The organism is Thioalkalivibrio sp. ALJ15, from assembly GCF_000383695.1.
Classification (GTDB): domain Bacteria; phylum Pseudomonadota; class Gammaproteobacteria; order Ectothiorhodospirales; family Ectothiorhodospiraceae; genus Thioalkalivibrio.
Window position 1 is genome coordinate 133,686 of record NZ_KB912056.1, and the last position, 112,330, is coordinate 246,015.

The 112,330-nt window shown below is 66.0% G+C and carries 109 protein-coding genes, 1 tRNA gene and 1 pseudogene (2 of these 111 only partly in view); 53 read left to right on the top strand and 58 right to left on the bottom strand.

Annotated elements, in window-relative coordinates:
- From G015_RS0100660 to G015_RS0100675, 4 genes are all read right to left on the bottom strand, one after another.
- Positions 1–472: the 5' portion of an OmpA family protein gene (locus G015_RS0100660; RefSeq protein WP_038049998.1), read on the bottom strand. It extends 170 nt beyond the left edge of the window; only the first 472 of its 642 coding nucleotides appear in the window; its start codon is at positions 470–472; its stop codon lies off the left edge, out of view.
- 412 nt (positions 473–884) lie between these two features.
- The gene (gene groL / locus G015_RS0100665; RefSeq protein WP_018649196.1) at positions 885–2,543 is read right to left on the bottom strand and encodes a chaperonin GroEL; all 1,659 of its coding nucleotides are present in this window, start codon (positions 2,541–2,543) and stop codon (positions 885–887) included.
- Positions 2,544–2,593: 50 nt separating this feature from the next.
- Positions 2,594–2,884, bottom strand: coding sequence for a co-chaperone GroES (gene groES, locus G015_RS0100670; protein WP_018139058.1), 291 nt, complete (start codon positions 2,882–2,884; stop codon positions 2,594–2,596).
- 135 nt (positions 2,885–3,019) lie between these two features.
- A complete protein-coding gene (locus tag G015_RS0100675; protein ID WP_018139057.1) occupies positions 3,020–3,505 on the bottom strand; it encodes an FxsA family protein in 486 nt (161 codons plus the stop codon).
- A gap of 189 nt (positions 3,506–3,694) precedes the next feature.
- On the opposite strand from G015_RS0100675, the gene G015_RS0100680 reads away from it, so the two are divergent.
- The 6 genes from G015_RS0100680 to G015_RS0100705 all read left to right on the top strand — a co-directional run bounded on the left by G015_RS0100680 (position 3,695) and on the right by G015_RS0100705 (position 9,785).
- On the top strand, positions 3,695–4,249 hold the full coding sequence (locus G015_RS0100680; protein WP_018139056.1) for a thioredoxin family protein: 555 nt from the start codon (positions 3,695–3,697) through the stop codon (positions 4,247–4,249).
- Positions 4,250–4,389: 140 nt separating this feature from the next.
- On the top strand, positions 4,390–5,652 hold the full coding sequence (locus G015_RS0100685; protein ID WP_018175265.1) for a TolC family protein: 1,263 nt from the start codon (positions 4,390–4,392) through the stop codon (positions 5,650–5,652).
- A gap of 3 nt (positions 5,653–5,655) precedes the next feature.
- Positions 5,656–6,519 carry an efflux RND transporter periplasmic adaptor subunit gene (locus tag G015_RS0100690; RefSeq protein WP_020146006.1) on the top strand — a complete coding sequence of 288 codons (864 nt, stop codon included), beginning with the start codon at positions 5,656–5,658 and terminating at the stop codon, positions 6,517–6,519.
- A gap of 13 nt (positions 6,520–6,532) precedes the next feature.
- Positions 6,533–6,880, top strand: a complete 348-nt coding sequence (gene cutA / locus G015_RS0100695) for a divalent-cation tolerance protein CutA (protein WP_018139053.1) — start codon at positions 6,533–6,535, stop codon at positions 6,878–6,880.
- On the top strand, positions 6,868–9,222 hold the full coding sequence (gene dsbD / locus G015_RS0100700; RefSeq protein WP_020146007.1) for a protein-disulfide reductase DsbD: 2,355 nt from the start codon (positions 6,868–6,870) through the stop codon (positions 9,220–9,222). The genes cutA and dsbD overlap by 13 nt, the downstream gene beginning before the upstream one ends.
- Positions 9,219–9,785 (top strand): TlpA disulfide reductase family protein, encoded by a 567-nt coding sequence (locus G015_RS0100705; RefSeq protein ID WP_019592219.1) that lies wholly within the window; start codon positions 9,219–9,221, stop codon positions 9,783–9,785. Before dsbD ends, G015_RS0100705 begins: the two co-directional genes overlap by 4 nt.
- A 24-nt stretch (positions 9,786–9,809) precedes the next feature.
- On the opposite strand, the gene G015_RS0100710 is transcribed toward G015_RS0100705, so the two are convergent.
- Complete coding sequence (locus G015_RS0100710) at positions 9,810–10,673, bottom strand: PfkB family carbohydrate kinase (RefSeq protein ID WP_019592220.1); 864 nt, start codon at positions 10,671–10,673, stop codon at positions 9,810–9,812.
- 115 nt (positions 10,674–10,788) lie between these two features.
- Here G015_RS0100710 and G015_RS0100715 point away from each other — a divergent pair, with 115 nt between their 5' ends.
- Both G015_RS0100715 and G015_RS0100720 read left to right on the top strand, forming a co-directional pair.
- Positions 10,789–11,199: a nuclear transport factor 2 family protein gene (locus G015_RS0100715; RefSeq protein ID WP_018139049.1), complete on the top strand. Its 411-nt coding sequence runs from the start codon at positions 10,789–10,791 to the stop codon at positions 11,197–11,199.
- Complete coding sequence (locus G015_RS0100720) at positions 11,199–11,636, top strand: nuclear transport factor 2 family protein (protein ID WP_018139048.1); 438 nt, start codon at positions 11,199–11,201, stop codon at positions 11,634–11,636. The genes G015_RS0100715 and G015_RS0100720 overlap by 1 nt, the downstream gene beginning before the upstream one ends.
- 27 nt (positions 11,637–11,663) lie before the next feature.
- Here G015_RS0100720 and G015_RS0100725 read toward each other — a convergent pair whose 3' ends face one another.
- The 6 genes from G015_RS0100725 to G015_RS0100750 form a co-directional block, all read right to left on the bottom strand.
- Positions 11,664–12,206: a shikimate kinase gene (locus G015_RS0100725; protein ID WP_020146008.1), complete on the bottom strand. Its 543-nt coding sequence runs from the start codon at positions 12,204–12,206 to the stop codon at positions 11,664–11,666.
- Between the two features lie 82 nt (positions 12,207–12,288).
- A complete protein-coding gene (gene pilQ / locus G015_RS0100730; protein WP_198011979.1) occupies positions 12,289–14,463 on the bottom strand; it encodes a type IV pilus secretin PilQ in 2,175 nt (724 codons plus the stop codon).
- Between the two features lie 31 nt (positions 14,464–14,494).
- A complete protein-coding gene (locus G015_RS0100735) occupies positions 14,495–15,037 on the bottom strand; it encodes a pilus assembly protein PilP (RefSeq protein ID WP_020146010.1) in 543 nt (180 codons plus the stop codon).
- The gene (locus G015_RS0100740; protein ID WP_018139044.1) at positions 15,037–15,618 is read right to left on the bottom strand and encodes a type 4a pilus biogenesis protein PilO; all 582 of its coding nucleotides are present in this window, start codon (positions 15,616–15,618) and stop codon (positions 15,037–15,039) included. The genes G015_RS0100735 and G015_RS0100740 overlap by 1 nt, the downstream gene beginning before the upstream one ends.
- Positions 15,618–16,181: a PilN domain-containing protein gene (locus G015_RS0100745; RefSeq protein WP_018139043.1), complete on the bottom strand. Its 564-nt coding sequence runs from the start codon at positions 16,179–16,181 to the stop codon at positions 15,618–15,620. Before G015_RS0100745 ends, G015_RS0100740 begins: the two co-directional genes overlap by 1 nt.
- Entirely contained in the window at positions 16,178–17,245 is a 1,068-nt protein-coding gene (locus G015_RS0100750) for a pilus assembly protein PilM (RefSeq protein ID WP_018139042.1), read from the bottom strand. Before G015_RS0100750 ends, G015_RS0100745 begins: the two co-directional genes overlap by 4 nt.
- A gap of 143 nt (positions 17,246–17,388) precedes the next feature.
- Between G015_RS0100750 and G015_RS0100755 the strand changes: the two genes are divergently transcribed.
- Both G015_RS0100755 and G015_RS0100760 read left to right on the top strand, forming a co-directional pair.
- Positions 17,389–19,761: a penicillin-binding protein 1A gene (locus G015_RS0100755; RefSeq protein ID WP_018139041.1), complete on the top strand. Its 2,373-nt coding sequence runs from the start codon at positions 17,389–17,391 to the stop codon at positions 19,759–19,761.
- The gene (locus G015_RS0100760) at positions 19,761–20,390 is read left to right on the top strand and encodes a hypothetical protein (RefSeq protein ID WP_012981687.1); all 630 of its coding nucleotides are present in this window, start codon (positions 19,761–19,763) and stop codon (positions 20,388–20,390) included. Before G015_RS0100755 ends, G015_RS0100760 begins: the two co-directional genes overlap by 1 nt.
- Positions 20,391–20,411: 21 nt before the next feature.
- Here G015_RS0100760 and hemE read toward each other — a convergent pair whose 3' ends face one another.
- The 4 genes from hemE to rpsU form a co-directional block, all read right to left on the bottom strand.
- A complete protein-coding gene (gene hemE, locus G015_RS0100765) occupies positions 20,412–21,470 on the bottom strand; it encodes a uroporphyrinogen decarboxylase (RefSeq protein ID WP_012981686.1) in 1,059 nt (352 codons plus the stop codon).
- Positions 21,471–21,478: 8 nt separating this feature from the next.
- Positions 21,479–22,882, bottom strand: coding sequence for an FAD-dependent oxidoreductase (locus tag G015_RS0100770; protein WP_012981685.1), 1,404 nt, complete (start codon positions 22,880–22,882; stop codon positions 21,479–21,481).
- Positions 22,883–22,980: 98 nt separating this feature from the next.
- Complete coding sequence (locus G015_RS0100775) at positions 22,981–23,430, bottom strand: GatB/YqeY domain-containing protein (RefSeq protein WP_020146011.1); 450 nt, start codon at positions 23,428–23,430, stop codon at positions 22,981–22,983.
- A 42-nt stretch (positions 23,431–23,472) separates the two neighbouring features.
- Positions 23,473–23,688 carry a 30S ribosomal protein S21 gene (rpsU, locus tag G015_RS0100780; protein ID WP_012981683.1) on the bottom strand — a complete coding sequence of 72 codons (216 nt, stop codon included), beginning with the start codon at positions 23,686–23,688 and terminating at the stop codon, positions 23,473–23,475.
- Positions 23,689–23,864: 176 nt separating this feature from the next.
- Here rpsU and aroB point away from each other — a divergent pair, with 176 nt between their 5' ends.
- The 7 genes from aroB (at position 23,865) to G015_RS0100815 (ending at position 37,161) form a co-directional block, all read left to right on the top strand.
- Positions 23,865–24,989 (top strand): 3-dehydroquinate synthase, encoded by a 1,125-nt coding sequence (gene aroB / locus G015_RS0100785; RefSeq protein WP_020146012.1) that lies wholly within the window; start codon positions 23,865–23,867, stop codon positions 24,987–24,989.
- Positions 24,979–26,169, top strand: coding sequence for a deoxyguanosinetriphosphate triphosphohydrolase (locus G015_RS0100790; RefSeq protein ID WP_020146013.1), 1,191 nt, complete (start codon positions 24,979–24,981; stop codon positions 26,167–26,169). Before aroB ends, G015_RS0100790 begins: the two co-directional genes overlap by 11 nt.
- 11 nt (positions 26,170–26,180) lie before the next feature.
- On the top strand, positions 26,181–28,019 hold the full coding sequence (locus G015_RS0100795; RefSeq protein WP_028490864.1) for an SPOR domain-containing protein: 1,839 nt from the start codon (positions 26,181–26,183) through the stop codon (positions 28,017–28,019).
- A 161-nt stretch (positions 28,020–28,180) separates the two neighbouring features.
- Positions 28,181–32,644, top strand: coding sequence for a glutamate synthase large subunit (gltB, locus tag G015_RS0100800; protein ID WP_020146014.1), 4,464 nt, complete (start codon positions 28,181–28,183; stop codon positions 32,642–32,644).
- A gap of 434 nt (positions 32,645–33,078) precedes the next feature.
- A complete protein-coding gene (gene dnaG, locus G015_RS0100805; protein ID WP_020146015.1) occupies positions 33,079–34,863 on the top strand; it encodes a DNA primase in 1,785 nt (594 codons plus the stop codon).
- 215 nt (positions 34,864–35,078) lie between these two features.
- Complete coding sequence (gene rpoD / locus G015_RS0100810) at positions 35,079–36,989, top strand: RNA polymerase sigma factor RpoD (RefSeq protein WP_018139033.1); 1,911 nt, start codon at positions 35,079–35,081, stop codon at positions 36,987–36,989.
- Between the two features lie 95 nt (positions 36,990–37,084).
- A tRNA-Ile gene (locus G015_RS0100815) sits at positions 37,085–37,161 on the top strand.
- A gap of 304 nt (positions 37,162–37,465) precedes the next feature.
- On the opposite strand, the gene G015_RS0100820 is transcribed toward G015_RS0100815, so the two are convergent.
- On the bottom strand, positions 37,466–37,894 hold the full coding sequence (locus tag G015_RS0100820) for a hypothetical protein (protein WP_018175241.1): 429 nt from the start codon (positions 37,892–37,894) through the stop codon (positions 37,466–37,468).
- Between the two features lie 80 nt (positions 37,895–37,974).
- Here G015_RS0100820 and ddaH point away from each other — a divergent pair, with 80 nt between their 5' ends.
- The 5 genes from ddaH to lnt all read left to right on the top strand — a co-directional run bounded on the left by ddaH (position 37,975) and on the right by lnt (position 43,407).
- Complete coding sequence (gene ddaH, locus G015_RS0100825) at positions 37,975–38,958, top strand: dimethylargininase (RefSeq protein ID WP_369773928.1); 984 nt, start codon at positions 37,975–37,977, stop codon at positions 38,956–38,958.
- A 267-nt stretch (positions 38,959–39,225) separates the two neighbouring features.
- A complete protein-coding gene (locus tag G015_RS0100830) occupies positions 39,226–40,773 on the top strand; it encodes a TolC family protein (RefSeq protein ID WP_020146017.1) in 1,548 nt (515 codons plus the stop codon).
- Positions 40,774–40,925: 152 nt separating this feature from the next.
- A complete protein-coding gene (locus G015_RS0100835; RefSeq protein WP_020146018.1) occupies positions 40,926–41,333 on the top strand; it encodes a hypothetical protein in 408 nt (135 codons plus the stop codon).
- Positions 41,334–41,380: 47 nt separating this feature from the next.
- Positions 41,381–41,785, top strand: coding sequence for a hypothetical protein (locus G015_RS0100840; RefSeq protein ID WP_028490865.1), 405 nt, complete (start codon positions 41,381–41,383; stop codon positions 41,783–41,785).
- 86 nt (positions 41,786–41,871) lie between these two features.
- Positions 41,872–43,407 carry an apolipoprotein N-acyltransferase gene (lnt, locus tag G015_RS0100845; protein WP_020146020.1) on the top strand — a complete coding sequence of 512 codons (1,536 nt, stop codon included), beginning with the start codon at positions 41,872–41,874 and terminating at the stop codon, positions 43,405–43,407.
- On the opposite strand, the gene G015_RS0100850 is transcribed toward lnt, so the two are convergent.
- From G015_RS0100850 to G015_RS0100900, 11 genes are all read right to left on the bottom strand, one after another.
- Complete coding sequence (locus G015_RS0100850; RefSeq protein WP_020146021.1) at positions 43,385–44,566, bottom strand: ABC transporter permease; 1,182 nt, start codon at positions 44,564–44,566, stop codon at positions 43,385–43,387. The two genes, lnt and G015_RS0100850, sit on opposite strands and share 23 nt — an antisense overlap.
- Positions 44,567–44,574: 8 nt before the next feature.
- Positions 44,575–45,261 (bottom strand): ABC transporter ATP-binding protein, encoded by a 687-nt coding sequence (locus G015_RS0100855; protein WP_020146022.1) that lies wholly within the window; start codon positions 45,259–45,261, stop codon positions 44,575–44,577.
- Positions 45,258–47,033 carry an HlyD family efflux transporter periplasmic adaptor subunit gene (locus tag G015_RS0100860; protein WP_018994545.1) on the bottom strand — a complete coding sequence of 592 codons (1,776 nt, stop codon included), beginning with the start codon at positions 47,031–47,033 and terminating at the stop codon, positions 45,258–45,260. Before G015_RS0100860 ends, G015_RS0100855 begins: the two co-directional genes overlap by 4 nt.
- Entirely contained in the window at positions 47,030–48,547 is a 1,518-nt protein-coding gene (locus G015_RS0100865) for a TolC family protein (protein WP_018994544.1), read from the bottom strand. Before G015_RS0100865 ends, G015_RS0100860 begins: the two co-directional genes overlap by 4 nt.
- 206 nt (positions 48,548–48,753) lie before the next feature.
- Positions 48,754–49,146, bottom strand: a complete 393-nt coding sequence (locus G015_RS0100870; RefSeq protein WP_018175232.1) for a hypothetical protein — start codon at positions 49,144–49,146, stop codon at positions 48,754–48,756.
- Between the two features lie 229 nt (positions 49,147–49,375).
- Positions 49,376–50,068, bottom strand: a complete 693-nt coding sequence (locus tag G015_RS0100875; RefSeq protein WP_020146023.1) for a hypothetical protein — start codon at positions 50,066–50,068, stop codon at positions 49,376–49,378.
- Positions 50,069–50,087: 19 nt separating this feature from the next.
- Entirely contained in the window at positions 50,088–52,223 is a 2,136-nt protein-coding gene (locus tag G015_RS0100880; RefSeq protein ID WP_028490866.1) for an adenosylcobalamin-dependent ribonucleoside-diphosphate reductase, read from the bottom strand.
- A 108-nt stretch (positions 52,224–52,331) separates the two neighbouring features.
- Positions 52,332–53,051 (bottom strand): 2OG-Fe(II) oxygenase, encoded by a 720-nt coding sequence (locus G015_RS0100885; protein WP_026296487.1) that lies wholly within the window; start codon positions 53,049–53,051, stop codon positions 52,332–52,334.
- A gap of 118 nt (positions 53,052–53,169) precedes the next feature.
- Complete coding sequence (locus G015_RS0100890) at positions 53,170–53,949, bottom strand: molybdopterin-binding protein (RefSeq protein ID WP_020146025.1); 780 nt, start codon at positions 53,947–53,949, stop codon at positions 53,170–53,172.
- A 6-nt stretch (positions 53,950–53,955) separates the two neighbouring features.
- A complete protein-coding gene (hemH, locus tag G015_RS0100895) occupies positions 53,956–55,050 on the bottom strand; it encodes a ferrochelatase (protein WP_018994539.1) in 1,095 nt (364 codons plus the stop codon).
- Between the two features lie 109 nt (positions 55,051–55,159).
- A complete protein-coding gene (locus tag G015_RS0100900) occupies positions 55,160–55,741 on the bottom strand; it encodes an HNH endonuclease (protein ID WP_018139016.1) in 582 nt (193 codons plus the stop codon).
- A gap of 390 nt (positions 55,742–56,131) precedes the next feature.
- Between G015_RS0100900 and G015_RS0100905 the strand changes: the two genes are divergently transcribed.
- The 8 genes from G015_RS0100905 (at position 56,132) to G015_RS0100940 (ending at position 69,163) form a co-directional block, all read left to right on the top strand.
- Positions 56,132–57,265 carry an NAD(P) transhydrogenase subunit alpha gene (locus G015_RS0100905; RefSeq protein WP_018649190.1) on the top strand — a complete coding sequence of 378 codons (1,134 nt, stop codon included), beginning with the start codon at positions 56,132–56,134 and terminating at the stop codon, positions 57,263–57,265.
- Positions 57,262–57,573 (top strand): NAD(P) transhydrogenase subunit alpha, encoded by a 312-nt coding sequence (locus tag G015_RS0100910; RefSeq protein WP_012981664.1) that lies wholly within the window; start codon positions 57,262–57,264, stop codon positions 57,571–57,573. Before G015_RS0100905 ends, G015_RS0100910 begins: the two co-directional genes overlap by 4 nt.
- Positions 57,570–58,958, top strand: coding sequence for an NAD(P)(+) transhydrogenase (Re/Si-specific) subunit beta (locus G015_RS0100915; protein ID WP_018139014.1), 1,389 nt, complete (start codon positions 57,570–57,572; stop codon positions 58,956–58,958). Before G015_RS0100910 ends, G015_RS0100915 begins: the two co-directional genes overlap by 4 nt.
- A 377-nt stretch (positions 58,959–59,335) precedes the next feature.
- Complete coding sequence (locus tag G015_RS0100920) at positions 59,336–61,531, top strand: primosomal protein N' (RefSeq protein ID WP_020146026.1); 2,196 nt, start codon at positions 59,336–59,338, stop codon at positions 61,529–61,531.
- A 75-nt stretch (positions 61,532–61,606) separates the two neighbouring features.
- Positions 61,607–63,370, top strand: a complete 1,764-nt coding sequence (gene argS / locus G015_RS0100925) for an arginine--tRNA ligase (protein ID WP_020146027.1) — start codon at positions 61,607–61,609, stop codon at positions 63,368–63,370.
- A gap of 3 nt (positions 63,371–63,373) precedes the next feature.
- Positions 63,374–63,958 (top strand): SPOR domain-containing protein, encoded by a 585-nt coding sequence (locus G015_RS0100930; protein WP_018139011.1) that lies wholly within the window; start codon positions 63,374–63,376, stop codon positions 63,956–63,958.
- Positions 63,958–67,881 (top strand): ATP-dependent RNA helicase HrpA, encoded by a 3,924-nt coding sequence (gene hrpA, locus G015_RS0100935; RefSeq protein WP_020146028.1) that lies wholly within the window; start codon positions 63,958–63,960, stop codon positions 67,879–67,881. Before G015_RS0100930 ends, hrpA begins: the two co-directional genes overlap by 1 nt.
- A gap of 25 nt (positions 67,882–67,906) precedes the next feature.
- A complete protein-coding gene (locus G015_RS0100940; protein ID WP_020146029.1) occupies positions 67,907–69,163 on the top strand; it encodes an FAD-dependent oxidoreductase in 1,257 nt (418 codons plus the stop codon).
- Positions 69,164–69,280: 117 nt separating this feature from the next.
- Here G015_RS0100940 and G015_RS0100945 read toward each other — a convergent pair whose 3' ends face one another.
- The 3 genes from G015_RS0100945 to G015_RS0100955 are packed head-to-tail and all read right to left on the bottom strand — an operon-like array spanning position 69,281 to position 71,683.
- Positions 69,281–70,603 (bottom strand): HAMP domain-containing sensor histidine kinase, encoded by a 1,323-nt coding sequence (locus G015_RS0100945; RefSeq protein ID WP_018139008.1) that lies wholly within the window; start codon positions 70,601–70,603, stop codon positions 69,281–69,283.
- A 40-nt stretch (positions 70,604–70,643) separates the two neighbouring features.
- Positions 70,644–71,360 (bottom strand): response regulator transcription factor, encoded by a 717-nt coding sequence (locus G015_RS0100950; RefSeq protein ID WP_018139007.1) that lies wholly within the window; start codon positions 71,358–71,360, stop codon positions 70,644–70,646.
- Positions 71,357–71,683 (bottom strand): PepSY domain-containing protein, encoded by a 327-nt coding sequence (locus G015_RS0100955; protein ID WP_018139006.1) that lies wholly within the window; start codon positions 71,681–71,683, stop codon positions 71,357–71,359. The genes G015_RS0100950 and G015_RS0100955 overlap by 4 nt, the downstream gene beginning before the upstream one ends.
- 96 nt (positions 71,684–71,779) lie before the next feature.
- Between G015_RS0100955 and G015_RS0100960 the strand changes: the two genes are divergently transcribed.
- Together G015_RS0100960 and G015_RS0100965 are read left to right on the top strand one after the other, a co-directional pair.
- The gene (locus G015_RS0100960; RefSeq protein ID WP_018139005.1) at positions 71,780–72,094 is read left to right on the top strand and encodes a DUF2288 domain-containing protein; all 315 of its coding nucleotides are present in this window, start codon (positions 71,780–71,782) and stop codon (positions 72,092–72,094) included.
- Positions 72,095–72,101: 7 nt separating this feature from the next.
- Positions 72,102–72,497, top strand: coding sequence for a DUF3775 domain-containing protein (locus tag G015_RS0100965; RefSeq protein WP_018139004.1), 396 nt, complete (start codon positions 72,102–72,104; stop codon positions 72,495–72,497).
- Between the two features lie 29 nt (positions 72,498–72,526).
- Here the strand turns inward: G015_RS0100965 and G015_RS0100970 are convergent, their stop codons facing one another.
- Positions 72,527–72,838, bottom strand: a complete 312-nt coding sequence (locus G015_RS0100970) for a PilZ domain-containing protein (protein ID WP_018139003.1) — start codon at positions 72,836–72,838, stop codon at positions 72,527–72,529.
- A 228-nt stretch (positions 72,839–73,066) separates the two neighbouring features.
- Between G015_RS0100970 and G015_RS0100975 the strand changes: the two genes are divergently transcribed.
- The gene (locus G015_RS0100975) at positions 73,067–73,381 is read left to right on the top strand and encodes a c-type cytochrome (RefSeq protein ID WP_018139002.1); all 315 of its coding nucleotides are present in this window, start codon (positions 73,067–73,069) and stop codon (positions 73,379–73,381) included.
- An 18-nt stretch (positions 73,382–73,399) separates the two neighbouring features.
- Complete coding sequence (locus G015_RS0100980) at positions 73,400–74,695, top strand: NAD(P)/FAD-dependent oxidoreductase (protein ID WP_018139001.1); 1,296 nt, start codon at positions 73,400–73,402, stop codon at positions 74,693–74,695.
- 78 nt (positions 74,696–74,773) lie between these two features.
- Here G015_RS0100980 and G015_RS0100985 read toward each other — a convergent pair whose 3' ends face one another.
- Positions 74,774–74,974 (bottom strand): YdcH family protein, encoded by a 201-nt coding sequence (locus tag G015_RS0100985; protein ID WP_017926214.1) that lies wholly within the window; start codon positions 74,972–74,974, stop codon positions 74,774–74,776.
- An 89-nt stretch (positions 74,975–75,063) separates the two neighbouring features.
- Between G015_RS0100985 and G015_RS0100990 the strand changes: the two genes are divergently transcribed.
- Complete coding sequence (locus G015_RS0100990; protein WP_018139000.1) at positions 75,064–75,834, top strand: carboxylesterase; 771 nt, start codon at positions 75,064–75,066, stop codon at positions 75,832–75,834.
- Positions 75,835–75,938: 104 nt separating this feature from the next.
- Here G015_RS0100990 and G015_RS0100995 read toward each other — a convergent pair whose 3' ends face one another.
- Positions 75,939–76,679 (bottom strand): ferredoxin--NADP reductase, encoded by a 741-nt coding sequence (locus G015_RS0100995; protein ID WP_020146030.1) that lies wholly within the window; start codon positions 76,677–76,679, stop codon positions 75,939–75,941.
- A gap of 149 nt (positions 76,680–76,828) precedes the next feature.
- Here G015_RS0100995 and G015_RS0101000 point away from each other — a divergent pair, with 149 nt between their 5' ends.
- On the top strand, positions 76,829–77,410 hold the full coding sequence (locus tag G015_RS0101000) for a thioredoxin family protein (RefSeq protein ID WP_018138998.1): 582 nt from the start codon (positions 76,829–76,831) through the stop codon (positions 77,408–77,410).
- 81 nt (positions 77,411–77,491) lie between these two features.
- Positions 77,492–78,022 carry a hypothetical protein gene (locus G015_RS0101005; protein WP_018993438.1) on the top strand — a complete coding sequence of 177 codons (531 nt, stop codon included), beginning with the start codon at positions 77,492–77,494 and terminating at the stop codon, positions 78,020–78,022.
- A gap of 206 nt (positions 78,023–78,228) precedes the next feature.
- Here G015_RS0101005 and G015_RS0101010 read toward each other — a convergent pair whose 3' ends face one another.
- Positions 78,229–78,585: a hypothetical protein gene (locus G015_RS0101010; protein WP_020146031.1), complete on the bottom strand. Its 357-nt coding sequence runs from the start codon at positions 78,583–78,585 to the stop codon at positions 78,229–78,231.
- 86 nt (positions 78,586–78,671) lie between these two features.
- Here G015_RS0101010 and G015_RS0101015 point away from each other — a divergent pair, with 86 nt between their 5' ends.
- Positions 78,672–78,878, top strand: coding sequence for a hypothetical protein (locus G015_RS0101015; RefSeq protein ID WP_018649187.1), 207 nt, complete (start codon positions 78,672–78,674; stop codon positions 78,876–78,878).
- An 88-nt stretch (positions 78,879–78,966) separates the two neighbouring features.
- Here G015_RS0101015 and G015_RS13585 read toward each other — a convergent pair.
- The 3 genes and pseudogenes from G015_RS13585 to nadA form a co-directional block, all read right to left on the bottom strand.
- A pseudogene (locus tag G015_RS13585) lies at positions 78,967–79,308 on the bottom strand (DUF86 domain-containing protein).
- Positions 79,309–79,312: 4 nt separating this feature from the next.
- Entirely contained in the window at positions 79,313–79,624 is a 312-nt protein-coding gene (locus tag G015_RS0101025; RefSeq protein ID WP_026296405.1) for a nucleotidyltransferase family protein, read from the bottom strand.
- A gap of 44 nt (positions 79,625–79,668) precedes the next feature.
- A complete protein-coding gene (gene nadA / locus G015_RS0101030; protein ID WP_020146034.1) occupies positions 79,669–80,751 on the bottom strand; it encodes a quinolinate synthase NadA in 1,083 nt (360 codons plus the stop codon).
- A gap of 135 nt (positions 80,752–80,886) precedes the next feature.
- On the opposite strand from nadA, the gene G015_RS0101035 reads away from it, so the two are divergent.
- Both G015_RS0101035 and G015_RS0101040 read left to right on the top strand, forming a co-directional pair.
- Complete coding sequence (locus G015_RS0101035) at positions 80,887–81,318, top strand: hypothetical protein (RefSeq protein ID WP_018175180.1); 432 nt, start codon at positions 80,887–80,889, stop codon at positions 81,316–81,318.
- Positions 81,315–81,854 carry a protein disulfide oxidoreductase gene (locus G015_RS0101040; RefSeq protein WP_020146035.1) on the top strand — a complete coding sequence of 180 codons (540 nt, stop codon included), beginning with the start codon at positions 81,315–81,317 and terminating at the stop codon, positions 81,852–81,854. The genes G015_RS0101035 and G015_RS0101040 overlap by 4 nt, the downstream gene beginning before the upstream one ends.
- Positions 81,855–81,951: 97 nt before the next feature.
- On the opposite strand, the gene G015_RS0101045 is transcribed toward G015_RS0101040, so the two are convergent.
- The 3 genes from G015_RS0101045 to G015_RS0101055 all read right to left on the bottom strand — a co-directional run bounded on the left by G015_RS0101045 (position 81,952) and on the right by G015_RS0101055 (position 83,560).
- Positions 81,952–82,251, bottom strand: coding sequence for a HigA family addiction module antitoxin (locus G015_RS0101045; protein ID WP_019592239.1), 300 nt, complete (start codon positions 82,249–82,251; stop codon positions 81,952–81,954).
- 24 nt (positions 82,252–82,275) lie between these two features.
- Positions 82,276–82,554, bottom strand: coding sequence for a type II toxin-antitoxin system RelE/ParE family toxin (locus G015_RS0101050; protein ID WP_081622264.1), 279 nt, complete (start codon positions 82,552–82,554; stop codon positions 82,276–82,278).
- A 139-nt stretch (positions 82,555–82,693) separates the two neighbouring features.
- On the bottom strand, positions 82,694–83,560 hold the full coding sequence (locus G015_RS0101055; RefSeq protein WP_020146036.1) for an SUMF1/EgtB/PvdO family nonheme iron enzyme: 867 nt from the start codon (positions 83,558–83,560) through the stop codon (positions 82,694–82,696).
- Positions 83,561–83,723: 163 nt separating this feature from the next.
- Between G015_RS0101055 and G015_RS0101060 the strand changes: the two genes are divergently transcribed.
- On the top strand, positions 83,724–84,245 hold the full coding sequence (locus G015_RS0101060; RefSeq protein ID WP_020146037.1) for a Tfp pilus assembly protein FimT/FimU: 522 nt from the start codon (positions 83,724–83,726) through the stop codon (positions 84,243–84,245).
- A gap of 41 nt (positions 84,246–84,286) precedes the next feature.
- Here G015_RS0101060 and G015_RS0101065 read toward each other — a convergent pair whose 3' ends face one another.
- Positions 84,287–84,700, bottom strand: a complete 414-nt coding sequence (locus tag G015_RS0101065; RefSeq protein WP_020146038.1) for a type IV pilin protein — start codon at positions 84,698–84,700, stop codon at positions 84,287–84,289.
- A gap of 191 nt (positions 84,701–84,891) precedes the next feature.
- Here G015_RS0101065 and G015_RS0101070 point away from each other — a divergent pair, with 191 nt between their 5' ends.
- From G015_RS0101070 to G015_RS0101085, 4 genes are read left to right on the top strand one after another with little or no spacing between them, the layout of a single operon-like run.
- Positions 84,892–85,428, top strand: a complete 537-nt coding sequence (locus G015_RS0101070; protein ID WP_020146039.1) for a GspH/FimT family pseudopilin — start codon at positions 84,892–84,894, stop codon at positions 85,426–85,428.
- Complete coding sequence (locus G015_RS0101075; protein WP_083925112.1) at positions 85,422–86,261, top strand: prepilin-type N-terminal cleavage/methylation domain-containing protein; 840 nt, start codon at positions 85,422–85,424, stop codon at positions 86,259–86,261. Before G015_RS0101070 ends, G015_RS0101075 begins: the two co-directional genes overlap by 7 nt.
- A 25-nt stretch (positions 86,262–86,286) precedes the next feature.
- Complete coding sequence (locus G015_RS0101080; RefSeq protein WP_020146041.1) at positions 86,287–87,495, top strand: PilX N-terminal domain-containing pilus assembly protein; 1,209 nt, start codon at positions 86,287–86,289, stop codon at positions 87,493–87,495.
- Between the two features lie 52 nt (positions 87,496–87,547).
- A complete protein-coding gene (locus tag G015_RS0101085) occupies positions 87,548–88,876 on the top strand; it encodes a hypothetical protein (RefSeq protein ID WP_020146042.1) in 1,329 nt (442 codons plus the stop codon).
- Here the strand turns inward: G015_RS0101085 and G015_RS0101090 are convergent.
- On the bottom strand, positions 88,843–89,328 hold the full coding sequence (locus G015_RS0101090; RefSeq protein ID WP_020146043.1) for a tetratricopeptide repeat protein: 486 nt from the start codon (positions 89,326–89,328) through the stop codon (positions 88,843–88,845). The genes G015_RS0101085 and G015_RS0101090 overlap by 34 nt on opposite strands.
- 263 nt (positions 89,329–89,591) lie before the next feature.
- On the opposite strand from G015_RS0101090, the gene G015_RS0101095 reads away from it, so the two are divergent.
- On the top strand, positions 89,592–89,987 hold the full coding sequence (locus G015_RS0101095; RefSeq protein ID WP_020146044.1) for a prepilin-type N-terminal cleavage/methylation domain-containing protein: 396 nt from the start codon (positions 89,592–89,594) through the stop codon (positions 89,985–89,987).
- A 443-nt stretch (positions 89,988–90,430) separates the two neighbouring features.
- Here G015_RS0101095 and typA read toward each other — a convergent pair whose 3' ends face one another.
- From typA to speA, 3 genes are all read right to left on the bottom strand, one after another.
- Positions 90,431–92,251, bottom strand: coding sequence for a translational GTPase TypA (gene typA / locus G015_RS0101100; RefSeq protein WP_018175170.1), 1,821 nt, complete (start codon positions 92,249–92,251; stop codon positions 90,431–90,433).
- A 417-nt stretch (positions 92,252–92,668) separates the two neighbouring features.
- Positions 92,669–92,917, bottom strand: coding sequence for a YcgL domain-containing protein (locus tag G015_RS0101105; protein WP_012981618.1), 249 nt, complete (start codon positions 92,915–92,917; stop codon positions 92,669–92,671).
- Positions 92,918–92,921: 4 nt separating this feature from the next.
- Positions 92,922–94,826, bottom strand: a complete 1,905-nt coding sequence (gene speA / locus G015_RS0101110) for a biosynthetic arginine decarboxylase (protein WP_012981617.1) — start codon at positions 94,824–94,826, stop codon at positions 92,922–92,924.
- A gap of 315 nt (positions 94,827–95,141) precedes the next feature.
- Here speA and speE point away from each other — a divergent pair, with 315 nt between their 5' ends.
- From speE to G015_RS0101125, 3 genes are all read left to right on the top strand, one after another.
- On the top strand, positions 95,142–95,993 hold the full coding sequence (gene speE / locus G015_RS0101115; protein ID WP_012981616.1) for a polyamine aminopropyltransferase: 852 nt from the start codon (positions 95,142–95,144) through the stop codon (positions 95,991–95,993).
- Positions 95,994–96,310: 317 nt separating this feature from the next.
- Positions 96,311–96,538, top strand: coding sequence for a ParD-like family protein (locus G015_RS0101120; protein WP_012981615.1), 228 nt, complete (start codon positions 96,311–96,313; stop codon positions 96,536–96,538).
- A complete protein-coding gene (locus G015_RS0101125; RefSeq protein ID WP_012981614.1) occupies positions 96,538–96,822 on the top strand; it encodes a type II toxin-antitoxin system RelE/ParE family toxin in 285 nt (94 codons plus the stop codon). Before G015_RS0101120 ends, G015_RS0101125 begins: the two co-directional genes overlap by 1 nt.
- Positions 96,823–97,110: 288 nt before the next feature.
- Here the strand turns inward: G015_RS0101125 and fetB are convergent, their stop codons facing one another.
- The 6 genes from fetB to folB form a co-directional block, all read right to left on the bottom strand.
- Positions 97,111–97,917: an iron export ABC transporter permease subunit FetB gene (gene fetB, locus G015_RS0101130; RefSeq protein ID WP_012981613.1), complete on the bottom strand. Its 807-nt coding sequence runs from the start codon at positions 97,915–97,917 to the stop codon at positions 97,111–97,113.
- Positions 97,908–98,528, bottom strand: coding sequence for an ATP-binding cassette domain-containing protein (locus G015_RS0101135; RefSeq protein ID WP_012981612.1), 621 nt, complete (start codon positions 98,526–98,528; stop codon positions 97,908–97,910). Before G015_RS0101135 ends, fetB begins: the two co-directional genes overlap by 10 nt.
- Positions 98,529–98,730: 202 nt before the next feature.
- Positions 98,731–99,984 (bottom strand): ammonium transporter, encoded by a 1,254-nt coding sequence (locus tag G015_RS0101140; RefSeq protein ID WP_012981611.1) that lies wholly within the window; start codon positions 99,982–99,984, stop codon positions 98,731–98,733.
- 37 nt (positions 99,985–100,021) lie between these two features.
- Positions 100,022–100,360, bottom strand: coding sequence for a P-II family nitrogen regulator (locus tag G015_RS0101145; RefSeq protein WP_012981610.1), 339 nt, complete (start codon positions 100,358–100,360; stop codon positions 100,022–100,024).
- Between the two features lie 65 nt (positions 100,361–100,425).
- On the bottom strand, positions 100,426–101,163 hold the full coding sequence (locus G015_RS0101150) for a TorF family putative porin (protein WP_012981609.1): 738 nt from the start codon (positions 101,161–101,163) through the stop codon (positions 100,426–100,428).
- 254 nt (positions 101,164–101,417) lie between these two features.
- The gene (folB, locus tag G015_RS0101155; RefSeq protein WP_012981608.1) at positions 101,418–101,783 is read right to left on the bottom strand and encodes a dihydroneopterin aldolase; all 366 of its coding nucleotides are present in this window, start codon (positions 101,781–101,783) and stop codon (positions 101,418–101,420) included.
- Positions 101,784–101,894: 111 nt separating this feature from the next.
- Here folB and G015_RS0101160 point away from each other — a divergent pair, with 111 nt between their 5' ends.
- Positions 101,895–102,887: an amidoligase family protein gene (locus G015_RS0101160; RefSeq protein WP_012981607.1), complete on the top strand. Its 993-nt coding sequence runs from the start codon at positions 101,895–101,897 to the stop codon at positions 102,885–102,887.
- Positions 102,874–103,698, top strand: coding sequence for a gamma-glutamyl-gamma-aminobutyrate hydrolase family protein (locus G015_RS0101165; RefSeq protein ID WP_012981606.1), 825 nt, complete (start codon positions 102,874–102,876; stop codon positions 103,696–103,698). Before G015_RS0101160 ends, G015_RS0101165 begins: the two co-directional genes overlap by 14 nt.
- On the opposite strand, the gene hmpA is transcribed toward G015_RS0101165, so the two are convergent.
- From hmpA to G015_RS0101190, 5 genes are all read right to left on the bottom strand, one after another.
- A complete protein-coding gene (gene hmpA / locus G015_RS0101170) occupies positions 103,699–104,880 on the bottom strand; it encodes an NO-inducible flavohemoprotein (RefSeq protein WP_012981605.1) in 1,182 nt (393 codons plus the stop codon).
- Between the two features lie 228 nt (positions 104,881–105,108).
- On the bottom strand, positions 105,109–105,726 hold the full coding sequence (locus G015_RS0101175; protein ID WP_012981604.1) for a hypothetical protein: 618 nt from the start codon (positions 105,724–105,726) through the stop codon (positions 105,109–105,111).
- Positions 105,726–106,337 (bottom strand): SCO family protein, encoded by a 612-nt coding sequence (locus tag G015_RS0101180; RefSeq protein ID WP_012981603.1) that lies wholly within the window; start codon positions 106,335–106,337, stop codon positions 105,726–105,728. The genes G015_RS0101175 and G015_RS0101180 overlap by 1 nt, the downstream gene beginning before the upstream one ends.
- On the bottom strand, positions 106,327–107,778 hold the full coding sequence (locus tag G015_RS0101185; RefSeq protein WP_012981602.1) for a cbb3-type cytochrome c oxidase subunit I: 1,452 nt from the start codon (positions 107,776–107,778) through the stop codon (positions 106,327–106,329). The genes G015_RS0101180 and G015_RS0101185 overlap by 11 nt, the downstream gene beginning before the upstream one ends.
- 6 nt (positions 107,779–107,784) lie before the next feature.
- Positions 107,785–108,303 carry a cytochrome c oxidase subunit II gene (locus G015_RS0101190; RefSeq protein WP_012981601.1) on the bottom strand — a complete coding sequence of 173 codons (519 nt, stop codon included), beginning with the start codon at positions 108,301–108,303 and terminating at the stop codon, positions 107,785–107,787.
- A 157-nt stretch (positions 108,304–108,460) separates the two neighbouring features.
- Between G015_RS0101190 and argB the strand changes: the two genes are divergently transcribed.
- Entirely contained in the window at positions 108,461–109,339 is an 879-nt protein-coding gene (argB, locus tag G015_RS0101195; protein ID WP_012981600.1) for an acetylglutamate kinase, read from the top strand.
- A gap of 8 nt (positions 109,340–109,347) precedes the next feature.
- Here argB and G015_RS0101200 read toward each other — a convergent pair whose 3' ends face one another.
- The gene (locus G015_RS0101200; RefSeq protein ID WP_232196813.1) at positions 109,348–109,998 is read right to left on the bottom strand and encodes a DUF4124 domain-containing protein; all 651 of its coding nucleotides are present in this window, start codon (positions 109,996–109,998) and stop codon (positions 109,348–109,350) included.
- On the opposite strand from G015_RS0101200, the gene G015_RS0101205 reads away from it, so the two are divergent.
- Complete coding sequence (locus tag G015_RS0101205) at positions 109,997–110,758, top strand: sulfite exporter TauE/SafE family protein (protein ID WP_012981598.1); 762 nt, start codon at positions 109,997–109,999, stop codon at positions 110,756–110,758. The genes G015_RS0101200 and G015_RS0101205 overlap by 2 nt on opposite strands.
- A gap of 75 nt (positions 110,759–110,833) precedes the next feature.
- Here the strand turns inward: G015_RS0101205 and metH are convergent, their stop codons facing one another.
- On the bottom strand, positions 110,834–112,330 hold the 3' end of the coding sequence (gene metH / locus G015_RS0101210) for a methionine synthase (protein WP_012981597.1). 2,295 nt of this gene lie beyond the right edge of the window; only the last 1,497 of its 3,792 coding nucleotides appear in the window; the start codon falls outside the window, past its right edge; it ends in the stop codon at positions 110,834–110,836.

Here is a 112,330-nt window from a genome sequence, read left to right on the forward strand (position 1 = left end):
GACGCTCGGACAGGCCCTGGTTGTAGTCGGCCGGGCCGATGGTGCAGGTGTGACCTTCGACCAGCACCGAGCTGTACTCGGCGTCGTCGGCGGTCAGGCTGCGGGCCAGTTCACGCAGGGCATCGCGGCCTTCCGAACGCAGTTCGGCGCTGTCAAAATCGAACAGGGCCTGGGCGCTCAGCGTGGTGGTTTCAAACTCGGGCTCGGGCTCGGGCTCGGGCTCGGGGGCCGGATCCGGCTCGGGGGCCTCGGCGGTTTCTTCGATGTAACCGGCGCACTGCGAATGCTTCACGTTTTCCGGAGCCCAGGAACGGGTGCGCACGCACTCGCCGGAGCGATCCACCACGACATTGCCGCTACGGTCGGTGACATTGGCCGCCGGCGGTTCCTGAGCCACGGCCTGGCTCGCGGTACCGATCAGCAGCGTGGCCACAGACGCGGCCAGGATATTCTTAACCAGCTTGTGATTCATGTTCATAGCCTCCTTGTAAAAACAAACGACGACTGATCAGAGACAAGCGCGTTGCCGAACGGTTGACTCCCGACCGGAATCTGGAGCAGCGAGCGCCAAGCCCTCTACAGCAGCTTGATAGTGGCACATGCTTTCCGGTTTTGCACGCATTCGAGTCCAGAATTGTATCGGCATCACAACGTTGTCACATTAAGGAAACACCTGCCTGTGATCAGGCGACTCCCTTCTTCTGTCTGATCAGGGCAACTACCTGCCCATCAAAACGCCGACCTTACCTAGAACCTTGTTCCCTTAAGGACACACAGATTACTTGTGGGTTCCGATGTACAAGAACAGGGTGGCGCGATCCAGACAAAAAGACCCCGCCGCAGCGGGGTCTCCTGTTGCTTGGCGTCACAAAAGGCCGAGCGGCTTACATCATGCCGCCCATGCCTCCCATACCGCCCATACCACCCATGTCGTCCATGCCGCCACCGGCACCGCCGTCGTCCTTCTTCGGCAGCTCGGCCACCATGGCCTCGGTGGTGATCAGCAGGGCAGCCACGGACGCGGCGTTCTGCAGCGCCGAGCGGGTCACCTTGGTCGGATCCAGGATGCCCATATCGATCATGTCGCCGAACTCGCCGGACGCGGCGTTATAGCCGTAGTTACCCTTGCCTTCCAGGACCTTGTTCAGGATCACGGAGGGCTCTTCGCCGGTGTTGTAGACGATCTGGCGCAGCGGCTCTTCCATCGCGCGACGGGCGATGTTCACGCCGGCGGTCTGCTCGTCGTTGTCACCCTTGAGCTTGGCAATCGCCGCACAGGCACGCAGCAGGGCCACGCCACCGCCGGGGACCACGCCTTCTTCAACCGCCGCACGCGTGGCGTGCAGGGCGTCCTCGACGCGGGCCTTCTTCTCTTTCATCTCGACCTCGGTGGCAGCACCGACCTTGATCACCGCCACACCGCCGGCCAGCTTGGCGACGCGTTCCTGCAGCTTTTCCTTGTCGTAGTCGGAAGTCGCTTCCTCGATCTGGGCACGGATCTGGTCGACGCGGGCCTTGATGTCCTTGTTCTGACCCATGCCGTCGATGATCGTGGTGTTTTCCTTGGTCACCTGCACCTTCTTGGCACGACCCAGGTCTTCCACCGTGGTCTTCTCCAGCGACAGGCCGACCTCTTCGGAGATCACCTGGCCGCCGGTCAGCACGGCGATATCCTGCAGCATCGCCTTGCGGCGGTCGCCAAAGCCCGGGGCCTTCACGGCGGCAACCTTCACGATGCCGCGCATGGAGTTCACCACCAGCGTGGCCAGGGCCTCGCCCTCGATGTCCTCGGCGATGATCAGCAGCGGCTTGTTGGACTTGGCCACACCTTCCAGGATCGGCAGCAGATCACGGATGTTCGAGATCTTCTTGTCGAACAGGAGGATGTAGGCGTCGTCCAGCTCGGCGCTCATGTTCTGCTGGTTGTTGATGAAGTACGGCGACAGGTAGCCGCGGTCGAACTGCATACCTTCCACGACATCCAGCTCGTTCTCCAGCGAGGAGCCTTCCTCGACGGTGATCACGCCTTCTTTGCCGACCTTGTCCATCGCATCGGCGATGATCTCGCCAATCGCGGTGTCGGAGTTGGCGGAGATCGAGCCGACCTGAGCGATCGCCTTGTGCTCGGTGCACGGCTTGGACAGTTTCTTCAGTTCCTGGGTCGCGGACTTCACGGCCTTGTCGATGCCGCGCTTCAGGTCCATCGGGTTCATGCCAGCGGTGACCGCCTTCATGCCTTCACGGACGATGGACTGAGCCAGCACGGTCGCGGTGGTGGTGCCGTCACCGGCGGCGTCGGAGGTCTGCGAGGAGACTTCCTTGACCAGCTGGGCGCCCATGTTCTCGAACTTGTCATCCAGTTCGATTTCCTTGGCCACGGACACGCCGTCCTTGGTGACAGTCGGGGCGCCGAAGGCCTTGTCCAGGACCACGTTGCGGCCCTTGGGACCCAGGGTGACCTTCACGGCGTTGGCCAGGGTGTTCACGCCCTTGGCCATGCGGGTGCGGGCGTCGTTACCAAAACGGACTTCTTTAGCACTCATGTCTCGTTCTACTCCTGCAAAAAATGGGGATAGGGGCGGATCCGCGGGGCTTAGCCCTCGATCACGGCCATGATGTCGTCTTCGCGCATCACCAGGACGTCTTCGCCTTCGACCTTGACCTCGGTGCCGGAGTACTTGCCGAACAGCACCTTGTCGCCAGCCTTCACGTCCAGGGCGCGGACTTCGCCGCTTTCCAGGATCTTGCCGTTACCGACCGCAACCACTTCGCCGCGAATCGGCTTTTCGGCCGCCGAGTCCGGGATCACGATGCCGCCGGGGCTGGTGCGTTCTTCTTCCATACGCTTCACGATGACGCGATCGTGCAAAGGCCGCAGGTTCATGGTGCGAACTCCTTATATCGATGTTCTTAACAGGTTGGAGGATGTCGGGTAGGCGCCCTGTTAGCACCCACCCCGAACGAGTGCTAATAATAGGGGCACACCAAGCCGAGTCAAGGGCGCGGGGAAGGAGAATTCTCAGCGGCGGTCGTCGTGGTCCAGGCGATCATCGGGCGCGGACTCGTCGCCGGCGTCGTGGCGACGGAACTCCCCCTCGATCGGGCCGCCCGGCCCGGCCGGACCCGAGCCACTCGTGCGTGCCCGGATCATGCCCCGACGCAGGATGCCCTCGGCCGCCCAGCGCCGCAGCGGCGGCACCAGCAGCACAAAGCCCGCCGCGTCGGTGAAAAACCCGGGCAACAGCAGCAGGACCGCCGCCGACATCAGCAGCCAGCCCTCGACCAGCCCGCGCGCAGGCATCTCGCCGCGGGCCAGGCTCTGCTGCAAGCGGCGCCAGTGGTAGAAGCCCTGCAGGCGAAACAGCAGCAGACCCGCCGCGGCCGTCGCGATCACCAGCGCCACCGTGGCGAGCGCCCCGACAGCGTCGCCCACCCAGGCAAAGCCGAAGATCTCGAGCAATACCAACCCGAGAAAAACAAACAACGGGAGGAAGGGGCTGCGCATGAATAACGGGTTCCATACAAGAAGAGCAGAACATTGGAACACGCCCCCAAACCGCTGTCGAACAGCCCTCTCAGGGGGCATGCCACCAACGCTCGCTTCGCTCTCTTTTCCTTGCAACCGAGAGGGAATTGAGGGACGCTCTGGCCCGTCTTAACTGTGAACGTCTTCAGAAATCCGGAGCCCAGCCGCATGAGACCGCGCCGCATCATTTCCCTGCTCCCCGCCCTGCTGGCGGCCCTGCTCCTGCTGCTCCCGGGATTGGGCAGCGCTGGCGTGGAAGACCCGCGCGATCCGAACCACCACTTCTTCGACCCGACCTTCGGCGACTTCCAGGAAGAACTGGAAGAGGCCCGCGAGGCCGGCAAGAAAGGCATCCTGCTGTTCTTCGAGATGGATGACTGCCCGTTCTGCCACCGCATGAAGAATCAGGTCCTGAATCAGCCGGAAGTGCAGGAGTTTTACAAGGACCGCTTCCGCATCTTCGCGGTGGATGTCGAAGGCTCGATTGAGGTCGTCACCTTCGAGGGCGATACCAAGACGATGATGGACTTCGCCACCCGCGATTTTCGGGTGCGTGCAACGCCGGTATTCCAGTTCTTCAACCTGGAAGGCGAACCCATTGCTCGCTTCACCGGGGCTACCCGGGATGTCGACGAATTCCTGCTGCTGGGCGAATTCGTCGCCGAAGGGCATTACGAAGACGGGAATTTCACCCGCTTCCGTCGCGAACGCGCTGGACGATAGGTACTCCAATGCATCCAGCACATGCGGCGCGCCGGCAAGCGCGGCGTCGAATCGTAACGCCCCTTCTGGCCAGCCTCGTCGCACTCGGCGTTGCGCTTTTGCCTGCCACCGGTGGCGCACTGGACACTCCGGCAGATGGCGTGATCGATCCCGAACCACTGCCCGAGCCGTTGCGGCTGCAAAGCGCGCTGACCGCGGTCGACGCCCTCCACCCACAGGTCCGACGGGCGCGGGCGGAACGCGAGATCGCCGAACAGGAACTGGCCGGCACCCAGGCCGGGCGCGACGTCACGGTGAATGCGCGGCTGGAGGCTCGCTGGATCGAGCCCAATGACCTCGCCCCGGATCAGAGCCGCAACGACTCGCGGGCCACCATCGTCGCCCGCAAGCTGCTGAGCGACTTCGGCCAGTCGAACGCGCGCGAGGCCGCCAGCACCCAGCGCCTCGAGGCCGCCCGCGAGATGGAGGTTCTGGCGCACGCCCGGCACTCGCTGCATGTCATGGAGCGGTACTTCAACGTCCTGCTCGCCGATCTCGGTTTTGCCCGCGACACCGAGGCCATGGCAGCCGCATTCGTCAGCAAGGAGCGTGCGGAAGAACGCGCCGAGCGTGGACAGGTCTCGGATATCGAGGTCTTTCGCCTGGAGTCGGAGTACCAGACCCTGCGCGTGCAGCGCCAGCGCGCGCTGCAGAATCAGCGCCGAGCCCGCGACGAGCTGGCCGAGGCCCTGAACCGACCCGGCGAGCGCATCCGCACCGTCCTGGCGCCCGCCCTGCCGCTGGATCTCCCGGACCTCCCGGGCCTGGACGACCTGATGGCCGAACTCGACAGCGCCAATCCAACCCTTGCCGCCGAGCGCCTGCAAGTAGAGGCCGCCGCACGCGGCGTGGATGCGGCCCGCGCCCAGCGCCGCCCACGCCTGTATGCGGAGGCCGAGACGGGCTACTGGAACCGCGAGTTTGGCGGCGATCGCAACCCCTTTGCCGCCGGGCTCGTGCTGGAAGTGCCGTTGTACGAGGGGCGCCGCCAGGACAGCCGGGTCGGGCATGCGGTCGCGGCCCGGCAGCGCGCGGAGGCGGACCTGGGGCAGGCACGGATCGAGGCCCGCAACCGCCTGCGCGAGCTCTATCACGAGGCCCAGGCCCTGCGGATGCAGCGTGACGAGGCCGAATGGCGCATGGATTATCGCCAGCTGTATATCGACCGCGCCCGCTACCTGTACGACATCGAGGACCAGGCCGATCTCGGCGACTCGATGGTCCAGCAAAGTGCGGCGGCTTATTTCAATGCCCAGACCGAGTTCGAACTGGCCATGGTCTACGAGCGCCTCGCGCTGCTGACCGGCCGTAGCGACCTGAGCCCCTTTCGCCTGGCCGGCACGGCCATGGCAGAACGGGAATAACGAATGCGCGCCCGCGGGCGCCCCGAGGGAGAACACCCGATGTCCATCGATCGCCTGATCCCGGGCAACCCAGGCCGACGACTGCTGCTCTCGGCGCTCGCTTGTTGCGCCCTGCTGGTACTGCCCTCCACGGGGTTGGCGACCGACGACAGCGACGCACTTGAGGGTCAGCTCGACTGGGGCCAGACCTACCGCATCACAGCACCGGTGGCCGGCAAGATCGAGACGATCGAGGTCCGCCCGGGCGAGCATGTCGACCAGGACGCCGCCCTGTTCCGCCTGGATACGCGGAGGGTCGAGGCGGACCTGCGTGCCGCGCAGGCCGCCATCGAGCGCCTGCAACTGGAACTGGACGAGGCCAATCGGGAGGTCGAAAAGGCGGAGGACCTGTACGACCAGACCCTGATCGCCTTGCGCGAGGTGGAACTGGCACGCATCCAGCAGGCCACCGTCGCCGCGCGCCTGGCCGAGGCCCGCGCCCAGCGCGACCGGGCGCGCGCCGATCGCGACGACGCCACAGTCCGCGCGCCAGCCAGCGGCCGCGTCACGCGTATTGATGTCTCCCCCGGCCAGTTCGTGAATCCCGCCCTGGCGCCGGCCGTGCTGGCGGTACTGGGGGCCGGGGACACCATGCGGGTCCGCGCCCTGGTGGCACCGGAGCGCATTCAGTCGCTCAGCGAGGGGCAAGAGGTCACGATTACGGTTGGCGAGCACGAGTTTTCGGGCACGATCGACCGGATCGGCTGGGAACTTGTAGGCAAAGACGAGGATCAGGGATACCGGATCGAGGCCGAATTCTCGCCGAGCGACGATGCCGTGCTGCGCCCCGGCCAGCCGGCCCGGATCGAACTTCGCACAAACTCCTGATGCCCAAGAGTCGATGATGCCGGACAAGGAACCCGACAACTCGAACGTGCGCGCCTGGCTGGTACTCACCACACTGGACGACCCCACCGAGGCCGAGACCCTGGCGGGTGAACTGGTCCAGCGCGGCCTGGCGGCCTGCGTGCACATCCTCCCGGCCGGACGCTCAATTTACGTGTGGAAAGGGAATATCGAGACCGATTCCGAAGTCACACTGCTGATCAAAACCTCCGTCGATGCCCGCGATGAGTTGCAGGCCCACCTGACGGAACATCACCCGTATGAGACCCCGGAGATTATCGCCGTGCCGATCACGCACGGGTCCCCGGATTACCTGAACTGGATAACGCAATGCACCTCCTGAATCTGCGCAACTGGCTGGCGACCTTCCTGGTCGCGTTCCTGCTGACCCCGGCCCTGGCGAACGCCATCTTCGATGACGATCTGCTGGACCCGGATGATGCGTTCAGCCTGAGCGCGGAGGCCATTGACGCCGACACGATCCGCCTGACCTGGGAGATCGCGGACGGCTACTACATGTACCGCGAGCAGTTCGAGTTCGAACCCGAGAGCGAAGGGTTGGAGCTCGGCGAACCGAACATCCCCGACGGCGAGAAGAAGACCGACGAGTTCTTCGGCGAGGTCGAGACCTATCGCGACGAGATCAGCATCGAGCTTCCGATCCTCGCGGCCGAAAGCACCGAGATCGAACTGACCGCGCGCTCGCAGGGTTGCGCCGACCTCGGCGTGTGCTATCCGCCCCACTTCCAGACCGTATCGCTGGAGCTCCCGGGCCTGCCGGGCGAGAACGGTGAAGAGGCGACCGAAGACGAAGCCGTCGATGAGGAGCGCAGCGCCCTGGACGAGATGGGCGACCTCTCCGGCGACCTGGGTGCCGCCGACGACCTGCTCGAGCCGGAAGAGGCCTTCGCCGCCTCGCTCGAGGCCATCAGCCAGAATGCGGTCATCCTGCGTTTCGAAATCGCCGAGGACTACTACCTCTACCGCGACCAGCTCGACGTGCGCATCGCCGAGGGCGACGGGATCGAGCTGGGACCGGTCAACCCGCCCGAGGGCGAACGTCACGAGGACGAGTTCTTCGGCGAGACCGAGATCTATCGCGACCAGGTCGAGATCCTGGTCCCGATACTGCGCGACGCGGACGACGTCTCCGAGATCACTCTGGCGATTGACTACCAGGGCTGCTGGGACGGGGGCGTGTGCTACCCGCCGCTGACCCAGGAGGTCTCGGTCAGCTTCGACTCCGACCTGGCCGCAGAGGCCGACGAAGACGCCCTGCCGGAGACCGGCGACGAAGCCCTGGACGAGATCGAGACCACCGATGCCGTCCCGGAAGAGGACGACAAGGCGGCCGCCCCCGTCACCCAGCAGGACCGCATCGCGGCCCAGCTGGCCGATGGTCAGATCTGGCTGGTGGCCCTGGCCTTCTTCGGCTTCGGGCTGCTGCTGACGTTCACCCCCTGCGTGTTCCCGATGATCCCGATCCTGTCGAATATCATCATCGGGCAGAAGAACCTGACCACCCGCAAGGCATTCCTGATCTCGCTGGTGTTCGTGCTGGCGATGGCACTGACCTACACCATCGCCGGGGTATTCGCGGGGCTGGCCGGGGCCAACCTGCAGGCGGCCTTCCAGAACCCCTGGATCATCGGCACGTTCGTGGCGATCTTCATTGCACTGGCGATGTCGATGTTCGGCTTCTACGAACTACAGATGCCGGCCAGCGTGCAAAGCAAGCTGTCGCAGATCAGCAACCGCCAGGAAGGCGGCACCTACATGGGCGCCGGGATCATGGGCTTCCTGTCGGCCCTGATCGTCGGCCCGTGCGTGACCGCGCCGTTGATTGGCGCCCTGCTCTACATCAGCCATACCGGTGACGCCGTCCTGGGCGGCATCGCCCTGTTCTCCCTGAGTATGGGCATGGGTGCCCCGCTGCTGGTGATCGGCACCTCGGCCGGCCGCCTGCTGCCGAAGGCCGGCCCGTGGATGGACACCATCAAGGCGGTATTCGGTGTGGGTCTGCTGGCGATCGGGATCTGGCTGCTCGAACGGGTGATCCCGGGCGAGCTGGCGATGTTCCTGTGGGCCATCCTGCTGATCGTGACGGCGGTGTACATGGGCGCGCTGCGCACCCTGCCGGAGGGAAGTTCGGGCTGGTACACGCTGTGGAAGGGCCTGGGTGTAGTCCTTCTGATCTACGGCATCCTGCTGATGCTGGGCGCGGCCACCGGCGGCAAGGACGTCTTCCGCCCGCTGGCCACACTCAACCAGCCGACGATGACGGCCAGTGGCGAACGCTCCGGCCCCACGGAGATGGAGTTCACCTACATCGACAGCCTCGATGACCTGGAACGCGAGCTGGAACAGGCCCAGAACAACAACCAGCCGGTGTTCCTGGACTTCTATGCCGACTGGTGCGTGGACTGTGTGCGCCTGGAAAGAACGACCTTCCAGGACCAGCGCGTGATCAGTGCGATGGCGGACGTGCACCTGCTCAAGGTGGATGTGACCGACAACACCTCCGAGCACCGGAGCCTGATGCGCGAGTTCAACCTGTTCGGGCCGCCCGCGATGATCTTCTGGGATTCCGACGGTAACGAATTGCGCAACTACCGCAACGTGGGTTACCTGAACGCCGACCGCTTCCTGGCCCATGTAGAAAATGCGCTCGGGGTGACGCCATGAAGCATCGCTCGCACACATTTGGCTGGATCGCCCTTGCCGCCGCCAGCGCCTTCTTGCTGGCCGGTTGCGAGGACCCCACGCCGGAAATGGATACCGCCGAGGCGAATGGGGGTGAAGCCGCGGAGGCCGCCGCCGAAGAGGCCCAGGGCGACCGCCGCATCGACTTTACCCTTCCGGATCTGGACGGTAACGACCGCCAGTTGAGCGAATGGGATGGCGACCTGATCGTGCTGAACTTCTGGGCCACGTGGTGCCCGCCGTGCAAGAAAGAGATGCCGCTGTTCCAGGAGATCTGGGAAGAACATCGCGATGATGGCTTCACCATCGTCGCGGTCGCCGTGGATGAACTCAGCGCGACCCAGCACTTCGTCGATGACTTCGGGATCGAATTCCCGATCCTGATCGGCCAGGACGAGGCCGTGGAAGTCGGTCGCAAGTACGGAAATCGGATCGGCGCACTGCCCTACACGGTGCTGATTGACCGTGACGGCATCATCCGTGATACCCATCGCGGCGAAGTCGAGGAAGAAGATCTGCAGGCCTGGCTGGACGACTACCTCTAAGGAATCAGTGTTTCCCTATCGGCGTCAGCCGCTGCCGAGGGCATCGAATCCCGTTTGCTGGAGCTTGCGTTCTGCCAGGCGCACGCCCGCCACGAGCGCCTGCTCGGGGGGCTCGCCCGAGACCAGTGCATCAACCAGGCCGGCATTGAACGTATCGCCGGCCCCCACGCTGTCGACGACACGCAGACCCGGTGTCGGCGCGCAGTACACATGCAGGTCATCCTGTGCGAGCCAGGCACCCTCGGCCCCGGCCGTGACGGTCACGATGCGCCCGGGGTAACGGCGGGCCAGTTCGGCCGCGGCCTCTTCTGGGCGTGCGGCAATCCCCTGCGCCCAATCGCGCGACAGCATCAGGACATCGGCCCACTCCAGACACGCCTCCAGCCCTGGGCGACGCTTTTCCAGCTCCAGGGAGATCGGCTGATCCGTTACGGCTTCGCGGACCCGGGGCAGAATCTCGCGCAAGGTCTCCGGCTGGCGCCCCTCGAAATGCAGCCAGTCGTACTCCTCCCACGCGATCCGCCGCAGATCGGCTGCACTCAGCTCGGGCAGGTCGCGGTGGTGCACGATGGTACGGCTACCCGAGTCGCGCGAACGCAGGATATGCGAGGTCGGGGTCGCGCCCGGGTGCCGCACACACGCGCCGGTATCGACGCCGCTCGCCTCAAGGCGTTCCCGCAGCCAGTTACCCGACCCATCCTCCGCGAACACGGCGGCCAGGGCCGCACGATGACCGAACTGCGCAAGGATGCGGGCAGTGTTGGTCGCGTTGCCCCCTGGCTGAGAGGAGCTGGCCAGGGCGCGAATTTCGTCGTCCTCGCGCGGATAGCGCTCGACGTCCAGAGTGTGATCCAGGGTTGCAATGCCCGTTGTCAGGATACGCGCCATGCTGCTCTCGTCATTCGACCGGGCTGTATTGTGCGGGCCGCGAAGCCCGGCGTCATCCGCGACATCCCGACGACAGCCTGCGACAATGTGGCCTCACCCGATCACGACGAGCGGCATGGCAACCTTCCCCTCCCCGGAAACCGCCGAGGCGGCGTTCTACGAGGCCTTTCAAGCAGGCGACTCCGACGCCATGCGCACGATCTGGCTGGACAGTCCCGAATGCGTCTGTATTCACCCCGGGGGCGAGCGCCTGCTCGGGACCGACGTCATCCTCGAGAGCTGGGACGACATCCTGCCGAACATGCGAGGCGTCGTGATCCACCGCACCGAGCTGAACATCATCCCGGGGCAGGACCTGGTGATCCACACCCTGCGCGAAAACCTCTACGTCAGCGGCGAACGCCGCGGCGTGATGCTGGCCACGAATGGTTACCGCCTCGAGGGCGAGAGCTGGCGGATGTTCCTGCATCATGCCAGCCCCGATCCCGACCCGCCGCCGGCCTGGGATACAGGACGGGTGCACTGATGGGCGGGGCGAGCGACGAACGCCTGGCGGCCTACTACGAGGCCTTTCGTGCCGCGGACATTGAGCGGATGATGCGGTTATGGGCAGAACGCCCGGATATCGTCTGCGTGCACCCGGGCAGCCCACGCGCGCATCGCGGGGTTTCCGAGGTGATGGAGAGCTGGCTGCTGGTATTCGCACGCGAGCTGAATATCGGGATCGAGCCGCGCATCGTCGGGCGCCAGGAAACGACCGAAAGCCTGAGTCTCGTGATCGAGGAGGCAATTACCCGCCCCGGCGATGTCGCGGCCACCGGGACCATCCTGATCAGCCAGACCTGGCGCCGCAGCGGCGATAGCTGGCGACTCCAGTTTCACCATGCCTCGCACGGACGCCGCGCACCGCCCTCGCAGCAGGGGATGTTCGTGCCGGATGGGGGCGGCTCCACCCGGCACTGACGTGCAAGCGGTTCTGGCGCGAAAGGCTCAGCCCTCTGAACGGGGCTGGCACAGATCCGGACGCTGGACCTTGAGGGCATCACAGACCCCGCGAACGGCATCGCGCACGCGTCGTCCCCGTCCCTCCAGTGTCATGCTCGCAATCTCCCGATAAAGCGGATCACGGCGCTCGAACAGTTCCTGCAGCTTGGCCCGTGGGTCTGCCACCTCGTTCAGCAGGGGGCGTTTGCGATTGCGGCGCGTGCGCCGGAACTGCTCGTCCACCGGGACGCGCAGGTAGATCACGAAGTGCTCGCGCAGGAGGTCAAGGTTCTCCGGGCGCTCGACGATTCCGCCGCCTGTGGCGATTACCGCTCCATCGCGTTCCAGTAGCGATTGCAGCATCGCCGACTCGCGCTTGCGAAAACCCGCCTCGCCCTCGAACTCGAAGATCGTGGGTATATCCACGCCGGTACGCCGCTGGATCTCCTGATCGGTGTCGAAGAACGGGCGCCGCAGCAGCCCCGCCAGCCCGCGCCCGATTGTGCTCTTGCCGGCCCCCATGGGCCCTACCAGGACAATGTTCTGCATGGCGGCAAGGCTACTGGCCTCGCTGGCCAAAGAAAAGCCGGGGACAGGCCCCGGCTTCTTCATTTCATCACTCGGCTTTGATTCACTCGATGATACGTGGCGTTACAAAGACCAAGAGCTCTGCCTTCCGGTTCTCGTTCTGTCGATTTCGGAAGAAGTTACCGAGGAACGGGATGTCGCCAAAGAAAGGCACTTTCTCCAGCACATCCGAGCTTTCAATCTCATAGACACCACCCAAGACAACAGTCTCTCCGTTTCCAACGAAAACCTGCGTCTCAACCTCCCGTTTGGAGATGCCCGGTACACCTTGTACGGGCGGTTCGTTACTGCGGTTATTCCGCGTAACTAGGATATCCATGATGATGTTCCCGTTCGGCGTAATCTGAGGAGTCACCTCAGTCTTCAAAAGCGCCTCAATGAACTGTGTAGAAGTAGCCCCTGATGCGGTCGCCTCCTGATAAGGAATATCTTCACCTTGCTCAATCCGGGCCGTCTGACCGTTGGCAGTTACAACGCGAGGGCTCGATATTACCTCGCCACGGCCTTCTACCTGGAGAGCCGAGAGCTCAAGGTCGAGGAGTACTCCACTTCGAAGGATGCTGAATCCCACCCCTGCCGCACGGGTAGGTTCGGCCGGAAGGGAACTGCTGAGTCGATTCCCCATCCCAAACTCATTGCCGTAGTTATATTCTTGATACCCATCTGCGGCTAGACGACGACCCAGTGCGGCAGTCCCTCCATCTCGAGCTACGTCCGCTGCAGCCAAGGAACCTCCCACTCCGGCCTGAGTGCGCCGGCCTTGACCTCTAGTTCCACTGATCCCAAATCGGGCGCCCAAATCGCGCTGAAAATTATCCTCAGCAATCACGATTCGTGTCTCGATCAGCACCTGCTGCACCGGGACGTCTAGGGTTTGCACCAAGCGGCGCACATCCTCAATCCGACTGTGCGTATCCTGCACCAGCAGGGTATTGGTGCGGCTGTCGATGGTGATGCTACCGCGATCGGACAGGAACTGGCCGGTCTCGTCGCCGCGGATCAGCGAGGCGATCTGCTGGGCCTGGGCGAAGTTGATCTGCACGAACTCGGTGCGCAGCGGCTCCAGCTCCTGGCGGTCGCGTTGTGCCTCAAGCTCCAGGCGCTCGCGCGCCGCGATCTCTTCGCTCGGGGCCACATAGAGCACGTTGCCGTCCATGCGCTTGTCGAGCCCGCGGGAGCGCAGGATGATATCCAGTGCCTGATCCCAAGGCACGTTGTTCAGGCGCAGGGTGATATTGCCACCCACGGTATCGCTGACCACGATGTTGAGATCGGTAAAGTCGGCCAGCAGCTGCAGGACCGAGCGCACCTCGATATCCTGGAAATTCAGCGACAGGCGCTCGCCCTCGAATTGCTCTTCCTCGCGGCGCCGCGCCTCGCGCTCCGCCTCGGTGATCGGCGCAACCTCCAGCACAAAGCGGCGATCGCTCTGGTAGGAGAGGACTTCGTATTCGCCATGCGCGCCCACTTCCATGCGCACACGCTCGCGCTCGGCCACGGTGTCGATGGTGCGAACCGGTGTGGCGAAATCGAGCACGTCCAATCGGCGCTCCAGGGATTCGTCCACACGAGCGCGCGGGAACGTCAGTTCAACCTTACCCGCCTGCTCGCGCACATTAACCTCGGCCCCCGAGCGCGACAGGTCGATCTCGACTCGGCCTTCGCCCTCGGAACCGCGACGAAAATCGATGCCGGTAATCTCGACCGGGCGCGCACTGCGCGTCGCCCGTTCGGAGGGCTCGCCGGCACGATCGACCACCTGCTGGACATCGCTGTCGGCCTCGGAAACCCCGCGGCCCAGCGTCAGGATTAGGTTGTTGCCCTCGACCCGGGTCTGGTACTCGGAGGGCTGGGTCAGGTTCAGCACCACGCGCGTGCGATCACCGGATTCGACCGCCGTGGCGGTCAGCAGCGGGCCCACATTGAGGTCCGTCTCGCGGCTGCGCAGCGCATTGCCAGCGTCCGGCAGGTCCAGTGCGATCCGCGGCGGGGAGTCGATGGCAAAGGCCCGCACGTCTTCGGGCGGAGTCCCGGAAAAGCGCAGATTCACCTGCACCCGGTCACCGCTAATGCTGGCCGCCCGAATCTCTTCCAGTTCGGTCGCCGCCACCCCCTGCGAAACCATGAACAGCAAAGCCGCCATCACGGTGCCCGCCAGCGCGCGCATGGAAGAACCCATGTGTAATCCCCTGTAGTTGTTGCCGGTCTTGCGGCCCATTCGGTTCATCATTGTTCTGCTCCCCCAACCGCTAGTCGGCCAGCGCCACGGAGTTTTCGCGTTCCACGTGCCCGCCGAAGGCGTCCGGGACCACCTCGACCAGCTTCACCCGGGTGGCTGTGATCTCGACGATACGGCCGTGGTTTTCACCCATGTAATTGCCAACTGTCACGCGCTGAATACCCCGATCGGGGGTACGGACCAGGGCATAACGCACCTCGTCCTGCTCCAGCGACCCCACCATGCGCAAGGAATCCAGCGGGAAGCTCTCGAGGAATTCGCGGGGGCGATCCGGGTCGACCTCGGCGTCGCCGGGCTCGCCCTGGGCTGCCGCCAGCTCGGGCTGCGCAATTACGGAGGAATCGAACGGGGAGCGGGTGTGCCCCGGATACAAGTAGGGCTCGTGCGGCTCCAGTGTCGGGATCGGGTCGATACCGCTGCCCGGACGCTCATTGATCTCCGCAATGTAGCGCTGCAGGTCGCTCTTGTCGGGGGCGCAACCCGACAACCCGAATGTGGCCACCAGGCCCAGCGCAAGGGCCGCCCCCAGGGATCGCTGTGCAGGGTTCCGCATCAGTGGTCCTCCAGGTAGCGGTAGGTGCGCGCAGTGGCGTCCATCAGCAGATCGTTATCGGAATTGCCCCGACGAATGTGCATGTCGTGCATGGTGACGACGCGCGGGAGCGCCGAGGTCCCGCTGACGAATTCGGCCAGATCCTCGTAGTCACCGCGCACCCGCAGCCGAATCGGCACCTCGGCATAGAAATCCCGTCGGTTTTCGCCGCGCGGCTCGAACAGCTCGATCTCGAGCCCGGCCTGCAAGCCGGTCTGCGAGATATCCACCAGCAGGCTGGGGATCTCGGCGCTGCTCGGCAAGAGCTCCAGCAACGAGGCAAACATCCGCTCCATCTCTTCGAGCTGTTCCTCGTAGGCCCCGAGATTCGCGGCCCGCTGCTGCTTGTCCTCGAATTCGGCGCGCAGTTGCTCCTCGCGATTCTCGGCGCGTTCCAGATCGGTGCGCTGATCACCGATGAAGAAGTAATAGGACAGCCCCAGGATGGCCAGAACGATGACGATCAGGATCAGCGCCTTTACCGCCCAGGACGCCTCACCAATGTTGTTGAAGTCGATCTCGTTGAGTTCCTTGATATTCATCAGGAATCCTCCTCAACATCCGAAGGCCGCGCCTGATTGGCGTCGAGGCGGAAGTCACGTACCTGCAGGCTGCCGTCTTCACGTGTCTCGATGATCTGCAGGTTGGAATCGGCCAGCCAGGGCGAGGCGTCGATGCGGCGCATCAGCGTCGAGATCCGGGTGTTGGATTCGGCCCGCCCCGTCAGACGAATGCGTTCGCCCTCCTGGCGCACCTCGTTGAGATAGGTGCCGTCCGGCAACGTCTCCACCAGCTGATCGAACAGATGTACGGCCTCTGGGCGGCGCGCCTGCAAGGTCTGAATCACTTCCATGCGCGCGATCAAGGCCTGGCGCTGCTCGTCCAGATCGCGGATGCGAGCAATCTTTCGATCCAGCTCGCGGATCTCGCTCTCCAGCATCTGGTTACGCGACTGCTGGTGGTCGATCAGCGCACTCATAAAGGTGTGCGCGCCGAACGCCAGCAACACGCCGACCACGAGCGCGCCGCCCACGGCACCGAAGAATTGCTTGCGCCGCTGCTCGCGGGCCTTCTCGCGCCAGGGGAGGAGATTGATGTAGATCATCCGGCGTACCCCCTGATGGCCAGGCCACAGGCCGTAAGCAGCGCGGGGGCATCATTGGCGAAGCGCTGCTGATTCACACGACGGGAAAGCGCCATGCCACGGAACGGGTTGGCGACGGATACCGGGGTCCCGGAACTTTCCTCGAGCATCTCGTCGACACCCGCGATCGCGGCACAGCCGCCACCCAGCAGGATGTGGTCGATCGAGTCCTGCGGGCGGGTCACGTAGAAGTACTGCAGCAGACGCTGGATCTGATCCATCATCGTCTGCTTGAACGGCTCGAGGATATTGCTGACGTAGTCGGCCGGAAGGTCACCGCTCATCTTGGCGGAGCCGGCCTCCTGATAGTTCATGCTGTAGCGGCGCATGATCTCCTCGGTCAGCATGCGGCCGCCGAAATTCTGCTCGCGGGTATAGATCACGCCCTCGGTCTGGCTGACGACATACACCGCCGTCACCGATGAGCCGACGTCGACAATCGCGACGATGGGCTTGTTCTCGCGATCGGGGATCTGCTCGACCAGTCGTTCAGAGGCGTGCTCGATGGCGTAGGCCTCGACATCCACCAGCTCGGGGGTGAGCTTGGCGGATTCGGCGATCGCCACACGCGATTCGACGTTCTCGCGCCGCGAGGCGACGACCAGGACGTCGACCAGCTGGGGGTTCTTTTCGTTCTTGCCGAGGACCTGGAAGTCGAGATTGACCTCTTCCAGGGTGTAGGGGATGTACTGATCGGCCTCGACGAACACCTGGCCCTCGAGCTCAGTGTCGCTGAGCGTGGCCGACATCTGGATGGTCTTGGTGATGACCGCCGAGGACGGCACAGCCATGGCGCAGTGCTTGAGCTTTGTGCCGGAGCGCTTCACCGCGCGGGCGAGTGCGTTCCCCACCGCCTCGGTGTCCTGGCAGACCTTGTCCACCATCACACCATCCGGCAGCGGCTCCACCGCAAAGGCCTCGACACGGTAGCCCTTACCTTGCCGGGCCAGCTCCAGCACCTTCACGGCGGCGGAGCTGACATCCACGCCCAGCAGTCCCTGCTTGCTCTTTCCGAGACTCAGCACACATCCCCCTGTATACCCCAATGAAAGTAACTGGTAGCGTTACAATCAAGTATGCTAGCTCGTTCACAATATACACTCCAAAATCCGGGTTGCAAGTTGCTTTGAAAGCTGATTCTTAACTTGGCCCCACTTTTTCTACAGTCATGAAGCCGATTCTCAAGATTTTTGCGGCGTTGCTGGCCCTGATCCTTGCGGCCGGAATCGGCGTATCCGCAGCCATTGCGGCCCTGTACGTGCACTACGCCCCGACCCTCCCCGAAGCGGAGGCGGTGCGCGACGTGCGCCTGCAAACCCCATTGCAAGTCCGCACCGCGGACGGCCTGCTGATGGGCGAATTCGCGGAAGAACGCCGCATTCCCCTGCCCATCGAGGACATCCCCGAGCGCGTCCGCCAGGCGTTCATCGCGGCCGAGGACGAGCGCTTCTACGACCACCCCGGGGTCGACATCGTTGGCCTGGCACGAGCGGCGATCAACGAGATCTCCACTCGCGGCGAACGCAGCCAGGGGGGCTCCACCATTACCATGCAGCTGGCGCGCAATGTCTTTCTGACCCGCGACCGCACCTACGAGCGCAAGCTGCGGGAGATCTTCCTGGCCATTCGCATGGAACAGGAGATGAGCAAGGACGAGATCCTTGAGCTGTACCTGAACAAGATCTACCTGGGCCAGCGCGCCTACGGGATCGAGGCAGCCGCTCGGGTCTACTACGGCCGCTCGATCGATGAGCTGGAGCTGGACGAGATCGCGGTACTGGCGGCCCTTCCGAAGGCGCCGTCCACAACCAACCCCGTTGCCAGTGCCCAGCGCGCGGAGATCCGCCGCAATTACGTGCTGCGGCGCATGCTGGATACCGGCGCGATCAGCGAATCGGAATACGAGGAGGCGGTGGCCCGCCCGGTATCGTCCGAGCGGCACGTGGCCGCGACCGAGGTCGATGCCCACTGGGTGGCGGAGGCGGCCCGCCAGATCGTCTTTAACCTCTGGGGCGAGGACGCCTACCGGCGCGGCCTGCAGGTCCATACATCGATTGACTCCCGTTACCAGGAAGCCGCCAACCAGGCCCTGCGCGAGGGCCTGCTGGAATACGACGAACGCCACGGTTATCGCGGGCCCGAAGATCAGCTGAGCGACGAGACCATGGCCGACGCCGAGGCACGCCAGCGCGCCCTCAAGACACAGGGCGTACACGGGCGCCTGCTGTTTCCCGTGGTCGTCGTGGAACGCGACGGAGACGGCACGCTGCACGTCGACGGCGGCCAGATCGGCGAACTCACCATCGAACCCCGCGATCAGGAATGGGCACGCAACCCCGAGTTCGAGCCGGGCGACGTGATCCGCGTCAGGCCCCACACCGACGGACGCTGGCGCCTGGCACAGAAGCCCGAAGTCACTGGTGCGGTAATCGCCCAGTCCCCGGCCGACGGGGCCATCGTTGCGCTCGCGGGAGGCTTCGATTTCTTCGAGAATCGCTACGATCGCAGCACCCAGGCGCAACGACAGCCCGGCTCTGCGTTCAAGCCGCTGGTGTACGCGCTGGCGCTGCAGGATGGCTACCGCCCGGACGGCATGCTGGTCGACGCCCCGATGGTCTTTGACGACCCCGCGCTGGGTGCGGAGTGGCGCCCGCAGAACTACTCGCGGCAGTTTCAGGGCGAGATGAGCATGCGCGACGCCCTGGCTCAGTCGCGCAATCTGGCGTCGATCCGCCTGCTCAACAGCCTGGGTCCGCAACGCGTGCACGAACAGCTGCCGCGGTTCGGTCTGGATCCGGACAAGCACCCGAGCAACCTGTCGATGGTGCTCGGCACTGGCGGGGTCACGCCCTTGCAGCTGAACAATGCCTACAGCGTTTTTGCCTCCGGCGGGAAACTGTACAGCCCGTGGATCATCACGCGCATCGAGACGGACGACGGCGAGGTCCTCTACACAGCCCCGACCGAACGCGCCTGCCCCGAACCCTGCGAGAACCCGGCCGGCCAGGACCTGTACCTGAACGCCAGCGGGGGTCCGCTGCAGTATACCGACCCGGCACAGGTGCTGGACCCGGGTGCCGCCTGGCAGATGAGCAACATGCTGGGGCACGTAATCACCGCAGGAACCGGGCGTCAGGCGCAGCAGCTGGGACGCTCGGATCTCGCCGGCAAGACCGGCACGACCAACAGCTATCGCGATGCCTGGTTCTCGGGGTTCAACGCCGACATCGTCGCGACCGCCTGGGTCGGGTTCGACGACAACCGCGAACTGGGCCGGCGCGAGAGTGGTGGGCGCACGGCGCTCCCGCTCTGGATTCGATTCATGGACTCAGTGCTGACCGACACACCGGAGCGCCCCGTGGAACGTCCCGATGACCTGCAGCGCGTGGCAATCCTGCCAGACGGCCGCCGCGCACCAAGCGAGGAGACCCCGGGGGCGAATATCCAGTGGCTGATCCCGCAGCAGGTACCGGAACGCGGCCAGGCCCCGGCGGGCCCCCGCGGGGAGAATGGTCAGGGCCCGGCCGAGTCGGTGTTCTGATGAGCCCCTCGCGTATTCGCCAGGAACTGGCACAGGAGGCCGCGCGGATCCTGCTCGACGATGGCATCCGCGACTTCGCGCTGGCCAAGCGCAAGGCTGCCGAGCATCTGGGTGTCGAACCGCGCCACGAGATGCCGCGCAATATCGAGATTCAGGAGGCTGCGATCGAACGCAGCCGCCTGTTCGCAACGGACGACAGCCGCCAGGCCTACCGCGAACGCCTCGAGGCCGCCCGGATCGTCATGGAGCGGCTTTCGGCACTGGAACCCCGCCTGGTCGGCCCGCTGCTGGACGGCATCGTCGAACGCCAGCCGCTGGTCAATCTGCATGCATTTGCCGAGACGGTGGAGGAGGTCATCCTCGACCTGGGCGAGCGCGGAATCCGCTGCCAGACGGGCGAACGCCGCTATCGCAGCCGGCAGGGGCGTGAGCAGCGGGTACCGTTTCTGAGTTTTCGCGGGCCGAATGACACGGACATTGAACTGACCGTATTCCCGCTGGATGGGCTGCGCCAGGCGCCGCCGTCGCCGGTAGACGGCAAGCCCATGGCCCGCGCAGGGCGCGCGGACGTGGACAGGCTGCTGGCCGCCGCGAACGCCGACGCACCAGCGGCGGCCGACGCGTCCTGACGCCAGGAAGGCGCCGCTGCCTTAGTCGCGGCGGTAGGAGGTGACGGTCTCAACCAGGGTTGCCACCCGTTCCGGGTCGATCCCCGGATGAATCCCGTGCCCCAGGTTGAAGACATGACCGGTGTCCCGGTCGAAGCCGTCCAGCACCCGCAGGGCCTCCTCGCGCACCACCGCATCCGGCGCGTACAGCACCGACGGATCGAGGTTGCCCTGCAGCGCCACGCGATCGCCCACACGACGGCTGGCCTCGGCAATCTCGATCGTCCAGTCCAGCCCCAGCGCATCGGCACCGGTCTCGGCCTGCGCCTCGAGCCAGGCATCGCCACCCTTGGTGAACAGGGTAACCGGCACGCGGCGGCCGTCGTGGTCCCGAATCAGGCCATCCACGATGCGCTGCATGTAGGCCAGCGAGAATTCGCGATAGCCGCGCGGCGTAAGCGAACCGCCCCAGGTGTCGAAGACCATCACGGCCTGCGCACCGGCGCGAATCTGCGCGTTCAGGTATTCGGTAACCGCGGTGGCGACCTTCTGCAGCAAGGCGTGCATCGCCTGCGGTTCGCCGTACATCAGCCGCTTGGTCTCGGCGAAGTCGCGCGAGCCCTGACCCTCGACCATATAGGTGGCCAGCGTCCACGGGCTGCCGGCAAAGCCGATCAGCGGCACTTCGCCATTCAGTTCACGGCGGATGAGGCGCACTGCATCCATCACATAGCGCAGCTCCTGCTCGGGATCCGGCACCGGCAGGTTCTCGATCGCCTCGAGCGAACGGATCGGGTCGCGGAAACGAGGGCCCTCGCCGGTCTCGAAATAGAGTCCCAGGCCCATCGCATCCGGGATAGTCAGGATGTCCGAGAACAGGATCGCCGCGTCCAGCGGGAACCGGCGCAGCGGCTGCATGGTGACTTCGCAGGCCAGCTCCGGGTTCTGACACAGATTCATGAAGCTGCCGGCCTGGGCGCGGGTCTCGCGGTACTCCGGCAGGTAGCGCCCGGCCTGGCGCATGATCCAGATCGGCGGGCGATCCACGGGCTCGCGCAGCAACGCACGCAGCAGACGGTCATTCTTCAGGGTCTGGGACATCGAAAAACTCAAACGCCGAGGTATTCAAGGATGCCTTCGGCGGCCTCGCGGCCCTCGAAGACGGCGGTCACAACCAGGTCCGAGCCACGCACCATGTCGCCGCCAGCAAAAACCTTCGGGTTGCCGGTCTGGAAGGCGTGCTCACCGACGGCCTGTACACGCCCGCCCTCGTCCACGCCGATCTTGTATTCGGCGAACCAGTCCGCCGGGGACGGACGGAAACCAAAGGCGATCAGCACGCGGTCGGCCGGGATCACATGCTCGGAGCCCGGCACCGGCTCCGGACGGCGGCGGCCGCGCTCGTCCGGCGCACCCATCTGGGTGCGCACCACCTTCACGCCCTCGACCTTGCCGTCGCCGACGATCTCGACCGGCTGCACGTTGAACTCGAACTGCACGCCCTCTTCGCGGGCATGCACCACTTCCTTGCGCGAGCCGGGCATGTTCTCTTCGTCGCGGCGATAGGCGCAGGTCACCGAGGCCGCGCCCTGGCGGATCGAGGTGCGGTTGCAGTCCATCGCGGTGTCGCCACCGCCAAGGACCACCACACGCTGGCCGGCCACGTCGATGAAGCCGTCTTCATCGTGCTCCCAGCCCATCACCTGGCGGATATTGGAGATCAGGAACGGCAGCGCCGGGTACACCCCCGGCATGTCCTCGCCGGGGAAGCCACCCTGCATCGCGGTGTACGTGCCCATGCCGAGGAACACGGCGTCGTATTCCTCCAGCAGGGTGTCCATCTGGATGTCGCGGCCGATCTCGGTATTCAGGCGGAACTCCACGCCCATGCCCTCGAGGATCTCGCGGCGGGTGCGGATCACCTGCTTTTCGAGCTTGAACGGCGGGATACCGAAGGTCAGCAGGCCACCGATCTCCGGGTAGCGGTCATAGACCACTGCCTGCACGCCGTTGCGCGCCAGGATATCGGCGCAGCCAAGGCCGGCCGGCCCGGCGCCAATCACGGCCACGCGCTTGTCGGTCGGGGTGACATCGGACAGGTCCGGGCGCCAGCCGGCCTTCAGGGCCTCGTCGGTGATGTACTTCTCCACCGAGCCGATGGTGACCGCGCCAAAACCGTCGTTCAGCGTGCAGGCGCCCTCGCACAGGCGGTCCTGCGGGCAGACGCGGCCGCAGACCTCGGGCAGGGAATTAGTCTTGTGCGAGAGCTCGGCGGCGGCGAACAGGTTGCCCTCTTCCACCAGCTTCAGCCAATTCGGGATGAAGTTGTGAACCGGGCACTTCCATTCGCAATACGGATTGCCACAGGCCAGGCAGCGGCCCGCCTGCTGCCCCGCGGTCGCCGGGTCGAACTGACCAATGATCTCGCCGAACTCGTGGATACGAATCTCGGCAGGGGTCTTCTGAGGGTCCTGGCGCGGCAGGTCCAGGAACTGCATCGGATTGGAAGCCATGGATCACTCGCTCCGACGGGAACCGGCGGCATGACGCCACGGGGTTCAACCGTTCATGCGTTCAGGAAAGGAACGTTTCGCTCAACCGAGCGTAACGGTCAAGAAATCCCCAGCGCGGTACGGACCTTCTGACTGACGACGCCCATGTCCGCGCGGCCGAAGACCCGGGGCTTGAGCACGCCCATCACCTTGCCCATATCGCTGGGGCCGGCCGCGCCGGTCTCGGCAATCGCCTCGCCGATCATCTGCTCCAGCTCGGCGTCGCCCAATTGCTCGGGCATGTAGGCCTCGATCACCGTGATCTCGGCGGCCTCGCGCTCGGCCAGGTCCTCGCGACCGCCCTTGCGGTACTGGTCGATGGAGTCGCGGCGCTGCTTGAGCATCCGGTTCAGGATGGCCAGCACCGCGTCGTCGTCGGCCTCGCGCCGCTCGTCGACCTCGAACTGCGAGACCTCGGCCTGGATCAGGCGCAACGCCCCAAGGCGCTCCTTCTCCCGGGCCCGCATGGCCTGCTTGACGTCATCCTGCAACCGGGCCTTGAGCGACATTGAAGGGTCCTCGATCCGGGCCTGAGGCCCGAGAGACGATTCTTAGTACAGACGCACCCGACGGGTCATATCGCGGGAATTCTTCTTCAGCTGGCGTTTCACCGCTGCGGCGGCCTTGCGCTTGCGCTCGGTGGTCGGCTTTTCGTAGTACTCGCGGCGGCGGACTTCCGCGACCACGCCGGCCTTCTCACAGGTGCGCTTGAAACGGCGCAGGGCAACCTCGAAGGGCTCATTCTCGCGAACTCGTACGTGCGGCATACAATCTCCGGATGCGAATGCTGATTCGTCTACCAAAACAAAAACGCCACCCGAAACACTCCGGGCAGCCATGCAGAACTCCCTATGGTAATCCAACCGGCGCCATTTGCAAAAGTCCGTGAAGCGATGCCCATCCTGACCGCGCACACGCTTACGCCCAAAGCGGCACGCACGCTATGATGCCCCTGATGAACGCACCCGGCACACAGAACCTGAACGTCGAGCTGGGCGAGCGCAGCTACCCCATCCGGATCGGACCGGGCCAGCTCGCCGCCGCCGACACCCTGCGCCCGGCGCTCGAGGGCCGCCGCGTGGCGGTGGTGACCAACACCACCGTGGGCCCGTTGTACGGCGAGGCTCTGCGCGAAACGCTCGGCCAGTGCGAGATCGCCGGCGAGATCCTCTGGATCGAACTGCCCGATGGCGAGGCCCACAAGACCCTGGCCACAGTGGAATCGATCATCACCCGCCTGCTGGAGGCCCGGCTTGACCGAGGCAGCCGCATCGTCGCGCTGGGCGGGGGCGTGGTGGGCGATATCGCCGGCTTCGCCGCTGCGATCTACCAGCGCGGGATCGACTTCGTGCAGGTGCCGACCACCCTGCTGGCCCAGGTCGACTCCTCGGTGGGCGGCAAGACCGGGGTCAACCACCCGCTGGGCAAGAACATGATCGGCGCCTTCCACCAACCGCGCGCGGTGCTGATCGACACCGACACCCTGAAGACACTGCCCGAGCGCGAGCTGCAGGCCGGGCTCGCCGAGGTCATCAAGTACGGGCTGATCCGCGACGCCGAGTTCTTCGCCTGGCTGGAAGCGCATATCGACGAGCTGCGTGCCCTGGAACCCGAGGCGCTGGCCCGGGCCATTCACCGCTCCTGCGCCTGCAAGGCCGAGATCGTCGCCGCCGACGAACGCGAAGGCGGCATCCGCGCCCTGCTGAACCTGGGCCACACCTTCGGCCACGCAATCGAGGCCGGCATGGGCTACGGCGAATGGCTGCATGGCGAGGCCGTGGGTACGGGCATGGCGATGGCCGCGCGCATGTCGGAACGCATGGGCTGGATGAGCACGGCCGAGCGCGAACGCGCCGAGGCCCTGATCCAGCGCGCCGGCCTGGCCCTGGATCCACCGGACAGCATGAGCGCCGAGCGCTTCCGCGAGCTGATGGCGATCGACAAGAAGGTCGCCAGCGGCCGTCTGCGCCTGGTGCTGCTGCGGGGGATCGGCCAGGCCGAACTCACCGACCAGTTCGACGTGTCGGCGCTGGACGCGACGCTGCACGAGGGCGCCCGTGTCGCCTGAGGCCCTGGCCACCACACCCCGGGTCGACCGGGCCTCCGGGCTCGCGTCGTACGCCGCCGACCCCGCGGCCTCGCGCGGGCGCGCCCACCCGGAAGCGGCGCCACGCCACCGCAGCGATTTCCAGCGCGACCGCGATCGCATCGTGCACTCCAGCGCGTTTCGCCGCCTGGAATACAAGACCCAGGTCTTCATCAGCCACGAGGGCGACCTGTTCCGCAACCGTCTGACCCACTCGCTGGAGGTCGCGCAGATCGGGCGCTCGATCGCGCGTGCCCTGCGCCTGAACGAGGACCTGGTCGAGGCCATCGCCCTGGCGCACGACCTCGGCCACACCCCGTTCGGCCATGCCGGCCAGCATGCCCTGAACGACTGTATGAAGGCGTACGGTGGCTTCGAGCACAACCTGCAGTCGCTACGCATCGTCGACCTGCTGGAGCGCCACTATGCGGAATTCGACGGCCTCAACCTGACCTTCGAGGCACGCGAGGGCATCCTCAAGCACTGCTCGCCACAGCGCGCTCGAGAACTGGGCGCGATCGGGGTGCGATTTCTCGAGAAGCAGCAGCCCTCGCTGGAGGCGCAGCTGGCCAACGTGGCCGACGAGATCGCCTACAACAACCACGATGTCGACGACGGCCTGCGTTCCGGGCTGCTCGACATGGACCAGTTGACCGAGGTCCGCCTGTTCCGCGAGTGCCTGGAGGCGGTTCGCGCACGTTACCCGGACTTGGAGCCACGACGGATTCAGCACGAGACCGTCCGCCGCATGATCGACGCCCTGGTCTCCGACCTGATCGAGAGCAGCCAGGCCGCGATCGATCTCCAGCAGCCCGACACCCCGGACGACGTCCGCCAGGCCGGCCAGCCGCTGATCCGCTTCAGCCCGGAGATGGCCGAACAAGCGCGCGAGCTGAAGGCGTTCCTGCGCGAGAACCTGTACCACCACCATCAGGTCCACGCAGTGATGCACAAGGCCCGCCAGCTGATTCAGGAGCTGTTCGCCGCGTTCGACTCCGAGCCGCGGCTGATGCCCGAGCACTTCCAGCGGCATGCCGAGCAGATCGCCGAGGCCGATCCGCATGCGCCGCAGCGCGCGATTGCCGACTACATCGCGGGCATGACCGACCGCCACGCCATCCGTGAACACCACCGCCTGTTTGATCTGGGCACGCTGACCTGAGACTGAGACCCATGGCGCTCTCCGACCAATGCCTGAAACAGCTCGGCCTGCACACGGCGCCGTTCGACGAGACCCCGGATGAACACTTCATCTACAGCGACCCGTTGCTGGACGGGCTGCTGGAGTCGGCGCGCGCCGCCCTCGATGCCCCGGGCGCCATCGTGATCATGACCGGCGAGAACGGCTCCGGGCGCAGCCTGCAGTTGATGCGCCTGCTGGCCATGCTGCCCGAGCCCTTCGAGCTGATCGCCTTTCGCGCCCGCATCAACACCCAGTTCGAATCGGTGGACAACACCATTCGCAACTACCTGCGCTCGCACAACGCCGATGACCCCGACCGCCCGCTGACCGAGCTACTGGCCGAGCGCGTAGCCGTCGGACGCGACCCGGTGATCGCGATGGACGATGCCCACCTCGTCGGCACCGACATCGTGAACAACCTGATGCGCATGCGCAGCGAGGTGCTCGAGTCCCAGGGCCGCGCCCCGCGCATCGTGCTGGTGGGCTCCGGCGGCCTGCTCCGCCGCCGCCTGTACCTCCCGGACCCCTCCGACGAGGACCAGGTCACGCGCGTCAACCTGCGCGCCTTCAACCTCGAGCAAACGGCCGCCTATCTGCGCCACCGACTGCAAGCGGCGGGCCTCGACGACCCGGAACGCCTGCTCGACCAGGACACGATCCATCATCTGCAGACCACCAGCCAGGGCCTGCCGGGCAACCTGAACCGCGAGGCCAACCAGGTCCTGGAGCGCCACTGCCGCAGCGAACGCCATGCCGCCAGCGCGACCGGCACCACAGCGCCCGGCATCGCGCTGGGTGACGAGGCCGAGCGCGAAGAGGAGCCGTCACCCACGACACCCGAGGCCGCCGGCGTCACCATCGACTCCGACGCCGGCCTCGACCGCGAAACCGACGCCGAGCCCGTGCTTCGTGCCCAGCGCGAAGAGGACGAATTCACTCCGGCCGCCGAGGCCCTCGCGCACTCGGATGCCGATGACGAACCGGACTGGCCGCCGGAGCCCGACCACGAACTCGACGAACCCCCGGAGGAAAAGCGCACCGCGCCCTTCTGGAATCAGCGCTGGTTCGTGCCAGCGGTTGCCGCCACGGTCGCGATCGGTATCGCCGCACCCGTCGCTCTGCAGTTGATGGACGGTGGCGAAACCGAGGCGGAACAGGAGGTCGTCGAACTCCCGCTGCCCGAAACCCGCCCCCCGGCATCCCCCGAGCAGGACGACCTGGTCGCGCCCGACCCGCTGGAGCATGCGGACGACACGCTGACCAGCCCGGGAATCGAACCCCTGCCCGGCCAGGAACGCCCGAGCGGCGATCCGATTGCCGGCATCGAGGCCGAACCCGCCGCTGAACCTGAGCCACAGCCCGAGCCAGAACCCGCTCCGGAGCCCGAACCTGAGCCACAGCCCGAGCCAGAACCCGCTCCGGAGCCCGAACCGGAACCCGAACCAGCACCAGAGCCGGACCCGGAACCGGAACCGGAACCGGAACCGGAGACGACGACCGAGGCCCTGGCCGACGAGGATGGTGACAGCGAGCGCCTGCGCGGCGATCTGGAGTGGCTCGGCAACCAGTCCTCCGATGCGTTCACCATCCAGTTGATTGCGGCTCCGGACATGTCCACTGCCCGTGGCTATGCCGATCGCCACAACCTTGGCGGCATCCGCTACATCCCCACGCGAGTGAACAATCGCGACTTTGTGGTCGTGCTGGCTGGATCGTTTACCAGTCGCGAGGCCGCCGAAGGCGCGGCGTCCGACCTGCCCGAGGCGGTACGCAACGAAGGCCCCTGGATCCGCTCCATCGGCTCCGTACAAGGCGTGGCACGCGAGTAGACTCGCCGCCTCGGCACCCGCCAACCCGCACCTCCCCGTGCCTACTTGACCGGCCCCGGTTTGCCGGGAGAATGACGGTTCGGCTATATTCCTGCGCCTTTTTTCGTGTTCTTTTCCAGCCCGACGGCCCGCCTTTCGCGCGCCGTGACCGGAGTTCACCGATGCGACAGAACCAACTGAACGGCACCCTCTACCGCCCCGAATTCGAGCGCGACAACTGCGGCTTCGGCCTGATTGCGCACATGGACGGCGTAGCCAGCCACTGGGTGGTGGACACCGCGATCAAGGCCCTGGAACGGATGACCCACCGCGGCGCGATCGCCGCGGACGGCAAGACCGGCGACGGTTGCGGGCTGCTGATGAAGACCCCCGAAGCCTTCCTGCGCACCCTGGCCTCGGAGTCGAACATCGAACTGGCCGAGCGCTTCGCCGCCGGTATTGTGTTCATCAACCCGGACAAGATCGCCGAGACACGCGCCGCCGTGGAGGGTGCGATCGAGCACGGCCCGCTGAAGCTTGCCGGCTGGCGCGAGGTCCCGATCAACCCGGAAGACGCCTGTGGCGCCGAGGCCCTGAAGAGCCAGCCGCACATCCTGCAGGTGTTCATCAACGCCCCGGCCGACATGGACGGCGACGCCTTCGAGCGCGCGCTGTTCGTAGTGCGCCGCCGCGCCGAGATCGCAATGGGCGACGACCCGGTGTTCTACGTGCCGAGCCTGTCCGCGCGCGTGGTCTCCTACAAGGGTCTGGTGATGCCGGAGAACCTGCCGGTGTTCTACCGCGACCTGCAGCGCCCGGAGCTGGAGACCGCGATCTGCGTGTTCCACCAGCGCTTCTCCACCAACACCTTCCCGCAGTGGGGCCTGGCGCAGCCGTTCCGCTTCCTCGCCCACAACGGCGAGATCAACACCGTGCAGGGCAACCGCAACTGGGCGGTTGCGCGCCAGCACAAGTTCGCCACCGAGAACCTGCCGGAACTGGCCGAGCTGGAGCCGCTGGTCAACCTGGAAGGCTCCGACTCGCAGAGCCTGGACAACATGCTCGAGGTCCTGCTGGCAGGCGGTATGGATCTGTTCCGCGCGATGCGCCTGCTAGTGCCGCCGGCGTGGCAGAACGTCGCGCACATGGACTCCGACCTGCGCGCCTTTTACGAATACAACTCCATGCACATGGAGCCCTGGGACGGCCCGGCCGGGATCGTGCTGACCGACGGCCGCTACGCCGCCTGCACCCTGGACCGCAACGGCCTGCGCCCGGCGCGCTACGTGATCACGAAGGACCGCCACATCACCCTGGCCTCCGAGATCGGCGTGTACGACTACGCCCCGGAGGACGTGGTCGCCAAGGGCCGCCTGAAGCCCGGGCAGATGCTGGCCGTGGATACCGAGTCCGGCGAGCTGCTGCAGCCCGAGGACGTCGACCGCATCAACCGCACGCGCCAGCCCTACCGCCAGTGGCTGCGCGCCCACGTGAAGCACCTGAAGAGCCAGCTGGACGACAACCAGCTGTTCTCCGGCGAGCCGATGCCGGCCGAGCGCCTGGAGACCTACGAGAAGCTGTTCGACGTGACGTTCGAGGAGCGCGACCAGATCCTGCGCGTGCTGGCCGAGGCCGGCCAGGAGGCCGTGGGTTCGATGGGTGACGACACCCCGTTCGCCGTGCTCTCCAGCCACACCCGCTCGCTGTTCGACTACTTCCGCCAGCAGTTCGCCCAGGTCACCAACCCGGCGATCGACCCGCTGCGCGAGAGCATCGTGATGTCGCTGGAGACCTGCTTCGGCCGCGAGCAGAACCTGTTCGAGGAGACCCCGGACCACGCCCACCGCCTGGTATCCGACTCCCCGGTGCTGTCCGAGGCCAAGTTCCGCGAACTGTGCAACCAGACCGAAGACGCCTTCCGCGTCGAGCGCATGGACCTGAACTACGACGTCCATGCCGGCTCCCTGGAAGACGCCGTGAAGGCCCTGACCGACAACGCGGTGGAGGCCGTGCGCGGCGGTGCCGTGGTGCTGGTGCTATCGGACCGCGGCATCGACCCGGAACGCCGCCCGATCCCGGCCTCGCTGGCCGTGGGCGCGGTGCATCACGCCCTGATCCGCGCCAAGCTGCGCACCGACGCCAACATCGTCGCCGAGACCGCCACCGTGCGCGACCCGCACCACTTCGCGGTCCTGCTGGGCTATGGCGCCACCGCGATCTACCCCTACCTGGCCTACTCCGCGCTGCACGGCATGTGCGAGTCCGGCGAGATCCCGAACGCGGACCCGCTGACCCTGGCGCAGAACTACCGCCGTGGCATCAACAAGGGCCTGTTCAAGATCCTGTCGAAGATGGGCATCTCCACCATCGCCAGTTACCGCGGCGCGCAGCTGTTCGAGATCGTCGGCCTGGCCGACGAGGTCGTGGACACCTGCTTCACCGGCACCACCAGTCGCATCAAGGGCACCCGCTTCGCCGACATCGAGGCGGACCTGGAGACGCTGTCCAAGCGCGCCTGGAACCCGCGCAAGAGCGCCGGCCAGGGCGGCCTGCTGAAGTACGTCCACGGTGGTGAGTACCACGCCTACAACCCGGACGTGATCCAGACCCTGCACCGCGCCGTGCAGTCCGGCGACTACGGCGTATACAAGGAATATGCGGACCTGGTGAATGAACGCCCGGTGACCGTGCTGCGCGACCTGCTCAAGGTCCGCGACGACATCGAGCCGATCGCGCTGGACGAGGTCGAGTCCGAGGCCGAGATCCTGCCGCGCTTCGACTCCGCCGGCATGAGCCTGGGCGCGCTGTCGCCGGAGGCCCACGAGGCCCTGGCCACCGCAATGAACCGCCTGGGCGGGCGCTCCAACTCCGGCGAAGGCGGCGAGGCCGTTTCCCGCTACGGCACCGAGCGCATGTCCAAGATCAAGCAGGTGGCCTCCGGCCGCTTCGGCGTGACCCCGCACTACCTGGTCAACGCCGAGGTGCTGCAGATCAAGGTCGCCCAGGGCGCGAAGCCCGGCGAAGGCGGCCAGCTGCCGGGCCACAAGGTCAACAAGATGATCGCGGAACTGCGCTACTCGAATCCGGGCGTGGCCCTGATCTCACCGCCGCCGCACCACGACATCTACTCCATCGAGGACCTGGCGCAGCTGATCTTCGACCTCAAGCAGGTCAACCCGGATGCGCTGGTCTCGGTGAAGCTGGTCTCCGAGGCCGGTGTCGGCACCATCGCGGCCGGCGTGGCCAAGGCCTACGCCGACCTGATCACCATCTCCGGTTACGACGGCGGCACCGGCGCCAGCCCGCTGACCTCGGTGAAGTACGCCGGCACCCCGTGGGAGCTGGGCCTGACCGAGACCCACGCGACCCTGCGTGGCAACGACCTGCGCGACAAGGTGCGCCTGCAGACCGACGGCGGCCTGAAGACCGGCCTCGACGTGATCAAGGCGGCGATCCTGGGCGCCGAGAGCTTCGGCTTCGGCACTGGCCCCATGGTCGCGCTGGGCTGCAAGTACCTGCGGATCTGCCACCTGAACAACTGCGCAACGGGTGTCGCCACGCAGGACAAGGTGCTGCGCATGAACCACTTCATCGGCCTGCCCGAGATGGTCATGCACTACTTCCAGTTCGTCGCCCGCGAGACCCGCGAGTGGATGGCGAAGCTGGGCGTGCGCAGCCTGACGGATCTGATCGGCCGTACCGATCTGCTGGAGATCCTGCCGGGCGAGACGCCGAAGCAGCAGCACCTGGACCTGAACGGCCTGCTGGCCAGCGGCGACCTCGACGACAAGCCGCGCTTCTGCAAGGAGCCGAAGAACGAGCCGTTCGACAAGGGCGAGCTGGCCGAGAAGATGGTCGCCGAGATGCTCGAGGCCATCGAGAACAAGGCCGGTGGCGAATACCGCTTCGACGTTGCCAACACCGACCGCTCGATCGGCGCGCGCCTGTCCGGCGAGATCGCCAAGCGCCACGGCAACCAGGGCATGTCCGATGCCCCGATCACCGTGCGCATGAAGGGCACGGCCGGGCAGAGCTTCGGCGTCTGGAACGCCGGCGGCCTGCACCTGTACCTGGAAGGCGATGCCAACGACTACGTCGGCAAGGGCATGACCGGCGGCAAGCTGGTGATCCGTCCGCCGGAAGGCTCGGGCTTCGCCAGCCAGGACACCACCATCATGGGCAACACCTGCCTGTATGGCGCAACCGGCGGCAAGCTGTTCGCGGCCGGCCAGTGCGGCGAACGCTTCGGCGTGCGCAACTCCGGCGCGATCGCCGTGGTGGAAGGCATCGGCGACCACGGCTGCGAGTACATGACCGGCGGCGTGATGGTGGTGCTGGGCAACACCGGCATCAACTTCGGCGCGGGCATGACCGGCGGCTTCGCGTTCGTGCTGGACCGGGAGAACGACTTCCCGGACCGCATCAACAACGAGCTGATCGACCTGCACCGCCTCGACACCGAGGACATGGAGGCCCACCGCAACTACCTGGAGGAGCTCATCACGGAATTCGTGCACGAGACCGACAGCGCCTGGGGCCGCGAAATCCTCGAGCAGTTCGACCACTACCAGGGCTCGTTCTGGCTGGTGAAGCCCAAGGCCTCCGAACTCCGGGGCCTGCTGGCCAACCTGCGCCAGGCCGCCTGACCCGCCACCCGGCGGAACGTTCAAACGGGCCCCTCACGGGGCCCGTTTTGTTTGCAGCACCCCAAAACCCGTCATTGCGAGCGCAGCGAAGCAATCGCTTGATGCTGTGTTCTGGTGGCAGTTCCTGGAGATTGCTTCGCTGCGCTCGCAATGACCTGGCAGCACCCGGACACCATCCCGCGACCGGAGGCTGACGGATAGCGATTGCTTCGCCGCCCCCGGCTCCTCGCAATGACGCCGAGGTAAAAAGTAGCGTCATCGCGAGGAGCGAAGCGACGTGGCGATCTCCACGGGCAACCCCGGCGTCCGCCCCGGAGACCACCGGGGCTCGCCGCATCCGCTGCGGCGTCCCGCAATGACGTGTTGCGCCCCGACCCTGGGCTATCATGCGAACCTGACGACGAGCACACCCCCGAGGAATAGCCGGCGACACCATGGCAGGTCTCATCCCACAGGCATTCATCGACGAGCTGCTCGAACGTAGCGATATCGTCGAGGTGATCCAGCGCCGCGTGAGCCTGAAGAAGGCCGGGCGCGAGTTCGCCGCCTGCTGCCCGTTCCACGGCGAGAAGACGCCGTCGTTCTATGTCTCCCCGCAAAAGCAGTTCTACCACTGCTTCGGCTGCGGGGCGCACGGCACGGCCATCAGCTTCCTGATGGAGTACGAGAACCTGAGCTTCCCCGAGGCGGTGGAGCAGCTGGCCGAGCAGGCCGGACTGGAGGTCCCTCGCGAGGCCGGAGCGGACGACAAGCGCGAGGCCCACGCGCCGCTGTATGAGGCCCTGAACGCGGCCGCCGACTACTACGTGCAGCAGCTGCGCCAGACGCCGAAGGCAGTCGAATACCTGAAAAACCGCGGCATCGACGGCACCACCGCCCGCGACTACCAGATCGGCTGGGCCCCGCCCTCGGGCCTGATCGAGGCACTCAAGCCACGCTTCACCCCGCAACAGCTGGTGGAAGCCGGCCTGGCCGCGCGGCGCGACGACGGCGGCATCCGCGAGCGCTTCCGCGCGCGCATCATGTTTCCGATCCGCGACCGGCGCGGGCGCATCACCGGCTTCGGCGGGCGCCTGATCGAGGACGGCGAGCCGAAGTACCTGAACAGCCCGGAGAGCGAGGTCTTCCACAAGGGACAGACCATCTACGGCCTGTTCGAGGCGCGCAAGGCTGGCACCCGGCTGGATGACATCGTGGTGGTCGAGGGCTACATGGACGTGGTCGGGCTGGCGCGCGCCGGCTTTCGCCGCGCGGTGGCCTGCATGGGCACCGCCCTGACCCGCGCCCACCTGGACAGCCTGTTCCGCCAGGTCTCGCGCATCACCCTGTGCTTCGACGGCGACGCCGCCGGGCGCCGCGCGGCCTGGCGCTCGCTGGCCGAGGCCCTGCCCGCGATCCAGGGCCTGCGCGAGGTGCGCGTGCTGTTCCTGCCCGAGGGCGACGACCCCGACAGCCTGGTGCTGCGCGACGGCCTCGCCGGCTGGGAGGAACGCCTCACCGGCGCCCTGCCCCTGTCCGAGACGCTTGTGCGGCTGTTGCGCGAGGAACACCCGACCGAAACCGCCGAGGGCCGCACCCGCTTCGCGCATGCCGCGATGAAACTGGTCTCCACCACCCGTGACCCGCTGTTCCGCGACCAGCTGGTCGAGCGTGTCGCCCAGGAGACCCACCTGAGCCCGGAGCGGCTGGGCGAGCAACTGCGCGAGGCCGAAGACGGGAACGCCCGCGCGACGGGCCCCGTCTCCGCGCCGGCGGACATCCCCGATGCCCCACCCGCCGAGCCGGCGGGCGCGGCGCAGGAGACACCCTCCGCCCTTTGGGGGGCGCTGCTTGCGCGCATCCTGCAGCACCCCGAGCTCGAGTGGTCCCAGTCCGAACTGGCCGACCTCACGGCCTTCCCCGGCACCGCCGCGCAAACGCTAGGCAAGCTGCTGGGAGCCCTGCAAGAGCGTCCCGGCTGTAGCAGCGCCCATCTGCTGGAAAGATTCCGCGACGATCGCCACTTCAACCGCCTGCAGGCCCTGGCCGCCCGGGAACTTGGCGATGGCGACCCGAAGGTGACCCAACAGGTGGCCATGGACTGTGCCCGCCAGCTCCTGCTCCAGCAGGCACGCACGCGGATTCGTGAACTCACTCGCGCAGACGGCGGGCTCACTACGGAACAACGCGAGGAGCTCGCGCGTCTTAGTGCACTACTGCAGAAGAGAAACCCCGGTTAGATTCCCCCGTAGCACGCGGCCCAGAGGCCGTAAGCGATTGAAATTGAAAACTCCGCCCCCAGAGTACTTACCGGGATTTCCGCGACCCGGCAGAGGGTTTGGCGGGAGAATCCCGGCAATATAAGAATCTTCTGCTACAATGTAGGATTGATTTTTCTGCGACCCGGAATGATCCGACCCATTCAGCGACCCAGGCACCTCGGAGTACGACCGTAATGAATCGTGAAGAGCAACAATCCCAGCTCAAGGAACTGATTGCCAAGGGCAAGGAGCAGGGATACCTCACGTATACCGAGGTCAACGACCACCTGCCCGACTCGATCATCGACTCCGACCAGGTCGAAGACATCATTGCGATGATCAACGACATGGGCATCGCGGTGCACGAGCAGGCCCCGGACGCCGACAGCCTGCTGCTGTCCGATGGCTCCGTCTCTGCCGACGAAGACGCCGAGGACGCCGTGGCCGCGCTCGCCTCGGCCGATTCCGATTTCGGTCGCACCACCGACCCTGTGCGCATGTACATGCGCGAGATGGGCACGGTCGAGCTGCTGACCCGAGAAGGCGAGATCCGCATCGCCAAGCGCATCGAAGAGGGCCTGATGCAGGTCCTGTTCGCGCTCGCCCATCACCCGGGCGCGATCGAGCGGCTGATCCACGAGTACGATCAGATTGTCGCGAACAACGGCCGCCTGACCGATCTGGTGGTCTCCTTCATCGACCCGAACGACCACGCCAACGGCGAGGCCGTGGCCCGTGGCCTGGTGACGCCGGAACAGTCGCAGAAGGCCCAGGACGAGCAGAAGGCGGCGGCCGCGGCCGCCGCCGAACAACAGGCCAGCGCCGAGCTGGACGCCATCGTCGACGAGGTGGAGGACGCCGAGGAAGACGACGAGGCCGCCGAACCGGTCGACACCGGCCCCGACCCGGAAGAAGCCCGCGAACGCTTCGAGAAGCTGCGCAAGCTGCACGCCAAGGCCCACAAGGCCTTCGAGAAGGGCAACCGCGAGGCCTACGCCGTCGCGCGCGAGGCCACTGCCAAGTACTTCATGGAGTTCAAGCTGGTCCCGCGCATGGTCGACCAGCTGACCAGCCAGCTGCATGGCAGCATCGACCAGATCCGCCGCCATGAACGCCGCATCATGGAACTGGCCGTAAACCAGGCGCAGATGCCGCGCAAGGCGTTCATCGACAGCTTCCCGAAGAACGAGACCAACCTCGGCTGGATCAAGGAGGCCTGCAAGGCCAAGGGCAAGTACACCACCGCCCTCGCCGAGCACGAGGAAGAGATCGTGCGCCTGCAGAAAAAGCTCGCCGAGACCGAACACGAGGCCAGCCTGAACATCTCCGAGATCAAGGAGATCAATCGCCGCATGTCCATCGGCGAGGCCAAAGCTCGCCGCGCGAAGAAGGAGATGGTCGAGGCCAACCTGCGCCTGGTGATCTCCATCGCCAAAAAGTACACCAATCGCGGCCTTCAGTTCCTCGACCTGATCCAGGAAGGCAACATCGGCCTGATGAAGGCGGTGGACAAGTTCGAATACCGTCGCGGCTACAAGTTCTCGACCTACGCCACCTGGTGGATCCGACAGGCCATCACCCGCTCCATCGCGGACCAGGCCCGGACCATCCGCATCCCGGTGCACATGATCGAGACCATCAACAAGCTCAACCGCGTCTCCCGCCAGATGCTGCAGGAGATGGGCCGCGAGGCCACGCCGGAAGAGCTGGCCGAGCGCATGGAGATGCCCGAGGACAAAATCCGCAAGGTGCTCAAGATCTCCAAGGAACCGATCTCCATGGAGACCCCGATCGGCGACGACGAAGACTCCCACCTGGGCGACTTCATCGAAGACGAGAAGGTCGCCTCGCCGTCGGACTCCGCCGCGCGCGAGAGCCTGTCCGAGGCCACCCGCGAGATCCTGTCCACGCTGACCCCGCGCGAGGCCAAGGTCCTGCGCATGCGCTTCGGCATCGACATGAACACCGACCACACCCTCGAGGAAGTCGGCAAGCAGTTCGACGTCACCCGCGAGCGCATCCGCCAGATCGAGGCCAAGGCCCTGCGCAAGCTGCGCCACCCGACCCGCGCCGAACTGCTGCGCACCTACACCGACGCCGAGTAACACCCGGCCGGCTCCCCGCCGGCCACCCTCTGCGGCGCCATCTCTCCCTTTCCGGGTAGAATGGCGCCGCAGTCGTTTGTACCCTCCCCGATTACGGGCCTGTAGCTCAGTTGGTTAGAGCAGGGGACTCATAATCCCTTGGTCGTCGGTTCGAGTCCGACCGGGCCCACCACTCGCTTGCGCTCCTGTTGGGCGGGTCGGACTATTCCAGTCGCGCGCCTGCCGGCGCACGCCGTTCCGGCCTCGCGAAGACAGGCTTCGCGCCGCTGCGCGGCCGGCCTCCACCCAACCGGGCCCACCACTCGCTTGCGCTCCTGCTGGGCAGGTCGGACTATTCCAGTCGCGCGCCTGCCGGCGCACGCCGTTCCGGCCTCGCGAGGACAGGCTTCGCGCCGCTACGCGGCCGGCTTCTACCCAACCGGGACCGCCACTCGAACCCTTGCTTGCAGCACGGGGGCATTCCGGGGCCGTTGCGCTCAGGCCGCCTCTGCGGTGACGAGGCCGCGCTGCAGGTCAACGGTGATCCGTTGGCCCTCGATGACCGTGGCGCAGGCCAGCAGGAAGATCTCCACGAACTCGTTGCGCTCTTCCTCCGGCATCTCCGAGGAGGTGTTGGAGGCATTGAAGGTGCCGAACATGGTGTCGTGGGCGCCGGCCGAGTACAGGATCAGGCGCTGCATGGCGGCCTGGTCGTCCGGCGATGGGGCCGCGGTATCCAGGACCGGCTCGCCGAGCTTCTGCTTGATGGTGGAATAGAGATGAAACAGGTATTCCGCCGCGCTCTCTCGGCCCCGCCGATCCTGCAGGGTGAAGTTAGCCGAAACCGCCTCGCCACTGCGAGCACGCAGGAGGATGTGCTTCGGCTCGGGCTGATCGTCGGCGTACGGGTTCAGGATGTTGACCACGATGTCTCCAGCGGGGTTAGGCAGATGGCGGGCCAGAGTACGAGACCGCCTGCGAGATTTCCATGACGCCCCCGCCAGCTATGCAGCTATCCACTGTGGGGGATGCGCAGCCATGCTGGGCCGGCCTCTACCCAACCCTGCGCGCCCGCTCACGCACCTCGACGAAGGGACTTGAAGGGACGCACCCTTGCTGGCACGTTTCAAGTCAAAAGCGTGTTCGTACCGATCCCGGTCACCAGTGGAGCACCACGATGGCGAAATCCGTTTTGATGTGCCGACCGGAACACTTCGCCATCCACTATGAGATCAACCCCTGGATGGACCTTGAGTGCCCCGTGTGCCCGGACGCAGCGGCCCGGCAGTGGGAGGCGCTTTATCAGCTCTATACGCAGACCCTTGGCTGGGAGGTCCATCTGATTCCGCCCGTCGAGGGGTTTCCGGATATGGTCTTCACGGCTAACGGCGCGCTTGTCGTGGGTGACAAGGTGGCGCTGCCAACATTTAGGCATCCAGAGCGCCAGGGCGAGACCTGGTGGTTCGAAAGCTGGCTGCGCGAGCAGGGGTTCACGGTGCTCTACCAGCCCCGCCACGATTTCGAGGGCGAAGGCGACGCGCTGATCTGGAACGACACGCTCTTTGCCGGCTATCCCTGGCGCAGCGACCAGGCGGCGCATGCCGAGCTCGCGTCATTTCTGGATCTGGAAGTGGTCAGCCTCCAGCTAACCGATGCCCGCTTCTACCACCTCGACACGGCTTTCACGGTGGTCGATCACCAAACCGTTGCGCTCTATCCGCCCGCCTTTACCCACGAGAGCCTGGAGGCGGTACGGCATCGGGTGCCCAATGTGATCGAGGCGAACGAGGCCGATGCGCTGGCCTACGGCCTCAATGCGGTCAGCGATGGCGAGCGAATCGTCCTCAGCGACCGGGCCACGGGACTCGCCGAACGCTACCGGCAGCACGGCATGGAGGTGCACCTGGTGGCGATCGACGAATTTCAGAAATCCGGTGGCGGCATGAAGTGCCTGACGCTGGACCTGAAAGGAAGGCTGCAAGGCCGATAATCAAGACTCTCGCCCCTTGCCCTGGCTGTTCGAGCAGACACCGTCGCGACAGGCGGGCGACTGTCGATGGCGCCGAAGTGGCCGACCCGCGCCGATTCGGACGGTTTGCGGCGGCTTTCCCTTGGATACCCATCATGGCGCAACCTGCCCTGCCTTTACGGGGTTGCGGCAAGGTTGGGATACTGCCGGTATGTGATGGCGCGCACGGTTTGCGGGCGGTCGCCGGAAACTCACCTGCCGACCGAGAGAGCGACCTCCGCCGCCTCCATGCGCCTGCTCAAGCACCCTGTATTCTTCGGCTGCCTGCTTTTCCTGGCTACGGCCGCCGGGGCGAGCAGCCTGCCTGCGGAATCCGGCAACGGCGTCGCGGGGCCCGCCCCCATAGTCGGCTCCGGCGATCAGTCGGCGGACGGGCCACTGAGGCTCACGCTGCGCGATGCACTGCAACTGGCCATCGCTCGCAATGCGTCGCTGCGCAGCGCGTATCTAGGCCGCGTGCTCGATCGGGCCAACCTGGATCTGGCCGAACGCACGTTCCAGCCCCGCAGCTCGGTATCGCTCGAGGCGCGGGAAGACCGCTCGGCCGGCTTGAACGGCACACGCACGCGGACCGCCAGCGTGGCTCCGGGAGCCAGCATGGCGCTCCCAACAGGTGCACAGGCCAGCCTGAACTGGCGCGTGGAGCGAGTGCTGCAATCCAGCGCGCCCGATGGGACGGAGGACAGCACGTCCGAGGTCACGCTGGACATCAGGCAACCGCTACTGCGCGGCGGCGGGCTGGAGATTGGGCGGGCCCCCGTCGAGCGGGCACACCTGAATGAAGAACGGAACGTGCTGGTCCTGGAGTCGCAGGTCACCAGCACCCTCGCCCAGGTGATCCAGTCCTATCGCACGCTGATTCTGGAGAACCAGCGAGTGGAGCTAGCCGAACTGGCCCTGGAGCGCAGTCGCCAGAACCTCGAAACCCGCAGCGAACTGGTGGACCGCGGTCGGCTTTCCGCGGCCGACCTGGCGCCCGCGCGCGAGAGCCTGGCGCGCCAGGAACTGCAACGCGAGCAGACCCTTGAGCGCCGAGACCAGGCCGAGCTGGAACTGGTACGCCTGATCGGACTGGAACCGGGGACGACGGTCGAGCCGGAAGACACCATCGACATCCGCTCCGTACAGGCGCTCCATTCTGACGCACCCAGCCTGGACCAGGCGCTGGATATAGCCATGGAGCAGCGCCCGGAGCTGCGCCAGTCGCTGGTCACCCAGCAACTGGCCGCGCTCGATCGAACGCTGGCCGAGGATGCCAACCGCTGGCAACTGGACCTGTCCGCCTCGGTCGAGGTCAGGGGCGATGCCCCTTCCACCACGCGCGCGATCGAGCAGGGCTTCGAGGAATCGCCCGGCCATACGGTAGGCCTGCAACTCAGCATCCCCTGGGGCGACCGCCCCGCTCGCCAGCAGCGCCTGGGTACGGCGCGTGTAGAGCAGCGCCAGGCGCGCCTGAGCACTGAAGAGCTGCGAACCTCCATCCGCATCGAGGTGCAGCGCAACCTGAACGCCCTCGAGAGTCGCTGGGATCAGTTGCGCCTGGCGGAGCAATCGCTGGAGCTTGCGCGCCAGTCCGTGGCCGTCGAACAGGAAAAACTCGGCGTGGGGCGATCCTCGGGATTCGAGGTGGAAAGCGTAGAGCGCGATCTTCGCGAAGCGGAACAATCCCTGCTGGATGCCGCCATCAACTACCAGAATGCCCGAACCGATCTCGATCGCGTCATGGGTGTCGTGCTCGAGCGCTGGGAACTGGCGATCCCTCAGCCGACGAGCTGACTCGGTCTCCCACATCTCCCCCGAACACCCCGTGTACAGCAATCCCCGGGGCGCTCCACCTCACGCCGAACTAACCATTCCCGCGGGGATTACAACCTTGCTGTGCTAGGTTGAGCCACTCCAATCGACAGTCCGCACGGAGGCCACCCCGCATGATTGATCAGCCGCTTCGACGCGCCGCGCTAATGGCAGGCGTTGTAACCGCCCTCACGGGCATCTCGGGCTCGGCCATGGCCTCAGGCGTATCCAGTGCGAGCGTGGGCGACACGCTCCGCGCCGGGGACTCTGTAAGGGTCGAGGCCGCGATCGGCTCCACGGGTTGCATGGGCCTGCGCGGGCTGTCCGACAGCGAGGTCCAGGGATACCAGTTGGTCGTCTCCTACAGGGGAGGGGACCCGATCACCAAGCAACGGGGACGCGAGAGCTGGAGGGAAGGAGAAACCAAGCGCTTCGACTTTCGCACCTCCGAGATCCGTGTGCTGTCCGGCGCCGTAGAGATCACCGAGATCAGTAATACCGGTGGCGGCTGCCCCGACCGGCTTGGACTGCGCGTCAGCTGACCGCGGCCGCGCAAAACAAAACCGAACCCACCGAAACAGGATCCGGAATGCCAAAGATCACCCAAGCTCTTGTCGCCATGGCCCTGCTCTCGATCGCCGCTACCTCGCCCGCAGCCGCCTCGGGGGGCGGAAGCTCGGCCAACGAAGGCGATGTCCTGCGCAGCGGCGATCGCGTGCAACTGGCTACGCAAAGCTTCGCGACCGGGTGCATCGGCTTTCGCGGGCTCGAGTCCAGCGAGCTGCAGGGATACGCATCCGTAATGGACGATGACTACCCCCACCGGGAACGGATGACGCTGGAGGCCCGTGACCGGGAAAGCTGGCGTTCCGGCGAGACCAAGCGGCTCGACTTTTCCCACCGTTCGGAGGTTCACGTGGTCTCCGGAGAGGTCGAGATCACCGAAATTCGCTATAGCGGTGGCGGCTGCCCGAACCGCCTCGGCATACGCTGACCCGCTCGACCTCCCCGACCGGGGAAGCCGCCCGCGCGGCGGCCCTATCCCCGCCGACTGCCCTGTTTGCGCTCGCCCGCGGTGCGTTGCTGGCGGGCTCCGCGATCCTCTTTCACCTGAGTTTTGCCGAAGGGCCGCTCCCCGGGGTCTTCACTCTGTTCTCCATAAGCCTGCTGGGGCTCGCGCTGCAGGGGCTTAGGCCGGGGGCGGCCGCCGCGGCCGGGCTGCTCGCCGGCCTGGGCTACTGGTTGCCATCGGTGGGATGGGTGGTACCGGGCATGGAGGCATGGCTGGACCTTCCGTGGGCAGTGGGCGGTCTGACCGTGCTCGGGATTGCGCTGTTCCAGGCGCTCCCGTATGCCGCGTTCGCCGCGACGGCCTCGCTCCTGGCGCTGCGCCTGGAGCGACCCGCGCAGGCCCTGCTTGCGGCGGGTCTGCTGACCGTCATCCTGTCGTTTTCGCCGCAGATCCTTCCCGGTCATTTCGGCTATGCCCTGCTCGCCCATCCACGCCTCGCTCAAGTGGTCGATGTCGGCGGCATCCCGCTCCTGCTGTTTTTTGCGGCTGCGCTCGGCTTTCTCGCCGCCGGCATCCTGACCGGGCTGCACCGTCGTACGCTCGCGCCGGCTGCACCGCTGCTGCTGGTACTACTGCTCGCCGCCCTGCTCGCATACGGAAGCTTTCGCCTGGACGCGCTGGACCAGGCCGCGCCGGAGCACAGCTCGCGCCTGGGACTGGTGCAGCCCAATATCCCGGTCCATGCGCGTCGCGACGACATGCCAGCGGCCGACCGCGACAACGACATCGAGACCGCGATCGAGATGACTCGACGGCTGCATGCGTCCGACCCCGACCTGGATCTGGTGATCTGGCCCGAGGCCGCGATCACGATGCAGGCGGCGCCGGAATCCTGGGGTCATCGCGCGCTCGCCGATCTCGCCGACGAGATCGGGGTGCCCATACTGGTCAACGGGACCGAGCAGCGCCGCGACGGGGATCATGTCGTCCACAATGTCGCCCTGCTGTTCGAGCCCGACTCTGGCCTGTCCGGGACCTACCGCAAGCGCAAGCTTGTGCCATTCGGGGAATACCTGCCTTTTGAAAAGCAGCTCCCCTGGCTGCGCACGCAGCTCCCGCAGGCCTCGCGCTTCAGCCCGGGATCGATGGCGGCGCCGCTGACTGGCCCCGATGGCATACCCCTCGCTCCGGCGATCTGTTTCGAGAGCCTGTTCGCTGACTTGGTGCGGGAAAATCTGGCCGGGCAGGCCGGCCTGATCGTGAACATCAGCAATCACGCCTGGTTCGGCTCCCCACGGACAGCCGATGCCCACCGGGCCATCGCCCGTGCACGCAGCCTGGAAAACCGCAGCCCGTTGATCATGCTGCACAACACCGGGGGTGGTGCCGCGTTCGATGCCGCCGGCCGGGTCGTACCCGGAAGCGAGACCCCGCATTGGGAAAGCACGACCCGAAGCATCGATGTACACACCGTAGCGGACCGGCCGTTCTATCAGCGCCATGGCGATCGTGTCCTGCAGGGCCTGGCCGTGCTGGTGATGCTGGCCGGGCTCTACCGGGGATGGCGGCGGTTTGCGCGGCCTACTCGCTGCGCAACGCGATGATCGGATCCAGCCGCGAGGCCTGCAACGCGGGGTAGTAGCCGAAGGCCACCCCGGTCAGGGTCGACACGGAGACGCCCAGCGCGACCGCCACGGGTGCCGCCACAAAGGCATTGCCGGTGAAGTGTGCGAAGCCGTATGCCACGCCGGTGCCCAGCACGGCGCCGAGCAAGCCGCCCAGCAGGCACAGCAGCACGGCCTCGACCAGAAACTGCCGTCGGATGTCGGCATTGCGTGCCCCGATGGCCAGACGGATTCCGATCTCGCGACGGCGCTCGGTCACCGATACCAGCATGATGTTCATGATGCCCACCCCTCCGACGATCAGGGCGATGCTGCCGATCGCACCGAGCATGACGGTAAACATGCGGCTTTGCGCCTCCATGTTCTCCAGCAGTTGCTCGGCGCTGTTGACCTCGACCCGCAAGCCCGGGACACGATCGGAAAACCAGTCGATGATCTGCTGCCCCAGGGCGCTGTGATCGACCTCGTTGTGCACCCGTGCAAGGATGCCGTCCAGGTCCCCGTCCGGCTCGAATCGCTGCAGGGCCTCCAGCGGCAGAAACACCGTGCTGTTCGGTGACACGGGGCTGACACCCCCGCCCCGCGGGTAGGGTTCGAGGATCCCCGCGACGGTCACATAGTACGCCCCGATACGGACCCGCTCGCCCACCTCCAGCGGACTCCCGGCCTCGCGCGCATAGCGCTGCGCCACCTCGGCGCCGAACACCCCCTGCAGGCTGACGCCATCGATATCCGAGATCCAGCGCCCCTGGGCGAGGCGCACCCGCAGCAGGTCGCGCAGCGATTCGGTCGCGCCCGTCAGGCGCAGGTTGTGATTGCCCGCGCCCATTTGCAGCTGGGCGCTACCGGTACTGAACGGCGCCACGCGCTGCAGGCCATCGGTCTCGCGCCCCAGATCAAACGCCAGCTCCGGAGTCAGCGATACCGCTTGGCCATCCTCTTCGCGCTGAAAGCGCTCGCGGATATTGACCACATTCGTGCCCATGGCACGAAACTGCTCCAGCATCGCGTTCTGCATGATCGTGCCGACATTCAGCATCGCGATCACCGAGGCCGTGCCGATCACGATCCCCAGCAGGGCCAGCAGCGATCGCTGCTTGGTCGCGGCGATGTTGCGCAGGGCCTCGCCCAGCAGCACACGGGGCCTCATGCGCCATCCTCGTCGACCACCCCGTCGCGGATGACCAACTGACGCCGGCACTGCCGCGCGACATCAGTATCGTGAGTGATGATGATCAGCGTGACACCCTCGGAATTCAGCTCGAGGAACAGATCCATGATCTCCTGCCCCACGCGGGAATCCAGCGCCCCGGTCGGTTCGTCGGCCAGCACCACCGAGGGGCTGCCCACCAGGGCGCGTGCAATCGCCACGCGTTGACGCTGACCGCCGGAGAGCTCGTTCGGCCGGTGATCGCCGCGATCCCCCATGCCGACCCGCTCGAGAATGGCGCGAGCACGACGCCGCATCTCGCGCTTGCCGACATCCTGATACATCAGCGGCAGGCCGACGTTGTCGACCGCAGTCAGGCGTGGCAACAGGTGAAAGGTCTGGAACACGAAGCCGATCTGGTGATTGCGATAGCGGGCGAGGTCGTCGGCGCTCATCCGGGAGACATCGTGGCCGTCGAATTGGTAGTCACCAGCCGACGGGCGCTCCAGCAGCCCGGCAATGTGCATCAACGTGGACTTGCCGGAACCGGACCCGCCCATCAGCGACACCAACTCGCCACGCTGGATGTCCAGATCGACCCCGCGCAGGACGTGAACGTCGGATGGCCCGACGCGGTAGCGACGGTGTACATCCCGCATCTGCACCAGGGGCTGAGCGCTCACGACCCACCACCGGGCGGCGCGATCAACCGATCCCCGGCCTCCAGCCCTGCACTGACCTGTACGCCGTCAAACCGCGAATTTCCCAGCTCGACCGCGATCCGTTCCGGCTCGCCATCGTCGCGCTGGCGCCATACCCAGTACTCGTCGCCGTCGCGCTCGACAAAGGCGTGCGGGATGACAACCGCATCGGGTTCCTCCTGGGTGACCACATCCACCGAGGCCGACATCCCGACGCGAATCCGCTCCAGCGCCTCGGCGTCCAGATCGTCGATGCGGGTGATCAGGCGAAACACCGGCAAGCCACGCCCGCTCGACTCCTGTGCCTGCGAGGAGACATACGACACTCGGGCCGGAAACTCCTCGCCGCCCCCGCGTGCAATCCGCACACGAGCGGACTGACCAACGCGCACGTCGTGGATATCCAGCTCGTCCACACTGCCCTCGATCTCCATCGACGACAGGTCGCCCACCGCCAGCAGGGCCTCGCCGCTGTTCACCCGCGACCCGGACTCGACCCGACGATCGCCGTCCTGTTCGTCGTCGATCGGGGCCAGCACGATACCGTCCACCGGCGCGATGACCCGCTTGCCCTCCATCTGAGCACGCACCTGCTCGTATTCAGCACGCGCGTTCTCGGCCTCGGCGCGCGCGCGCTCGAGCTGACGCGTACCGCCGCGGCGCTGGGTCTCGGCCATGTCCTCGCGCGCCGCTTCGACGCGCACTTCGGCTTCCTGCACTCGGTCCTCGGCCGCGCGCAGCTCGCGCTCCGGCACGATGCCACGCTCGAACAGATGCTCGACGTCATCCAGCTCGCGGCGGTCATTGTTGAGCGAGCGCTCCGCCTGGCGCAGGCTGCGCCGGGCCGAAGCCATGTCCCGGCTCTGCTCCCAGTCTTCCAGCGATTCCACCTCGGCCTCGGCATCCGCCAGATCGCTGCGAGCGCGGCGGTAACGAATGCGGACCTCGGTGGGGTCCAGCTCCAGCAGTACGTCGCCTTCGGATACGCGTTCGCCATACTCGACGTGGCGCGACAGCACGGTGGATTCGAACGGGGCGACCAAGGTAATCACATCGCCCGGCCGGAAGCGCCCCGAAAAGCCCGTCGTCGATTCAAGCGAACGCGCCTGCACCTCGAACACACCCGGATCCACAACATCCGGCGCAGCGCGCGAAGCCGTGGTCTCGCCAAAGTCCGGTAGTGAGAGGCTGGGCATGGCCCAGTACGCGGCCAGGGCAAACACGCCGATCACGGCGACGGTGGCGGCCAAACGCAGACGGTGAGTGCGTCGAAAGACATGCTGCAGGGCTTCGTTGCTGGACTCGACCTGCACATAGGCATCCTGCAACTCCCGGTGCTTGCCGCGCAGCTCCTCGGCCAGTGCGTGCTCGCTGCGCCGGGCGGCCTCGAGATCGGTGACATCCGTGAACACGGCCAGGACCGCCCGCTCCCCGCCGGCCGCCCCCTCGTCGAGGTAGGACGTGGTCAGCTTGAGGGAACGGGTCTCGCCGCCCAGTTCAACCGCCACCACACGATCGGGCACCATCTCGCCGGAGTAGATGGCCTCCAGCAATACATCGACGAACTCGCCATAGCCGGATTCGCCAAGGAAGACCTCGGCCAGACTGCGCCCCAGGGTGGACTCCGGCGACAACGAGAGGATGCGGGCCGCAGCCGGATTGAGCGTTCGAATCATCCCGGCGGCGTCCACGACCAGGACGCCATCGGCCATCGCATCGAGGATGTGCTGACTGACCGGTTCCTGTTGACTCATGGCATGACTCCGGCTTCGGGGAGTGCCAGGCCCCAGGTGTCCAGCGTGGTGCCCAGCACACGATCCAGCACACTCTGGGCATTCAAATACGCCACAACCGCATTGAGCAACGACTGCTCCGCCTCCCGCAGGCTGCGTTCGGTGGCATTGACCTGAAACGAGGTGCTGCGCCCCACCGACAGCTTTTCGCGCTCGATCTCGAGGCTCTCGCGGGCCAGCTCCAGCGATTGCCGGGCAAAGCCGATCTGGCGCCAGCGGCTATCAAGGTCGTTGAGCGCGCGCTCAACCTCCAGACGCAGTTCGGTCTCGCGTTCGGCAAACTGGATATGCGCCTGCTGCAGGCGGATCTCCGATTCCAGCAAGCGCACCGGCCGCTCCGGATCGAACAGCGGGACCTCCATCTGCAGCCCGGCGCTGTAGCCGGGACGCTCGTCCAAGGTGGCCTCAAGAGCGCTGCGCGCGGAATCCCCCTCGCCACCGGCACCAAGACTGGCGACCAGGTCCAGCCGCCAGAGATGATTGTTCTGCGCCAGCATGCGGTTGACGTCCTCGATGGCGCGCCCGAGGCGCAGGCGCAGGTAGTCAGGGCGATTCTGCAGTGCGATATCCAGCGCTTCATCGACCGCCGGGGCGTCCACGCGCAGGGTATCCAGCTCATCGAGGTCGATGGTGTCCAGGAGCCGCAGCCGCGTGTCGCGCCCGAGGTTCAGCAGACGCAGCAGCTCCAGCTCGGCCTGTTCCAGAGTCTCCTCGGACTGGCTCACATTGAAACGCTGATTGGCCAGACTGGCCTCGGTCTGTACCAGTTCATTGCGCGCCATGCGCCCGCGCTCCACCATCGCCCGATTGCGTTCCAGCTGATCCTCGGTGCGCTCCAGTGACAAACGGGCGATCTCCAGGCGCCGCTGCTCCTGCAGCAGCGAACGGTACGCGTTGATCACGCTCTCGATCACCGTGACAACCTGTTCTTCAAGGCTCAACGCACTGATCGCTTCCTGGATACGCGCAATCTCGAGTGGCGCACGCCCAACCGCCAGCCCGCCTCCGCGCAGCAGCGGCTGCGAGAGATCCAGCGACAGGTTGGAGACTCGCGAGCTGGCTGCGGCCAGCCCGGTCTCGCCATGCGACTGGGCCAGGTTCCAGCTAAAGCCGATCCGGCCGCCGGTCGGCAGTTCCGCCTCCAGGGTGGGTGACAGGGTCGAGCTTCGCTGCGTCTCGGCATCGTCGCCGGGCGATCGGCTCTGCTGCGCCGACAGGTCAATCGTGCCCTGCGGCCGGAACTGCGCCTCCGCCACGGCCAGGTTGAGCTGATCCACGACCCGGTCGAGATAGGCGCTTTGCAGCTGCGTATTCCGGCGCAGAGACAACGCCACGGCCTCCGCAAGCCCAAGCTCGATGGTGCTGCCCGCGAGCGGGGCCGGGGCATATTCCATCGCCTGTTGTTCGAAGGCATCGGTGCCCGCTACGGCCTCGACAGCCGGGCCCAACAACAGCAAAGGGCTGAGCAGGAACAAGCCCCGCACAGCCCACCGAACGACCCATTCGATCCCTGTCCCGTTTTCAGTCACTCAAAAGATCATGGCGCTAATAGAGGCATTGATTGACGCGCTTCCCGACGGCCGGTGGCCACAAACACCGGCCCTGGCCTGCCGGCAAACGCCACGCAGCTGAATCGGACAGGAGGGCGCCGGCGCGCCACAGATGGAGAGATCGATGCGGATCAGGGCCAGTAGCAGGGCTCGCCGCACTCGATCTCGTGTTCCACCCCGTCGTCACCGTCGAAATAGGTGATCGTGATGTCGTTCGACAGGTAATCGCGGTTGGGAAAACGGGACTGAAAGCGCACCACATTGGGTGACTCGCCATCCAGGTTGTACACGTATTCGTGATACCAGCCGTCCCATTTCAGATCCGTTCGCGCCCCCGGGGCGAGATTAAAGGAACGCTCGGTGTAGCTGGAGAGTTCCAGCACCGAGCCCTGGATCGACTCGCTGGAGCGATTGTCGACCTCAACCACCGAGGAATCGGCCGCGGCGATCGCGCCGACGCCCAACATCGCCGCACCCACGGCAACCGCCGCACCCCACTTCGCCTTCCGCCCCACATTATTCATGCGCTGTCCTCGTTGCCTGAAATGTGCCCCCACGAACCGAGACTGGGCGACCAGGACCGTTGCACCCCTGCCGCCGCGTCTGCACCCGAATCGGGGATCCCGGACCCTGTGTATCACCCGGCCGTGGGTGGGCGCAAAACGCGGCATCACGACGGGCTAACGTCCGCCGTAGGCGGCCGCCCCTCAACGACCGATAACGCGCCGGGTAATCCTTACCCAGGAACCATGCTCAGCACTTCGAGTAGCCGCAGTCGCGACAGGTGGGACAGCCGTCGATGATCTCGAGATGGCCATCGCACTGCGGGCAAGGGGTGACAGTGGCCACCAGGTACGGGGCTTCCAGGATGCCGGAGGCTTTCGGGGTCCGGTCGCGGTAGTTGGCGACCAGTTCGCGTAGCGGGCGGGGGTGGCCGTCGGGATCCAGGAAGCCGCGGCGCTGGAGGATGCGCTGCAGGGCGTGGGCGATCGCGGCGACCTCGGAGGGGTGGTACAGCGGTTTGCCGTATTCGTTCTCGCCGCAGCGAACCGGGCCGCGGTCCCAGGTGACCTTGCGCAGGTCGCGCAGGGCGCGGGCGGCGTAGCCGCCACGGGCCGCCAGCGACAGGCTGCGCATGGTCGCGGAGATCCACTGGTAGGACTCGGAGTGCTGCCCGGTGGGCAGGAAGAATTCGATCGGGCGCTCGATGGTCACGCGCTCGCCGCTGACCGTGCCGGAGACGGCGACGAAGCTGACCACCAGATAGACCGTCTGCGGCCCGTCCTGGGTCCAGTAGCGCACCTTCTCGGTGACCGACTCGAGTTCGCCCTCGGGGCGCGACGGGATGCGCTTGCCCAGCGGGTGGTCGTCACCGCTAGACGCGCCCTCGCCCTGCGGGGTGTCCGAGCGGCGAAAGGCGATGATGGGCTGGTCGATCCGGTGCATCGTGTCCTCCCCGGCGGCGTCAGACGTCGTCGTAGTAGCCCTCGTCCAGCGCGGCGAAGAGATTGGCGGCGGTGTGGATCTGGCCTTCGTACTCGACCTCTTCGTCACCGCGCAGGGTCAGCTCCCGGCCATCCGCCAGGGCGAAGGTATACCAGGTGCTACGCAGGCGTTCGGGGTCCACCAGCACGCCCATCTGCGCCTGCGGGTTGGGCCGGTAGGTGGTGCAGCCCTTGAGCCCGGCGCGCCAGGCCTGCAGGTAGACCTGCTGGAAGTCCTCGAACGGGATATCGCTCGGGACGTTGAGCGTCTTGGAGATAGCCGAGTCCACCCACGGTTGCGCGGCGGCCTGCATGCGGATGTGGGCGTCCACACTGACCTGGTCCGCAGTGATCGCGTGGGCGGGCAGATCCCACGGTCCCGCCTCGGCATCGACCCAGGCGCGGTAGGCCAGCAGCTCAAACGAGTAGCAGTCCACGGCCTCGCGGGTGCGCCGCCCGGGGCGGCGGATGTTGCGCGTGGTGTGATGGAGAAAGGTCGGTTCGATGCCGTTGCTCGCGTTGTTGGCGACCGAGAAGCTGATGGTCCCGGTGGGCGCGATGGAGGTGGCGTGGGTAAAGCGCGCGCCCTCCTCGGCCAGCGCCGCAACCAGCGCCGGGTCCTCCTCGGCGATGCGCTGCATGTAGGGGCTGAAGCGGGCATGCAGCTCCCGACCCTTCAGCACGTCGCCCACCTGATAGCCGGCCTCGTCCAGCGCCGGCTGACGCCGGAGCATGTCCGCGGTCAGCGTGAAGTCCTCGTCCATGATCGGGGCCGGACCCTTCTCGCGTGCCAGATCCAGCCCGGCCCGCCAGCTCTCCAGCGCCAGGCGGCGACAGACCTCTGCGGTGAAGTCGGCGGCCGACTCCGAGCCATAGGTCTCCCCCAGCATCGCCAGAGCCGACCCGAGCCCGAGGATGCCCATGCCGTGGCGGCGCTTGCGCAGCATCTCGGCGCGCTGTTCCGGCAGCGGCAGCCCGGAGATGTCCGCGACGTTGTCCAGCATGCGCGTGAACACGCGCACCACCCGCTCGAAGCGCGTCCAGTCGAAGGTGGCGTCTGCGGTGAACGGCGCGGACACGAACCGGGTCAGGTTCACCGACCCCAGCAGACAGGCCCCGTCCGGCGGCAGCGGTTGCTCGCCGCAAGGATTGGTCGCCCGGATCACCTCGTCGAACCAGGCGTTGTTCTGGCGGTTCACCTGATCGACCAGGATGACGCCGGGTTCGCCGACGTCATAGGTGCTGCGCATCAGGGTGTCCCACAGCTCGCGGGCGCGCACGCGGCGGTAGATACGGCAGGCGACCCGGCCCTGGTCGTCGACGCGGTAGCCGTCCTCGACCACCGGCCAGTCGCGATAGACGAGATCGGAGGCGGCCACCGCGTCCTGTTCCAGAGGCAGCAGCGGGAAGGCCAGCGCCCATTCGTCGTCGCGCTCGACCGCCTCCAGAAAGGCATCGCGCACCAGCACGGACAGGTTGAACTGGGTCAGCCGCCCCTTGCGGCGCTTGGCGAGGATGAAACGCTCGATATCCGGATGACCGATGTCCAGCGTTGCCATCTGTGCCCCGCGGCGACCTCCGGCCGCGCCGATGGTGCGGCAGGTCTGGTCGAAGATCTGCATGAACGCGACCGGACCGTTGGTCGGCGCGCCCGCACCCGCGACCAGCGCACCCTTCGGGCGCAGGGTGCTGAAGTCATAGCCGATGCCGGCCCCGGCCTTGAGCGTCAGCCCGGCAGCCGTATTGGCATCGAGGATGGCCTGCAGCGAATCCCGGATCGTGCGCGAGACGGTGCAGTTGATCAGTGTGGTCTGCGGCTTGTACGCCTCGGCCCCGGCATTGGCCAGTATCCGCCCGGCCGGGATGGCGCCGTTGTCCAGCGCCCAGCGGAACTCGCGCTCGATCGACGCGCGCTTGTCCGGCGCCTCGACCGCGGCGAGGGCCCCGGCGACACGGTCGAACATCGCCCCGACCGAGGCATCCACCGGCTCGCCCCGGGCGTCACGCAGCTGATAGCGCTCGGCCCAGATCGAAGCCGACGAGGGCTGCAGGGGCACGTCGGGCGACGTGTCTCGTGAGGTGCGATCGTTGTCCTGCCATTGCCGGATCTTGCCCATATTGGCCCGCCGCATTGCGCTCGACCGAAGGGCGCGGAGCGCCCTTCCCCGATCATGGGCGCCGTCGCCGCAGGCTGCAAGAACGCGCCGCGGCCGGTGTCAGAAGCGTCAGAAGCGGTCGAGCCCGGCGAGCGGGTTGGCAAGCTCGCGCACACGCATCCAGGAGGCGATGCTGGCGCGCCAGCGGCGGGTGGGCAGCACTGCGTGCGGCACGGTCTGGCTGAGGAACATCACCAGGGTACCGGCCGTCGGCTGAATGCGCTGGCATTCGCGGTCCGCATCGTCGTAGATCGCGAGCTGGCCGCCGTCCTGCTCGCGCCAGTCGCGGTTCAGATAGAACACCAGCGACAGCCGGCGGCAATTGCCAGCCTGGAAGGCATCTACATGGCGCTCGTAGTGGGTCCCGGGCGGGTACAGGGCAAAGTGCGATTCGGTCTCGAACAGCCCCGGGATCAACGACCGGCTCACCTGCAGACGGATCTCATCCAGGCGTGCCATGAACGCCTGCTGCGCCGGGCTGGCGCCATCCAGCCAGTGGATCCAGTCGCCGCGGGTGGATCGGTCGCGATGGCGCTCGCCACCCCGACCGATCCGCGCCTGCGCCAGCTGCGCGGCATCACGCAGGGCATAGACCTCGTCGTGCAGCGCATCGACCGTCTCCGCAGGCAGGAAGTCAGGCCAGACGCACCGCTGATCGTGCACCAGCGCATCCAGCCAGCCCTCCGGCTCGCAGGCTTCGGGCACTCGGGATTCGATTACACCCGGCGCACGCGCCGGAAGCGTCTCGACAGGGTCCGACCACATGGGGTCAGGAACAGGCAGGTTCACGGGCGGGGTCTTCCATTCGGGCCGCGAACGCGGCACGCAGGCAAGTGCCTGCCCAATGCAATATACCGGGAAAGCAGGGGCGCGCAAGCCCCCCACTGGACCGCGCGACACTACCCTGTCAGTGGCTCAGAAAGCCCCCGGAAATTAGCTGCTGGCGCAGCGCGGCCAGCCCCTCGGTGACGCGGGCGCGGGGGCCGCGCAGACCCAGCTCGACCTGCGGGGCCTGGCGGTCCATCCGTGGCAGACAGGAGATGCGCAAATCGGGGAATGCCGCCTCCATGGCCTCGAGCACCGGGACCAGGCGGCTCTCGGTCACGTTCTCGAGCACCAGCACCTCCTCGACCGAGCCGGCGGCGGCATCGCGCCCGGGGAAACGCTGGTCCAGCACCCAGCGCACCATCGGTTCGGCCATGACCGGGAATCCCGGCACGCAGTGATGCCGCTGGCAGCTGAGCCCCGGGATGCCGTTGACCGGATTCGGGATCAGGCTGGCCCCTTCCGGCAATTCGGCCATGCGCACGCGATGCGGCCAGGCCTCTGCGCCAAAGCGTTCCTCGAGGATAGTCATGAAATCCGGGTGCGGCCGCAGGGGAAGCCCAAGCGCCTCGGCGAGGCAGGCGCGGGTGCGATCATCCGGCGTGGCCCCGATCCCGCCAAAGCTGAAGACCTCCGCCCCGGTTGCCAGCGTCTCGCGAAAGGTCTGCGTCAGGCGGCCGGCGTGGTCCCCGACAATACGGATCCAGGCCAGCTCTAGCCCCTTCTCCGCCAGGGCCGCGGTGAGGTGTTCCTGGTGCCGGTCACGGCGCTTCCCGCTGAGCAGCTCGTCGCCGATGATCACGGCGCCGATCTCGGTCTCGCCGGGTTCGCCGACTCGCCCGGGCGCGGTGGTCTCGTCCATCGCGGCCTACTGCTGCGCGCCCAGGGCCAGCGCCCGTTCGCGGGCGGCGGCGCGTGCCTCGGGGGCATTGTCCGGATCGTCCAGCCACGGGGCGATGTGCTGGCGGGCCAGTCCGGCCAGGAAGTCGAGGTGGTCGGACCGGTCGTTCAGCGCCGGGATGTAGTGGAAGCGTTCGCCACCGGCCTTGAGGAAGATCTCGCGGTTCTCGTCGCCGATCTCCTCGATGGTTTCCAGGCAGTCGGCCGAGAAACCGGGGCAGATCACGTCCACCGTGCGCACGCCCTCCCTGGGCAGCGCCTTCATCGTCTTGTCGGTATAGGGCTTCAGCCACTCCTCGCGGCCGAAACGCGACTGGAAGGTCACCTGCCACTGGTCGTCGTTCAGACCCAGCCTTGCAGCCAGTTTCTGGCCGGTGGCATGGCACAGGCAGTGGTACGGGTCACCCTTGAGCAGATAGCGCTTCGGGATGCCGTGGAACGACATCACCAGGCGGTCCGCCCGGCCGTGCGCATTCCAGTGCTCGCGCACGCTGCTGGCCAGTGCTTCGATATAGCCGGGCTCGGCGTCGTAGGCGGCGACGAACTGAAGATCCGGGACCCAGCGCCAGCCCTTCAGTACGTCGGCCACCGCGTCGAAGGTGGAGCCGGTGGTGCTCCCGGAATATTGCGGGTACAGGGGCAACACGATCACGCGGCGAACGCCCTGGCGGCGCAGCTCGTCCAGGCCCGCCTCGATGGAGGGGTTGCCGTAGCGCATCCCCAGCGCGACCGGTACCTCCTCGCCGACCTGTTCGGCCAGACGCTTGCGCACGCCCTCGGCCTGGCGCCGCGAGATGGCCAGCAGCGGTGAGCCGTCGTCGGTCCAGACGGTGGCGTACTTGGCGGCCGAACGCTTCGGGCGGATATTGAGGATGATGCCGTTGAGAATGAGCCACCACAGCGGGCGCGGGAACTCGACCACGCGCGGGTCCCAGAGGAATTCCTTCAGATAGCGCTTGAGCGCCGGGGCGGTGGGCTCGTCCGGCGTACCGAGGTTGGTCAGCAGTACGCCCGCTTTGCGCGGCTGGCCGTGGCGGTAATCCGCTTCTCCGAAGTACTTCATGGTGCTCCCTGCGGCAATAGAGGGTGGATGACTCCTGTCGGAGTCACGCCAGTTGCGTTGGTTCCCTGCCAAGGATAGCGCGAGCCGCGCACGAGGCGCGCGGGTGCGATCAGCCGAGGCGGCCGCGCAGGGGGCTGGTCCGGGGGAAATGCGCCAGCAGGAACTCCATCTGGTCGGCCAGCACCCGCTTGCCTTTCAGATAGATGTACTCCGCGTGGGTGGGCGTGAATGGAATCGCCAGCAGCTGCATGTCGGCCTGCTCGGGGGTGCGCCCGGCCTTGTGGTTGTTGCAGCGTTTGCAGGCGGTGACCACGTTGTTCCAGGTATCCGCCCCGTTCTGGCTGATCGGGGTGACGTGGTCGCGCGAGAGATCACGCTCACAGAAGTGCTGGCCGCAGTACAGGCACAGATGTGCGTCGCGGCGAAACAGAGTGGTGTTGTTGAGCGGCGGGATGTAGTGATTGAAGCGGGACTGGCGGGTGCCGAAGGTGGCGATGATCGAGTTGACCTCGACCCGGGACTGCAGCCCGGTACGGGCGTTGATGCCGCCGCGCACGCGATACAGCAGACTCCCGCAGGCGTAGGCGACCTGCTCGGTGTAATAGAGGCGCACGGCCTGTTCCAGGCCGATCCATTCCAGTGGCATGCCCGCAGCGTCCGTACGCAGGACCTGATGCTCGGTCGGCAACATGACCTCGTCCCGTCTCCAAGGAAACACGGATTTGCTCACGCGGAATTTGAGCAGGCCCGACGCCCCGGGCGTGAGCAAATCCATGTCCCCTTCGCCGAGTCGACCGCTGGCGCGGCGCGGGATCGCACGAAACTTGCTTGACAATAAACAGGCCGGGCGTTCAACGCAATTACAAGGGCATAAATACCGGTTTGAGCCGCCGGCGGTGGCCCGGAATTCGCGACAAATGGGTGGGCTGTTTAAGCGCGAAGGCGATTCCGCTACACTTGCTGGCCGTTTTTTCCGCCGAATGGGCCACAAAAGCCTTATTCGGCGTCCTTATTACCACCCGCGAGCGCGGCCGAACGTCCCGGAGGGATTGCGGGAACGCTTGGCCCGGGGAGAGAGCGCATGGCAATCAAATTATCCGTTCCCAAGGAGAGTGCCAGCGGCGAGCGCCGCGTGGCCCTGGATCCGACGGTGGCGGCCAAGTTCGCCCAGTTGGGCGTCACCGTGCAACTGGAGAAAGGGGCTGGCACCAACGCCCATTTCCCGGATGACTCTTACGAGTCGGCTACCGTAGTCGACACCGAAGCGGCCTACGGCCAGTCGGACCTGATGGTCCGCGTGGCGCCGCCGACGGTGGAAGAGGTCAATCAACTGCCGGAGGGCTCGACCGTCGTCAGCCTGTTCCACGCCCACCGCAACCCGGACGTGGTCAAGGCGATGCAGGAACGCAAGATCCTGAGCTTCGCGATGGAACTGATCCCGCGCATCTCGCGCGCGCAGAGCATGGACGTGCTGTCCTCGCAGGCGGCCGTGGTCGGCTACAAAGGCGCGATCATGGGCTCGGATCTGTCCTGCCGCTTCTTCCCGATGCTGACCACCGCGGCCGGCACCATCCGCCCGGCCAAGGTTATCGTGATCGGCGCCGGCGTGGCCGGGCTGCAGGCGATCGCCACGGCCAAACGCCTGGGCGCGATGGTCGAGGCCTACGACGTGCGCTCCGCGACCAAGGAGCAGGTCGAATCGCTGGGCGCGAAGTTCCTGGATCTGGGCGTCTCCGCCGAGGGCGAAGGCGGCTATGCCCGCGAACTGACCGCGGAAGAGAAGAAGCAGCAGCAGGACGCCCTGGGCGAATACATCGCCAAGGCGGACGTGCTGATCACCACCGCCGCGATCCCGGGCCGCGAGTCCCCGAAGCTGATCCCGAAGGACATGGTCGAGGGCATGAAGCCAGGCGCGGTGATCGTGGATCTCGCAGCCGAGGGCGGCGGCAACTGCGAGCTGTCCAAGCCGGGCAAGACCAGCAAGCACAAGGGCGTGGTCATTCACGCGCCGCTGAACGTGCCTTCGCAGGTCCCGCTGCACGCCTCCGAGATGTATGCCAAGAACCTGCTCAATTTCCTCACGCCGATGATCGCCGAGGGCGGCGAATTCAAGCCGGACTGGGAAGACGAGGTCATCGCCAAGAGCGTGCTGACCCGCGACGGCGAAATCGTGCACGAGGCCACCCGTGAGGCCCTGAAGGGAGCGCAATCATGATCATCGAAGGCTTTATCGCGCTGTACATCTTCATGCTCGCGGCCTTCACCGGCTACGAGATCATCTCCAAGGTGCCAGTCATCCTGCACACCCCGCTGATGTCCGGTTCCAACTTTGTCCACGGCATCGTGCTGGTCGGGACCATGGTCGCGCTGGGCCATGCCCAGACGCCGCTGGAACAGGCCATCGGCTTTGTCGCCGTAATCCTGGCCGCGGGCAACGCCGTGGGTGGCTATGTCGTCACCGAACGCATGCTGGAGATGTTCACGACCAGCAAAAAGGACGACAAGAAGGGAGATAAGGCATGAGTCTGATCATCAACCTCGCCTACTTCGCGGCGGCGGTGCTGTTCATCGTCGGCCTCAAGCAGATGTCCTCCCCGACCACCGCGCGTCCGGGGATCATCTGGGCCGGCGTGGGCATGGTGATCGCCACGCTCGTGACCTTCGTGCATCCGGAGATCTCCGGCGGCGTGAACTACACCCTGATCATCCTGGGTATCGCCATTGGTGGTGCGCTGGCCTGGTGGAGCGGCAAGAAGGTCGCGATGACCGACATGCCGCAGATGATCGCGCTGTACAACGGCATGGGCGGCGGCGCCGCGGCCGGTATCGGCGCGATCTACCTGCTGCAGGCCACCCCGGAAACCGTCACCAACACCGGTCTGGCGATCGCCGTGACCGGCTCGCTGATCGGCTCGGTGGCCTTCTCCGGCTCGCTGGTGGCCTACGCCAAGCTTGAAGGCCTGATGAAGAAGACCTTCACCTTCGGCGGCCAGCAGGTCGTGAACATCGCGATCTTCGCGATCACCGTGCTGCTGGGCTTCATGATGGCCACCAGTGGCGGCGAGATCGGCTCGTTCACTCTGCTGCTGTTCTTCGTGCTGTCGCTGGCCTTCGGCATACTGATGACCCTCCCGATCGGCGGCGCCGACATGCCGGTGGTCATCTCGCTGTACAACGCGCTGACCGGCCTCGCGGTCGGCCTTAAGGGGATCGTCCTCGACAACCCGGCCCTGATGATCGCCGGTATCGTGGTCGGTGCGGCCGGTACGCTGCTCACGCAGCTGATGGCCAAGGCGATGAACCGTCCGATCAAGAACATCCTGTTCAGCCAGTTCGGCGGCTCCTCCGGGGGTGCCGAGGAAGAGATCGAAGGCACGATGAAGGAGATCCAGGCCAACGATGCCGGGATCATGATGGCCTACGCCGAGAAGGTCATTATCGTGCCGGGCTACGGCATGGCCGTCGCGCAGGCGCAGCACAAGATCTGGGAGTTCACCCAGCTGCTGCAGAAGCGTGGTGTGGACGTGAAGTTCGCGATCCACCCGGTCGCGGGCCGCATGCCCGGGCACATGAACGTGTTGCTGGCCGAGGCCGGCGTGCCCTACGACATCATCTTCGATCTTGACGAGATCAACGAGGAGTTCAAGACCGCGGATGTCGCAATGGTGATCGGCGCGAACGACGTCGTGAACCCGGTGGCTCGGACCAATCCGGAGTCGCCGATCTACGGCATGCCGATCCTGAACGCCGACCAGGCCCAGAACGTCATCTGCGTGAAGCGCGGCAAGGGCGCGGGGTTCTCGGGCATCGAGAACCACCTGTTCTATGCCGACAACAACCAGATGCTGTACGGCGACGGCCAGAAGGTGGCCGCCGAACTGGTGGCCTCGGTCAAGGCCCTCGGCTAGGCCCGGACCGGGCCTGGCGCCCGGTCCTCGCTTGCGAGCCCGGCCCCCGTTTTCGGCGGCCGGGCTTTTTTGTGCGCAGCCCTCCGGCAGATCAATACCGGACCAACACCTGTACACGACCTGTACAGGATACCCACAGGCGGATACAAACGATGGCAGTTAGGTGACACAACAGCCAACCGATATCACCAATACCTCACAAGCTGTTGATCTAAATACACAAAAACACTTTGGTCGCTTTTTGGCCATTCTGATACGAACCAAGCAGCAACAGGCGTTTAGCGCGTTTCACCCCATTTCCTCCACAGAGTTATCCACAGGTTTTGTGGATAACGGTCACACTCTTGCGCCCCTGCGGACTGGCGTAGACTAGTCGCATGCCCGAGAACGGAATTGCCCAGGTCGTACTCGACCGACCGCTGGACCGCCTGTTCGACTACCGGATCCCCGACGACACCGATCTGAGGCCCGGGCAACGGGTCCGTGTACCCTTCGGGCGTGGCGAGGCGATCGGCATCGTCGTCGCACTCGCGAACCAAAGCGACGTGCCCGAGAACAAGCTGCGCGAGGCACTGCCCTCCCCCGATCCGGGGCCGATCCTAACGCCGACGGTTCTGGAACTCCTGCGCTTTGGTGCCCGCTACTATCACCACCCGCTGGGCGAGGCCCTCCTCGGCGCGCTGCCACCCGGCCTGCGGCGGGGCCACCTTGTACCCACCCTGACCCCTGAACCCCTCTGGCGGCTCACCCCGGCTGGCCACACAGCGCTGGCGGAAGGGCAGGTACGGGGCCGCCGCCAGCTCGCCATCCTTCGTGCCCTGCCCGCGCTCGGGGCCGCGCTGGACCGGACGACGCTGTCCACCACGGCCGCCCTGCAGATCACCGCCAAGGACCTGCGACAGCTGGAGGCACGCGGCTGGCTGGAACAGACGCGCGCCGATCCGCGCGCACCAGCGCCCCCCACCAGTATCGACTACACCCTGACCCCCGAGCAGGAGGCGGCCATCGCGGCGGTGTCGCCGGACGATCCCCGCCCGATGCTGCTGGAGGGCGTCACCGGCAGCGGCAAGACCGAGGTCTATCTGCGCATGGCCGCCGATGCGGTAGCGCGTGGCCGTCAGGTCCTGTTCCTGATCCCGGAAATCGCGCTGACGCCGCAACTTGCAGGGCGCATCCAGCAGCGCTTTCCGGGACAGGTCGCACTGCTGCACTCCGGCCTGGCCGAGGGCGAGCGCCTGCGCGCCTGGGAGGCCGCCCGCCAGGGCGAGCGCCGCATCGTCGTCGGGACCCGTTCGGCCCTGTTCGTCCCGCTACCCGAGCCGGGCCTGATCATCGTCGACGAGGAACACGACAGCGCGTTCAAGCAGCAGGACGGCTTTCGCTACAGCGCGCGGGATCTGGCGGTCAAGCGTGGCCAGTTGGAACAGGTCCCGGTCGTGCTGGGCTCGGCGACGCCCACCCTGGAGACCCTGCACGCCGCGCGCCAGGGCCGCTACACCCATGTACATCTGCGCACCCGCCCAGATGGCACGCAGCCACCTGGCGTGGAGACGATCGACACCCGCGTGCACAGCCCGGACGAGGGCCTGACCGCTCCACTGCTGGATGCGATGCAGCAGACCCTGGCCGAGGGCCAGCAGTGCTTTGTCCTGCTCAACCGGCGCGGCTTTGCCCGGGTGCTGACCTGCGAGGGTTGCGGCTGGGTCGCCGACTGCCCGGACTGCGATGCCCACCTGACCGTGCATGCCCATGATCGCCGCGCGATCTGCCACCTGTGCGGGCACCAGGAGCCCCGCGCCGAACACTGCCCGGAATGCGGCGAGACCCTGGCCCACCGCGGGCTGGGTACCCAGCGCTTGGAACAGGCGCTGGCTCGGCACTTCCCGCAGACACCAATCATCCGTCTCGACCGCGACAGCGTGCGTCACAAGGGGGCCCTGGAGGCCGCACTGGATCGCATCCGGCATCTGGATGCCGCAATCGTCGTCGGCACCCAGATGCTGGCCAAGGGGCACGATTTCCCGCGCGTCGGACTGGTCGGCGTGGTCGACGTCGATCAGGGGCTGTTCAGCGTGGACCTGCGTGCCACCGAGCACACCCTGCAACTGATCGTGCAAGCCGCCGGGCGCGCGGGCCGGGGCGACGGGGGCGGGCGGGTACTGCTGCAGACCGGCCACCCCGATCACCCCCTGATGCGGGGGCTGGATGCCGGTAACTACCCGGCGATGCTGGAGCCGCTGCTGGCCGAACGCGAGGCGGCCGGGCTGCCGCCGTACGGGCACCTGGCCCTGGTCCGCGTCGAGGCCGCCGAGGCCGCGGCGGCGCATCGCCACGCGGAGACCATCGCGGGACACCTGCTCGCGACGCGGCACGGGGACCTGCGCGTGCTGGGTCCGGCGCCCGCCCCGCGCCACCGCGTGAACCGGCGTTTCCGCGAGCAGATCCTGCTGCGCGCGGCCGAGCGCCAGGCCCTGCACCGGACGCTCGCGCAGGCGCGGCATTCCTGGCAGACCGAGGATCTGCCGCGCGGGGTTCGCATCGCGATCGACGTGGACCCGGTCTCGCTCGCCTGAAACCCGCACAGAACAGGCATCGGGCCGGCATTCTGGTTAGAATGCCGGGCTTTTGAGACGACGGACTCGGTTCCCTTGAAAGACGCCCTTACCCAGGCCCTCGCGGCCGCCCTGGAGACCCTGGTGGCCGATGGCCGCATACCCGCCGATCACGGTGTCGAGGTGCAGGTGACGCGTGCCCGCGACCGCGAACACGGCGACTTTGCCAGCAACCTGGCGATGCAGCTCGCGCGCCCGGCGAAGACCAAGCCCCGTGACCTGGCCGAGGCCCTGTGCACCGCGATGCCCGAGGTGCACGGCCTGGCCGGTACCGAGATCGCCGGCCCCGGCTTCATCAACTTCCGCCTGGCCGCGGATGCCCGCACCCAGGTGCTGGGCCGCATTGCCACCCAGGCTGCCGACTTTGGCCGCTCGAGCGTAGGCAACGGCCGCCCGGTGCAGGTGGAGTTCGTCTCCGCCAACCCCACCGGCCCGCTGCATGTCGGCCACGGGCGCGGCGCGGCCTTCGGCGCCACCGTCGCCGACCTGCTGGACTTCTGCGGCTTCGACGTCACCCGCGAGTACTACGTGAACGACGCCGGGCGGCAGATGAACATCCTCGCCGCCAGCGTCTGGCTGCGCTACCTGGAACAGCACGGCGTACAGGTCCCGTTCCCGGCCAACGGCTACCAGGGCGACTACATCTATCCGGTCGCCAAGGCCCTGACCGCACAGATCGGCGACCAGGCCGTGCACCCGACCGAGTCCGTGACCCGCGACCTGCCGCCGGACGAGCCGGCCGGTGGCGACAAGGAGGTCTATATCGACGCGGTGATCGCCCGCGCCCGCGAACTGCTGGGCGTGGCGCTGTACCGCACGGTGTTCGACTGCGGCCTGAACGCGATCCTTGAAGACATCCGCGACGACCTGCGCGAGTTCGGGGTCGAATACCAGTGCTGGTTCTCCGAACGCAGCCTGGCCGACTCCGGTGCAATCGATGCCGCGGTGCAGGACCTCGAGGCGCATGGCGCGCTCTATGAAAAGGACGGGGCCCTGTGGTTCCGCTCCTCCGACTACGGCGACGACAAGGACCGCGTGGTGCGCCGCGAGAACGGCGACTACACCTACTTCGCCTCCGACATCGCCTACCACCGCGAGAAGTTCCAGCGCGGCTTCGAGCGCGTGATCAACATCTGGGGCGCCGACCACCATGGCTACGTCCCGCGCGTGCGTGCCGCCCTGCAGGCCCTGGGCCTGGAGGCCGATCGCCTGGACGTGCTGCTGGTACAGTTCGCGATCCTCTACCGCGGGGGCGAACGCCTGCCGATGTCCACCCGCGCCGGGCAGTTCGTCACCCTGCGCGAGCTGCGCGACGAGGTCGGGTCGGATGCCGCGCGCTTCTTCTATGTGCAGCGGCGCTGCGACCAGCACCTGGACTTCGACCTGGACCTGGCCAAGTCGCAGTCCAACGACAACCCGATGTATTACATCCAGTACGCCCACGCGCGCATCGCCAGCGTGCTGCGTACCGCCGCCGAGCGCGGCCATACCGCCAGCGCGCTGGACGACGCCGGGCTGTCCGCACGCCTGACCGAGCCGCAGGAAGACGACCTGCTGGATCGGCTCGACCGCTTCCCCGAGGTGATCGCTGCGGCCGCCGAGACCTGCGAGCCGCACCAGATCGCCCAGTACCTGCGCGAGCTGGCCGCCGGCTTCCACACCTACTACAACGCCGTGCCGTTCCTGAATGCAGAGGACGCCAACGTCATCGGCGCGCGCCTGGCGCTGCTGACCGGCATCAAGCAGGTGCTGCACAATGGGCTGCGCCTGCTCGGCGTCACCGCCCCCGAACGGATGTAGCCCATGGCCCAGGCCCGCCGCAAGCGCCGCAAGACGACCCCCGCCCGCGCCTCGCGACCGATCCCGGGCTGGGTCTGGATGTTCGCCGGCCTGCTGATCGGGCTCGGGATCGCCGCCGTGCTCTATCTCCAGGGGGCCGATCGTTCACCCGACATCGGTGCCCTGTTCGGCGAACCGGAGCCCCCGGCCGAGCGCGCACCGGCAGCGGAGCCGGAGCGCCTGCCCACCGATGACGAGCCGCGGTTTCGCTACTACGAGCTGCTGCCCGAAGACGAGGTTCGCGTCCCCCGGGGCGAACGCGAAGTCCCGCAGGATCAGGTGGTCCCGCCCCCGGCCTCCCCGGCCGAGGGCGATCCTGTGATCCTGCAGATCGGCTCGTTCCGGCGGTTCGAACAGGCCGACGAGATGAAGGCCCGCATCTCTCTGCTGGGCCTGAGCCCGCAGGTGCACGAGGTCGAGATCGAGGGCGACACCTGGCACCGCGTCTTTGTCGGCCCCTTCACCCAGGAGGACGACGTCAACCGCGCCCTGGACCGCCTGCGCTCGGAGAACATCGAGGCCCTGCGCCTGCGTCATCGGGACGGTTGATGGCCGCGGCCGGCCCGGACCTGGACGCGCTGGCGAGGACCGTAGAGGCCCTGCCGCAGGGCAGCGAACGCCGCGAACTGGGCGAACTGCTGCGCCGGGCCCGCCAGCGGCACAAGCGCGGCCAGCCCTGCGACCGGCTCGTCTCCACCCTGACCGAACGCCTTGCACACGCCGAACAGGGCGCCGCCGAACGCGAACGCCTGCGCCCGCAGCCCGTCTATGCCGGCGACCTGCCGATCCATGCCGAGCGCGAACGGATTATCGCCGCGATCCGCGAACACCCGGTGCTGGTGCTATGCGGCGAGACCGGCTCCGGCAAGACCACCCAGCTACCAAAACTGTGCATCGAGGCCGGACGCGGCGAGGCCGGGCTGATCGGCCACACCCAGCCGCGCCGTATCGCGGCCCGCTCGGTCGCCAGCCGCATCGCCGAGGAGCTGGGCACCACGCTCGGGGGCGACAAGACTTCCACCGTCGGCTTCAAGGTCCGCTTCTCCGACCAGACCGGGCCGAACAACTGGGTCAAGCTGATGACCGACGGCATGCTGCTGGCGGAGCTGGCGCATGACCCGGAACTGCGCGCCTACGACACCCTGATCGTCGACGAGGCGCACGAACGCAGCCTGAACATCGATTTCCTGATGGGCGTGCTCAAGCGCCTGTCGAAGAAGCGCCCGGAGCTGCGCATCATCATCACCTCCGCCACGCTGGACCCGGAGCGGCTGTCGGCGTTCTTCGACGACGCCCCGATCCTGACCGTGGCGGGACGCACCTACCCGGTGGAGCTGCGCTACCGCCCGATCGAGCCGGAAGAGACTGGCGAGGACGAGAACACCGGCCGCGGCGAACGCGACCTGTTCGACGGCATCCGCGACGCGGTCGCCGAATGCGAGCGTGCCGGCCCCGGCGACATCCTGGTGTTCCTGCCCGGCGAGCGCGAGATCCGCGACGCCCACAAGGCCCTGCGCGGCCAGGTGCGCGCGGACACCGAGGTCCTGGCGCTGTACGCGCGCCTATCCGCCCGCGAGCAGTCGCGGGTCTTTCAGTCCCACGCCGGGCGGCGCATCGTGCTGGCCACCAACGTCGCCGAGACCGCACTGACGGTCCCCGGCATCCGCTTCGTGATCGACTCGGGGCTGGCCCGCGTCTCGCGCTACTCCTGGCGCTCGCGGGTGCAGCGCCTGAGCCTGGAGCCGATCTCGCAGGCCGCCTGCGACCAGCGCGCCGGGCGCTGCGGACGGCTCGGCCCCGGCATCTGCATCCGGCTGTTCGCGGAGGACGACTACAACCTGCGCCCCCCGTTCACCGACCCGGAGATCCAGCGCTCCAACCTCGCCTCGGTGATCCTGCAGATGGCCGCGCTGAAGCTCGGCCAGCCGCGCCAGTTCCCGTTCGTGGACCCGCCCGACCCGCGCCTGGTCAAGGACGGCTACCGCCTGCTGGAGGAGCTGGGCGCGGTGGATGCGCGCGGGCGCATCACCCCGCGCGGCCGCCAGCTGGCGCGCATGCCCATCGACCCGCGCCACGGCGCGATGCTGCTGGCCGGGGCCGATCACGGCTGCGTGACCGAGACCGCGACCATCGCCGCCTTCCTGTCGCTGCAGGACCCGCGCGAGCGCCCGGCCGAGGCCACGCAGGCCGCGGACCAGGCCCATCGCGAGTTTCAGGTCGAGGGCTCCGACTTCATGGGCATGCTGAGGCTGTGGGAGGCCTGGCACACCGCACGCGAGGACCTTGGCTCGAATGCGCTGAAACGCTGGTGTCGCGAGCACTTCCTGAACTTCCTGCGCATGCGCGAGTGGCAGGAGCTGCGCGTGCAGCTCCTGCGCCAGGCCCGCGAGATGGACCTGAAGCCGAACCACCAGCCCGCCGACGCCGAGCCCGTGCACTGCGCGCTGCTGACCGGACTGGTCAGCCAGATCGGACAGAAGACCGAGCGCGGCGACTATCTAGGCGCACGCAACCGCCGCTTCCAGATCCATCCCGGGTCGGTCCTGGCGAAGAAGAAACCAGCCTGGGTGATGAGCGCGGAGATCGCCGAGACCACGCGCGTCTACGCCCGCGACAATGCCCGTATCGAGCCCGACTGGATCCTGGGCGCGGCCCCCCACCTGCTCAAGCACCACATCTTCGAGCCGCACTTCCAGCGCCGCAGCGGGCGCGTCGGGGCCTTCGACCGCATCACCCTGTATGGCCTGGTCGTCGCCCCTAAAAAGCCGGTGGACTTCGCGAAGCACGACCCGGCCGAGGCGCGGCGCATCCTGATCCGCGAGGGCCTGGTCGGCGGCGAGCTGCGCACCCGCTCGAAGGGGGTACAGGCCAACCGCGAGGCCGTGGCCGAGATCGCCGAGCAGGAGGCGCGCGGGCGCCGGCGCGACCTGCTGGTGGAAGAGGATCGCCTGTTCGACTTCTATGATGCCCGCCTGCCGGCGGAGATCACCGACGGCACGAGCTTCGAGACCTGGGCACGCAAGACCGAGACGAAGGACCCGGACGCCCTGCGGATCGACCGCGCGGAGCTGCTGAACGAACCGGACACCGCACTCCCACAAGGGGCCTACCCTGACCACCTGGAGGTCGAGGGCCTGCGCCTGCCGCTGGCCTACCGCTTCGAACCGGGCCAGCCGGACGACGGCGTGACCGTGACCATCCCGATCGCGGCGCTGAACGCGGTACCCGACTGGCTGGGCGACTGGCTGGTACCGGGGCTGCTGGAGGAGCGCGTGACCGGCCTCTTGAAGAGCCTGCCCAAGGGCCTGCGCCGCCAGTTCGTGCCCGCGCCGGACTTCGCGCAGGCCGCGCTCGCGCGCATCGAGCACCGCCAGGGCCCGCTGATCCCGGCCTTGGCCGAGGCCCTGCGCGCGATGACCGGTACCGAGATCCCGCTGGATGCCTGGCGCCCGGAGAACCTGGAGCCACACCTGGTGATGCGCTTCCGCATCCTCGACCCGGAAGGCAACGAGCAGGCCAGCGGCCGCGACCTGGCCGCGCTGAAGCGCCGGCTGGGCGACAGCGCCGAGGCCCACTTCGACGCCAGCCGCCCGGACGAGATCACCCGCGAGGGGATCACCGAATGGGACTTCGGCGCATTGCCGGAGAGCGTCGAATTCGATCACCAGGGGGCGCAGCTGCGCGCCTTCCCGATCCTGGTCGATCGCGGCGACGCCGTCTCGCTGGAGCTGGAACCGGACCCCGCGCGGGCCGCGCGGGCGCACCGCGCGGGGCTGCGCCGGCTGTTCCTGCTGGGCGCGCGCAAGACCGCCCGCGATCTGCGCCGCCAGCTTCCGGAGATCGAACGCGCCTGCCTGAACTACTCGACGCTCGGCAGCTGCGAGGCCCTGCGCGACCAGATCCTGGAGGCCGCGGCCGACCGCGTGTTCCTGGCCGATCCCTGGCCACGCGATGCCGAAGCCTTTCAAGAACGCCTGGAGGGTCGCCTGCCCGAGTTCTCGCCCACGGTGATGGAGCTCTCGCGCCTTGCCGCCGAGATCCTGCGCCACTGGCACGACCTGCGCACCCGGCTGCAGGGGGATCTGCCGCTTTCCTGGATCGAGGCCGCACGCGACATCCGCGGGCAGCTCGAGGCCCTGGTCCCGGCCGATTTCCTGCTGCGTACCCCGCATGACGTGCTGCCCGAGCTGCCGCGCTACCTGCAGGCAATCGACAAGCGCCTGGAACGCCTGACCCAGGCGCCGGACAAGGACCGCGCCCGTCGTGTGGCGGTCGAGCCGCTGTGGCAGCAGGCCCAGGAGCTGATCGCGCGGGCGCCGGACCACCCGGACGTGCTCGCGTTTCGCTACCGCATCGAGGAGTTTCGCGTCTCGCAGTTCGCCCAGGAACTGGGCACGCGCGAGAAGGTGTCGCCGAAACGGCTGGAACGCGAATACGCGGACGTGATCCAACGACTGGCAAGTGGTACATGAGCGTTCTTGATAAGGGAAGCAGCGGATGCGCGTAGTCGTGATCGGGGCCGGCGTGATCGGTGTGACCACCGCCTGGTACCTGCAGGAGGCCGGGGCCGAGGTCGTGCTGGTGGACGCCGCCCCCACCCCCGCCACCGGCTCCAGCCAGGCCAATGGCGGCATGCTGCATGCGAGCCACGCCGAACCCTGGAACACCCCCGGCGTCGGGCTGGACCTGCTGCGCTTTCTCGGCCGCACGGAGTCGCCGCTGCTGTTGCGCCCGCGCGCCCTGCCGGGGCTGGCCGGCTGGGGCCTGCGTTTTCTGTGGCACAGCCGCCGTTCGCTGTTCGAGCAGCACACCCGCCTGAATGCCCGACTGGCCGCGTTCTCGCTCCGTGAGATCGACCGGCTGCAGCGGGAACTGGCGAGCGAGGGGCTGGACTTCGACTTTCGGCGCTGCGGCATCCTGAAGCTGTTCCAAGACCCAGCCAGCCAGGCCCACAACCGTGCCGCCAGCGAGGCGATGCGCGACGAGGACGTGCGCTTCGAAGACTGGGACGTGGAGCGGATCATCGCCGAGGAGCCGGCATTGGCCCCAGTGCGCGACCGCCTGTGCGGCGGGCTGTTCTTCCCCGGGGATGCGATCGGCGACGCGGCCCGCTTCACCGAGCAACTGCTCGCGATCGGCCAGCGCCGGGGCACCCGCTATTACCCGAATGTCGCGGTTCGACGCCTGCGCACCCACCGCGGCCGCATCGATGCGGTGGAGACCTCCGAAGGGCCGATCGCGGCGGCGGCCTGCGTGGTCGCCAACGGCTACCACGCCCCGGACCTGCTGCGCCCGCTGGGGCTGCATCTGCCCGTCGCCCCGGTGAAGGGCTATTCGCTGACCCTCCCGATGAACGCCGACTGCCGGCTGAACCTGCCGCTGATCGATGACGCCAACAAGGTGGTGATGACCCCGCTGGGGGAACGCCTGCGCCTGGCCGGCACCGCCGAATTCGCCGGCCGCGATCGCCATCTGAATACCAAGCGCGCGGCGAATGTCCTCGATCAGTGTCGGCGCACCCTGACCGGCCTACCCGCGACCTTCGACCCGCAGACGATGGCACCCTGGACCGGGCTGCGCCCGATGAGCGCCCGTGGCACGCCGATCCTCGGCCCGACCGCCATCGAGGGCCTGCACCTGAATACCGGGTCCGGGCACCTGGGCTGGACGTTTGCCTGCGGCGCGGCAGCGCTGGTTCGTGCGGGGGTGCTGAACGAATCGCCGTCCCTTCCGATGGAAGACCTTAGGCTTTGATCTCGGCCCGGGGCGATGCGTTTCGCTGCGCTCAACACATCCTACAGCCCGCCCTGCCTATCGTAGGATGCGTTGAGCAACGCGAAACGCATCATGAGGCCATGCAGGCCACCCGGTTTAAGACGCCGGGAACACCATCCGGATGCGGGCACCATGCAGCTCCGGTGCCTGTTCGATATGCAGCTCGCCACCGTGGTCCTGCACCAGGGCCTGGATGATGCTGAGCCCCAGGCCCTGGCCGGCCTCGGCATCGCCGCGCACGTCGGCGCGCTCTCCCCGCTCCAGTACCCGGGCGCGATCCGCTGGCGCGATGCCGGGCCCATCGTCATCAATGGTCAGGGTGACGGCCTGCGGCGTGCAATGCGTCGAGATCCGCACCCGGCTGGTCGCATGGCGGATCGCGTTGTCCAGGGTGTTGCCCAGCAGTTCGAAAATCGCACCCGGCTCCATGCGCAGGGCACAGCCAGGGTCGAGCTCGCTGTCCAGGTCCACGCCCTGCTGGCTGGCGAGCCGTCCGAGCGCCTGGCAGGTACGCTCGATGATGGGGGCCAACGGCTCGGGCGCCTGGAACGGCGCCGGACCCAGGCGCTGCGCCTGACTGAGTTGGTGCTGCACCATGGCCTGCAGCCGGTCGACCTGGCGCCGCATGTCCTCGGGGTCGGGGTTCTGGCTCTCCAGGTTGAGACGCAGCGCGGAAATCGGGGTCTTCAGGCTGTGGGCCAGGTCAGCCAGGGCGTTCTGCTGGCGGTTCAGCCGCGCGCGCTCGAACTCGATCAGATCGTTGATGCTTCCGGTCAGGGCCTGCACCTCGGTCGGGTACGGGCCCTCCAGTCGCCCATGATCCCCGTGCCGCAGCGCCTCCAGGTCGCCCTGTACGCGGCGCAGCGGCCACAACCCCCAGAACCACAGCGCCAGCCCCAGGGCGACGATCAGCGAGAACGTCATCGTCATCAGCCCCTGCCAGAGGCTGGCGCGATACTGCTCCACCTGTTCCTCGAAGGCCTCTCGGTCCTCCAGCATCTGGAAGGTCAGCCCGACCTGGCCACCGTCCAGCTCCCACTGCACGGGGAGGCTGAAGGCGAAGAAGTCGTCCTCCGACCAGCCGCGCAGGGAGACCCCCACCGCGGACGGGGAGCGCCAGAGTGTGCGACCGTCGGGACCGAGGATGCGGGCATAGAGGCCACTGGCGGGCAGTTGCAGGCGGCTCTCGGGCAGCATATCGGGGACGCGGACCTCGTTGCGCCCGACGACCTCGACCAGCCCCATCAACAGCAGGACCTGGGCCTCCAGGCGTGTCTCGACGGCATCTGCCGCGTTGTCGCGAAAGGCGGCCTCCAGCACCCAGGCCGTCAGCAGGGAAAACACCAGCACGGTAGCCCCCGCGACCAGTGCCAGGCGCAGGGTCAGGCTGCTGCGGATCTGGCGCAGGGGGCGTCTCATGAGATGGCGGACGAAGGGGCGATGCAGCCTGAATGCGGCGTCATGAGTCCGAGGTGGAATCGGACGGGGTCGTGGCATCCGCCTCGCGCACGAAACGGTAGCCCCGACCGCGCAGGGTCTCGATCAGGCCCAGGCTGCCGTCCGGGTCCAGCTTGCGGCGCAGGCGGCCGATCAACACCTCGATCACGTTGCTCTCGCGATCCTCGTCGTGCTCGTAGAGGTAGTCCGCCAGCACCTCCTTGCTCAGCACGCGCCCCGGCTGGCGCACCAGCGTCAGCAGCAGGCGGTACTCGAAGGTGGTCAGCGAGACCGGCTCGTCGTTCAGGCGGACATCGTCGGTGGCGGTGTCGATCACCAGCGGCCCGAACAACAGCCGTTCGCGGCCGGCCTGCAGGCTGCGGCGAGCCAGGGCGCGCAGGCGCGCGACCAGCTCCTGGATGTGAAATGGCTTGGTCAGGTAGTCATCGGCCCCGGCCTCGAGCCCTTCAACCTTGTCCTGCCAGCGGTCACGGGCCGTGAGGATCAGGATGGGCAGTTGTGGCTTGACCTCGCGGGCCTTGCGAATGACGTCGAGCCCGTCCATGCCCGGCAGCCCCAGGTCCACCACCGCGATATCGCAGTGGTACTCGGTCAGCAGGTACAGGCCGGTGTCGCCGTCCGAGGCGGTATCCACGCGACAGCCATTGTTCTCCATCTCTTCGGCGATCTGGCTGCGCAGAGCCAGGTCGTCCTCGATTACTACCACGCGCAGATTCATGGGTCGAGCTCCGTCCCTTCCTCGATCTTGATCGTTCGTACCTGCTGGTTGTCGGTCAGGATACGCACGATAAACACGCGATTCCCGTACTCGGTCAAATCTTCGCGTGCGGACAGGACTCGCCCCGGGTAGTTGGCCTCCACCCGCGACACCGCCTCGTCCAGGGTCCAGACGGCCGCGCGCGGGTCTTCGGTGATGAACTGGGCCTGCGCCGCGAAGGGCGCCACCAGGATCGCCAGCAGAAGCCCGAGCACACCCGCGCCGCCGATGACTCGGCGTCTCCGGCCACCGCCTTTGGCAACGGTCTCCGGTCCGGGGCGCATAGCGGTAGTCTCCGTGACGGTGTGGGCGAACAAACTCTTGCAGCTACAAGGCTATAGGCCTAGCCTGAACGTTATCTGAAACCGGATGTTCCCGTCATGACCCAAGCCCCTGCCCCCTCCGAACCCGAGGTACCCCTGGAGGAAGAAGCCGGCCCCCTGCGCTGGGACGAACTGATGCCGCATTTCGCCCGTGGTGTGGTGATTCGCGTGGCCCCCGAACTGGACCTGATCGAGGTGGCCCGCGCAATTCGCGACGATGCCACGCATCAGGTCAGCGAATGGCTGGCCAGTGATCAGGTCGCCCGTGCCACAGATGACGACGCACGGCGCTGGGCGGCGAACAACCCCGTCTTTACCGCCATCGTCGCCGCCCCCTGGGTACTCGCCCAGGAGCGCAGCACGGCGCACTGACCCGGCCATGGCCTCCCCCCTGGGCATCGAGGACGACACGCTGGCCCGCCTGATCCAGGCGGCGCGGGAGTTCCACGCCAAGGAGGAGGTCGTGTTCCCCGACTCGAACCCCGACACCTCGGACGATGACTGGGCCATGCAGGTCCTGGCGGACCACGCGGGCGATCTGACCCTGCGCGAGCTGGAGGACACAATGAGTGGGCTCGGGCCGGAATACCAGGCGGAGCTGCAAGCGCTCAGTGCGGTCGGCCGAGGCGACTACGCAGTCGAGGAATGGGAAAGCGCTCTGGAGGATGCCCGCGACGACTGGAGCCCGGACACAGCCCACCGCCTGGTTGCCAATCCGATGATCGCGGACGAATGGGAGGCCGGGCTGGAACAGATGCAGGCCGCCGATCAGTAAAAAGCGCTCCGGGCTCAGCCGGAGTCGAATTACACCCCCAGCGCGGCAGAATCGAACTGTACGGCGACCCCGTCTTCCATCACTCGCACCACCTGCGCCTGCACCCGCGGCGGTTCACCGCCATCCCCCAGCAGGCCAAACACCTGCAACATAAACTGATCGCCCGGACTCAGTCCCTTCAGGACATCAATCCCGGCCTGATCACGATCCTCCCAGGCCAGGAAGGCCCCACCGCCGGAGATATCGTTTGTGGTGAGCCGTACCTGGCTTCCATCACTGCATTCCGCCACCACCTCGACGGTCATCGGGATGCGCGGATGGCGCCGACGTTCCCCTGTCATGGCCTCTCTCCTGCTGCAGATGCCTTCTCAAGGCATCGAAAAGATGGATACGTTGTGCTATATCCCAGAACAATGATCGTTCCATCACACGATCAGGCGCAACTCCGGGCGAACACACCCGGAAGTGCATACCGGCCCGGCAACCGCACCGGGCAGTAGAAACAAGGCAGTACCGAGATAGCTGTCGCCATATAACAAAGTCACTTCACGACGGAGGAGTCCGTTCACATGAAGCAATCACGTTTGTTCGTGGCGGGGCTGGTGGCCTCGCTGGCGATGGCGGGTACCGCATCCCAGGCTATCGCCGATAATGACGAAATCACCCGTGGCCAGCTGATGGCCGCTTCCTGCAAGGCCTGCCACAACGCCGCCGGCGCCGAAAAGGGCGTGCCCGATCTGGGCCGAATCCCGCCGGAGGTAATCCAGAGCCAGATGCGCGCATTCCGCGATGGCGACCGTGACGCGACCATCATGGATCGTCACGCCAAGGGCTACACGGACGAAGAGATCGAAGCGATGTCGGTCTACTTCTCGCGCTTCTGATCACGGGGGATGACAACAATGCACAATTTTACTCGACGCCATTTCCTGAAGGCCTTCGGGATCACCAGCGCGGCCGCCCTGACCGGTATTGGCTGCGCCCCGCGTGCCGCCCGTAACGGCGCCAAGGCCCATGTGGTCGTGGTCGGGGGCGGCTCCGGCGGTGCCACCACGGCGCGCTACCTGAAACAGTTCTCTCCGGACATGATGGTCACGCTGATCGAACCCAACGCCACCTACGTCACCTGCTACGGCAGCAACTGGGTGATCGGCGGATTCGAGAGCATGGATGCAATCACGCACGGCTACGACAACCTGCGCGACCGTGACGGCATCGACGTGATCGAAGACAAGGTCGTTGGCGTGGACGCCGACAGCCGCACCGTCCGGCTCGAAAGCGGCGACAGCCTGCAGTACGACAAGCTGGTCATGTCGCCGGGAATCGACTTCAAGTACGACGACATGCCCGGCATCGAAGAGGCCGACGCGGAGACGATCCCGCACGCATGGAAGGCCGGCTCGCAGACCGAGCTGCTGCGCTCGCAGCTACTGGAGATGCCGAACGGTGGCGTGTTCGTCATGGTCGCGCCGCCGAACCCGTTCCGCTGCCCGCCGGGGCCGTACGAACGCGTCTCGCTGATCGCGCATTACCTGAAGGAGCACAAGCCACGCTCCAAGATCATCGTGCTCGACGCCAAGGACAACTTCTCCAAGCAGGGCCTGTTCGAGGAAGGCTGGGAGATGCACTACGGCGACATGATCGAATGGCGTGCCGCGTCGGATGGTGGCCTGGTCGAGGAAATCGATGTCGGCGAGATGACCGCCCGGGCCGACAGTGGCTTCGAACGCGTGCGCGCGGACGTGATGAACTTCATCCCGGCGCAGCGGGCCGGCCAGATCGCCCACGATGTCGGCCTGACCAACGACGAAGGCTGGGTCCCGGTCGACCAGCGAACCTTCAAGTCGGAGATGGACGACAACATCTACGTACTGGGGGACGCCAGCGTGGCGGGCGCCATGCCGAAGTCCGGCCACTCGGCCAACAACCAGGGCAAGATCGTCGCCGCGGCGATTGTGCGCGAGTTGATGGACCAGGAGCCGCTCGATCCCTCGTCGGCCAACACCTGCTACAGCCTGATCACCCCGGAACACGGGATCAGCGTGGCGGCCGTGTACAAGTACCAGGATGGTGCTCAAGCAGGCGTCGAAGGCTCTGGCGGTGTCAGCCCCTCGGGCGAGACCTCCAGCTTCCGCGCTCGCGAGGCCGCGTACACTCAGGCGTGGTACGCCGGGATCACCCAGGACATCTGGGGCTAGCCTCACTCACAGCCATGACGGCTGTAAACGACGGATGAAGACGGCGCCTGCGGGCGCCGTTTTCTTTTGTGGGACGGCTCAGGCGTTCAGGTCAGGGATCAAGCGACTGCGCAGCCGCTGGATGGCGTCTTTCAGCTGCAGCTTGCGCTTCTTCAGCCGCTGGATCGCGAAGGCATCCGGTGCCGGTTGCTCGTGCATCACCGCGATCGCGGAATCCAGCGCCCGATGCTCGGACTCAAGCTCCGCCAGTCGTGCACGAATCTGACTCTCCGTCTCCAACAGCCCCTCCTCGCTTGTCTGTGCGGTCACGAGATACTTCCAGCTCGCGTATCATCGCAGACCCACCCCGCCCGGACCATCCCGCGCCCATGGCCATCCGCAACACCAGCCTGCCCATCGACACCCCCCGCGGCATACGCCTGAACGGCGTCCTGGTCGAACCGGATGACGGTCCGCTGCTGGGCCAGGCCTGTATCGCACACTGCTTCGCCTGTTCCAAGGACTTCCCCGCGACCGTACGCCTGGCGCGCGCCCTGGCGGAGGAAGGCATCGCCACGCTGCGTTTCGACTTCGCCGGCCTGGGCGACTCCGAGGGCCGGTTTCGCGACAGCACGCTGGATACCTATTGCGAGGACCTGAACGCGGCCCTGGATGCATTGAAACAGGCGACCGGCGAGCCCACCGACCTCCTGATTGGCCACAGTTTCGGCGGGGCCATGGCCATCCACGTCGGCAGCCAGCGCGAAGAACTGGGCGGCATTGTCACCATCGCCGCACCCAGCCGGCCCGGCCATGTCGCGCACCTGTTTGGTGACATCGCTGACACCATCGAGCGCGAAGGCTTCGCCCGCGTCAATATTGGCGGCCGCCCGGTCGAGATCGGACGGGCATTCCTGGATTCGATCGAAGAGCCGACACTGGACAGTGCCCTGGAACGCATGACGCAGCCGCTGCTGCTGCTGCACGCCCCCGGCGATACGGTGGTGAGCGTCGATCACGCCCGCCGGATCTTCCAGCAGGCCCACCACCCCAAGAGCTTCGTCGCCCTGCACCAGACCGACCACCTGCTCTCGCGCCCGGAGCACACCCGGTATGTCGCCGGGCTGATCCACGCCTGGGCCGCCAACCTGCTCGATTAGCCCCAGCGCACGCCACAATTTGTAGGAGGCCAGCCCTCTGGCCGATCGGGCGCGGGTAAAGCCCATCGGCCAGAGGGCTGGCCTCCTACACCATGACCCAGGGCCTACCAGTAATTCTCGGTGGTGATGTGTCCCGGCTTGCGGCGGCGGTTCTTCTCCAGCCCGCGCTCGCGGAGGATGGTGGCGGTGTCCTTTACCATGGCCGGGTTGCCGCACAGCATCACCTGCGAGTGCTCCGGCGCGATCTCGAGCCCGGCGTGATGCTCCAGGCGGCCCTCGGCAATCGCCGCGGGGACGCGGCCCTCGAGCCCGCCCGGGCAGGGTTCGCGGCTAACGAACGGGATGTACTGAAACTGTTTCGGGGCGCGTTCCTGGAACTGCCGGATCGTATCCTGGTAGGTCAGTTCGTCCGCCTTGCGCACGGCGTGGACCAGCCGGATGTTCTCGAAGCGGTCCCACGGGGTGTCGGTCTTCAGCATCGACAGGAAGGGCCCCAGCGCGGTGCCGGTGGACAGCAACCACAGGTCGCGACTGTCCGGCAGCTCGTCCAGGGTGAAGAACCCCGTGGCGCGAGGCATCAGCTCAACCGTATCCCCGGGCTCCAGCTGCACCAGCCGGTTCGACAACGGGCCCTCCGGCACCGTGATCAGGTAGAAATCCAGCGGGGTTTCGTCCGGCGCGTTCACATAGGAATAGGGGCGTGCGACCGGCTCGCCGTCGATCTCCAGGCGCAGCCGGTTGAACTGCCCGGCCTTGAACGGCTCCACATCCGCCTCTACCCGCAGCGAGAAGAGGCGATCCGTCCACTGTTTGCACTCCTGCACGGTCCCCGTGACCCAGCCCATATTTCCGACTCCATGACTCAAGTATTATCCAGACTGGTGCCGCGCCCGGATGGTTTCAAGCTGTCCTTCAGACGATGCGGATTAATCCGCCCCGCCCCAATCCGTATAATCGGCGCCCGAATCCCCAATCAAAGCTTAACGGAGCAACCATGGCCCGCACCCCCTCGCAGATGATCGAACTGGGCACCGAGGCCCCGAACTTCTCCCTGCCGGACGCCATCTCCGGCGACACCATCAGCCTCGACAGCTTCCCTGACGCGAAAGGCTACATGATTGCCTTCATCTGCAATCACTGCCCGTTCGTGCAACTGATCCGCCACGAGTTCGCGCGCTACGGCCGCGAATACTCGGACAAGGGCATTGCGGTGATCGCAATCAACTCCAACGACATCCAGGCGGTACCGGACGACGCCCCGGACAAGATGCGCGACGACGCCCGTCGTTTCGGCTACAAGTTCCCCTACTGCCTGGACGAGGACCAGTCCGTGGCCAAGGCCTACCACGCCGCCTGCACCCCGGACCTGTACCTGTTCGATGCCGACCGCAAGCTGTACTACCGCGGCCAGTTCGACGAGACCCGCCCCGGCTCCGACACACCGGTCACCGGGCGTGACCTGCGCGCCGCCAGCGATGCCCTGCTGGCCGGTCAGCCGGCCCCCGAGCCGCAGCACCCGAGCCTCGGCTGCAACATCAAGTGGCGCCCGGGCAACGAGCCAGACTACTACGGCTGACGCACCTGCCGGAGCGGGCCGGCCCGCGCAGCGGCCGCGCCCGCCGTATACTGAACGCACACCCTGAACCATGGCCACCGCATGCCGCCCAGCAACGTGATCGACGGCCCGCGGGTCGCCACCTGGCGCTGTCCCTCCTGCCAGGAGGCCGTCCCGCGCCTGCTGCCCAATGGCGAGAGCAACCGCATCCCGATCCCGCCCGCGCGCATGGTCTTGCCGGACAATACCGTGCGTCAGGCCTGTGAACGCGTGCAGGGGTTGCGTGCGCCGGAGATCTGCTTTGCCTGCGGCCAGGCCTACCATGAGCTGCTGGGCACGCTGGTACGCCCGCCAGCCGAGTTGGGCGATGCCCGTGGCGAGCCCGGGCTCAATGACACCGGGATCATCGGGGCCCTGCTGCCGATCGCCGACCAGGGCACACAGATCCTGATCTTCAACGTGGTCGACCAGGAACTGCGTTGCACCGAGATCGAGCGCCTGGCCAGCTTCAACCCCGACCGCCTGACCTACCCCGGTTCGCGCGGCGCCATCGCCCCGCGCATCTGGACCCTCTACGAAGACCACCTGGCCCAACTGCACGCCCGCACACCGGTCCCGTACCACCCCGAATAGCACTTGTCACCGCGAGGCGCGCAGCGCCGTGGCCATCTCTTGGAGCAGCATGAGTCCATGCCCTCTCGCCGTCATCCCGGAAACCGCGCCGCGGTTATCTAGGATCTCGTGCGCCAAGGCGATGGGAACCGCGGGAGACTCCGGCTCTACGCTGCGCTCCGGCCGGAATGACACGGGAAGCGCACTGACCGGAAAAAGCCAGTGCCTCAGGCGTCGTCGTCAGCATCCACGCGCGCCAACATGCGCATACCGCCGACCATGCAGCGCAGCGCCTCCAGGGTCTGCAGATCGAAATCTGCCCCGGTCTCGCCGGGCAACTGCCAGCACTTTGGCCGGCAGGTCGCGGGGCGCTGTGACGGTATGGCGCGGGCCGCGGCCGTATCCAGCGCCACCAGCAGATCGGCCCAGGCCAGATCGGCGTCCGTCACCTCGGCCATCGCCTGCGCCGGGCGCACCTCGATCCAGTTCTCCAACTCGGCCGCCGCGGCCAGCTCCGCCACTCGCGCGGCGCGCCCGTCGGGGCGTTCCGCGGCCACCAGCAGCCGCGCACGACGCTTATACATCTCCGCCACCGGGCAGGTGCTTTTGAATGGTACCGCTGACCACCGTCAGGCTATAACGCAAATGATCGAAACGGAGAACGGACGGCATGGCCCACCTCGACTGGTCGCATTATCCGGTGAATGAACTCAAGCTCGTCTACAGCACGCTGCACGCGCAGCTTACGCTGGCGCCGGAGTTGATGGATTCCGAACTGATGGCCGACCTGCAGACCCACCTGCAACAGGCCGCGAAGGCCGACGGCGTGGACGTCTCCACCCACTCCCAGTGGGCCGCCTGGCTGAACGACCGCTGAGCCCCAAGGGCATCACTGCGCACAAGTGCCCGACTGGCCGGAGGGCTGGCCCTCTACAACGAGGCCCGCCACAGAAAAGCACTGATCACTACAACGCTTGCTGCATCTTCTCAAGGCGGCAGACCAAAGCGGGAAGGTGCTCATCTACCAGATTCCAGATCGTGTCGCTGTCGATACCCAGATACGCGTGAATCAACCGGTTTCGGGTCGCGACAATCATGCGTCAGGGGATATCCGGGTGCGCCTCCCGCGCTTCGGAAGGAATATGCCCGGCCGCCTCACCGATCAGTTCGAGGTTTCGAAGCACCGCATCGTAGACCAGCTCGTTCTGTACGAACGCATCACGATCAAGGCCATCCGTATAAGCCATGGCCTTGCGTGCAAATCGAATCATGTCGTCAAGGTAGAAGTGCCACTCGCGCGCTCCCATTGAGTCAGACACGAATCGCCTCGCGCTCGACGTACGGACGCAGCTCGGCGCGCAGGGCCTTTTCGGAGATCAGATCCACCGGGTGTCCTAACAGGTCTTCAAGATAGAACTGAACGCCAAAATACTGCTGGGCTGAGGCCGGACCGTCGTAGCCGACAAGAATATCCACATCACTCTGCTCGCCGGCTTCGTCACGGGCCAGCGATCCGAACAACGCCAGCCCACGTACACCGAATTCACGCTCGAGATGGGCCCGATGCTCCCTTAGCGCCTGCAATACGGCAGCACGACTCAGGCTACGAGATGGTTGGTCCATTGCCTCGTCCTGTTGTTGCACGGCGGTCTTACCCATTCAAATATTCAGGCGTCGCCTTCGGTGGCCTTGCGGTGTTCGGCGGCAAAATCGAGCATGCGCTGCGTGGCCACCAGGGCCTTCTGGCGCGCAGCCTCGTCGACGAAGATCTCGTTCTTCGCGGGTTCCGCGGTGTCTTCCAGCGTCTCGGCCAGCGAGACCAGGTCGTTCATGGCCATCCACGGGCAATGGGCGCAACTGGTGCAGGTCGCGCTGTGGCCGCCGGTGGGGGCCTCGATCAGAGTCTTGCCCGGGGCCGCCTGCTGCATCTTGTAGAAGATGCCCTTGTCGGTGGCGACGATGAACTCCTGTTCCGGACGGTTCTTCACCGCCGCGATCAGCTGGCTGGTGGAGCCGACTACATCGGCTTGATGGATCACTTCCCGCGGGGATTCCGGATGCACCAGCACCGCGGCACCGGGGTGGCGGCCGCGCAGGTCCTCCAGCGCCCAGGCGCGGAACTCGTCGTGCACCACGCAGGAGCCGTCCCACAGCACCATGTCGGCACCGGTGGTGCGGCGGATGTAGTCGCCCAGATGCTTGTCCGGGGCCCACAGGACCTTCTTGCCCTGATCGCGCAGGTGCTCGACCAGCGGCACGGCAATGCTCGAGGTAACGACGTAGTCGGCCTGCGCCTTCACATCCACCGAGGTATTGGAGTACACCACCACCGTGTGGTCCGGATACTGGGCGCGAAATTTCGCGAACTCCTCTGCCGGACAGCCAAGATCCAGCGAACACTCGGCCTCCAGCGTCGGCATCAACACGCGCTTCTCCGGGCTCAGGATCTTGGCCGTCTCACCCATGAAGCGCACCCCGGCAACCACCAGCGTCTCGGCCGGGTGTTCCTTGCCGAAGCGCGCCATCTCCAGGGAGTCGGCTACGCAGCCGCCGGTCTCGTCCGCCAGCCGCTGCAGCGACTCGTCCACGTAGTAATGGGCCACCAGCACGGCGTTACGCTCGATCAGCAGGCGCTTGATGCGGCGCACCAGCTCGTCACGCTGGGCATCGGTCAACGCATGCAGCGAAGCCGTCACGTGATCCGTGCGCGGCACTTGGAAGATCGGAATTTCGGCCACCGGTGCGGTCATGGGTCCTCGACATCCCGGCATGCGGGGCAAATTATCGTTAGCTAATAGTACGACAGGCCCCAAGGCGCTGTCGTTCCTACACATTGTGGGGGCGTGCCCGCGCATCCCAACCCGGGCGCCTATAATGCCCACGCGATGGACGACCTCACCCGCCAATACAAGGCGCTGTCATTTGAAGAGCGCATGGACCTGGCCCTGTCCGCGGACTTGGAGGCGCACTGGCGCCCCCTGCTGGTCCGCGACCAGCACGCACAGGTGAAGGCCTACTTTTCCCGCCGCATGGACCTCACGCCCGAGGAGGTCGCCCTGCTGCTGGCCGACCCCAACCAGACCGTGCGCCTGAACTGCGCCAAGCGCCCCGACCTGACACCGGAACAGGTCGAGGCCTGCGTGAACGACCGCGACCCGAACCTGCGCTACTTCGTCGCGCGCAATCCGCTTCTGACCGAAGCGCAGCGGGAACAACTGATGGATGACGAAGACGAACTGGTGCGCATTGCGGTGCGCAAGGGCCCGAAAAAACGCGGGACCCGCGCCCGCCCCGGACAAGCCGAGATGATCCGTTGACCGAGACTCGCCCCGAAAAACCGCAACGCCCGAAGCCTTCCCGGCGCCGCCGCGCCCTGAGCTGGGGCGTCCAGATCGGCATCGCGCTGTTGATCTTCCTGGCCGTACGCGCCTGGATGGCGCGCGACATGGTCGAGGGCCCGGCACCCGAATTCGAGGCACAACTGCTGGATGGCACGCCAGTAACGCTCGCCGACTACGCGGACGAGCCCATGCTGCTGCACTTCTGGGCCACCTGGTGCCCGATCTGTCGCCTGGAGGAAGGCGAGATCGTGCGCCTGTCGCAGAGCCACCCGGTACTCACGGTCGCCATGCAGTCCGGCACGCCGGAAGAAGTGCTGGAGCACCTGAACGAACGCGAGCGCGAACTGGCCGTGATCAACGACCCGCAGGGCGAGCTCGCTTCGCAGTACAACGTCCGTGGCGTACCCGCGACCTTCATCATCAACCCCGACGGCGAGATCGTCTTCCGCAAGCAGGGCTACGCCCCGCCCCTGGAGTTGCGCCTGCGCCTCTGGCTCGCTCGTTGGCTGTAGGGAAAACTGAGCAGTCTCACGTCGAGACGGTGCAATTCGCTGCGCTCAGCGCACCCCACGCCGACCTCATGTCCACCCGCGCCCTCGCTGCCGCCACTCAAGCCGCCCGCGGCTCAATTTCACGACGCACGCGTTCCGAAAGTTCGAGTTGCGCCTGCCTCAGTTCATACTCGAGCTGGAGGTTCAGCCAGAAACGCTCGGAAGTGCCGAAATAACGCGCCAGCCTCATGGCCGTGTCAGCCGAAATGCCACGACGCTCGCGCACAATGTCGTTCATGCGCGTCGTCGGAACATGCAATGCCCCAGCAAGCGCGTTCACACTGAGATCCAACGGGGCAAGAAACTCCTCGCGCAGGACCTCGCCTGGATGGATGGGTCGCATACCGCTTGTGCTCATGGTCTAACCTCCTTCCGGAACCCTTCAGTGGTAATCGACGATCTCCACATCCTCGGGACCTTCGTCCGTCCACCGGAAACAGATGCGCCACTGGGCGTTGATTCGAATGCTGTGCTGCCCTTCGCGGTCGCCAGACAGGGCCTCCAGCCGGTTCCCCGGCGGAGACCGCAAATCCTGCAGTGTCTCCGCCGCTTGAAGCTGAATCAGCTTGCGCTCCACGATTGGTCGAACGCTCGACCAACGCCGACTCCTGCCCGTTTCGAACAGCGCCCGGGTTTCCCTACACCGAAAGCTTCTGATCATGGAAACAGAATATAACGCTTAACGGTAAGCAGCAAACCAATGGTGCAGTTCGCTGCGCTCAGTGCATCCTACGCTTCACACCCCAACCGTAGGATGCGTTGAGCAAAGCGAAACGCATCGTGCTCAGGCAACCGAGCGCCTAATCATCCAACTCCCGCAGGACGCGGAAGCCGAGATTGGTGTCCATCTCGTCGATGTTGCGGCGGCGCCGGGCGGCGCTGCGGGTGGCGACTGCCGGGTCGAACCACGAGCCGCCCTTGACCACGACCCACTCGTTGTCCGGGTCGCGACGATAGACGCCATCGCGCGGCAGGCTGGTATGGTTGTCATGCCAGGGTGAGGAGGTGAACTCCTGCACGTTGCCGTGCATGTCGTACAGGCCCCACAGGTTCGGCTGGAAGCTGCCGACATCCAGCGGACGGGACAGCGGGAAACAAGCCGGGATGTACCACCTGCGGCGCTGGCGGCGCTCCTCATAGGGAAACAGGGAGTTGAAGTGCACGTCGCGGCAGCCCACCACCTCGCCGAAGGCAAAAGGCGTGCGCGTACCGGCCCGGCAGGCGTATTCCCACTCCGCCTCGGTGGGCAGGCGGTAGCGCTTTCCGGTCTCCTCGCTCAGCCATTCGAGATACTGCTGGATCGACGCGGGCTTGATGTTGAAGATCGGCGTGCGCGGCGTCCGCGGCCACACCAGCCAGTCCCAGGGCTCCCAGCCTGCCGCCTCGGCGAAGGCATCCCACTCCTCGCGCGTAACGGCAAAGCGGCCCAGGGCAAAGGGCTTCTCCAGCACCACATAGCGCCGCGGCGACTCGTGCTCCTGATGCCCGTACTCCGAGGCGTCGGAACCGATCTCGCACTCGCCCGCCGGGATCACCTGCAACTCGGGTGTCAACGCACCCGAACGCGCCTCGTCACGGAACGTGACATCCAGCCGCGCCTTGCGCGCCGCCCGCTGCTGCAGATCCAGCAGATCCGCCTGTTCCATCGCCTGAACGCTCTTGGCCATTGGCTCCTTCCAACCCGTACTTAAACCGTTAAGGGCACCCGCCAATCGGGCGCGTCCATTCTATAGGCAACGTCCGCCTGGGGCCGTTCCCCGGGAAGGACTGGTGGAAGACGTGAAGGTGGTCTAGGCTCGGGCTTGCACGCGATCTCAGGGAGGAGAAGCGATGCGCCACCAAGGCTTCACGGCCATCGAACTGATGGTCACCATTGGCGTGCTCGCCATCCTGGCAATGCTGGCCGCCCCGGCCTTCAGCCAGATGCTCGAGCGCCAGCGCGTCATCGGCGCCACCAACAGCCTGCTCAACGCCATGCACCTGGCGCGAAGCGAAGCGCTCAAGCGGAACGAGCGCGTCACCCTTTGCCCGTCCAACGACGGCAAGACCTGCCGCGATGACGGCGTCTGGGCAGATGGCTGGATATGGTTTGCAGATCAGGGGAATACGGGAGACCGAATGGACGGCGAGCCGCTCATCGGGCACGCCGCGCCGGGTCTTACAGACGTGCAGATCAGCGGCAATTCACCGGTGCGGAACTACGTATCGTACGTACCACGTGGCACAACCCAACGCACCAGCGGCGCCCTCCAGATGGGCAGCTTTACCATATGCGGGCAATCGGCGGAGGGCCGAAGCGTGATCGTCAGCAGCATCGGCCGGCCGCGGAGCGAGCCCTTGCAAGGATGCTGACACCGCTCCCGGCGCGCCACAGAGAGAAGGGCAACATCCAACTACCAGCATTCCTCTCGCGATGGTTTGGCATCCCGCTTAGCGGACCCGCCAGTCACAGTCAACGAAATCGACGTACAAACATCCTTTTTCTGAAAGCTGCTGATCGGCTTCGCCGTCACCGTGTAGCCGGACCTGGAAACGCCGTCCAGTGTCAGGCTGTAGTGCTCGTCGTCCGACATGTCGTTAAGCCCAAGGTCTCCGAAAGATTCCGCATACTCGGGATTATTGGCCCTGTGCCGTTCCTGCCGTAGCTGCACCTGCATCAAGGCGTCATGGGCATCGGCTCGCTGCGCCTTAAGGACATAGTTTTGGTAGGCGGGGTACGCAATCGCCGCCAGAATCCCGATCACCACCACTACAACCATAAGCTCGATCAGCGTAAATCCGGCCGTCTGGCGTCGTATCTCTTTCATCCCGATCTCTCCCTCTGAAAACAGCCCTGGAGCCTCCACCCGATTCCACCACAAGCCGGGCCGATCGCCCTCAAGCAGACCTGCGAAGGGTTTATTTTGCCCCCTGAGCGGTAGCCGCAGCCCATGCCGAACATACCCCAAACCGTATAATAGAAGACGTTATATTCCGGCACTCCGAACAGGAGCCGTGCATGGCCACCCCTCCCCGACAGTCCGGGTTCACGCTGATCGAGCTGATGGTCACGATCGCCGTCATGGTGATCCTGCTGACCTTCTCCGTCCCGGTCTTCAACATGATTGAACAGCGACAGGTGGTCGGCGCCGCCGAGAGTGCACTGCACCAGGTCCAGCTCGCCCGGACCGAATCCATCAAACAGGGCCGCGATGTCTATTTCGTCGCCGAAGGCGGGGAGCAGTGGTGTCACGCCATTTCGGACTCGCCCGACTGCGATTGCACGGTGGCTGATTCCTGCAGGGTGCTACTGGCAGGCGACGAGGAACCGGTTGAACGCACTGTGCGCGCCGACCAGTTCCGCAATATCACAATGCCGAGCGGGAGCGTCGAAATTCAGTTCAGCCATGTCCGCGGGACCGCCATCAATGGTGCCCCCGCCGAGATTGATTTTGCCTCTCCCCGGGGTTTCGGCATGCAAGTTCAGGTCAACACCATCGGACGTCCCCGTGCCTGCGGCATCGACAGTGGACGGGCGGGGTACAGCACATGTTGAGACGCCGCAGCCTGACAACAGTCCCCAACAGGGCCCCTGGTCGGGGAGGCCAGCATGGCTTCACGCTCGTGGAGCTCATGGTCGGCATTCTGGTCGCCACCCTGGTCATCGCCGCCGTCGCTGCGCTCTACATCACCGTCATCCGCGGCGCGATTTTTGTCACACAAGAAGCCCGTCTGACCCAAGAGACACGGGTGGCAATGGACATGATGATCAACGACATACGGCGATCCGGCTACTCTCACCCCAGCCGCATCCGGCAAGAAGAAAACGACCTTCCGGACAATCCGTTCATGCGCGCGGACGACCCACCGGTACGTGACATCCGAATCCACGGCGATGACTGCCTGCTGATGGCATATGACCCCACCTTCAGTTATGCGCCAGGCGAAAACCATCCCTACGACCTGAGCGACCTTTCGGCCGAGAACGAGCAGTACGTATTTGGCTATCGGCTCCGCGATGGCGTCATTCAGATCCTCCATTCCAGCCACGACCAAACCTCCAACAGCGTGTGCAACCGGAGCAGTGGCTGGGAACCCATCACGGACCCGGAAACGACCCGGGTGTCGCAGCTGCGATTTTCCACTGCGGGGTCCGTCTGCATGAACGCATCCGCCGACAACGGCGCCTACCGCCAGGTCACGGACAGCGAAACCTCGACGCCCGCCTGCAGCAACCCGCCAGATGAGACCCAGTCGGGTGACGTACTGGTGGAAATGCGCCGCATCAACATCCTGCTTGAGGCCGAACACGCGCAGGACTCGTCCACCCGCACGTTCCTGAACGAGAGCGCCAAGGCGCGTAACCATCGTGTGATCTGGGCACCCTGATCCGAACCTCCGGAGCGCAAAATCCATGTTTGCAGCCAGATCCAGCTACCACCACCTCGGCAATCGCAGCGATGGCGCCGCATCGCTCCTGATTGCCCTGATCATCATGGTGGCCGTCACCCTGACGGTCATCTTCGCCGCACAGACCTCGGTGCTCGAACAGCGCATGTCGGGTAACGAGATCCGGGCCAAGCAAACCGCTGCGGCCGCGCAGAGCGGTCTCGAGACTGCCATGGACCACATCCGCCGGGGCAACTACGACCCGGCTACGGTCAACAGCAATGCCAACGGCCCCTATCGCGTCGCGTACTACTCGCTCGACCAGGATCCCGATGGCTGCTCCAAGACCACCGGCGAGTTCTCGGCACCCGCCCTGCCTTCGGACTTTAACAACCGCGAGTTTGTCGTCATGGCCTGCGGCTGGAGTGATGACGAATCGGCCTCGCAGGCGGTACTGGTCACCATGAAAGCCGGGCCGTCACTGGGCAACCCGCCCAACAATCCAATCATCACTCGCGGGGGGCTCGATATTCGGGGCAACGCGAAAGTGTTGAACGCCTACAACAACCTCACAATCAGAACCGGTGGCGCGCTGGACATCTCCGGAAGCGCGGGCACGACCTACATGCGACAGCTTGACCGGAACGCACCTTCTCACGACGACCCTGTACCCGAGCCGGGAGATTCCATCTATCGAGAGATGAGCAACATGAACCGAACCGGGGTAGACGTTCTTGATTTTGACCCATCCATGAACATATCCGGGGACGATTTCTTTGAAATGTTCATGGGCGCGTCACGGCAAGAATACAGAGACAACTTCGTGACCCACCACTTTGCCGAGGGCGAGCTTCCGAGAGAACTCGGACCTGAATACAACGGCCAGACCATCTGGGTAGACGGAGACGTTGACGGACTCTCAGGCACCATCGGATCCCGCGACAATCCGGTTGTAATGATCGTGGATGGGAATCTGAATGTGACCGCCGGGGGGCGTCTAGAGGAATTTCACGGCGTCCTCTACGTAAGAGAAGACCTCATCTCACGAGGAACGCCCAAATTCTACGGTGCAGCCATCGTGGAACGGGAAGCGACGATCGAGGAACAAGACGACCCCGAGTTTCAAGCCGGTAACGCCCGCTTCATTTTCGACCCTGTTGCCGCAGGCGGCGCCAGCAACGTAGGCCGCCGCGGGGCGGTAACGGGCTCGTGGCGCGACTGGCTTGCCCAGTGAAGCGCCCTGAAAGCTCAATGCCCCGCATGACGCAGGGAACGAGGAAAACATCATGAATCGTCTGGCAACCCCTTGTGGCCGCACGCGAATCGCAGGGATCACCCTGATCGAAGCGTTGATCGCCCTGGCCGTTGTATCGGTAGGCCTGCTGGCAATCGCCAAACTGCACGGCGAGCTCATCACCGGCGCAGCCGAGACCAAGACACGCTCCGAGGCCGTACGCCTGGCCAGCGCGGAGATCGAACGCCTGCGCGGAAACCCGGAGCGACTGATCACCGGCGGCAGCAGCGACAACCACGAGGGCACCAACGCCGTTTTCTCCATCGAACGATCCATCGCCGAATATCCCGACGCCGGAGACAACCCCGCGTTGCATAACGTCGAAGTCACCGTCTCCTGGGACAGCCCCTGGGGCCAGCGCGAGCAGATCAACGTGACCAGCAACATCGCCTGGGACGACCTCGGCGATATCGGCAACATCGCGCGTGGCCGCCTGCCTGGCGGGGAACAGGATAGCCCGGACAGTGGACGCGAACGCACCGGCACCGAGCCACTCGACCCCGGCGACCCGGATGTAACGACCCGCACGGTTTTCCAGGATTACGAGGAGCGCTATCGCGGCGAGGACGGGCGGCGCCAGATTGTCCGCAGCGACGACGTCATTATCGAGATCACCGACCCCGATGGCATCGGCTTTGCCACAATCTCGGGCTTTGTGTTTCGTGCGGGTGACGACGACGATCAAAACCTGGAGGATTTCGAGGTCGTCCGCTCCGACACTCGAACGATTCAAGCCTGCATCAACAGCCGAATCGACGCGGATCAGATCATCGCCCCCGAAAACTTTGTCGAGGACGTTCTCGAGCTCAGCGGTTCCGGCAACAACGATTTCGAAGGTGCCGCCTTGATGTTCTATCAATGCTTTGCCGGCGCCAACTGGTATGGAAACACCGAGCTGCTGCGCCGGGACTTTAGCGCTACCGGTCGACAGCCCAGCTACAACGTCTGCCTAGGGGACCCGGACGAGGCCGAACCGGCGGGCTACCCCGTCGAGGGCTGGGGATCTCGCCACCTCATCGACATCGACCGTCGCCGCTACCGCGCGGAAACGCCCCAGCAGGGCATTGCACAGGGCGCGGCGCTCGGCGCCCAGGCAGGCTTCAGCGTTTCCGCGGAGGCTCTACCCGGGGAAGAGTATTACAACCCCGGAGAGTCCACAGATGGATTCGGGCACCATTTCGCTCTCACAGACGGTTCCTGCGGAAATCTCCCTGAAGGCCTACGAGCGCTTCTCACAGAAAACCGAAACATCGGACAAAACTACTGCTTCACCCCGGAAGGGGACGATCACAATGAGGAGTGCGGGGAACCCGATTTCTGACGATTCAGGGCCTCAAGCTGCCGGCGCGAGATGACATGCCCCTGGGCGGCGCTGCGCCGCAGCCACTCCAGTCCCAGGCCGGGGTCCAGCGCGACTCCCTCGCCCGACACATAGCAGCGCCCCAGCCAGTGCATCGCATCGGCATGCCCGGCCTCGGCCGCGCGCTGCAGCCAGCCGTGGCTCGCCTGTGCCTCGCCCGCCTCCAGCAACAGCAAGGCAAGATCGTGCATCGCCTCCGGATCGCGCCGGTCCGCTGCCTCCAGCACCGCAAGATCATCACCCGCCGGCTCGAACAACAGATCCCCGCGCAGGGCCTCCACGGCGATCTGCGCCCGCTGCAGGGGCTCGTCAAGGTTGCGCTTCCACTCCGGATGCCCAGCCACGCGCCGCCAGAGCGTGCGCCGAGCCAGTCCCGTTATCCGCATCGCCGTATCGATCGACACCCAGTGCATCACTGCCTCCCAACCTCTCCAGTACAGAGCACGCCAGCCAACTTGTGACGAGTGTCACACGTTACAACCTGTGCCACCACAAAGCATGTCAGGTCGGAAACCTGTGCCACATCCGCCCGGAACCTGTGCCACCGGCACTCGGCGCGCCTCGCTTCACAGAAAAAACCAAGCCAAACCACCGATTCCCAATTGTGGCACGCTCCATGCTTAACATTTAACGGGCTCCGCACGGACGCCTCTATCAAGAACACAAGGGGATCGACATGACCAAGGCACCAACCAACCAACAGGGCTTCACCCTGATCGAACTGATGATCGTCGTCGCGATCATCGGCATCCTGGCCGCCATCGCGCTGCCGGCATACCAGAACTACACTGACCGCGCCGCCGGCGGTGCGGACCTCGCCGAAGCGCGTGGCGTTCTGACCTGCGTGGCCGAAGCGATCCAGACTGGGCGCGACACGGACTCGGACTTCTGCTCGACAAGCGCAGTTGATGCCGATCTTACTGGTAGCTCCCCGAATTGGGACGGGGCCACGATCGTATCCGACAGCAGTGGCCGCGGATCGATCACCCTGAACGTGAACGACGAAGGCATCGTCGACACTTGCGTCGCGGACGGTTATGGCGACCAAGACATCCGCGGATGCGAAGACTGATGCCCCTGGAAATAGCTAACCCCCGTTAGCAGAGCATGGTAGGGCCCCGGGTTTCCGGGGCCTTTTTTTGCCCGCGAAGAAGCTCTCACCTCAACCCCGGAGGTTTCACCCCCGTATCTCATAGATCTGTAGGTGAAGGCACACGCGGCAGGCCTTTGCCCCCCCCCACGAAAGCGACCACCGCGACGCTTTCGACCGGCTACTGGCAGCTCGGATGGAACCGGAACAGACCCCTCTGGTGACTACCGATCCAGCACAGAGGGATCAGAGCCTGCCTTTTGCCTGAGGCCCTGCAAGACGAGTGCGGCCAGAGGGGTCAGAGCTTGTCTCTTGCCTGATACACCGCAAGGCGCGCGCTGACTATAAACACAAAAAAAGCGCCCAGCGGATGACCCGACCGGGCGCTTTTTCCCTGGCCCACTGACGGGGCGCTGGCGTAGGCCTTATGCCGAGGCGGCGCGGGCGGCCTTCTTGCGTTCGTGCTCGAGCAGGAACTTCTTGCGGATGCGGATGTTTTCCGGCGTGACCTCGACCAGTTCGTCGTCGTCGATGAACTCGATGGCCTGCTCCAGCGTCATGCGGATCGGCGGGGTCAGCTGAATGTTCTCGTCCGTGCCGGCGGCGCGGATGTTGGTCAGCTGTTTGGCCTTGAGCGCGTTGACGACCAGGTCGTTCTCGCGCGAGTGCAGGCCGATCACCATGCCTTCGTAGACCTCGTCGCCGGGGCCGATGAACAGCTTGCCGCGATCCTGCAGGTTGAACAGGGCAAAGCCGAGCGCCTTGCCGGCGGCGTTGGCGATCAGCACGCCGTTCTGGCGCGAGGCGACCGCACCCGGCTGATAGGGGCCGTAGTGGTCAAAGATGTGGTGCAGGATGCCAGTGCCGGAGGTCGCGGTCATGAACTCGGTCTGGAAGCCGATCAGCCCGCGCGACGGGATGATGAAGTCCAGGCGCACGCGGCCCTTGCCGTCGGGCACCATGTTGGTCATGTCGCCGCGGCGTTCGCCGAGCTTTTCCATGATCGTGCCCTGGTGCTGCTCCTCGACGTCAACGGTGACGGCCTCGTAGGGCTCCTGCTTCACGCCGTCCACTTCCTTGATGACCACTTCCGGGCGCGAGACGCCCAGCTCGTAGCCTTCGCGGCGCATGTTCTCGATCAGGATGCCCAGGTGCAGTTCGCCACGCCCGGAGACCTTGAACTTGTCAGCGTCGTCGGTCTCTTCCACGCGCAGGGCGACGTTGTGCTTGAGCTCTTCCAGCAGGCGGTCGCGCAGCACACGCGAGGTCACGTACTTGCCTTCGCGCCCGGCGAACGGCGAGGTGTTGACCTGGAAGGTCATGGTCACCGTCGGCTCATCCACGGTCAGCGGTTCCATCGCCTCGACGTTATTCGGGTCGCACAGGGTGTCGGAGATGTACAGCTCGTCCATGCCGGTGAAGGTAATGATGTCGCCGGCGCGGGCCTCCGCGACCTCGACACGCTCCAGGCCATGGAAGCCCATGATCTGCAGCATGCGGCCATTACGCACCTTGCCCTCGCGGTCTACCACCTTGACCGGGGTGTTCGGCTTGATGCGCCCGCGCTTCACGCGGCCGATGCCGATCAGGCCCTGGTAGGAGTTGTAGTCCAGCGAGGAGACCTGCATCTGGAACGGGCCGTCGGCGTCGACGTTCGGCGGGGACACATGCTCGACGATCGTCTCCAGCAGACAGGTCATGTCGCCTTCGGTGACACTGGAATCCATGCCGGCGAAGCCGTTCAGGGCGGAGGCGAACACGATGGGGAAGTCCAACTGTTCGTCGGTCGCGCCGAGGCGATCGAACAGGTCGAACACCTGGTCCACGGCCCAGTCCGGGCGCGCGCCGGGGCGGTCGACCTTGTTGACCACCACGATCGGCTTGAAGCCCATCGCGAAGGCCTTCTGGGTCACGAAGCGGGTCTGCGGCATCGGGCCGTCAACCGCGTCCACCAGCAGCAGCACGGAGTCGACCATGGACAGGACGCGCTCGACCTCGCCACCGAAGTCGGCGTGTCCGGGTGTGTCGACAATGTTGATGCGGTAGTCCTGCCATTCGATGGCCGTGTTCTTGGCCAGGATGGTGATCCCGCGTTCTTTCTCGATCGCGTTCGAATCCATGATCCGCTCGCCGTGGTCGCCGCGCGCATCGAGCGTGCCGGACTGGCGCAGGAGCTGGTCGACCAGCGTGGTCTTGCCATGATCAACGTGGGCGATGATGGCGATGTTGCGAAGCTTCTCGGTCATGGAATACGAACTCTGGATACTGGCAAAAGGGCCGACACTATACAGACTTATTCGTGACCGCGCTGCGACTTCCCTGTTTTGTGCGCAGGCTCCTTCGCCTTCACTCGCCGCCAGGGAAGCACAGCGGCCACCCGCCCTGCATCGGTAACCGGCGCCCTCGGCCGCAACCGATTCACCTCGTTACCCCGCCCACAGTCACCCTGCCCTGGTCATCCCGGCCGCAGCGCAGCGAAGAGCCGGGATCTCCCGCGCCGGATCGGCCTCAAGGGTTGGGAATACCCCGACGCATGAGATCCCGGATAACCGCTTGGCGGTTTCCGGGATGACCGTGTGGAGGCTTCGAGGGTCCGGGATAGCCCGAGCAAGGGTCGGTTCGAGGGGGTTGGCGGCGCCATGTGCGGGCGACCGCGCGGGAGATCAGGTGCTGGGTTCGTCTTCCGGGGGCGGGAGCTGGAGGTGGAAACCCTGCTCCTCGAGGTTGGCCAAGACCTTTTGCGGGTCTTCCTGGGCCAGGGCGCGCTCCGGGGTCAGCTCGAACTCCAGGGCGAATTCGAGACGGCCGAGGGCGCGGGTCAGGCCATCGGGGAGCTCGGAGAAGTCGTCCTTCTGCGGCAGGTAGACGTAGGTATCGGCGCGCCGGGTCGCGCGGTAGACATAGCACTGCATGGGTTCAGTCCTCGAGATAGGTGTAGCCGGTCAGGCCCTGTTCCAGCTCCGCCAGCAGCCGGCCCGCGGCCTCGCCACGCAGGCCGGCGGCGTCGATCTTGGCGCGGAAGGTGCGGCGCAGGTCATCCGGGGCAAAGTGCACATAGGAGAGCAGTTCGTCGACGGTGTCGCCACGCTCCGGGTCGACCAGTCGGTACCCGCCCTCGGGCAGCAGCTCAACGTTCACGGTATCCGTGTCGCCGAACAGGTTGTGCAGATCCCCAAGGATCTCCTGGTAGGCGCCCACCAGGAAGATGCCGAGGTAGTACGGCTCGCGGTCGTTCCACGGGTGCAGGGCGAGCGTGGTATGCGTGCCCTCGCGCTCCACGTAGTGCTCGATGTGGCCATCGGAGTCGCAGGTCAGGTCCTGCAATACCGCGCGCCGGGTGGGCCGCTCGGCCAGCCGGTGCAGCGGCATGATCGGGAAGATCTGGTTGATCGCCCAGGTGTCCGGGATCGACTGGAACACGGAGAAGTTGCAGAAGACCTTGTCCGCCAGCTTGTCGGTCAGTTCCGCGTGGATCTCCGCCGGCAGGGCCTCGGGCCGCGCCAGCAGGCGCTGGCACAGGGCGAAGTAGATCGCCTCGGCGCGGGCACGGTCCGCCAGCGACAGCATCCCGCGGGCAAAGCGTGCCTGCACCTCGGACAGGCCGTAGGCGGCATCGTGGTAGATCTCGGAGGCCGGGCGCTCGCCGTCCTCCAGCAGGGCGCGCATGGCGGCGATCTCGGGCAGCTCGCCATTCTCGGCGGGCGGGACGTCGCCATCACCCGGGGCCGGCTCGCAGTCGATCACGTTGGTGATCAGCACCGCGTGGTGCGCGGTCAGGGCGCGGCCGGACTCACTGAAGACCTCGGGCATGGCCAGGCCCTGCTCCTCGCAGATGCGCTTGAGCGGGCGCAGGATGTTCAGCGCGTACTCCTCCACCGAATAGTTGATGGAGCACTCGTTGCGCGAACGCGAGCCCTCGTAGTCGATTCCGAGACCGCCGCCGACATCCACCACCCGCAGGGCCGCACCGGCCTCGGTCAGCGCGGCGAAGTAGCTGGCCGCCTCGCCCATGCCATTCTGGATGTCGCGGATGTTCGCGATCTGCGAGCCCATGTGGAAGTGCAGCAATTGCAGCCGGTCCAGCCAGCCGAGGCCACGCAGGCGCCCCAGGATGCCCAGCACGTCCGCCGCCGACAGGCCGAACTTGGCCTTCTCGCCGCCGGTGTTCTGCCACTTGCCCTTGCCGATCGAGGCCAGGCGCACGCGCAGGCCCAGCAGCGGCTCGACCTGCATGGCCTCGGCCTGGCGGATCACCTCCTCCAGCTCGGAGGGCTTCTCGATCACGATGTACACGCGGTGCCCGAGCTGGCGCCCGATCAGCGCCAGGCGCACGTATTCGCGGTCCTTGTAGCCGTTGCAGATGATCGCCGCACCCGGGCGCGACTGCGCCAGTACGGCCATCAGCTCCGGCTTGCTGCCGGCCTCCAGCCCCACACGCGGGGTTAGCCCCTCGGCATCCGGCTGATCGCCGGCCGCCAGGATCTGGTCCACCACGCTGCGCTGCTGGTTGACCTTGATCGGGTAGATGGCGGTGAACGCGCCTTCGTACTCCAGCTCGCGCGCGGCGGCGTCGAAGGCCCGCGCCAGGCGGCGTACCCGGCCGTCCAGCACGTCCTGGAACCGCACCAGCACCGGCGGACCCACATGCTCCTCGCGCAGGCGACCCGCCAGCTCGTACAGGTCCACGCCGGGGTGATCCGGCCAGTCCGCGCGGCGCATCGCCACATTGCCCGCGGCGTTCACCTCGAAGAAGCCACCGTTCCAGTGATCGATCCCGTAGGTGGCGCGGGCCTCGTCCAGATTCCAGGGCGTGACGGTCATGGTGTTCCCGGATTTCAAAAGCTAGGAAAGCCCCGTCATTGCGAGGAGCGAAGCGACGTGGCAATCGCCTTCATCATCCCCCCCGAACACCAGGGGCGATCAGGGCAACCAGGCGCATTGCCCTCATTCAGGAGATTACTCGCTACGCTCGCCCTTCGGGCCGGCCGGCGGCCGTTCAACGCAGCTTCGCTGCTTTTGTACGTCGTCGCCTTCGGCTCCTCGCAATGACGAGAAGAGCGGAGTTGCCCGCAGGATACAGGGCACTATCATAGCGGCGCATCATACCGTCCACCGCACCGGCAAGGGGAGCCGCCAATGGCACTCGACAACAACTGGTTCAGCGAACCGCACGAAGACATGGCGCTGTCCCTGCGCATCAAGCAGAAGCTGCACGAGGAACAGACCCCGTACCAGAAGATCGAGATCTACGAGACCGAGGCCTTCGGCAACCTGATGGTGATCGACGACTGCGTGATGCTCACCGGCCGCGACAACTTCATCTACCACGAGATGATGTCGCACCCGGTGCTGTATTCGCACAGCGCACCGAAGAACGTGGTCATCATCGGCGGCGGCGACTGCGGCACCCTGCGCGAGGTGCTCAAGCACGACGAGGTCGAAAAGGCCGTCCAGGTGGACATCGACGAACGCGTCACGCGCCTGTCCGAGCAGTACTTCCCCGAGCTGTGCGATGCCAACGACGACCCGCGCGCCGAGCTGCTGTTCGATGACGGCGTGCAGTACCTGAAGGACGCCGCCCCCGGCTCCATCGACGTGATCATTGTCGACTCCACCGACCCGGTCGGCCCGGCCGAGGGCCTGTTCTCCACCGCGTTCTACAGGGACTGCGTGAAGGCCCTGGGCGCGGATGGCCTGCTGGTGCAGCAGAGCGAATCGCCGCTGCTGCACACCGACAGCATCATCCGCCCGATGCACGACAGCCTGCGCGCGGCGAATTTCATCGACGCCCTGACGATGCACTTCCCGCAGGCCACCTACCCCTCCGGCTGGTGGACCTGCACCATCGCCGCGAAGGACTGTCCGGTGTCATTCCTGCGCGAAGAGGCGGCCGAGGAACTGCCGTTTGTCACGCACTACTACAACGCCGCGATCCACCGCGCCGCCGGTGCTACTCCGGAGTTCTTCCGTCGCAAGCTGTTCGCCTGATCGCGCGCCAGGCCCCTGACGGGGCCCTTCAATAACCCGTCATTGCGAGGCCCCGCAGGGGCCGCGGCACAGAAGCGCGAAGCGCGTTGAACGGCCGCAGGCCGGCCCGAAGGGCGAGCGCAGCGAGTAATCTCCCAACGAAACCCCCGACGTCTGCCCCGGCCGGCGTCAGGGCGCCCACGGAGATCGCCACGGCGCTGCGCGCCTCGCGATGACGGGCACCACAAACGCCGCAGGGTGCACCAATCCGGGCGTTTTCTTGCTGGCAATTCGGGCGCGCGCTACCATTACTACATTTGTAGCAATAGGAGCAGGCCATGAGTTTGCCCGTCCGCATTGATGAAACGCTCTACCAGCAGGCCCGCGCCCACGCGAAGGCCGAGCACCGAACCATCGCCGGCCAGATCGAGTTCTGGGCCGAGGTCGGGCGTACCGCCATGGACAATCCCGACCTGCCCATCGACTTCATCTGTGAACTCCTGATCGCGCGTGCCGAGGGCCGGGAGCTGGCCACGCCGTTCACGCCCGAGGGCCAGCGCGACTGATGACTACAGGCGTGGAGGTGCTGCAAAGCACCCGATTCCGACGCGCTTACAAGCGCCTGCACCCTGCCCAGAAGGCGGACGTGGACGACGCGGTCGCCGACATCATCCGCGACCCCGAGCTGGGTACCAGCAAGAAAGGGGATCTGGCGGGGGTCATGGTTTACAAGTTCAAATCACGCGGGCAACTGATGCTGCTCGCCTATGAGTACGATCCTCGCACGCGCCACCTGCTCCTGCTGGGGACACACGAGAACTTCTACCGGGACCTGAAACGCGATTCTTAATGCCGCCCGGACGTGTATCTGACCGATGCGGTTCGCTGCGCTCAGCGCATCCTACGGGGCTTCAATAACCCGTCATTGCGAGGCCCCGCAGGGGCCGTGGCAAAAAAGCGCGAAGCGCGTTGAACGGCCGCCGGCCGGCCCGAAGGGCGAGCGCAGCGAGTAATCTCCCAACGAACCCCCCGACGCCTTCCCCGGCCGGCGTCAGGGCCGCCCACGGAGATCGCCACGGCGCTGCGCGCCTCGCGATGACGGGCACCACAAACGCCGCAGGGTGCATTGAGCTCGTGACTAGGCGTGGCGGCCGGCCTTGAGGCGGTCGAGGCGCAGGCGCTCGCGGGTATCGAACAGGCGGCGGGAGGCGAACCAGACGGCACCCAGGGTGCCGAAGCCGGTGCCGGCGGTGATCAGGAACATGATCAGGATCTGGTATTTCACGGCCTCCACCGGCGGGGCGCCGGCCAGGATCTGGCCGGTCATCATGCCCGGCAGGCTGACGATGCCGGCGGCGGCCATGGCGTTGATGGTCGGCATCAGGCCGGAGCGCGCGGCCTCGCGGCGCATGGTCGTCACCGCCTCGCTCCAGGAGGCCCCCATCGCGAGCCGGCCCTCGATTGTTCGGCGCTCGCGCCAGACGGTCTGGGTCAGGCGGTCCAGTCCCAGTGCGATGCCGGTCATGGTGTTGCCGAGCAGCATGCCCAGCAGCGGGATCGCGTACTGCGGCTCCCACCAGGGGGTTGGGCCGACCATGGTGGTCAGTGCCAGCACCGTGACCGCGAATGCCGAGATGAACATGGTGACGGTGCCGATCCCGTAGCCCCACAGCCCGGCGAAGCGGCGCTGCTGGCGCGCCATCACCTCGTAGCCGGCCACCGCCAGCATGACCACGGCCATCAGCGCCACCCAGCCAAGCTGGGCGTGGTCGAACAGCGTCTGCAGGATCAGCCCGACCAGCAGCAGCTGGATCACGGTACGCGCCCCGGCGATCAGCAGGCTGCGCCCCAGACCCATACGCGCCCAGACGGTCACCCCGGCCAGCGCGACGACCAGCAGCGCCGCCAGGCTCAGGTCGAATGGGGAAAGCGAGATCAGCTCCATGCGGGGGCCTCCAGCTTGCCGTTGCTGATGGTCAGGATGCGTCCACCGAGACGCTGGCGTTGCAGCGTGTCATGGCTGACCCAAAGGGCCGCCGCCTCTTCCTCCGCCAGGTATGTGCGTACCGCGCGCTCGATGCGCCTGGTGTTCTCCAGGTCGAGGTTGGCCGTGGGCTCGTCCAGCAGGAGGACGCGTGGATGATTCAGCAGCGCCCGCAGAAGACCCAGGCGCTGCTTCTCGCCGCTGGATAGGCGCTCGACCTCCCAGTGCAGGGACTCTTCCGGAAGGGCGACCTGCTCCAGCAGGTGCAGCACCGTCTCGCGGGAGAAATCGGCGGGCAGATGATCATCCACGCGCTCGTCCCACCAGGCGGTCTCGGCCGGTACATAGGCAACCTGCCGGCGCCACTGCACCGGTGGCATCGAGTCGCGGGGCGCACCAGCCAGACGGACCTCGCCGGTGTTCGGGTCCAGGTCCGCCAGCGCGCGCAGCAGCAGGGACTTGCCGGAGCCGGAGGCACCGGTGACTTGCACCAGCTCGCCCGGCTGGAGTTGCAGTTCCAGCGGGCCCAGGTGGGCCGTTTTCAGTTCATGTGCTTCGAACAGGCGATCCATGCTGGCGGTTCCGGTCAGGCGAAAGCGGAATCGTAACCGAACCCGCGGGGCTTCGCGGGGGCAAAAAAAGAGGGCGCCGGGGAGGCGCCCTGAAAGCCAACATCCTTGAGTCCTGGGAGACTGTTGCTGTCGGCGTCGGAGGAGACACTTTGGGGGTTCGACCCGGCCCTCCGGGCCGAACCCCTACTCGCGTTTCGAGCGTTTACTGCTTCCCGGTGAATTCCGGGTAGGCCTCGAGGCCACACTCGGTGATGTCGGCACCGATGTCCTCGTCCTCTTCGCTCAGGCGAATACCCATCACGGCCTTCAGGATGGCCCAGACAATCAGGGAGGCCGTGAAGACGAAGGCGAAGATGGCGAGCAGGCCCGCGATCTGGCCAAAGAACGTCGCGTCCGGGTTGGACAGCAGCACCGCCATCACACCCCAGATACCGGCAGTACCGTGCGCGGAGATCGCGCCAACCGGGTCGTCGATCTTCAGCTTGTCCAGCGCGACGATCGAGAACACCACGATCACGCCACCGATGGCACCGATGATCATCGCCAGGAACGGGCTGGGCATCAGCGGCTCCGCCGTGATGGACACGAGGCCCGCGACCGCGCCGTTCAGTGCCATGGTCAGATCGGCCTTGCCGAACACCAGACGGGTGGTAATCAAGGCGGCGACCACACCCCCGGCCGCGGCCAGGTTGGTGTTGGCGAACACAGCGGCCACGGCGTTGGCGGACTCGATGTCCGAGACCTTCAGTTCGGAGCCACCATTGAAGCCAAACCAGCCCAGCCACAGGATCAGTACACCCAGGGTGGCCAGCGGCATGTTGGAGCCCGGGATCGCGTTGATCTGGCCGTCCTTGCCGTACTTGCCCTTGCGCGCCCCGAGGACCAGCACACCGGCCAGCGCCGCGGCGGCACCCGTGAAGTGGACGATGCCGGAACCGGCGTAGTCGAGGTAGCCGATCTGGTCGAGGAAGCCTTCGCCCCAGCTCCAGAAGCCCTGGATCGGGTAGATGAAGCCGGTCAGCACGACCGCAAAGGCGAGGAAGGCCCACAGCTTCATCCGCTCGGCCACGGCACCCGAGACGATGGACATCGCGGTGGCCACGAATACGACCTGGAAGAAGAAGTCGGCACGATCGGAGTAGTAGATGTCGCCATCGCTACCCAGCACGTCACCCACGGCATTGTCACCCGTGATCAGGAAGCCCAGGCTCGGGATCACGGAGCTCAGGCCATCGCCGTACATGATGTTGTAGCCGATCAGCATGTACATGATGCTGGCGATCGAATACAGGGCGATGTTCTTGGTAGCGATTTCGGCGACACTCTTGGTGCGCACCATCCCGGCCTCGAGCATGGTAAAGCCCGCGGCCATCCACATCACCAGTGCGCCGGCCACCAGAAAGTAAAAGGTGTCCATCGCATAGGCGAGTTCGACAACTTGTTGTTCAATTTCCATGATTGAAATTCCTCATTCGATGGAAGAGCGAAAACCCTTAAAGGGCTTCCGGGCCGGTCTCGCCCGTGCGAATCCGCACGACCTGCTCCACCGGGGTGATAAAGATCTTGCCGTCGCCGATCTTGCCCGTACTGGCAGACTTGGAAATGGCCTCGACTACCTGATCGACCAGGTTTTCGTCGACAGCCACTTCCAGTTTCACCTTGGGCAGAAAATCGACCACGTACTCGGCACCGCGATAGAGCTCGGTGTGGCCGCGCTGACGACCAAAACCTTTTACTTCGGTCATGGTCATTCCTTGCACGCCGATCTCCGAGATCGCCTCGCGAACATCATCAAGCTTGAACGGCTTGATCACGGCGGTAATCATCTTCATGTCGGACTCCTTGAGCGGGGCCGCCGCAGGGCGGACCCGCAGTTACTTGAGTGGAAAAGCCGGGTTTAGAACGTCTTGGTCCAGCCCACCCAGGCACCAACGTCCTCGTCGGACTCGTCGACGTATTCGAGGTTGAAGCTGAACTCGCCCCAGTCGCCGGCATCGCGGGTGAGGCTCGCGGTGTAGTGGGTGTAGTTGTCGTTCTCGTCGGTGTCGTCGAAGGTCTGGCGACCGACCAGGAAGCCGACGCTGTAGACATCCATGAACGGGATGTCGAGGCCGCCGTAGTAATACGTATCCTTGCGCTCCAGGGCGGAGTCGGAGCTATCGGTAACGACGTGCGCAATGCCGGTGTACAGGCCGACGGGGCCGGTATCGAAACTCAGCTCGCCGTAGATCTCGCCGAAGTCGGCGCTCAGCGAGCCGCTGTCATCACGGGCATCGGGGTAGGCGTAATAGACATAGCCGACGTCATAACCGAAACCGTTAGCAAATTCGTCGGCGAAGCCAAGGTACAAATCGAGCTCATAGCTCGTTTGATCTTCGACACCTTCATCGTCAGTCCCGAAATCCACATTGGAGGCCCAAGTGCCAACGTAGAATCCGGATTCGTGTTCATAATCAATGCCGCCCTGGATGGCGGCACCGCCATCCGTTTCCGAACCACCGCGGAAGTAGTAGTTGGAGACCGCCCCAATGTTCACGGAAAGCTCCGCGGTGGCAGTCGAGGTAAAGGCCACACCACCGGTGGAGCCGACAGTGACAATGGCGGCGGCCAGCGCGGAACGAGTGAACTTCTTCATATTGTGTTCTCCCAGTTGTGCAATCGAGTGTCGCGTAGTCGACACCCGGTCCTTGCACAGGCCGTGCCATATCGGGAAAACGGAGCCAGATCGGCTTTTCACAACACCTGTTGCGGTGGAACGACGCAGGCGCGCACAAAAGCGGTGCGCACTAAAAGTGCACACGCACCATATTGGGTCAAAGAATGAGGAATCTGTGACCGGCCGCACGGCCGGCGTCGAGACGACCTACGGCAGGAACCGACGCGGAGGGATCAGGCGGAGGCCGGGAGGGTGCCGCGTTCGACCACGATGCCGACCTCGGCCACACCGGCGACCGCACCGGGCTTGCCCAGTTCGATACGCACCCACGGGGTGCGAAACTCGGCCATCAGGGCCTCCGCGATCTCTTCGGCCAGCGATTCCAGCAGCGCGTGGGGCTCGCGCGTGACGATCGCGCGCACGGCGTTGGCCACCGCCTCGTAATCGACCGTATCGGTGATCTCGCCCGAGTGCGCGGCGATGCGCGTGTCGGTGGCCAGCTGGATATCAAAGCGCAGGGGGCGCTGGATGCGCTGTTCCCAGTCATAGACGCCGACGACGGCATCAATGCGCAGATCCTTGAGGTAGATTCGATCCATCCCGTACCTTCGCGGTCCGGCCGTGGTGGCCGGCGCCTATCGTACTGGCTTGCCCACAGCAGGTACACCGAACCGTTATCATGACGCGGCAGCTTCCCAAGGACATTCCTGATGCCCGAGCGCTTTCACGATCTGCCCTGGCCAGACAATCCGGAAGGGTCACCCCGAAAGGTGGGCGTGGAGATCGAGATGGCCGGCGTCTCGCTCGAGCGCATGGCCGAGGCGATCCGCGCCGAATTCGGCGGGCAGGTCCGCTGTGAAAGCCCGTTCGTCGCCCGGGTCTGCGATACAGACCAGGGTGATTTCCGGGTCGAGCTGGATGCCCGGGTACTCAAGGACCGGGCCTATCGCAGCCACCTGCGGCGGCTGGGGATCGAACTCGACGACTCCGACGAGGCCGCGCTGGACCGCTGGCTGGCCGATGCCGCCGGGCGGCTGGTACCGCACGAGATCGTCGCACCGCCGATACCGGCCTCGGCGCTCCCGCGCCTGGACCGCGTCCGTGCCGCACTGCAGGAAGCCGGCGCGCTCGGGACCGAGCGCTCGCTGCTCTACGCGTTCGGGCTGCAGCTCAATATCGAGGTTCACAGCACCGATGCCGCCTGGATACTGGATGTCCTGCGGGCCTTCCTGCTGCTGTACGAGATGCTGACGAACGCGGGCGAGATCGACCTGGCCAGACGCCTGTCTCCCTACATCCGCGCGTTCCCCGGCACCTTCGTCCGTGAGACCCTGAACCCGGACTTCCAGCCGGACCAGGGGCAACTGATCGACCATTACCTCGCGCACAACACCACGCGCAATCGGCCGCTGGACATGCTGCCGCTGTATGCCGAACTGGACCAGGAACGCATCGACGCGGCCCCGGTGGAACATGAGCTGGTCAAGGCCCGCCCCGCGTTCCACTATCGCCTGCCCAACTGCGAGATCGACGATCCCGAATGGAGCCTGGCCCACCCCTTTAACGGCTGGGTCGAAGTGGAACGGCTCGCCGCAGACCGCGAACGCCTGGAGCGGATGGGCCGCGAGTACCTGGAACGCCCCAGCCAGGCACTGGGCCGCTGGGCTGACGACTGGGCCAGGAAGCTGCGTGGCTGGTTCTGAACAGGATGCCGCGGCCCCGAGCGACCACCCGCGGCCACGGCGTCCGGTGGTTGCGATCACCGGGCCCGACCAGGGCGGGGGCCCGGCCTGGCTGTTCACTGCGCTGGCCGTCTGGCGCGCCGGCGGACGCCCCCTGCGCGTACGCCCCGGCAAGCCCCGTCCCCAGCGGTCGTTCGACGCCCTGGTGGTCGGCGGCGGTGCAGATGTCGATCCCGAACTGTACGGGGAGTCGCTGCCTCAGGGCCCGAACCCCGAGGCCATTCGCGGCGCGGAACGCCGCCTGTCGCAACGACTGATCGGGTACCTGTTCTATCCCGCGCTGTGGCTGCTGCGGCGGATGTTCCAGTCGCACGGCGGCGTACTGGACGTGGAGCGTGACCGGCTGGAAAAGGCGCTGATCCATCGCGCGCTGGACGAGCACCGGCCAGTACTGGGCATCTGCCGCGGGATGCAGCTGATCAATGTGGTGCGCGGCGGGACGCTACAGCAGGATCTGGCGGAGTTCTATGTCGAGACCCCGCAGGCGCGCAGCCTGCTGCCGGTCAAGCCGGTCATGCTCGACGGCCGCAGCCATCTGGCCGAGATACTGGGCGCAGGCGCGATCCATGTGAACGCGCTGCACAATCAGGCGGTGGACCAACTGGGCCAGGGGATGCGCATCGTCGGGCGCGAGGAGACAGGTGTCGTCCAGGCGATCGAGGCCGAACACGGCTGGTGTATCGGCGTGCAGTGGCACCCCGAATACCTGCCGCAGAAGACCCGCCACCAGCGCCTGTTCCGTGCGCTGGTGGCGGCCACGCGGTCCGTCTGATCAGGCTTCCAGGGCCCGGGCCGGGCCAAAGAACTCGAAGAAACAACGCTCGTCCGGCACACCCAGTTCACGCAGCTGCTGACGCACCTGCCGCATGAAGGGCGTCGGCCCCAAGAAATACACATCGACCTCCGTGCGATGCGGGAGCCATTCGGCGAGCTTGTCCCGGGTCAGGAAGCCGGTCGCATCGGCGGCATCCTCGTTGGCAGGCTCGCTGTAGCAGAAGTACGGGCGCAGGTGATCGTGCTCGCGCGCCCGCGCCTCGACCTGCTCGCGAAAGGCATGGACCCCGCTGTGGCGGGCGCAATGGATGAAGTGCACCCGGCGACCGGCCTGCAGTGCCGGGTCCAGCATGGCCATGGTCGGGGTAATCCCCACACCCGCCGAGATCAGGGCCAGCGGACGATCGCTTTCGCGCAGGACGAAATCACCGGCCGGCGGCGTGAGTTGCAGCACATCGCCCTCCCGGATGCGGTCGTGCAGAAAGCGCGATACCCGGCCTTTCGGCTCCCGCTTCACGCTGATGCGTAACCCGTCCGCACCCGGCGGGATGGAGAGCGAGTAGTTTCGGCGCAGCTCTTCGCCATCGATGTCCACCTTCAGCCCGATGTACTGACCGGGCTGGAACGGTGGGACCGGCCCGCCGTCCTGGGGCTCCAGATAGAACGAGGTGATCTCCTCGCTCTCCGGCACCTTGCGGCGCACGACAAAGGAACGCAGCCCGCGCCAGCCGCCCGCCTGCGCCTCGGCCTGCTGATAGGCATCCTCCTCGGCGGCGATCAGAATATCCGCCAGCTGCTGGTAGGCCGCACCCCAGGCCTCCAGCACAGCATCGGTCGCGATCTCCTCGCCCAGCAGCTCGCGCATCGCCCGCAGCAGGCACTCGCCCACAATCGGGTAGTGTTCCGGCTGCACCTGCAGCGACACATGCTTGTTCACGATCTGTCCGACCAGCGGGCCCAGGGCCTCCATCTCGTCGATATGCCGCGCGTACTGCAGCACCGCATTGGCCAGCGCCCGCGCCTGCTGGCCGCTCGCCTGATGGGCCTGGTTGAACAGGGGCCGTACCTCGGGGTAGTCGCGGAACATGATGCTGTAGAAGTGGCGGGTCAGGTCCTCGCCCCCGGATTCCAGGATGGGGACCGTCTTCTGGATGATGGCCTTGTGGTCGTCTGACAGCATGTAGGCTTCCTTATGTTTTAATCGAGATGCAGCTTTATACGGGCGACTTGCGACGCCGTCAAATAATGGATACCCAATGCGTGTTTAAGGGCAGCCCCATGCAATACGGGGACCGCTATCCCGTCGATATCGCTCCGAAACACACCCGGACATCGGCTTGCCCTGGCGCCCGAACACCCGCGGCACACGAGCGGCCATCAGCGCATGGCCGGGCACAGGTGGGACCATTCATAGCGCCCGTGACAATTGACTCTGATCAAGAGTCTCGCCGGCGACCACCTGGCGGTGCCGATTGGGTGGCCCGAAAAACAAAAGCGCAAGGATTGCAGCCAGACTGATCGCCCCTAGCCCCAGCATGATGTTGCCCAGCATCAATTGCTCGCCCAGCAGGTACGCATTGCACAGCCGATCCGGCGCCTCGCGGTAAAGCCAGCCCATCACGAAGAACATGGCCGTGCCCTTGACCCACAGCACGCCCCGCACCAGCAGCGGGAGAAGGGGTGCAGTCAGTCCCAGCGGCATCCCGGCCAGCAGCACGAGCGTCACGATCTTCAGCCAGCCCGCCCCGGCCTCGAGTACGGCCGCATCCAGGTTGCGGGGCAACAGCCAATAGACAACAACGAACAGCGCCAGAAGCAGTCCCAGCACCCCGTACGCATCCAGGCGCGCAGCCCGGATGCGCCAGGCCTCCGGCAGCGACCGGGCCATCAGCGCACCCGCCAGCACCAGCAGCGGGATCTGCACCAGCATGTGGCCGATCAGGCTGGCCTCGAGCCAGGGCCTCAGGGGCGTCAGGACGAGTACTGCCAGCAATGCCGGCCCCGCCCAGACGGTGGACGGCCGCATCACCAACGCGGCTCCAGGTAGGCCAGCACGTCGTCCACCGCATCGATGTCGTGAATCCCGGCCACGCGGGCGTCTGGCTCCACCACGTAAATGGCACCGTTGTGCACGAAGTCCTGGCCGTCCGGGATCACCACCACCTGGAAGTGGCGCAGCAGGCGATCCAGGTCCTCTCGGGTTTTCGGGCGTGCGAGATGCCAGGCCTCGGGGTTAGCCGAGAAGCGCTCGCCATACTCGAGCAGGCGCGCGGCATCGTCGTTCTCGAGATCGAAGGTGATGCTGAGCAAGGCTACGCGTTCGCCCAACACATCCTCCGGCAGCGCCTCCTGGATGCGGTGGAAGCTTGCCCCCAGCGTCGTGCAGGCGTGGTGGCAGCCGGTGTAGATAAAGTCCAGCACCACATAGCGATCGCCCAGCTCGGCCAGGTCCAACTCCCCACCGCGCGCATCCTCCAGCTTCATTGCGGGCACCGGCGCCGGATTCTCGCGGGCGGCGAGGCGGCGCGCCTCCTCCGCAGTAAACGCACGAAAACCGTCGGTGGCCAGGGACAGGGTGGTAAAACCACCCAGCCCGAGGGCGATGATGGTCAGGCCGTAGATCGCATTACGCCACATTGTTCGCCACCCGCTTCAGTCCGAGGAAGAAACGCAACGCCAGCAACAGCGTTCCAAGGATCACCAGAGCCGCGGCAACCGAACCCAGCTGGGCATAGGCCGCCCATTCGGGCAGGTGCTCGGCAAAGCGTCGCGGTACACTGGACGCGCCGCTGTAGAGGAACACGGCCACCAGGGCCAGGCCGCCACCGGTAAAGGTCCAGAACCCCAACCGGTCGAAGAAGCCATCGCCCTCCGCCTGCGAACGGGTCAGCCACGCCATGAAGCCGAACATCATCGCGACCACACCCAGCAGCAGATAGAAGTGGAAGTGGCCCGGGACCCAGAGGGTGTTGTGCATCACCGTGTTGACCACGATGGTCGCGTCGATGATGGCCGGGATCACGCCGGCCGCCCAGCCGAACACACCGAGGAAGACGAAGCCGGAGGCGATATCCCAGCGGATGCCCGAGCGGTAGACGTTGGTCAGCGCGCCCCAGGCCGTGACCAGCAGTACCGGCAGACCACTCGTGTAGGAGATCACCTGCCCCAGCACGTGCAGCGAGGTCGGCTGCGAGAAGTCCATCAGCAGGTGGTGCGGGTAGACCAGCAGCACCATCACGGTAGAAGCCGCCCATGCCGCCAGGAACACCCGCGACACCTTCCAGGGACGCCCGGTGTAACGGGGCAGGATCTCGTAGACCCCGATGACCGCCATGTAGATCGTGGCGTTGATGAACACGTGGCCGAAGAAGTAGGTCAGGTTCTTCGCCCACAGCGAATCAATCTCGAAAGCCGGCTGGTACAGGTTGATCAGGCTCATGCTCAGAATCGCCGCGCCTGCCACGATGCCGAGGGTGTTCACGATCAGCACCATGGTGCTGGCCACCACCGCGGGCGGTGGCGGATCACCCGCCCGACCGAACAGCTGCGGAAGACCGAGCGAGCGGCCCAGCCCGCCATAGTTCGTGATCAGCGCCCGCGCGATATCGATGTACAGCAGCAAGAAGCCTACGCCGATTGCCAGCAACCCGAGGAAGAACGACGCCGCGGCCGCCTGCGTCCACAGGCCCATCGGGGTCTGCGGCAGCGGGTAGAGGAAGGTCCAGGCGCCGGCAAAGCCGCCAATGAAGATGCCGCCCAGGATCAGCACCGCCCCCAGCAGGAACAGCGCCAGATTGAGCAGGAACACGCCGGTGGACAACGCCACATGACGACGCAGGAAGTACCACATCACCGCGCTGGACCCGAGGGCCACTGCCCCGACCATGCCGGCGCCATGCGCGGTCAGCACCTGGTAGAAGCCGGCGGCTCCCATCAGGTCCATGCCCGCCTGTTCCAGACGCATCAGCAGCCCAAAGACCATCATCAGCAACAGCACGACCACCGTGGTCGCCAGATAGGTAATCACCGCGTTGCGTGCGCCGCGCGGCACGGCCGGTTCCATCGTCGTATCACTCATGACCGTTTACTCCGTGACGGTGAGTTCAGCGACCATCGCGTGATGCGCGACGCCGCAGTATTCAAGGCACAGGACCTGGTAGGTACCCGGCTGCTCGAAGGTGTACTCGAGGATGTTCGTGTAGCCCGGCATCGCCTGGGTCTGGGTCAGCAGGGTCATGTCCTCGTCGTAGATGGCGAACCCGTGGTTCACGTCCTGGCTGGTCACGCGGAACTGCACCGGCTCACCGACGCGAAACTCGTCCTGCGACAGGTCCCAGCGCCACATGTGGCCGGTCACGTTGACGGCTTGCACCCCCTCGGCCTCCGGATCGGTGCCGTAGGGCATCAGGGTGAGGGTGTACAGAAACACCGGGGTGACTACCGCCAGCAGGACCCAGAAGCTCCAGTCGCGCAGGCGATAGGATCGGGCCGTCAGATCACCGGCATCGACCGCAGCAGGGCGGGAAAAGGCGACCCATAGAAAGGTGGCCGTTACAGGGACGACCAGCAGGATCGTCAACCACAGCGAGATGGATTGCAGCATCGCGAGCTCCCTTTTGTTATACACGCGATGCAGCTTTATACCGATGCCGCCCCCGACCGTCAAACGATGCATATATTTTGCATGTTCTGGAGAACGCCCACCTGAAGAAGATTGGCAGTGGTAAACTGCGCCCCCAGCCAAGGACCACCGAAACGCCATGGATACCCAGACGGCCCATTCCGTAGCCCATGTCCTGATCGAGGCGCTGCCCTATATCCAGCGCTTCGCGGGCAAGACGATCGTGATCAAGTACGGCGGCAACGCCATGACCGAGGACCACCTGAAGGCCTCGTTCGCACGCGACATCGTGCTACTCAAGCAAGTGGGCGTGAATCCGGTGGTAGTGCATGGCGGGGGGCCGCAGATTGGCCAGCTGCTGGAACGGCTGGGCAAGCAGACAGAGTTCGTGAACGGTCTGCGCGTAACCGACCGCGAGACCATGGACGTGGTGCAGATGGTGCTCGGCGGGATCGTGAATCAGGAGATCGTCTCGCTGATCAACCGCTTCGGCGGGCGCGCGGTGGGCCTGACCGGCAAGGACGGCCAGATGATCCGTGCAAACCCGCTGCGCGACTACGGCGCCTCCGAGGGGCAGCCGACCGTGGACCTGGGCCATGTGGGCGAGGTCGAAGGGGTGGACCCCGCCATCGTGCATACCCTGGACGAGAGCGACTTCATCCCGGTGATCGCGCCGATCGGTTTCGACCGCGACGGCAAGGCCTACAACATCAATGCCGACACCGCGGCCGAGAAACTCGCGGTGGTGCTGGATGCGGAGAAGCTGTTCCTGCTGACCAACACCCCGGGTGTGCTGGACGGCAACGGCGAACTACTGCCCAAGCTGTCGGCCCCGCAGGTAGACGAGATGATCCGCGACGGGACGATCCACGGCGGGATGATCCCGAAGATCCGCTGCGCGCTGGATGCCGTGCGCAGCGGCGTCAACGCCACGCATATCGTCGATGGCCGGGTGGAACACGCGGTGCTGCTGGAGCTTCTGACCGACGAGGGCGTGGGCACCCTGATCAGTCGTTAAAGGCGTTTCTAGCCTTCGCCGTTGCCGACCAGGCGCTGATAGTCCTCACGGTCCAGATCCAGCCGCTGCTGGATGGCGGCGAGGCGATCTTCCTGCCCGCGACGGTAGGCGCGCTCGCGGTCGATACGCACCTCCAAATCCTCCAATTGCACCTCGAACCGTGCGCGCGCCGACGCGGACTCGCTGGACTCATACTGACGACGAATACGCTCGCGCTCGCGCAAGAGGGTGATCTCCTGCGCCTCGGAACGCGCAATATCGCCACCAATGGCCGCCTCGCGGCGCGCGCGCAGTTCTTCGATCTCGTCCAGATTCTCGTAGGCCTGACGCAGCTGACGCTCGCGCGCCACCCGGTCGGCCCGCGCCTGACGCGCGGCCTCCAGCTCTTGCTGCGCACGTTCCTGTTCGGCCCGGGCCTGCTCACGCTCCTCGGCGGTAGGGGGAGCGGGTATGATCTCCCGCATCAGGCCGTGGGAATCAAATACGCGGCGCTCGCGCTGGCTGGCCTCGGGCTGCGGGGTGTTCGAGTAGTGCACCGTGCCGCCATCATCAACCCAGCGGTAGATATCCGCATGAGCCGGCAGCGCCAGCACCAGTGCCAACGTCCCCCAAAAAACACCGTGCCACCACACGGAACCGCGCTTTCTGCCCCCTGACATGACCATACTCGAACACCTCGGCCTGCTTTTCATCGCCATCCTGGCGAATGGATTCTCCGCCCTTGCGGGCGGCGGGGCCGGCCTGTTGCAGTTGCCGGTCCTCATTTTCCTGGGACTCCCCTATCCCGTTGCCCTGGCCACACACAAGATTGCCACCGTTGCGCTGGGCGCCGGGGCCAGTCTGCGGCACCTCAAGCAAAGCACATTCGAACCGGCACGCCTAGCCGTCATTCTTGCGGCCGGTCTTCCCGGGGTGCTGATCGGTGCCTGGCTGGTATTGGGGATCCCCCCGCGGGCCGGCGAGATCGCCCTGGGCCTGCTGACGATTGCACTGGGCTGGTACTCCTGGCGCCGGCCGCAACTAGGGCAGGCCGTTCGCGAGACCGACAAGACGCTGCACCACGCCGTGATCGGTGCATTGGGGCTGTTCATCATCGGCATCCTGAACGGCTCGCTGGCCTCCGGCACCGGACTCATGGTGACACTCTGGCTGGTGCGCTGGTACGGGATGAGCTACACCCAGGCGGTCGGGTACACCATGGTACTGGTGGGGCTGGTCTGGAATGGCGCCGGGGCCCTGTTGCTCGGCACCTTCGGCACCGTCCAGTGGGATTGGCTGCCGGCGCTGCTGGTCGGCAGTTTCATTGGCGGCTATCTGGGGGCGGCCCTGGCCCACCGCTACGGCAACCGGCTGGTCAAGCGGACATTCGAGGTGGTGACCGTGCTGACCGGGATCGCTCTACTGGCCCCGGTGCCCTGATCACGGTAGAAAACGCGAACAAAAAGAAGCCCCGCACGAGGCGGGGCTTCGATTAGCGGCACATCTTGCAGCCGATCAGGCCGACCGGGCCTCGCGCTCGGCCCTGGCTTCCGCCTTGGCCTCGTCGCTGTCGTCGTAGCCGATGTTCGGCGCGAGCCAGCGCTCGGCCTCCTCGAACGACATGCCCTTGCGCTTGGCGTAGTCCTCGACCTGGTCGCGGTTGACCTTGCCCAGACCGAAGTAGCGCGACTCCGGATGGGCGAAGTACCAGCCCGATACGGCCGAGACCGGCAGCATCGCGTAGCTCTCGGTGAGCGTCATGTCCGCGTGCTCGTCGGCCTGCAGCAGTTCCCAGAGCGTGCCCTTCTCGGTGTGCTCGGGGCAGGCCGGGTAGCCCGGGGCCGGACGGATGCCCTGGTACTTCTCGTCGATCAGGTCTTCGTTTTCGAGCGCCTCGTCCGGGACATAGCCCCAGTAGTGCTTGCGCACATACTGGTGCATGCACTCGGCAAAGGCCTCGGCCAGACGGTCCGCCAGGCTCTTCACGAGGATCGCGTGGTAATCGTCGTTGGCCTTCTCGTATTCCTCGGCCTTGGCATCGACGTCGCCACCGGCGCTGACCGCAAACGCACCCAGGTAGTCCGGACCACCAGCCTCCTTCGGCATCAGGAAGTCGGCCAGCGAGTGGCTCGGCTGACCACGGCGCTTCTCGGTCTGCTGACGCAGGTGGTGCAGCTTCTTCAGCACCTTCGAGCGGCTCTCGTCGGTGTAGACCTCGATGTCGTCATCATTGACGGTATTCGCCGGGAAGAAGCCGACTACACCACGCAGGGTGACCCACTTCTCCTCGATCATGCGATCGAGCATCTCCTGGCCATCCTTGAATAGCTTGCGCGCCTCTTCGCCCACCTTCTCGTCATCGAGGATGCGCGGGTAGGCGGCGTGCAGCTGCCAGGAGTGGAAGAACGGCGTCCAGTCGATAAAGTTCCTGACCTCGTTCAGGTCGAAGTCGTCGAAGCGCAGCAGCACGGAGCCGTCGCCATGCGGGTGCAGCACCTTCGGCTCGCCCGGCAGCTTGTCGGTTTCCAGCGCCTTCGGCTTGGTCGGGGTATAGCTCGACCAGTCGATCTGCGGCTTGTTGGCGCGCGCCTTCTCCAGGGTGACCCACTGGGTCTTCTTCTTGCGCCCGGCGTTCTGCACGCGCAGTTTTTCGTATTCCTCGCGGATCTCGGCGGCGTAGTTCTCGCGCAGTTCGGGGCTGATCAGGCTCTGGGCCACGCCCACCGCGCGCGAGGCGTCCTTCACCCAGACCACCGGGCCGGAGTAGTTCGGCTCGATCTTGACCGCGGTGTGGGCGCGCGAGGTGGTGGCACCCCCGATCATCAGCGGCGTCGTCATGCCTTCGCGCTCGAGATCTGCGGCGAAGTTGGCCATCTCCTCCAGCGAGGGGGTGATCAGGCCGGACAGGCCAATGACGTCGACGTCATGCTCCTTGGCCGCCTTCAGGATCTCCGCACCGGGCTGCATCACGCCGATGTCGATGACCTCGAAGTTGTTGCACTGCAGGACCAC

Excerpts from the sequence above, each read along its gene's own strand:
- argB (WP_012981600.1), top strand. The coding sequence starts at position 108,461 with ATGGATACCCAGACGGCCCATTCCGTAGCCCATGTCCTGATCGAGGCG.
- speE (WP_012981616.1), top strand. The coding sequence starts at position 95,142 with ATGGCACTCGACAACAACTGGTTCAGCGAACCGCACGAAGACATGGCG.
- G015_RS0100995 (WP_020146030.1), bottom strand. The coding sequence starts at position 76,679 with ATGGGCTGGGTCACGGGGACCGTGCAGGAGTGCAAACAGTGGACGGAT.
- dnaG (WP_020146015.1), top strand. The coding sequence starts at position 33,079 with ATGGCAGGTCTCATCCCACAGGCATTCATCGACGAGCTGCTCGAACGT.
- G015_RS0101095 (WP_020146044.1), top strand. The coding sequence starts at position 89,592 with ATGACCAAGGCACCAACCAACCAACAGGGCTTCACCCTGATCGAACTG.
- groES (WP_018139058.1), bottom strand. The coding sequence starts at position 2,884 with ATGAACCTGCGGCCTTTGCACGATCGCGTCATCGTGAAGCGTATGGAA.
- G015_RS0101135 (WP_012981612.1), bottom strand. The coding sequence starts at position 98,528 with ATGGATCGCCTGTTCGAAGCACATGAACTGAAAACGGCCCACCTGGGC.
- G015_RS0101070 (WP_020146039.1), top strand. The coding sequence starts at position 84,892 with ATGGCCACCCCTCCCCGACAGTCCGGGTTCACGCTGATCGAGCTGATG.
- G015_RS0100775 (WP_020146011.1), bottom strand. The coding sequence starts at position 23,430 with ATGTCGCTCAAGGCCCGGTTGCAGGATGACGTCAAGCAGGCCATGCGG.
- G015_RS0100725 (WP_020146008.1), bottom strand. The coding sequence starts at position 12,206 with ATGCAGAACATTGTCCTGGTAGGGCCCATGGGGGCCGGCAAGAGCACA.
- G015_RS0100960 (WP_018139005.1), top strand. The coding sequence starts at position 71,780 with ATGACCCAAGCCCCTGCCCCCTCCGAACCCGAGGTACCCCTGGAGGAA.
- G015_RS0100990 (WP_018139000.1), top strand. The coding sequence starts at position 75,064 with ATGGCCATCCGCAACACCAGCCTGCCCATCGACACCCCCCGCGGCATA.
- G015_RS0100955 (WP_018139006.1), bottom strand. The coding sequence starts at position 71,683 with ATGCGCCCCGGACCGGAGACCGTTGCCAAAGGCGGTGGCCGGAGACGC.
- G015_RS0100755 (WP_018139041.1), top strand. The coding sequence starts at position 17,389 with ATGAAGCCGATTCTCAAGATTTTTGCGGCGTTGCTGGCCCTGATCCTT.
- G015_RS0100680 (WP_018139056.1), top strand. The coding sequence starts at position 3,695 with ATGAGACCGCGCCGCATCATTTCCCTGCTCCCCGCCCTGCTGGCGGCC.
- G015_RS0100840 (WP_028490865.1), top strand. The coding sequence starts at position 41,381 with ATGCCAAAGATCACCCAAGCTCTTGTCGCCATGGCCCTGCTCTCGATC.
- G015_RS0100980 (WP_018139001.1), top strand. The coding sequence starts at position 73,400 with ATGCACAATTTTACTCGACGCCATTTCCTGAAGGCCTTCGGGATCACC.
- G015_RS0100945 (WP_018139008.1), bottom strand. The coding sequence starts at position 70,603 with ATGAGACGCCCCCTGCGCCAGATCCGCAGCAGCCTGACCCTGCGCCTG.
- G015_RS0100930 (WP_018139011.1), top strand. The coding sequence starts at position 63,374 with ATGGCCCAGGCCCGCCGCAAGCGCCGCAAGACGACCCCCGCCCGCGCC.
- G015_RS0100710 (WP_019592220.1), bottom strand. The coding sequence starts at position 10,673 with ATGGCGCGTATCCTGACAACGGGCATTGCAACCCTGGATCACACTCTG.
- G015_RS0101120 (WP_012981615.1), top strand. The coding sequence starts at position 96,311 with ATGAGTTTGCCCGTCCGCATTGATGAAACGCTCTACCAGCAGGCCCGC.
- G015_RS0101105 (WP_012981618.1), bottom strand. The coding sequence starts at position 92,917 with ATGCAGTGCTATGTCTACCGCGCGACCCGGCGCGCCGATACCTACGTC.
- G015_RS0100770 (WP_012981685.1), bottom strand. The coding sequence starts at position 22,882 with ATGGCTTCCAATCCGATGCAGTTCCTGGACCTGCCGCGCCAGGACCCT.
- G015_RS0100870 (WP_018175232.1), bottom strand. The coding sequence starts at position 49,146 with ATGAATAATGTGGGGCGGAAGGCGAAGTGGGGTGCGGCGGTTGCCGTG.
- gltB (WP_020146014.1), top strand. The coding sequence starts at position 28,181 with ATGCGACAGAACCAACTGAACGGCACCCTCTACCGCCCCGAATTCGAG.
- G015_RS0100830 (WP_020146017.1), top strand. The coding sequence starts at position 39,226 with ATGCGCCTGCTCAAGCACCCTGTATTCTTCGGCTGCCTGCTTTTCCTG.
- hemE (WP_012981686.1), bottom strand. The coding sequence starts at position 21,470 with ATGTCCCAGACCCTGAAGAATGACCGTCTGCTGCGTGCGTTGCTGCGC.
- G015_RS0100890 (WP_020146025.1), bottom strand. The coding sequence starts at position 53,949 with ATGGACGAGACCACCGCGCCCGGGCGAGTCGGCGAACCCGGCGAGACC.
- G015_RS0101090 (WP_020146043.1), bottom strand. The coding sequence starts at position 89,328 with ATGCACTGGGTGTCGATCGATACGGCGATGCGGATAACGGGACTGGCT.
- G015_RS0101145 (WP_012981610.1), bottom strand. The coding sequence starts at position 100,360 with ATGAAGATGATTACCGCCGTGATCAAGCCGTTCAAGCTTGATGATGTT.
- G015_RS0100740 (WP_018139044.1), bottom strand. The coding sequence starts at position 15,618 with ATGAATATCAAGGAACTCAACGAGATCGACTTCAACAACATTGGTGAG.
- G015_RS0100720 (WP_018139048.1), top strand. The coding sequence starts at position 11,199 with ATGGGCGGGGCGAGCGACGAACGCCTGGCGGCCTACTACGAGGCCTTT.
- rpoD (WP_018139033.1), top strand. The coding sequence starts at position 35,079 with ATGAATCGTGAAGAGCAACAATCCCAGCTCAAGGAACTGATTGCCAAG.
- G015_RS0101010 (WP_020146031.1), bottom strand. The coding sequence starts at position 78,585 with ATGTATAAGCGTCGTGCGCGGCTGCTGGTGGCCGCGGAACGCCCCGAC.
- G015_RS0100875 (WP_020146023.1), bottom strand. The coding sequence starts at position 50,068 with ATGCACCGGATCGACCAGCCCATCATCGCCTTTCGCCGCTCGGACACC.
- ddaH (WP_369773928.1), top strand. The coding sequence starts at position 37,975 with ATGCAGCTATCCACTGTGGGGGATGCGCAGCCATGCTGGGCCGGCCTC.
- G015_RS0100735 (WP_020146010.1), bottom strand. The coding sequence starts at position 15,037 with ATGCGGAACCCTGCACAGCGATCCCTGGGGGCGGCCCTTGCGCTGGGC.
- G015_RS0100975 (WP_018139002.1), top strand. The coding sequence starts at position 73,067 with ATGAAGCAATCACGTTTGTTCGTGGCGGGGCTGGTGGCCTCGCTGGCG.
- G015_RS0101085 (WP_020146042.1), top strand. The coding sequence starts at position 87,548 with ATGAATCGTCTGGCAACCCCTTGTGGCCGCACGCGAATCGCAGGGATC.
- G015_RS0101005 (WP_018993438.1), top strand. The coding sequence starts at position 77,492 with ATGCCGCCCAGCAACGTGATCGACGGCCCGCGGGTCGCCACCTGGCGC.
- nadA (WP_020146034.1), bottom strand. The coding sequence starts at position 80,751 with ATGACCGCACCGGTGGCCGAAATTCCGATCTTCCAAGTGCCGCGCACG.
- G015_RS0101065 (WP_020146038.1), bottom strand. The coding sequence starts at position 84,700 with ATGAAAGAGATACGACGCCAGACGGCCGGATTTACGCTGATCGAGCTT.
- G015_RS0100675 (WP_018139057.1), bottom strand. The coding sequence starts at position 3,505 with ATGCGCAGCCCCTTCCTCCCGTTGTTTGTTTTTCTCGGGTTGGTATTG.
- G015_RS0100880 (WP_028490866.1), bottom strand. The coding sequence starts at position 52,223 with ATGGGCAAGATCCGGCAATGGCAGGACAACGATCGCACCTCACGAGAC.
- G015_RS0100715 (WP_018139049.1), top strand. The coding sequence starts at position 10,789 with ATGGCAACCTTCCCCTCCCCGGAAACCGCCGAGGCGGCGTTCTACGAG.
- G015_RS0101000 (WP_018138998.1), top strand. The coding sequence starts at position 76,829 with ATGGCCCGCACCCCCTCGCAGATGATCGAACTGGGCACCGAGGCCCCG.
- hemH (WP_018994539.1), bottom strand. The coding sequence starts at position 55,050 with ATGAAGTACTTCGGAGAAGCGGATTACCGCCACGGCCAGCCGCGCAAA.
- G015_RS0100940 (WP_020146029.1), top strand. The coding sequence starts at position 67,907 with ATGCGCGTAGTCGTGATCGGGGCCGGCGTGATCGGTGTGACCACCGCC.
- G015_RS0101125 (WP_012981614.1), top strand. The coding sequence starts at position 96,538 with ATGACTACAGGCGTGGAGGTGCTGCAAAGCACCCGATTCCGACGCGCT.
- typA (WP_018175170.1), bottom strand. The coding sequence starts at position 92,251 with ATGACCGAGAAGCTTCGCAACATCGCCATCATCGCCCACGTTGATCAT.
- hrpA (WP_020146028.1), top strand. The coding sequence starts at position 63,958 with ATGGCCGCGGCCGGCCCGGACCTGGACGCGCTGGCGAGGACCGTAGAG.
- G015_RS0100760 (WP_012981687.1), top strand. The coding sequence starts at position 19,761 with ATGAGCCCCTCGCGTATTCGCCAGGAACTGGCACAGGAGGCCGCGCGG.
- G015_RS0101080 (WP_020146041.1), top strand. The coding sequence starts at position 86,287 with ATGTTTGCAGCCAGATCCAGCTACCACCACCTCGGCAATCGCAGCGAT.
- G015_RS0100690 (WP_020146006.1), top strand. The coding sequence starts at position 5,656 with ATGCGCGCCCGCGGGCGCCCCGAGGGAGAACACCCGATGTCCATCGAT.
- G015_RS0101035 (WP_018175180.1), top strand. The coding sequence starts at position 80,887 with ATGGACGACCTCACCCGCCAATACAAGGCGCTGTCATTTGAAGAGCGC.
- rpsU (WP_012981683.1), bottom strand. The coding sequence starts at position 23,688 with ATGCCGCACGTACGAGTTCGCGAGAATGAGCCCTTCGAGGTTGCCCTG.
- pilQ (WP_198011979.1), bottom strand. The coding sequence starts at position 14,463 with ATGGGCCGCAAGACCGGCAACAACTACAGGGGATTACACATGGGTTCT.
- G015_RS0101150 (WP_012981609.1), bottom strand. The coding sequence starts at position 101,163 with ATGAAGAAGTTCACTCGTTCCGCGCTGGCCGCCGCCATTGTCACTGTC.
- G015_RS0100795 (WP_028490864.1), top strand. The coding sequence starts at position 26,181 with ATGGCGCTCTCCGACCAATGCCTGAAACAGCTCGGCCTGCACACGGCG.
- G015_RS0101045 (WP_019592239.1), bottom strand. The coding sequence starts at position 82,251 with ATGAGCACAAGCGGTATGCGACCCATCCATCCAGGCGAGGTCCTGCGC.
- G015_RS0101025 (WP_026296405.1), bottom strand. The coding sequence starts at position 79,624 with ATGGACCAACCATCTCGTAGCCTGAGTCGTGCTGCCGTATTGCAGGCG.
- G015_RS0100860 (WP_018994545.1), bottom strand. The coding sequence starts at position 47,033 with ATGAGTCAACAGGAACCGGTCAGTCAGCACATCCTCGATGCGATGGCC.
- G015_RS0101205 (WP_012981598.1), top strand. The coding sequence starts at position 109,997 with ATGACCATACTCGAACACCTCGGCCTGCTTTTCATCGCCATCCTGGCG.
- G015_RS0100705 (WP_019592219.1), top strand. The coding sequence starts at position 9,219 with ATGAAGCATCGCTCGCACACATTTGGCTGGATCGCCCTTGCCGCCGCC.
- fetB (WP_012981613.1), bottom strand. The coding sequence starts at position 97,917 with ATGGAGCTGATCTCGCTTTCCCCATTCGACCTGAGCCTGGCGGCGCTG.
- G015_RS0100965 (WP_018139004.1), top strand. The coding sequence starts at position 72,102 with ATGGCCTCCCCCCTGGGCATCGAGGACGACACGCTGGCCCGCCTGATC.
- G015_RS0100920 (WP_020146026.1), top strand. The coding sequence starts at position 59,336 with ATGCCCGAGAACGGAATTGCCCAGGTCGTACTCGACCGACCGCTGGAC.
- hmpA (WP_012981605.1), bottom strand. The coding sequence starts at position 104,880 with ATGCTGTCAGACGACCACAAGGCCATCATCCAGAAGACGGTCCCCATC.
- dsbD (WP_020146007.1), top strand. The coding sequence starts at position 6,868 with ATGCACCTCCTGAATCTGCGCAACTGGCTGGCGACCTTCCTGGTCGCG.
- G015_RS0101180 (WP_012981603.1), bottom strand. The coding sequence starts at position 106,337 with ATGTGGCGTAATGCGATCTACGGCCTGACCATCATCGCCCTCGGGCTG.
- G015_RS0100900 (WP_018139016.1), bottom strand. The coding sequence starts at position 55,741 with ATGTTGCCGACCGAGCATCAGGTCCTGCGTACGGACGCTGCGGGCATG.
- G015_RS0101140 (WP_012981611.1), bottom strand. The coding sequence starts at position 99,984 with ATGGAAATTGAACAACAAGTTGTCGAACTCGCCTATGCGATGGACACC.
- cutA (WP_018139053.1), top strand. The coding sequence starts at position 6,533 with ATGATGCCGGACAAGGAACCCGACAACTCGAACGTGCGCGCCTGGCTG.
- G015_RS0101060 (WP_020146037.1), top strand. The coding sequence starts at position 83,724 with ATGCGCCACCAAGGCTTCACGGCCATCGAACTGATGGTCACCATTGGC.
- G015_RS0100915 (WP_018139014.1), top strand. The coding sequence starts at position 57,570 with ATGAGTCTGATCATCAACCTCGCCTACTTCGCGGCGGCGGTGCTGTTC.
- G015_RS0100910 (WP_012981664.1), top strand. The coding sequence starts at position 57,262 with ATGATCATCGAAGGCTTTATCGCGCTGTACATCTTCATGCTCGCGGCC.
- G015_RS0101160 (WP_012981607.1), top strand. The coding sequence starts at position 101,895 with ATGCCCGAGCGCTTTCACGATCTGCCCTGGCCAGACAATCCGGAAGGG.
- G015_RS0100835 (WP_020146018.1), top strand. The coding sequence starts at position 40,926 with ATGATTGATCAGCCGCTTCGACGCGCCGCGCTAATGGCAGGCGTTGTA.
- G015_RS0101185 (WP_012981602.1), bottom strand. The coding sequence starts at position 107,778 with ATGAGTGATACGACGATGGAACCGGCCGTGCCGCGCGGCGCACGCAAC.
- G015_RS0101050 (WP_081622264.1), bottom strand. The coding sequence starts at position 82,554 with ATGATCAGAAGCTTTCGGTGTAGGGAAACCCGGGCGCTGTTCGAAACG.
- aroB (WP_020146012.1), top strand. The coding sequence starts at position 23,865 with ATGATGCCCCTGATGAACGCACCCGGCACACAGAACCTGAACGTCGAG.
- speA (WP_012981617.1), bottom strand. The coding sequence starts at position 94,826 with ATGACCGTCACGCCCTGGAATCTGGACGAGGCCCGCGCCACCTACGGG.
- G015_RS0100950 (WP_018139007.1), bottom strand. The coding sequence starts at position 71,360 with ATGAATCTGCGCGTGGTAGTAATCGAGGACGACCTGGCTCTGCGCAGC.
- G015_RS0100905 (WP_018649190.1), top strand. The coding sequence starts at position 56,132 with ATGGCAATCAAATTATCCGTTCCCAAGGAGAGTGCCAGCGGCGAGCGC.
- G015_RS0101015 (WP_018649187.1), top strand. The coding sequence starts at position 78,672 with ATGGCCCACCTCGACTGGTCGCATTATCCGGTGAATGAACTCAAGCTC.
- G015_RS0101175 (WP_012981604.1), bottom strand. The coding sequence starts at position 105,726 with ATGCGGCCGTCCACCGTCTGGGCGGGGCCGGCATTGCTGGCAGTACTC.
- G015_RS0100745 (WP_018139043.1), bottom strand. The coding sequence starts at position 16,181 with ATGATCTACATCAATCTCCTCCCCTGGCGCGAGAAGGCCCGCGAGCAG.
- groL (WP_018649196.1), bottom strand. The coding sequence starts at position 2,543 with ATGAGTGCTAAAGAAGTCCGTTTTGGTAACGACGCCCGCACCCGCATG.
- G015_RS0101055 (WP_020146036.1), bottom strand. The coding sequence starts at position 83,560 with ATGGCCAAGAGCGTTCAGGCGATGGAACAGGCGGATCTGCTGGATCTG.
- folB (WP_012981608.1), bottom strand. The coding sequence starts at position 101,783 with ATGGATCGAATCTACCTCAAGGATCTGCGCATTGATGCCGTCGTCGGC.
- G015_RS0100970 (WP_018139003.1), bottom strand. The coding sequence starts at position 72,838 with ATGACAGGGGAACGTCGGCGCCATCCGCGCATCCCGATGACCGTCGAG.
- G015_RS0101200 (WP_232196813.1), bottom strand. The coding sequence starts at position 109,998 with ATGTCAGGGGGCAGAAAGCGCGGTTCCGTGTGGTGGCACGGTGTTTTT.
- G015_RS0101075 (WP_083925112.1), top strand. The coding sequence starts at position 85,422 with ATGTTGAGACGCCGCAGCCTGACAACAGTCCCCAACAGGGCCCCTGGT.
- G015_RS0101190 (WP_012981601.1), bottom strand. The coding sequence starts at position 108,303 with ATGCTGCAATCCATCTCGCTGTGGTTGACGATCCTGCTGGTCGTCCCT.